At 63.7% G+C, this 115,343-nt stretch carries 92 protein-coding genes, 1 pseudogene and 1 riboswitch (2 of these 94 only partly in view); of the genes and pseudogenes, 33 read left to right on the top strand and 60 right to left on the bottom strand.

Features of this window, described 5'->3' with window-relative positions:
* On the bottom strand, positions 1 to 507 hold the 5' portion of the coding sequence (locus tag AAIH46_RS15415) for a MarR family winged helix-turn-helix transcriptional regulator (protein WP_430306844.1). Its footprint begins 9 nt before the window's first position; 507 of the gene's 516 nt are visible here — the first part of the coding sequence; the start codon lies at positions 505 to 507; the stop codon falls past the left edge of the window.
* Positions 508 to 770: 263 nt separating this feature from the next.
* Here AAIH46_RS15415 and AAIH46_RS15410 point away from each other — a divergent pair, with 263 nt between their 5' ends.
* On the top strand, positions 771 to 1,430 hold the full coding sequence (locus tag AAIH46_RS15410; protein WP_430306843.1) for a peroxiredoxin: 660 nt from the start codon (positions 771 to 773) through the stop codon (positions 1,428 to 1,430).
* Here the strand turns inward: AAIH46_RS15410 and AAIH46_RS15405 are convergent.
* Genes AAIH46_RS15405 through AAIH46_RS15395 form a run of 3 tightly spaced genes read right to left on the bottom strand, consistent with a single transcriptional unit; the run spans position 1,397 to position 4,232 of the window.
* On the bottom strand, positions 1,397 to 2,227 hold the full coding sequence (locus AAIH46_RS15405) for an ABC transporter ATP-binding protein (protein WP_430306842.1): 831 nt from the start codon (positions 2,225 to 2,227) through the stop codon (positions 1,397 to 1,399). The genes AAIH46_RS15410 and AAIH46_RS15405 overlap by 34 nt on opposite strands.
* Entirely contained in the window at positions 2,224 to 3,198 is a 975-nt protein-coding gene (locus AAIH46_RS15400) for a FecCD family ABC transporter permease (RefSeq protein WP_430307336.1), read from the bottom strand. The genes AAIH46_RS15405 and AAIH46_RS15400 overlap by 4 nt, the downstream gene beginning before the upstream one ends.
* Before the next feature lie 47 nt (positions 3,199 to 3,245).
* Positions 3,246 to 4,232, bottom strand: a complete 987-nt coding sequence (locus AAIH46_RS15395; RefSeq protein ID WP_430307335.1) for an ABC transporter substrate-binding protein — start codon at positions 4,230 to 4,232, stop codon at positions 3,246 to 3,248.
* A gap of 210 nt (positions 4,233 to 4,442) precedes the next feature.
* Positions 4,443 to 4,674: riboswitch (cobalamin riboswitch) on the bottom strand.
* Between the two features lie 401 nt (positions 4,675 to 5,075).
* On the opposite strand from AAIH46_RS15395, the gene purU reads away from it, so the two are divergent.
* Entirely contained in the window at positions 5,076 to 5,960 is an 885-nt protein-coding gene (purU, locus tag AAIH46_RS15390; protein ID WP_430306841.1) for a formyltetrahydrofolate deformylase, read from the top strand.
* Between the two features lie 19 nt (positions 5,961 to 5,979).
* On the opposite strand, the gene AAIH46_RS15385 is transcribed toward purU, so the two are convergent.
* The 8 genes from AAIH46_RS15385 to araD1 all read right to left on the bottom strand — a co-directional run bounded on the left by AAIH46_RS15385 (position 5,980) and on the right by araD1 (position 15,090).
* Positions 5,980 to 6,678: an RES family NAD+ phosphorylase gene (locus AAIH46_RS15385; protein ID WP_430306840.1), complete on the bottom strand. Its 699-nt coding sequence runs from the start codon at positions 6,676 to 6,678 to the stop codon at positions 5,980 to 5,982.
* Positions 6,672 to 7,085: an MbcA/ParS/Xre antitoxin family protein gene (locus tag AAIH46_RS15380; RefSeq protein WP_430307334.1), complete on the bottom strand. Its 414-nt coding sequence runs from the start codon at positions 7,083 to 7,085 to the stop codon at positions 6,672 to 6,674. Before AAIH46_RS15380 ends, AAIH46_RS15385 begins: the two co-directional genes overlap by 7 nt.
* Before the next feature lie 137 nt (positions 7,086 to 7,222).
* Entirely contained in the window at positions 7,223 to 8,413 is a 1,191-nt protein-coding gene (mmsB, locus tag AAIH46_RS15375) for a multiple monosaccharide ABC transporter permease (protein WP_430306839.1), read from the bottom strand.
* Positions 8,410 to 9,975 carry a multiple monosaccharide ABC transporter ATP-binding protein gene (mmsA, locus tag AAIH46_RS15370; protein WP_430306838.1) on the bottom strand — a complete coding sequence of 522 codons (1,566 nt, stop codon included), beginning with the start codon at positions 9,973 to 9,975 and terminating at the stop codon, positions 8,410 to 8,412. Before mmsA ends, mmsB begins: the two co-directional genes overlap by 4 nt.
* Positions 9,976 to 10,044: 69 nt before the next feature.
* Positions 10,045 to 11,106 (bottom strand): multiple monosaccharide ABC transporter substrate-binding protein, encoded by a 1,062-nt coding sequence (chvE, locus tag AAIH46_RS15365; protein ID WP_430306837.1) that lies wholly within the window; start codon positions 11,104 to 11,106, stop codon positions 10,045 to 10,047.
* A 169-nt stretch (positions 11,107 to 11,275) separates the two neighbouring features.
* Positions 11,276 to 13,120 (bottom strand): IlvD/Edd family dehydratase, encoded by a 1,845-nt coding sequence (locus tag AAIH46_RS15360; RefSeq protein WP_430306836.1) that lies wholly within the window; start codon positions 13,118 to 13,120, stop codon positions 11,276 to 11,278.
* A 47-nt stretch (positions 13,121 to 13,167) separates the two neighbouring features.
* On the bottom strand, positions 13,168 to 14,094 hold the full coding sequence (locus AAIH46_RS15355; protein ID WP_430306835.1) for a Gfo/Idh/MocA family protein: 927 nt from the start codon (positions 14,092 to 14,094) through the stop codon (positions 13,168 to 13,170).
* Positions 14,095 to 14,100: 6 nt separating this feature from the next.
* Positions 14,101 to 15,090, bottom strand: coding sequence for an AraD1 family protein (araD1, locus tag AAIH46_RS15350; RefSeq protein ID WP_430306834.1), 990 nt, complete (start codon positions 15,088 to 15,090; stop codon positions 14,101 to 14,103).
* 306 nt (positions 15,091 to 15,396) lie between these two features.
* On the opposite strand from araD1, the gene ytfQ reads away from it, so the two are divergent.
* From ytfQ to AAIH46_RS15320, 6 genes are all read left to right on the top strand, one after another.
* On the top strand, positions 15,397 to 16,356 hold the full coding sequence (gene ytfQ / locus AAIH46_RS15345) for a galactofuranose ABC transporter, galactofuranose-binding protein YtfQ (protein WP_430306833.1): 960 nt from the start codon (positions 15,397 to 15,399) through the stop codon (positions 16,354 to 16,356).
* A 161-nt stretch (positions 16,357 to 16,517) separates the two neighbouring features.
* Positions 16,518 to 18,044: a sugar ABC transporter ATP-binding protein gene (locus tag AAIH46_RS15340; protein ID WP_430306832.1), complete on the top strand. Its 1,527-nt coding sequence runs from the start codon at positions 16,518 to 16,520 to the stop codon at positions 18,042 to 18,044.
* A complete protein-coding gene (locus AAIH46_RS15335; RefSeq protein WP_430306831.1) occupies positions 18,044 to 19,075 on the top strand; it encodes an ABC transporter permease in 1,032 nt (343 codons plus the stop codon). Before AAIH46_RS15340 ends, AAIH46_RS15335 begins: the two co-directional genes overlap by 1 nt.
* On the top strand, positions 19,072 to 20,058 hold the full coding sequence (gene yjfF / locus AAIH46_RS15330) for a galactofuranose ABC transporter, permease protein YjfF (protein WP_430306830.1): 987 nt from the start codon (positions 19,072 to 19,074) through the stop codon (positions 20,056 to 20,058). The genes AAIH46_RS15335 and yjfF overlap by 4 nt, the downstream gene beginning before the upstream one ends.
* Positions 20,059 to 20,820, top strand: coding sequence for a FadR/GntR family transcriptional regulator (locus AAIH46_RS15325; RefSeq protein WP_430306829.1), 762 nt, complete (start codon positions 20,059 to 20,061; stop codon positions 20,818 to 20,820).
* A gap of 68 nt (positions 20,821 to 20,888) precedes the next feature.
* Positions 20,889 to 21,032 (top strand): hypothetical protein, encoded by a 144-nt coding sequence (locus AAIH46_RS15320; protein ID WP_430306828.1) that lies wholly within the window; start codon positions 20,889 to 20,891, stop codon positions 21,030 to 21,032.
* Positions 21,033 to 21,164: 132 nt separating this feature from the next.
* Here AAIH46_RS15320 and AAIH46_RS15315 read toward each other — a convergent pair whose 3' ends face one another.
* Positions 21,165 to 21,965 (bottom strand): SDR family NAD(P)-dependent oxidoreductase, encoded by an 801-nt coding sequence (locus AAIH46_RS15315; protein ID WP_430306827.1) that lies wholly within the window; start codon positions 21,963 to 21,965, stop codon positions 21,165 to 21,167.
* A gap of 359 nt (positions 21,966 to 22,324) precedes the next feature.
* On the opposite strand from AAIH46_RS15315, the gene AAIH46_RS15310 reads away from it, so the two are divergent.
* Positions 22,325 to 22,708, top strand: coding sequence for a response regulator (locus AAIH46_RS15310; RefSeq protein ID WP_430306826.1), 384 nt, complete (start codon positions 22,325 to 22,327; stop codon positions 22,706 to 22,708).
* Here the strand turns inward: AAIH46_RS15310 and AAIH46_RS15305 are convergent.
* The 9 genes from AAIH46_RS15305 to AAIH46_RS15265 form a co-directional block, all read right to left on the bottom strand.
* Positions 22,661 to 23,752 (bottom strand): sensor histidine kinase, encoded by a 1,092-nt coding sequence (locus tag AAIH46_RS15305; RefSeq protein WP_430306825.1) that lies wholly within the window; start codon positions 23,750 to 23,752, stop codon positions 22,661 to 22,663. The genes AAIH46_RS15310 and AAIH46_RS15305 overlap by 48 nt on opposite strands.
* Entirely contained in the window at positions 23,739 to 24,197 is a 459-nt protein-coding gene (locus AAIH46_RS15300; RefSeq protein ID WP_430306824.1) for a response regulator, read from the bottom strand. Before AAIH46_RS15300 ends, AAIH46_RS15305 begins: the two co-directional genes overlap by 14 nt.
* A complete protein-coding gene (locus AAIH46_RS15295; protein ID WP_430306823.1) occupies positions 24,190 to 26,388 on the bottom strand; it encodes an ATP-binding protein in 2,199 nt (732 codons plus the stop codon). Before AAIH46_RS15295 ends, AAIH46_RS15300 begins: the two co-directional genes overlap by 8 nt.
* Before the next feature lie 448 nt (positions 26,389 to 26,836).
* Positions 26,837 to 28,042, bottom strand: coding sequence for a plasmid replication protein RepC (gene repC, locus AAIH46_RS15290; RefSeq protein ID WP_430306822.1), 1,206 nt, complete (start codon positions 28,040 to 28,042; stop codon positions 26,837 to 26,839).
* 267 nt (positions 28,043 to 28,309) lie between these two features.
* Complete coding sequence (repB, locus tag AAIH46_RS15285; protein WP_430306821.1) at positions 28,310 to 29,353, bottom strand: plasmid partitioning protein RepB; 1,044 nt, start codon at positions 29,351 to 29,353, stop codon at positions 28,310 to 28,312.
* Positions 29,354 to 29,372: 19 nt separating this feature from the next.
* Positions 29,373 to 30,608 carry a plasmid partitioning protein RepA gene (gene repA, locus AAIH46_RS15280; RefSeq protein WP_430306820.1) on the bottom strand — a complete coding sequence of 412 codons (1,236 nt, stop codon included), beginning with the start codon at positions 30,606 to 30,608 and terminating at the stop codon, positions 29,373 to 29,375.
* A 291-nt stretch (positions 30,609 to 30,899) separates the two neighbouring features.
* Positions 30,900 to 32,867: a Fe(3+)-hydroxamate ABC transporter permease FhuB gene (gene fhuB / locus AAIH46_RS15275; RefSeq protein WP_430306819.1), complete on the bottom strand. Its 1,968-nt coding sequence runs from the start codon at positions 32,865 to 32,867 to the stop codon at positions 30,900 to 30,902.
* Complete coding sequence (locus tag AAIH46_RS15270; protein ID WP_430306818.1) at positions 32,864 to 33,763, bottom strand: iron-siderophore ABC transporter substrate-binding protein; 900 nt, start codon at positions 33,761 to 33,763, stop codon at positions 32,864 to 32,866. Before AAIH46_RS15270 ends, fhuB begins: the two co-directional genes overlap by 4 nt.
* Positions 33,757 to 34,572: an ATP-binding cassette domain-containing protein gene (locus AAIH46_RS15265; RefSeq protein WP_430306817.1), complete on the bottom strand. Its 816-nt coding sequence runs from the start codon at positions 34,570 to 34,572 to the stop codon at positions 33,757 to 33,759. The genes AAIH46_RS15270 and AAIH46_RS15265 overlap by 7 nt, the downstream gene beginning before the upstream one ends.
* A gap of 224 nt (positions 34,573 to 34,796) precedes the next feature.
* Between AAIH46_RS15265 and AAIH46_RS15260 the strand changes: the two genes are divergently transcribed.
* Entirely contained in the window at positions 34,797 to 35,495 is a 699-nt protein-coding gene (locus AAIH46_RS15260; RefSeq protein ID WP_430306816.1) for a pirin family protein, read from the top strand.
* 41 nt (positions 35,496 to 35,536) lie between these two features.
* On the opposite strand, the gene AAIH46_RS15255 is transcribed toward AAIH46_RS15260, so the two are convergent.
* The 3 genes and pseudogenes from AAIH46_RS15255 to AAIH46_RS15245 form a co-directional block, all read right to left on the bottom strand.
* A complete protein-coding gene (locus AAIH46_RS15255; protein ID WP_430307333.1) occupies positions 35,537 to 36,451 on the bottom strand; it encodes an SMP-30/gluconolactonase/LRE family protein in 915 nt (304 codons plus the stop codon).
* A 55-nt stretch (positions 36,452 to 36,506) separates the two neighbouring features.
* Positions 36,507 to 36,735, bottom strand: a pseudogene (locus AAIH46_RS15250) (ABC transporter permease); the annotation flags it as partial.
* A 122-nt stretch (positions 36,736 to 36,857) separates the two neighbouring features.
* Positions 36,858 to 37,766 carry a methylenetetrahydrofolate reductase gene (locus tag AAIH46_RS15245; protein WP_430306815.1) on the bottom strand — a complete coding sequence of 303 codons (909 nt, stop codon included), beginning with the start codon at positions 37,764 to 37,766 and terminating at the stop codon, positions 36,858 to 36,860.
* A gap of 245 nt (positions 37,767 to 38,011) precedes the next feature.
* Here AAIH46_RS15245 and AAIH46_RS15240 point away from each other — a divergent pair, with 245 nt between their 5' ends.
* The 7 genes from AAIH46_RS15240 (at position 38,012) to murA (ending at position 45,457) form a co-directional block, all read left to right on the top strand.
* The gene (locus tag AAIH46_RS15240) at positions 38,012 to 38,971 is read left to right on the top strand and encodes a VOC family protein (RefSeq protein ID WP_430306814.1); all 960 of its coding nucleotides are present in this window, start codon (positions 38,012 to 38,014) and stop codon (positions 38,969 to 38,971) included.
* A 4-nt stretch (positions 38,972 to 38,975) separates the two neighbouring features.
* On the top strand, positions 38,976 to 39,704 hold the full coding sequence (locus tag AAIH46_RS15235; protein WP_430306813.1) for a PIG-L deacetylase family protein: 729 nt from the start codon (positions 38,976 to 38,978) through the stop codon (positions 39,702 to 39,704).
* Positions 39,704 to 40,375 (top strand): 4-carboxy-4-hydroxy-2-oxoadipate aldolase/oxaloacetate decarboxylase, encoded by a 672-nt coding sequence (locus AAIH46_RS15230; protein WP_430306812.1) that lies wholly within the window; start codon positions 39,704 to 39,706, stop codon positions 40,373 to 40,375. The genes AAIH46_RS15235 and AAIH46_RS15230 overlap by 1 nt, the downstream gene beginning before the upstream one ends.
* Positions 40,368 to 41,435 carry a 4-oxalomesaconate tautomerase gene (locus tag AAIH46_RS15225; RefSeq protein WP_430306811.1) on the top strand — a complete coding sequence of 356 codons (1,068 nt, stop codon included), beginning with the start codon at positions 40,368 to 40,370 and terminating at the stop codon, positions 41,433 to 41,435. The genes AAIH46_RS15230 and AAIH46_RS15225 overlap by 8 nt, the downstream gene beginning before the upstream one ends.
* Before the next feature lie 225 nt (positions 41,436 to 41,660).
* Positions 41,661 to 42,395, top strand: coding sequence for a GntR family transcriptional regulator (locus AAIH46_RS15220; protein WP_430306810.1), 735 nt, complete (start codon positions 41,661 to 41,663; stop codon positions 42,393 to 42,395).
* A 151-nt stretch (positions 42,396 to 42,546) separates the two neighbouring features.
* Positions 42,547 to 43,956 carry a vanillate/3-O-methylgallate O-demethylase gene (ligM, locus tag AAIH46_RS15215; RefSeq protein WP_430306809.1) on the top strand — a complete coding sequence of 470 codons (1,410 nt, stop codon included), beginning with the start codon at positions 42,547 to 42,549 and terminating at the stop codon, positions 43,954 to 43,956.
* A 175-nt stretch (positions 43,957 to 44,131) separates the two neighbouring features.
* Complete coding sequence (murA, locus tag AAIH46_RS15210) at positions 44,132 to 45,457, top strand: UDP-N-acetylglucosamine 1-carboxyvinyltransferase (protein WP_430306808.1); 1,326 nt, start codon at positions 44,132 to 44,134, stop codon at positions 45,455 to 45,457.
* An 11-nt stretch (positions 45,458 to 45,468) separates the two neighbouring features.
* On the opposite strand, the gene AAIH46_RS15205 is transcribed toward murA, so the two are convergent.
* From AAIH46_RS15205 to AAIH46_RS15180, 6 genes are all read right to left on the bottom strand, one after another.
* Positions 45,469 to 46,167, bottom strand: coding sequence for an ABC transporter ATP-binding protein (locus AAIH46_RS15205; RefSeq protein WP_430306807.1), 699 nt, complete (start codon positions 46,165 to 46,167; stop codon positions 45,469 to 45,471).
* A complete protein-coding gene (locus tag AAIH46_RS15200) occupies positions 46,164 to 46,910 on the bottom strand; it encodes an ABC transporter ATP-binding protein (RefSeq protein WP_430306806.1) in 747 nt (248 codons plus the stop codon). Before AAIH46_RS15200 ends, AAIH46_RS15205 begins: the two co-directional genes overlap by 4 nt.
* The gene (locus AAIH46_RS15195; protein ID WP_430306805.1) at positions 46,907 to 47,917 is read right to left on the bottom strand and encodes a branched-chain amino acid ABC transporter permease; all 1,011 of its coding nucleotides are present in this window, start codon (positions 47,915 to 47,917) and stop codon (positions 46,907 to 46,909) included. Before AAIH46_RS15195 ends, AAIH46_RS15200 begins: the two co-directional genes overlap by 4 nt.
* Complete coding sequence (locus AAIH46_RS15190) at positions 47,914 to 48,774, bottom strand: branched-chain amino acid ABC transporter permease (RefSeq protein WP_430306804.1); 861 nt, start codon at positions 48,772 to 48,774, stop codon at positions 47,914 to 47,916. Before AAIH46_RS15190 ends, AAIH46_RS15195 begins: the two co-directional genes overlap by 4 nt.
* A gap of 61 nt (positions 48,775 to 48,835) precedes the next feature.
* Positions 48,836 to 50,005: an ABC transporter substrate-binding protein gene (locus tag AAIH46_RS15185; RefSeq protein WP_430306803.1), complete on the bottom strand. Its 1,170-nt coding sequence runs from the start codon at positions 50,003 to 50,005 to the stop codon at positions 48,836 to 48,838.
* 225 nt (positions 50,006 to 50,230) lie between these two features.
* The gene (locus tag AAIH46_RS15180) at positions 50,231 to 52,009 is read right to left on the bottom strand and encodes a thiamine pyrophosphate-requiring protein (protein WP_430306802.1); all 1,779 of its coding nucleotides are present in this window, start codon (positions 52,007 to 52,009) and stop codon (positions 50,231 to 50,233) included.
* 196 nt (positions 52,010 to 52,205) lie between these two features.
* Here AAIH46_RS15180 and AAIH46_RS15175 point away from each other — a divergent pair, with 196 nt between their 5' ends.
* Complete coding sequence (locus AAIH46_RS15175) at positions 52,206 to 53,105, top strand: NAD(P)-dependent oxidoreductase (protein WP_430306801.1); 900 nt, start codon at positions 52,206 to 52,208, stop codon at positions 53,103 to 53,105.
* A 51-nt stretch (positions 53,106 to 53,156) separates the two neighbouring features.
* Here AAIH46_RS15175 and AAIH46_RS15170 read toward each other — a convergent pair whose 3' ends face one another.
* The 9 genes from AAIH46_RS15170 to AAIH46_RS15130 form a co-directional block, all read right to left on the bottom strand.
* A complete protein-coding gene (locus AAIH46_RS15170; RefSeq protein WP_430306800.1) occupies positions 53,157 to 53,387 on the bottom strand; it encodes a hypothetical protein in 231 nt (76 codons plus the stop codon).
* 112 nt (positions 53,388 to 53,499) lie between these two features.
* Positions 53,500 to 53,700 (bottom strand): hypothetical protein, encoded by a 201-nt coding sequence (locus tag AAIH46_RS15165; RefSeq protein WP_430306799.1) that lies wholly within the window; start codon positions 53,698 to 53,700, stop codon positions 53,500 to 53,502.
* Between the two features lie 78 nt (positions 53,701 to 53,778).
* A complete protein-coding gene (locus tag AAIH46_RS15160; RefSeq protein WP_430306798.1) occupies positions 53,779 to 53,958 on the bottom strand; it encodes a DUF3606 domain-containing protein in 180 nt (59 codons plus the stop codon).
* A 61-nt stretch (positions 53,959 to 54,019) separates the two neighbouring features.
* Positions 54,020 to 55,174 carry a mandelate racemase/muconate lactonizing enzyme family protein gene (locus tag AAIH46_RS15155; protein ID WP_430306797.1) on the bottom strand — a complete coding sequence of 385 codons (1,155 nt, stop codon included), beginning with the start codon at positions 55,172 to 55,174 and terminating at the stop codon, positions 54,020 to 54,022.
* A 25-nt stretch (positions 55,175 to 55,199) separates the two neighbouring features.
* On the bottom strand, positions 55,200 to 56,408 hold the full coding sequence (manD, locus tag AAIH46_RS15150) for a D-mannonate dehydratase ManD (protein WP_430306796.1): 1,209 nt from the start codon (positions 56,406 to 56,408) through the stop codon (positions 55,200 to 55,202).
* 4 nt (positions 56,409 to 56,412) lie between these two features.
* Positions 56,413 to 58,110: an ABC transporter ATP-binding protein gene (locus AAIH46_RS15145; protein ID WP_430306795.1), complete on the bottom strand. Its 1,698-nt coding sequence runs from the start codon at positions 58,108 to 58,110 to the stop codon at positions 56,413 to 56,415.
* On the bottom strand, positions 58,110 to 59,258 hold the full coding sequence (locus AAIH46_RS15140; RefSeq protein ID WP_430306794.1) for an ABC transporter permease: 1,149 nt from the start codon (positions 59,256 to 59,258) through the stop codon (positions 58,110 to 58,112). The genes AAIH46_RS15145 and AAIH46_RS15140 overlap by 1 nt, the downstream gene beginning before the upstream one ends.
* Positions 59,255 to 60,241 (bottom strand): ABC transporter permease, encoded by a 987-nt coding sequence (locus AAIH46_RS15135; protein ID WP_430306793.1) that lies wholly within the window; start codon positions 60,239 to 60,241, stop codon positions 59,255 to 59,257. The genes AAIH46_RS15140 and AAIH46_RS15135 overlap by 4 nt, the downstream gene beginning before the upstream one ends.
* A 72-nt stretch (positions 60,242 to 60,313) precedes the next feature.
* The gene (locus AAIH46_RS15130) at positions 60,314 to 62,251 is read right to left on the bottom strand and encodes an ABC transporter substrate-binding protein (protein WP_430306792.1); all 1,938 of its coding nucleotides are present in this window, start codon (positions 62,249 to 62,251) and stop codon (positions 60,314 to 60,316) included.
* Positions 62,252 to 62,416: 165 nt separating this feature from the next.
* On the opposite strand from AAIH46_RS15130, the gene AAIH46_RS15125 reads away from it, so the two are divergent.
* Entirely contained in the window at positions 62,417 to 63,100 is a 684-nt protein-coding gene (locus AAIH46_RS15125; RefSeq protein WP_430306791.1) for a GntR family transcriptional regulator, read from the top strand.
* Between the two features lie 14 nt (positions 63,101 to 63,114).
* Here the strand turns inward: AAIH46_RS15125 and AAIH46_RS15120 are convergent, their stop codons facing one another.
* Positions 63,115 to 63,840 carry an EAL domain-containing protein gene (locus tag AAIH46_RS15120; protein WP_430306790.1) on the bottom strand — a complete coding sequence of 242 codons (726 nt, stop codon included), beginning with the start codon at positions 63,838 to 63,840 and terminating at the stop codon, positions 63,115 to 63,117.
* Positions 63,841 to 64,513: 673 nt separating this feature from the next.
* On the opposite strand from AAIH46_RS15120, the gene AAIH46_RS15115 reads away from it, so the two are divergent.
* The 6 genes from AAIH46_RS15115 to AAIH46_RS15090 all read left to right on the top strand — a co-directional run bounded on the left by AAIH46_RS15115 (position 64,514) and on the right by AAIH46_RS15090 (position 82,811).
* Positions 64,514 to 65,938 (top strand): TolC family protein, encoded by a 1,425-nt coding sequence (locus AAIH46_RS15115; protein WP_430306789.1) that lies wholly within the window; start codon positions 64,514 to 64,516, stop codon positions 65,936 to 65,938.
* A gap of 467 nt (positions 65,939 to 66,405) precedes the next feature.
* On the top strand, positions 66,406 to 78,015 hold the full coding sequence (locus AAIH46_RS15110) for a BapA/Bap/LapF family prefix-like domain-containing protein (protein ID WP_430306788.1): 11,610 nt from the start codon (positions 66,406 to 66,408) through the stop codon (positions 78,013 to 78,015).
* An 84-nt stretch (positions 78,016 to 78,099) separates the two neighbouring features.
* Positions 78,100 to 80,367 (top strand): type I secretion system permease/ATPase, encoded by a 2,268-nt coding sequence (locus tag AAIH46_RS15105; RefSeq protein ID WP_430306787.1) that lies wholly within the window; start codon positions 78,100 to 78,102, stop codon positions 80,365 to 80,367.
* On the top strand, positions 80,364 to 81,560 hold the full coding sequence (locus AAIH46_RS15100) for an HlyD family type I secretion periplasmic adaptor subunit (protein WP_430306786.1): 1,197 nt from the start codon (positions 80,364 to 80,366) through the stop codon (positions 81,558 to 81,560). Before AAIH46_RS15105 ends, AAIH46_RS15100 begins: the two co-directional genes overlap by 4 nt.
* A gap of 86 nt (positions 81,561 to 81,646) precedes the next feature.
* The gene (locus tag AAIH46_RS15095) at positions 81,647 to 82,096 is read left to right on the top strand and encodes a DUF2383 domain-containing protein (protein WP_430306785.1); all 450 of its coding nucleotides are present in this window, start codon (positions 81,647 to 81,649) and stop codon (positions 82,094 to 82,096) included.
* Positions 82,097 to 82,196: 100 nt separating this feature from the next.
* The gene (locus tag AAIH46_RS15090) at positions 82,197 to 82,811 is read left to right on the top strand and encodes an alpha/beta hydrolase (protein ID WP_430306784.1); all 615 of its coding nucleotides are present in this window, start codon (positions 82,197 to 82,199) and stop codon (positions 82,809 to 82,811) included.
* 15 nt (positions 82,812 to 82,826) lie between these two features.
* Here the strand turns inward: AAIH46_RS15090 and AAIH46_RS15085 are convergent, their stop codons facing one another.
* Together AAIH46_RS15085 and ligD are read right to left on the bottom strand one after the other, a co-directional pair.
* Positions 82,827 to 83,213 (bottom strand): DUF4267 domain-containing protein, encoded by a 387-nt coding sequence (locus tag AAIH46_RS15085; protein ID WP_430306783.1) that lies wholly within the window; start codon positions 83,211 to 83,213, stop codon positions 82,827 to 82,829.
* 12 nt (positions 83,214 to 83,225) lie between these two features.
* Positions 83,226 to 85,934, bottom strand: coding sequence for a DNA ligase D (ligD, locus tag AAIH46_RS15080; RefSeq protein WP_430306782.1), 2,709 nt, complete (start codon positions 85,932 to 85,934; stop codon positions 83,226 to 83,228).
* Between the two features lie 178 nt (positions 85,935 to 86,112).
* Here ligD and AAIH46_RS15075 point away from each other — a divergent pair, with 178 nt between their 5' ends.
* Complete coding sequence (locus AAIH46_RS15075; protein WP_430306781.1) at positions 86,113 to 86,361, top strand: hypothetical protein; 249 nt, start codon at positions 86,113 to 86,115, stop codon at positions 86,359 to 86,361.
* Between the two features lie 70 nt (positions 86,362 to 86,431).
* Here the strand turns inward: AAIH46_RS15075 and AAIH46_RS15070 are convergent, their stop codons facing one another.
* From AAIH46_RS15070 to AAIH46_RS15000, 15 genes are all read right to left on the bottom strand, one after another.
* Entirely contained in the window at positions 86,432 to 87,883 is a 1,452-nt protein-coding gene (locus tag AAIH46_RS15070) for a M20 family metallopeptidase (RefSeq protein WP_430306780.1), read from the bottom strand.
* 132 nt (positions 87,884 to 88,015) lie between these two features.
* Entirely contained in the window at positions 88,016 to 89,560 is a 1,545-nt protein-coding gene (locus AAIH46_RS15065; RefSeq protein WP_430306779.1) for an ABC transporter substrate-binding protein, read from the bottom strand.
* Positions 89,561 to 89,600: 40 nt separating this feature from the next.
* Entirely contained in the window at positions 89,601 to 90,443 is an 843-nt protein-coding gene (locus AAIH46_RS15060) for a serine hydrolase (RefSeq protein ID WP_430306778.1), read from the bottom strand.
* A gap of 13 nt (positions 90,444 to 90,456) precedes the next feature.
* The gene (locus tag AAIH46_RS15055; RefSeq protein WP_430306777.1) at positions 90,457 to 92,091 is read right to left on the bottom strand and encodes an ABC transporter ATP-binding protein; all 1,635 of its coding nucleotides are present in this window, start codon (positions 92,089 to 92,091) and stop codon (positions 90,457 to 90,459) included.
* On the bottom strand, positions 92,088 to 92,906 hold the full coding sequence (locus AAIH46_RS15050) for an ABC transporter permease (protein ID WP_430306776.1): 819 nt from the start codon (positions 92,904 to 92,906) through the stop codon (positions 92,088 to 92,090). Before AAIH46_RS15050 ends, AAIH46_RS15055 begins: the two co-directional genes overlap by 4 nt.
* Entirely contained in the window at positions 92,903 to 93,847 is a 945-nt protein-coding gene (locus tag AAIH46_RS15045) for an ABC transporter permease (protein WP_430306775.1), read from the bottom strand. The genes AAIH46_RS15050 and AAIH46_RS15045 overlap by 4 nt, the downstream gene beginning before the upstream one ends.
* A gap of 176 nt (positions 93,848 to 94,023) precedes the next feature.
* Positions 94,024 to 94,929: a LysR family transcriptional regulator gene (locus AAIH46_RS15040; protein ID WP_430306774.1), complete on the bottom strand. Its 906-nt coding sequence runs from the start codon at positions 94,927 to 94,929 to the stop codon at positions 94,024 to 94,026.
* A 102-nt stretch (positions 94,930 to 95,031) separates the two neighbouring features.
* Positions 95,032 to 96,765, bottom strand: coding sequence for a M14 family metallopeptidase (locus AAIH46_RS15035; RefSeq protein ID WP_430306773.1), 1,734 nt, complete (start codon positions 96,763 to 96,765; stop codon positions 95,032 to 95,034).
* 6 nt (positions 96,766 to 96,771) lie between these two features.
* The gene (locus AAIH46_RS15030) at positions 96,772 to 97,620 is read right to left on the bottom strand and encodes an ABC transporter permease (RefSeq protein ID WP_430306772.1); all 849 of its coding nucleotides are present in this window, start codon (positions 97,618 to 97,620) and stop codon (positions 96,772 to 96,774) included.
* 6 nt (positions 97,621 to 97,626) lie between these two features.
* A complete protein-coding gene (locus AAIH46_RS15025; protein WP_430306771.1) occupies positions 97,627 to 98,550 on the bottom strand; it encodes an ABC transporter permease in 924 nt (307 codons plus the stop codon).
* Positions 98,551 to 98,611: 61 nt separating this feature from the next.
* On the bottom strand, positions 98,612 to 100,147 hold the full coding sequence (locus AAIH46_RS15020; RefSeq protein ID WP_430306770.1) for an ABC transporter substrate-binding protein: 1,536 nt from the start codon (positions 100,145 to 100,147) through the stop codon (positions 98,612 to 98,614).
* A 43-nt stretch (positions 100,148 to 100,190) separates the two neighbouring features.
* Entirely contained in the window at positions 100,191 to 102,032 is a 1,842-nt protein-coding gene (locus tag AAIH46_RS15015; RefSeq protein ID WP_430306769.1) for a dipeptide ABC transporter ATP-binding protein, read from the bottom strand.
* Positions 102,029 to 103,813, bottom strand: coding sequence for an acetyl/propionyl/methylcrotonyl-CoA carboxylase subunit alpha (locus AAIH46_RS15010; protein ID WP_430306768.1), 1,785 nt, complete (start codon positions 103,811 to 103,813; stop codon positions 102,029 to 102,031). Before AAIH46_RS15010 ends, AAIH46_RS15015 begins: the two co-directional genes overlap by 4 nt.
* Positions 103,810 to 105,414, bottom strand: a complete 1,605-nt coding sequence (locus AAIH46_RS15005) for a 5-oxoprolinase/urea amidolyase family protein (RefSeq protein WP_430307332.1) — start codon at positions 105,412 to 105,414, stop codon at positions 103,810 to 103,812. The genes AAIH46_RS15010 and AAIH46_RS15005 overlap by 4 nt, the downstream gene beginning before the upstream one ends.
* 44 nt (positions 105,415 to 105,458) lie before the next feature.
* Entirely contained in the window at positions 105,459 to 106,226 is a 768-nt protein-coding gene (locus AAIH46_RS15000) for a LamB/YcsF family protein (protein WP_430306767.1), read from the bottom strand.
* Positions 106,227 to 106,561: 335 nt separating this feature from the next.
* Between AAIH46_RS15000 and AAIH46_RS14995 the strand changes: the two genes are divergently transcribed.
* Entirely contained in the window at positions 106,562 to 107,203 is a 642-nt protein-coding gene (locus AAIH46_RS14995; protein ID WP_430307330.1) for a GntR family transcriptional regulator, read from the top strand.
* Positions 107,204 to 107,353: 150 nt separating this feature from the next.
* On the opposite strand, the gene AAIH46_RS14990 is transcribed toward AAIH46_RS14995, so the two are convergent.
* On the bottom strand, positions 107,354 to 107,872 hold the full coding sequence (locus tag AAIH46_RS14990) for a Dps family protein (protein ID WP_430306766.1): 519 nt from the start codon (positions 107,870 to 107,872) through the stop codon (positions 107,354 to 107,356).
* A 365-nt stretch (positions 107,873 to 108,237) separates the two neighbouring features.
* On the opposite strand from AAIH46_RS14990, the gene AAIH46_RS14985 reads away from it, so the two are divergent.
* The 6 genes from AAIH46_RS14985 to ftsZ all read left to right on the top strand — a co-directional run bounded on the left by AAIH46_RS14985 (position 108,238) and on the right by ftsZ (position 114,199).
* Positions 108,238 to 109,833, top strand: a complete 1,596-nt coding sequence (locus tag AAIH46_RS14985; RefSeq protein WP_430306765.1) for a sensor histidine kinase — start codon at positions 108,238 to 108,240, stop codon at positions 109,831 to 109,833.
* Positions 109,826 to 110,482 (top strand): response regulator transcription factor, encoded by a 657-nt coding sequence (locus tag AAIH46_RS14980; RefSeq protein WP_430306764.1) that lies wholly within the window; start codon positions 109,826 to 109,828, stop codon positions 110,480 to 110,482. Before AAIH46_RS14985 ends, AAIH46_RS14980 begins: the two co-directional genes overlap by 8 nt.
* A gap of 103 nt (positions 110,483 to 110,585) precedes the next feature.
* Complete coding sequence (locus AAIH46_RS14975) at positions 110,586 to 110,978, top strand: response regulator transcription factor (RefSeq protein ID WP_430306763.1); 393 nt, start codon at positions 110,586 to 110,588, stop codon at positions 110,976 to 110,978.
* Between the two features lie 2 nt (positions 110,979 to 110,980).
* Entirely contained in the window at positions 110,981 to 111,283 is a 303-nt protein-coding gene (locus AAIH46_RS14970; RefSeq protein ID WP_430306762.1) for a UBP-type zinc finger domain-containing protein, read from the top strand.
* A gap of 57 nt (positions 111,284 to 111,340) precedes the next feature.
* A complete protein-coding gene (locus tag AAIH46_RS14965) occupies positions 111,341 to 113,086 on the top strand; it encodes an FAD-dependent oxidoreductase (RefSeq protein ID WP_430306761.1) in 1,746 nt (581 codons plus the stop codon).
* A gap of 135 nt (positions 113,087 to 113,221) precedes the next feature.
* Positions 113,222 to 114,199 carry a cell division protein FtsZ gene (ftsZ, locus tag AAIH46_RS14960; protein ID WP_430306760.1) on the top strand — a complete coding sequence of 326 codons (978 nt, stop codon included), beginning with the start codon at positions 113,222 to 113,224 and terminating at the stop codon, positions 114,197 to 114,199.
* A 13-nt stretch (positions 114,200 to 114,212) separates the two neighbouring features.
* Here ftsZ and AAIH46_RS14955 read toward each other — a convergent pair whose 3' ends face one another.
* Positions 114,213 to 115,343, bottom strand: the 3' portion of a protein-coding gene (locus AAIH46_RS14955; protein ID WP_430306759.1) for an NAD(P)/FAD-dependent oxidoreductase. Its footprint extends 114 nt past the window's final position; 1,131 of the gene's 1,245 nt are visible here — the last part of the coding sequence; its start codon lies beyond the right edge, outside the window; it ends in the stop codon at positions 114,213 to 114,215.

Genomic DNA, 115,343 nt, shown 5'->3' with positions numbered 1-115,343 from the left:
CGCGACGCTTGACAGATGATTGGCCGCCGACGCCTTGACCAGACCGACCTCTTCCCAGAGAGAGGCGACGAGCGCCGGGTCGACATCGTCCATCATGTCGCGCAGCCAGCCCTCATGCGCTGCAGCCATGGCGGAGAAAAGCCGCGTGCCGGCCTCCGTCAGCCGGGCGACAGTGACCCGCCGATCGCCCGTGGGCGTTTCCCGCACCACCAGTCCGTCCGCTTCCAGCCGCTCCACCAGCCCGGTGATATTGCCGTTGGTGACCATGGTGCGCTTGGAGAGCTCGCCAAGCCGCAACCCATCCGGCTCCCGGTAAAGTTGCGCCATCAGGTCGAACTGCGGCAACGTGGCGCCGAACTCGGCACGCAGGCGCTTGCGGATCTCGCCCGAGATCAGCTTGGTGGTCGACAGCATTCTCAGCCATAGCCGGGTCTCCGGCTTGCTTCTGGCATACGGCCCGTGCGCGGTGATTTCGAGGTCCAAAGCTGTTTCGACAAATTCCGTCATTGGTCGATCCTGCTCCCCATGATTGTCTCGGTAAGCTGTAAGAAGAGGTATTTGAAATGTCAAAGGTCTCGATCTGCATCTCGTGCCCGCCATCAAAGTTTCGCGGAAGCCGGCTGCATGCCCGAGCCACAATTCTGCTCCTAGCGCTGCCGGGCTGAGAACGGTTTTGCGGCTATCGGCCTTCAGTTGAAATCCGCGCCCTCGCATTTGCCGCCACTTCGCCTATGTTGAGCCCCTAACCTGAGTTGAAGGAGACTAAGCTCGTGTCGCTGCGCATCAATGACGTTGCTCCGGATTTTACTGCGGACACCACGGTCGGCCCGCTTCAATTCCACGACTGGATCGGCGACGGCTGGGCAGTGCTGTTCTCGCATCCGAAGAACTTCACGCCGGTCTGCACGACGGAACTAGGCACCATGGCCGGCCTCGAAGGCGAGTTTCGCAAGCGCGGCGTCAAGATCATCGGCATCTCCGTCGATCCGGTCGAAAGCCACGGCAAGTGGAAGGACGACATCCGCACCGCCACCGGTTTCGATGTCGAATACCCGCTGATCGGCGACAAGGACCTGAAGATCGCCAAGCTGTACGACATGCTTCCGGCAGCTGCCGGGGATACGTCGGGGGGCCGCACGCCGGCCGACAACGCAACGGTGCGCTCGGTCTATGTCGTCGGCCCGGACAAGAAGATCAAGCTGATCCTCACCTATCCGATGACCACCGGCCGCAACTTCAACGAGATCCTGCGGGCGATCGATTCGATCCAGCTGACGGCGAAGCACCAGGTGGCGACGCCTGCGAACTGGCAGAACGGCGACGACGTGATCATCACCGCGGCAGTATCGAACGAAGACGCCATCGCGCGCTTCGGCTCGTTCGACACCGTGCTGCCCTACCTGCGCAAGACCAAGCAGCCGACCGCCTGATCTGCATCAGGGCGCGTGCCGGGCTGACAATTCACGCGCTCTTCCACCGCAAACCGGATGGACATCTGTCCGTCGATGGTTTCCACCTGCGCATCGACCTCGAAGACATCCCGGATGAGGTCCGCCGTCAGGACCTCATCCGGAGCACCGATCGCCGCGAGCCGGCCGTGCTTCATGACGGCGATCCGGTCACAGAAAAGCGCTGCATGATTGAGGTCGTGCAATGCAGCGACCACGGTCAGCTGCAGCCGGCGCACGAGACGCAGCAATCCGATCTGGTGTCCGATGTCGAGATGGTTCGTCGGCTCGTCAAGGATCAGTAGCTGCGGCTGCTGAACGAGCGCGCGGGCAATATGCAGGCGCTGGCGTTCTCCGCCCGACAGGGTGTGCCAGCTGCGCGAGCCGAACGCCGCCATGTCGACGGCTTCAAGTGCCTCGTCGACGATGCGGTCATCGGCCCCCGACCACGGGTCGAAGAAGCCAAGATGCGGCGTCCGGCCCAATTCCACCGCCTGGCGCGCCGTCAGCCGCTCGGAGGTTTCCGCCTGCTGCTCGACCAGCGCCACCCGCGCTGCGAGATCACGGCGGGCGATGCCGGCAATGTCTGCGCCGTCGAGCTCGACGGTTCCGCCTTTTGGTCGGCGCAGGCCGGCGAGCATGCTGATGAGCGTCGTCTTGCCGGAACCGTTCGGGCCGATGATGCCGAGAAACTCTCCCGAGGCAACGGACAGCGAGACCTCGTCGACGATCTTCGTCGTGCCGCTCGCCCAGCTGACCTGTCGTGCGTCGATCCTCACAGGCTTGTCCTCCTGCGGCTCATGATGAGGGCGAAGGCCGGCGCACCGACCAGGGCGGTGATGACGCCGATCGGCAGCACCTGGCCCGCGACGAGGACCCGCGACAGGATATCGGCGAGGATCATGAAGACGGCACCCGTCACCGCCGCCGCCGGCAGGAGGACGCCGTGGCGGATGCCGACCAGCATGCGCGTGGCATGCGGAATGACCAGACCGACGAAGCCGATCGAGCCGACAAGCGACACCATAACGGCCGTCATCATCGCCGTGACACCGATCAGCACCACGTAGACGCGCGGCACCGAAATGCCGAGGGACGCGGCCGAAGCCGTCCCGAAGGCAAAGGCATCAAGCGCCCGCGCATGGGCGAGACAGACAAGCAGCCCTACGCCGACCGCCGGCAGCGCCAGCCCGACATCCGGCCAGCGCACGCCCGACAGATTGCCGAGGAGCCAGAACATGATGCCGCGCGCCTGTTCGGCATTGGCGGCCTTGGTCACCACGAACGAAGTGAGCGCGTGGAACAGCTGCGAGCCGGCGACGCCCGCAAGAATGATCGCCGCCGACCCCCGGCCGGCCCGCCAGGCCAGCAGCAAGACCAGCGCGAAGGCGAGAACGGCGCCGGCGAATGCGCCGAGCGGCAGGCCGACCAGCCCGCCGCCGAAACCGAGGATCGCCACCGCCACCGCACCGGTGGAAGCGCCTGCCGAAATGCCGAGGATGTAGGGGTCGGCAAGCGGATTGCGCAGCAGCGCCTGCAGGACGACACCCGAGAGAGCAAGGGCGGCGCCGCAGCAGGCTGCGACAACCACCCGGCTCAGCCGGTAACTCCAGATAACGCCGGCGTCGATCTGGTCCACCGCGTAACCGGCGTTCCATGCCTTGTTGGCGACAGTCTTCCAAACGACATCGATCGGTATTCGCGTCTCGCCGATCGCTGCCCCGAGCCCCAGGGCCGCAACGAGCAGCATCAGGGCGACGACAGTCGCCGCGGTACGAATGGCGGGCTTGCGTATCCTCACCGGCTGAGGCCCGCCGAGGCGATCGCGTCGGCGAGGATCTCGATCCCGTCGATGGTGCGGATGGTCGGGTTCATGGCCTGCGCATCGAGTTCGATGATGTGACCCTTCTGTACCGCGTCCATCAGGCTGGCCACCGGATCGGTCTTGAGGAACTGACGCTTGACGGCGATCTCGTCGGCCGGATAGCGGCGCCGGTCCATGCGCGCCGCAACGATCACCGACGGATTGGCCTTGGCTACGGTTTCCCAGCCAATCGTCGGCCATTCCTCATCGCTATCGATGATGTTGCGGATGCCGAGAGCCTCCATGATGTAGCTCGGCGCGCCGTTTCGCCCGGCCACGTAGGGATCGGCCGCCGGCGACGCGCTGGAGAACCAGAAGACCGCCGACAGCGCGCCGCTCGCGGACGCGACCTTGGCGCGTGCCGCGGCTTCGCGTTTCTGCAGATCGGCGACCACCTGCTCACCGCGATCCTGCACGTCGAAGATCTTCGCAAGGTCGCGGATTTCCGCGTAGATCAGGTCCATGGTGAACGGCGCGACGCGAACGCCATCGCCGCCTGTCGAATTGTCCTTGCCTGTGCAGTCGGAAGGCGATGTGTAGACCGGCACCTGCAGGTCTTCGAACTGCTTCAAAGTGCCCACCGTGCCCTTTGCCCCGACGTGCCACTGAAACTGCACCGCCACCAGATCCGGCCGCGTCGCGATGACGCTTTCGAAGCTCGGATCGTTGTCGGCCAGCCGCTTCACCTTAGCATCGACCGCCTCGTAGCCCGGCAACACCGGTCCGACCCAGACCGCCGTGCCGGCAACGCGGTCGCCGAGCCCGAGCAGATAGAGGATCTCCGCCGAACTCTGGCCAATCGCCACGGCGCGCTTCGGCGCGTGCTGGAAAGTGACGTCACTCCCGCAATTCCGGATCGTCAGGGGATAGGCGGTCGAAGAGGCTTCCGCCTCGCCGCCCACCAGACCTGCGGCCAGCATCAGGATCGCGGTTGCCGTACCGGCACCGCGGGCTCGAAATTTCATCATGGATGACCCCAGAGTGAGAAGGAACAGGATTGCAGGCGTCACGCGCTGCATCCGGTGATCGATGTGGCTCGTCCGGGGATATGGCTGTGCAAGAGAGTGCGCTCGCTGATGCGAGAGAAGGTCATGGTCAACTCCTGTTCCGGGCATCCCCGCCCGTGACTTTGGACTTTTCGATCGATGGCAGGTCTCCTGGCTCACGGTAGTCGCGTCCCATCTGCCTTCCCGCGCTTTCGGCGCAGTGGCATGGCGCTTGCGCGCCACGAGGATGTTCAGCTCCGCTTACAGTTGCGGGGGCAGCCCCGGCATTGGCAGCTCGAATAAGATGCCGCACCGAGTTCCCTATTAATCCCCTTGCCCGTGGAGGGCGTGAGGAACCATCCGCGCCAGATAAACGTGGCATCGCTGCTTGGTCAAGGCGAAGCGTACCCTGGATCTTCTGCTTCGTCTGATCGGCAGTAATGTAATATCATTACTGCATAGCCGTCCTTTTTTGATCTGTCCACTGCCAAAAGGCCACCGGCGGAATTTCTGTGATCTCCAACGCGGTGATCGGGGGCGCCGGATGCTTTGGCCGGTCGCGACGGAGATGAACGGGCCGATGGCGCAACCGAGATGGCAAAGCCCGCCGTCGGCTCTAAGCTTCAACCCAGGTCGCCTGCGAGAGAAGGCGGCACATCCTGCATGTGACCTTGATATTCGGCGTGCCTCGGCTATTGCGGTTAGGCTGCCTTTCCACTTCGAGGGGCACCGCCCCGCACCAACCCGCCTCGCCCGTCCGGGCTCTGGAGACCGACGATGAAGAACTACGTGCTGACCGTATCCTGCCCCACTGCCCGCGGCATCGTCGCGGCTCTGTCGGGCTATCTTGCGGAGAACGGCTGCAACATCGTCGATTCCTCGCAATTCGACGACCTCGATACCGGCCGCTTCTTCATGCGCATCAGCTTTCTGTCGGAAACGGGTCTCGGCCTTGCCGATTTGGCGGAGGGCCTCAAACCGATTGCAGAACGGTTGGGCATGCAGGCGGAGATCCATGACGGGTCAAGCCGCATGAAGGTTCTGCTGATGGTGTCGCGCTTCGGCCACTGCCTCAACGATCTGCTCTACCGCTGGAAGATCGGCGCCCTGCCGATCGACATCGTCGGCGTCGTCTCCAACCATTTCGACTATCAGAAGGTGGTCGTGAACCACGATATCCCCTTCCACCACATACCGGTGACGAAGGAGAACAAGCCGCAGGCCGAGGCGCGGATCATGGACCTGGTCGAGCAGACCGGCACCGAGCTGATCGTCCTTGCCCGCTACATGCAGATCCTGTCGGACCGCATGTGCACGGAAATGTCGGGCAAGATCATCAACATTCACCACTCCTTCCTGCCGAGCTTCAAGGGCGCCAATCCCTACAAGCAGGCCTACCAGCGCGGCGTGAAGCTGATCGGAGCGACCGCCCACTATGTCACGGCCGACCTCGACGAAGGCCCGATCATCGAACAGGACACGGTCCGCGTCACGCATGCACAGTCGCCGGACGATTATGTATCGCTCGGCCGCGACGTGGAAGCACAGGTGCTGGCGCGTGCGATCCACGCCCACATCCACCGCCGGACATTCATCAACGGCAACCGCACCATCGTCTTTCCGCCAAGCCCGGGAAGCTATGCGTCGGAGCGCATGGGATGATCGACCGGCGTCTTCAGCGTCAGGTGACGGAGAAAACCTTGCCTGTGTCGTACTGGCGAACATAATCCACCCGGCCGCCGTCCCAGTGGTAGCTGTAGTGGCGCCCTTGAGCCGGGACGGGAATGATGTCCGGCCAGAAGAGACCGATGCACTGGCCGCCCGACCAGCGCACGCTGTTCCACAACAGCCCGTCGCTTCCGGCGGCCCGTCGCATCCGGCCTTCCTCTTGCGAGGCCCTATAATCGTCGGGATCGAGCACGCCAGGAACACCATTAACATCGTCGAGCCTGCGGTCGATGGTCCCGACCAACACGCGGAAATCGGATGTCCATCCGGCGGCTTCACCGGTAGCACGCATGAAGGCCTGATGATGATGGATGGTTTCGGCCAGCGCGACCTCTTCGCTGTCACCGGCATAATAGATGCCGTAGCTGCCATCCGTGAATCGGCCCGGCCTAGCGGTCGAGCAATGCACGAAGGGCGCCATCAAGAGGCTCGATCCCGGACCTGATACCCTTCGCTGGACAGGCACCTTGCCGAGATCGCCGACAGCCAGCCGTATGCGAGGGTTGGTTTTCTCCTCCACCGAAAGCAGCGCTTCCCAGTCGCGCGGATCGGCAATGTCCTCGAACAGGTCGATCGGCGGATAGATGGAGCGGATGATGCGAAACGTCTGAGCCCATCGGACGTCTCGCGAAACGGCACCTGCGGCTACCACGCAGACCTCTCGGCGTTCAGCCAGTCGCGAAGGGCCGCGAGATCGGCCATTTCCCCGCGCATCATGATGTCGAGTGCCGACTGTCCGCCGAAGGCAGCATTTGCCTTGCGGATCCAGGCATAACCGCGCGCGGCATCCTTGAAGATGTATCGCAGCCCTTTGTGGATTCCCATGAGATGCGCCATGCGCATACGCAGGTCCCGGTCAGTACGACCGATCGACCCTTCCTTCCAGCGTGCCCAGGTGCGCGCCGACATGCCGCCGAGCAGCGTGCACGCTTCCGCATCGGACAGTTGCCAAGCCCGAAACAGGTTGACCGTGGTTCGCGCCAGAGCACCTGCTTCCTCGTCGGTTATGATGGGGCTGGAGCCCGCGACGGGCGTCTCCACGATCTGCTGCAACTGCATCATCATTCCCTCCTGCCGTACGGCAATAACATAATCATGATTTGCCATTTGGCAAGACATGGATGTGTGTCGACATACGCGAAAAGCCGCGGGGTCTCTGCGATCCCGCGGCTTTCGAAGATGGGTGGGCGTTGCGTTTAGCGGCGCTGGTTGTAGACGTCGACGCAGACGGCGCCAAGCAGCACCAGGCCCTTGATCACCTGCTGGTAGTCGATGCCGATACCAAGGATCGACATGCCGTTGTTCATCACACCCATCAGGAAGGCGCCGATCACGGCACCCGTCACTTTGCCGACACCGCCATAGGCAGAGGCGCCGCCGATGAAGCAGGCGGCGATGACGTCGAGCTCGAAACCGGAGCCGGCCTTGGGGGTGGCGCTGTTCAAGCGTGCGGCAACCACGAGGCCACCCAGTGCTGCCAGAACGCCCATGTTGACGAAGGTGAAGAAGGTCAGACGCGCGGTCTTGACGCCCGACAGTTCGGCGGCGCGGATATTGCCGCCGACGGCATAGATCTGTCGGCCGATGATCGTGCGGTTGGTGAAGAAACCATAGCCTACAATCAGAAGTGCCATGATGATCAGCACGTTCGGCATGCCGCGATGCGACGAGATCAGGTAGGCGATGTAACCGACTGCGGCGAGAACGACGATGTTCTTTCCGATGAAGAAGCCGAATGGCTCACTCTCTACGCCGTGGGACTGGCGACGGGCGCGGCTGCGGATGTTCTGCCAGACCAGCAGCAGGGCCAACGCCACGCCGAGGATCAGCGACGTGATGTAGAGACCGCCTTCTGCCGAAATGAATTCCGGGATGAAGCCCGAGGAGAGCTTCTGGAACGTCGGGTCAAACGGACCGATGGAACGGCCGCTCAGCACCGCGATCATCAAACCGCGGAAGACCAGCATGCCGGCCAGCGTGACGATGAAGGACGGGATCTTCAAATACGCCACGAAGTAGCCCTGTACCGCACCGATCACGCCGCCGATGATCAGGCAGATGATGCTAGCGGTGACGAAGTCGAAGCTGTACTGCACCATCATCATCGCCGCCACCGCGCCGACGAAGCCGGCAACCGAGCCAACCGACAGGTCGATATGGCCGGTGATGATGATCAACAGCATGCCAAGCGCCATGATGACGATGTAGCTGTTCTGCAGGATGATGTTCGTCAGGTTCAGCGGCTTCAGGAGAATCCCGCCGGTGGCGAACTGGAAGAACAGGACGATCACCACCAGCGACAGCAGCATGCCGTAGTCGCGAAGGTTATCTTTCAGGAAGCCCGCAACCGATTGTGGCGCGGGTGCGGTGGTCTCTGGCGTTGTCATTCGTTTCTCCCCTTGCGGCGCATGATAGCACGCATGATGTTCTCCTGGGTGGCGCCTTCACCGGCGACTTCGCCGACAAATTCACCCTCATGCATGACCATGATGCGGTCGCATATGCCGATCAGCTCGGGCATTTCAGAGGAGATCACCACGACCGCCTTGCCGGCGTCCGCGAGTTCGTTGATGATGGAATAGATTTCGTACTTGGCGCCGACATCGATGCCGCGTGTCGGCTCATCGAGGATCAGCAGATCCGGACCGGTGAACAGCCATTTCGACAGCACAACCTTCTGCTGGTTGCCGCCGGATAGCTTGCCGGTCTCCTGGTAGACGTCATGGCTGCGGATTCGCATGCGGGTGCGGAATTCCTGGGCGATCTTCATTTCCGACATGTCGTCGATGACGCTGCGCTTGGAAACGCCGGCCAGGTTGGCGAGCGAAATGTTCTTGCGGATATCCTCGCCAAGGATCAGGCCGAGATGCTTGCGGTCCTCGGTCACGTAGGCGAGCCCCGCCTCGATTGCGCGGTTGACGGTCGAAACGTCGACCTCCTTGCCGCGCATGCGCACAGTTCCGGTGATATGGCGTCCCCAGGAACGGCCAAAGACGCTCATCGCGAATTCAGTCCGGCCGGCACCCATCAGGCCCGACACGCCGACGATTTCGCCGGCTCTAACCTTCATCGAGACGTTCTTCACCACCTGACGATCTGTATGCTGCGGGTGATAGACCGACCAGTTTTCCACCTCGAAGATCACGTCGCCGATCTTCGGCTCGCGCTTCGGGTAGCGGCTCTCCAGATCCCGGTCCACCATACGGCGGACAATCTCGTCTTCATCGACGGGGCCGTCGTGGCAATCGAGCGTGCCGACGGTGCGACCGTCGCGCAGCACGGTGATGCGATCTGCGACTTCGGCGATTTCGTTCAGCTTGTGGCTGATCATGATCGACGTAATGCCCTGGCGGCGGAATTCCTTGAGCAGTTCGAGCAGTGCCGCGCTGTCCGTTTCATTCAGCGAGGCCGTCGGCTCATCGAGGATCAGCAGGCGCACGTCCTTCGACAGCGCCTTGGCGATCTCGACAAGCTGCTGCTTCCCGACACCGAGATTGGTCACCAGCGTATCGGGCGCCTCCCGGCCCAGGCCAACCTTCGCCAGCAGCGCCTTGGTCCGCTCATAGACCGCCGTGCGATCGATCACGCCAAACCGCGATGGAGCGTTGCCGAGAAAGATGTTTTCGGCGATCGACATCAGCGGGATCAGCGCCAGTTCCTGGTGAATGATGATGATGCCGAGCGCTTCGGTATCGTTGATGGTGCGGAAGCTGCGCTCTTCACCATCATAAATGATGGAGCCCTCGTAGGAGCCATGCGGGTAGACGCCCGACAGCACCTTCATGAGGGTCGATTTTCCGGCGCCGTTCTCTCCGACCAGCGCGTGGATTTCGCCCTCGCGCACGGTGAAGCTGACGTCGGACAGCGCCTTGACCGCGCCGAATGACTTGGAAATGCCGCGCATTTCCAGGATCGTTGAAGGTTCGGCTGCAGTCACGGGTGCGAGCATGCCATCATCTCCGATGGGATAGGAAAAATGCGGCGGCCGATCCGGCCGCCGCATCGGTGAGGTGTGATCTTACTTGATCTGAGCTTCGGTGTAGTAACCGGTGTCGATCAGCATCTTCCAGTTGGTCTTGTCGACGGCAACCGGCTTCAGCAGATAGGACGGAACGATCTTCTTGCCGTTGTCATAGGTCTTGGTATCGTTGACGGTCGGTTCCTTGCCGGTCATGACGGCATCAACCATGTCGACGGTAACCTTGGCCAGTTCGCGGGTGTCCTTGAAGATCGTCGAATACTGTTCGCCGGCGATGATCGACTTGACCGAAGGAACTTCGGCGTCCTGACCGGAAACGAACGGCATCGGCATGTCACCAGAACCGTAGCCGACGCCCTTCAGCGACGACAGGATACCGATCGAGATACCGTCATAAGGCGACAGGACAGCGTTCAGCTTCTTGTCGTTGTAGTAGGCGGACAGGATGGCGTCCATGCGGGCCTGGGCGGTTGCACCGTCCCAGCGCAGAGTGGATACCTTGTCCATGCCGGTCTGTCCCGAACCGACGACGAGGGTGCCCTTGTCGATCAGCGGCTGCAGAACGCTCATGGCGCCGTTGTAGAAGAAGAAGGCGTTGTTGTCGTCCGGCGAGCCGCCGAACAGCTCGATGTTGAACGGGCCCTTCTCGGTGTCGGCCTTCAGAGCCTTGACGAGCGTGGTGGCCTGCAGAACGCCGACCTGGAAGTTGTCGAACGTGGCGTAGTAGCTGACATTCGGCGTGTCGCGGATCAGGCGGTCATAGGCGATGACCTGGATCTTCTGGTCTGCAGCCTGCTGCAGAACGTCCGACAGGGTGGTGCCGTCGATCGCCGCGATTACCAGAACCTTGGCGCCCTTGGTGATCATGTTCTCGATCTGCGAGAGCTGGTTCGGGATGTCGTCTTCTGCGTACTGCAGGTCGACGGTGTAGCCGCGCTCTTCCAGAACCTTGACCATGTTGTCGCCATCGGCGATCCAGCGGGCCGAGGACTTCGTCGGCATGGCAACGCCGACGGTGCCCTTGTCGGCAGCGCCGGCCGGAGCGGCAAACGCCATGGCTGCGAACATGGCAACCGTTGTGAGATACTTCAAAGCTTTCATCGAATAATTCTCCTCCTAAACGGCGGGACTCACGTCGAGCCCGTCTTCATCCCCCGTAGACAGCCAGGCTGTCCACCGTTGGTTGGTCCGAAACGGGACCCGCTGCAATGAGCAGATCCCGTTCTGTCTTCCGGCAATTGTTGACAGGGATATCCCTGCCGCAACGGCCTTAGTGATTGTCGCGCGGAATGCCTTCCGTCTGGGCGATCCGCTGATACTTGACCGCCGGCTCCAGCACGGCGCCGGATTCCAGCTGCCCGACGATGCCGCGCTGGATTTCCTGCCACGGCGTCTGGTGCTTCGGATAGGCATAGCCGCCATTCGCATCGAATTCGCGACGACGTGCGGCCAGTTCGTCATCCGAGATCAGGATGTCGGCCTTGCCGCGACCCACGTCGATGCGAACGCGGTCGCCGGTCTTCAGCAGCGCCAGGCCACCGCCGGCGGCCGCTTCCGGCGACGCGTTGAGGATCGACGGGCTGCCCGAGGTGCCGGACTGGCGCCCGTCGCCGATGCACGGCAGCGAGGTGATGCCCTTGTTCAGCAGGTAATCCGGAGCGCGCATGTTGACGACTTCGGCAGCACCGGGATAGCCGATCGGGCCGGCGCCGCGCATGAACAGCACGGAGTGTTCGTTGATCCCGAGCGACGGGTCGTCGATCCGGTGGTGATAGTCTTCCGGACCGTCGAACACGACGGCGGTGCCCTCGAAGGCCTCCGGATCGTTCGGGTTGGAGAGATACCGGTCGCGGAACTCCTTGGAGATGACGCTGGTCTTCATGATCGCCGACGAGAACAGGTTGCCGCGCAGGACGCGGAAGCCGGCATGCGCCTTCAGCGGCTGGTCGAACGGACGGATGACCTTGTCGTCCTCGATGATCGCGCCGCGGCAGTTGTCGCCGATCGTCTTGCCGTTGACCGTCATGGCATCCTCGTTGATGAGGCCCTTGCTCATGAGCTGGTTGACGACCGCTGGGACGCCGCCTGCGTGGTAGTAGTCTTCGCCGAGATATTCGCCGGCCGGCTGCAGGTTGACCAGCAGCGGGATCTCTTCGCCGTAGGTCTGCCAGTCGTCGACCGTCAGTTCGACGCCGAGATGCCGTGCCAGGCCGTTGAGGTGGATCGGCGCATTCGTCGAGCCGCCGATCGCCGAGTTGACGCGGATGGCGTTGATGAAGGCATCCTTGGTCATGATGTCGGAAGGCTTCAGATCCTCCTTCACCATTTCGACGATGCGCAGGCCGGTCAGGTAGGAAATCTCCTGGCGGTCGCGGTAAGGCGCCGGAATGGCGGCCGAACCGGGAAGCTGCATGCCGAGCGCTTCGGCAAGCGAGTTCATCGTCGTCGCCGTGCCCATGGTGTTGCAGTAGCCGGTGGACGGCGCGGAGGACGCGACCAGCTTGACGAAGCCGGCATAGTCGATCTCGCCCTTCGCCAGCAGTTCGCGGGCCTTCCAGACGATGGTGCCCGAACCGGTGCGCTCGCCGCGGAACCAGCCGTTCAGCATCGGACCGACGGAGAGTGCGATGGCCGGAATGTTGACGGTGGCCGCCGCCATGAGACAGGCCGGCGTTGTCTTGTCGCAACCGATCGTCAGGACGACGCCGTCGAGCGGGTAGCCGTAGAGAACTTCGACGAGGCCGAGATAGGCAAGGTTACGGTCGAGACCGGCCGTCGGACGCTTGCCGGTTTCCTGGATCGGATGGACCGGAAATTCGATGGCGATGCCGCCAGCTTCACGGATGCCCTCGCGCAGGCGATGCGCCAGTTCGAGATGGTGACGGTTGCACGGCGAAAGGTCCGAGCCCGTCTGGGCGATCCCGATGATCGGACGGTCGCTCTGCAGTTCGGCTTGGCTGAGGCCGAAGTTCATGTAGCGCTCGAGGTAGAGCGCCGTCATGTCGGCATTGTCCGGATTGTCGAACCAGGCGCGCGAACGCAACTTGTTCACCTGACCGCGCTTGGCATCGGTTTCGGCGATCTCGGTCGACGGGAAATTTTCAGAGTTTGACATTGTCTTCTTCTCGTTAAGCGCGTGAAACGGACATCCGCATGAAGCGGTCAATCCTCAAAAGCGTCGACCGCGTGTCGCTTGCCCAGCATAAACGCATCCGCCACATGCACCAGCGGCGAAAAATCCGTATCGGAACGCCCGGCCGCGACCAGCTCGACGAACTGCCGGTAGAGGTTGCGATATTCGCGGTCCTCTTCGACGATTTGCGCGGTTCCATCGACGAATAGGCGGCTTCCGCCGTGGGTCAGGACGATCGGTCCTTCCTCGGTTTCGATCCGGATGTCCCAGGTCTGCGGCCCGGTCTGGCGCCAGTCGAATGACGCGGTCACCGGCAGGCCGGATGCCGTTTCGAAGGCGAGATCTGCAGCGATCGGTGCGGCGCGGTTCTGCGGGAACGACAGCTCGGAAGAGACTAGATGGAACGCCTCGGGCATGATGCGGGTGACGATCGACAGCGCGTTGATGCCGGGATCGAAGACGCCGAGACCGCCCGGTTCCCAGATCCAAGCCTGCCCCGGATGCCAGTGGCGGACATCTTCCTTCCATTCGACGTGGACCGAACGGATGCGCCGGGTGGCGAGCAGCTGACGGGCGGGCTCGACAGCTGCGGCTTCACGCGAATGCCATGTGGCGTGCAGGGTCACGCCCTGCTGTGACGCCAACTGTTCCAGTGCAAAGACTTCGGCAAGCGTGGCGCCAGGCGGCTTTTCCAGCATCACGTGCTTGCCGGCCAGAAGGGCGGCGCGCGCCTGGGCGAAACGACCTTGCGGCGGTGTGCACAGCGACACCGCGTCGACCTCGACATCCGAGGCCAGCAGCTCGTCGATTTCGGTGAAACAGCGCACGCCGTCCAGACCGGCATTGCGGCTGGCGACAGCCACCAGCGAGACACCATCGGTGGCGTCGATCGCACCCAGATGCTGATCGCGGGCGATCTTGCCAAGCCCTACGATTGCGAGACGAATGTCAGCCATGACGCCTCACAGAGCCCGGATGGCAACAGGCGACTCAGTCGCCACGGCCAGCCGGTTGACAAGTGTCAACCCGAAAGGTGCAGCCGAGATCTCGAACTGGTCGCCCGGCTCGGTCTTTACGCCCTCGGAGAACGACAGCGTCGCCGTGCCGAAGAAATGCACGTGCAGATCGCCCGGACGGCGGAAAAGATCGTACTTGAAATTGTGGTACTCGAGATTGGCGATGGTGTGCGACATGTTCGCTTCGCCCGACAAGAAGGGCTTTTCGAAGATCACCTCTTCACCGCGCCGGATGCGGGACGTTCCCTCGACATGGCTCGGAAGCTCGCCCACCAGCAGTTCCGGTCCAAGCGACGCCTGGCGCAGCTTGGAATGCGCGAGCCAGAGGTAGTTACCCTTTTCGGTCACGTGGTCGGAGAACTCGTTGGCGAGACAGAAGCCGAGGCGGAAGGGCGTCCCGTCGGGGCCGATCAGGTAGATCGCCGCCAGCTCCGGCTCTTCGCCGCCATCCAGTGCAAACGCCGGCGAGACCAGGTCTTCACCCGTGGACTTCAGCTGCGAGCCGTCGCCCTTGTAGAACCATTCCGGCTGAACGCCGGCTTCGCCGGGCTTCGGCTTGCCGCCCTCGACGCCCATCAGGAACATGCGCATCGAGTCCGTCGGCTTCTCGGCAGACTGGGCTGCCTTGTGCATCTTGTCGCGGCCGTCGGCCGATCCGAGATGCGTCAGGCCCGTGCCGGCGACGATGAAATGTGCTGGATCGGCATGTTCGACCGGCAGGCGCAGACGGTCTTCGCGCGCGGCCAAAGCCAAATCGACGGCCGGGCCTACCGGCTGGCCGGATATGAAATCGGCAAAACTCTTGTCGGCGGCAATCGCCTTCTGTGCCAGTTCATAGGTCGAGGACACTCCCTCGACGATTCTGGCCTCCCCCTCGCCGTCCCAAGCCACTACGCGCACCTGTCCGTCGACGGACACCTGCAAAAGTCTCAACATTGCAAAGCCTACTCTTATTCATTCCGCGGCTTGAGCCGCGGTTTCCTCCCGGCGCCTGACGCCTTGGCTCATTAATATGACTATTTGTGCAGGCGCCCTGTTGTCAAGCGGGATCAGTGGCTTTGTGCGCAGCGTCGTAACCTTGCTGCGGCGCAACATTAATGCGTCCAGGCGCCCATTTACATCGATTTAACCAAATGCCGTGGCCGAAACGCGGAAATTTTTGCGAATTTCAGGCTTTTCAAAAGTATTATTATATGATCTCTCTAGATCGTTCTTTGCTGAATTCATCTCTGGGAGGATATGATGAGACTGGCACTTTCGACGCTTGGCGTCGCCCTCACACTTTCTTTGGCTTCCAGCGTCTCCGCGCAGTCTCTGACTGTCGGATTTTCGCAGATCGGCTCGGAATCGGGCTGGCGTGCGGCGGAAACCACCGTGACCAAGCAGGAAGCGGAAAAACGCGGTGTTACGCTGAAATTCGCCGATGCGCAGCAGAAGCAGGAAAACCAGATCAAGGCGGTGCGCGGCTTCATCGCCCAGGGCGTCGATGCGATCCTGATCGCACCGGTCGTCGCCACCGGCTGGGATGCCGTGCTCAAGGAAGCCAAGGAGGAGAACATCCCGGTCATCCTGCTTGACCGGCAGATCGAAGCTCCGGACAGCCTCTACCTGACCGCTGTTACGTCCGACCAGGTGCACGAAGGCAAGGTTGCCGGCGACTGGCTGGTCAAGGATGTCGGCGCCAAGGACTGCAAGGTGGTCGAGCTTCAGGGCACCACCGGCTCCTCGCCTGCGATCAACCGCAAGAAGGGCTTCGAGCAGGCCATTGCATCGCATGCCAACATCAAGATCACCCGCTCGCAGACCGGCGACTTCACCCGCACCAAGGGCAAGGAAGTCATGGAAAGCTTCATCAAGGCGGAGGGCGGGGGCAAGGGCATCTGCGCCGTGTATGCGCACAATGACGACATGGCTGTCGGCGCGATCCAGGCGATCAAGGAAGCCGGACTGAAGCCCGGCACCGACATCAAGATCGTCTCGATCGATGCGGTTCCGGATATCTTCAAGGCGATGGCGGCAGGTGAGGCCAATGCAACCGTCGAACTGACGCCGAACATGGCGGGTCCGGCCTTCGATGTCCTCGAAGCTTACCTGAAGGACAAGAAGGAACCGAAGAAGTGGATCCAGACCGAGTCCAAGCTCTACACCGCCAGCGATGACCCGATGAAGGTCTACGAGGCGAAGAAGGGTCTCGGTTACTGATCGTTCCGGTCCGCTCATCGGTACAGGCCGGCAGGGCCACTGCGCTGCCGGCCTCTGCCAGTTCGGGATGTCGCCCGCCTCCGGGCAGGCGGCCCTCCCCGCACCGGTCCTGCAGCTGCCCTTCGGGCGCCATGCAGCAAGCTTTTCGCGGAAGTCATTGAATGTCAGATCGTCCCCCCCTTCTGGAGGCTCGCGCCATCGGCAAGAGCTTCCTCGGAAACGTGGCGCTGGAGAACGTCGATTTCACGCTCCAGCGCGGCGAGATCCATGCTCTGCTTGGTGAGAACGGCGCCGGCAAATCGACGCTGATCAAGATCCTGACCGGAGTCTATCGCCGCGATCAGGGGATTGTCTGCCTGGACGGCGAGGAGATCTTCCCCACTGACGTGGCGCAGGCGCAGAACCTCGGCATCGGCACCGTTTACCAGGAGGTCAATCTGCTGGAAAACCTGTCGGTAGCCGAAAACCTCTTCCTCGGCCGCCAGCCGCGCCGTTTCGGGCTTGTCGACCGTCGCGCGATGCGGCGCCAGGCGCAGAACCTCCTGTCCCGCTACGGCCTGACGATCGACGTGGATGCGCTGCTGTCGAGCTATTCGGTCGCCATCCGCCAGATCATCGCCATCGCCCGCGCCGTCGACCTCTCGGGCAAGGTCCTCGTGCTCGACGAACCGACGGCAAGCCTCGACAACCATGAGGTCGAGATGCTGTTCCGGGTGCTGCGCCAGCTCCGCGACGAGGGCCTCGGCATCATTATCATCACCCATTTCCTCAACCAGGTCTACGCAGTGGCCGATCGCGCGACCGTGCTGCGCAACGGCAGGCTGGTCGGCAGCCGCCCGCTGGCGGACCTGCCGCGCATGGAGCTGATCTCGATGATGCTCGGCCGCGAGCTGCAGAACCTCACGCACGAGACGCATGGCGCCGCCGATGCGTCCTTGCCGGTCGGCGAGGCTGCGTTCCGCTTCGAGGGCTTTGGAAAACGCGGCAGCGTCGCACCCTTCGATCTGGCAATCCAGCCGGGCGAAGTCATCGGCATCGCCGGTCTGCTCGGCTCAGGCCGCACCGAAACCGCCTTCCTGATGTTCGGCATCGACCAGGCCGACAGCGGCCGCGCCGTGGTCGACGGCAAGACCGTGTCCCTCACCTCCCCCGAGGCAGCCATCGCCCAGCGCTTCGGCTTTTGCCCGGAAGAGCGCAAGACCGACGGCATCATCGGCGACTTTTCGGTTGCCGAGAACATTGCTCTTGCGCTGCAGGCGCGGGCCGGCTGGTACCGCCCGTTGTCGCAGAGCCACCAGAAGACGCTGGCGGCTGAGTTCATCCAGTCGCTCGACATCCGTCCTGCCGATGCTTCGCGCCCGATCAAGTTCCTGTCAGGCGGCAATCAGCAGAAGGCGATCCTCGCCCGCTGGCTCGCCACAGACCCGCGGCTGCTGATCCTCGACGAGCCGACCCGCGGCATCGATATCGGCGCGCACGCGGAAATCCTCAAGATGATCGAGCGCCTGTGCGAGCAGGGCATGGCCCTTGTCGTCATCTCCTCCGAACTGGAGGAACTGACGGCTGTCGCCCACCGGGTCATCGTTCTCGCCGACCGCCAGCACGTGGCCGAACTGCGCGGCAGCGAGATCACCGCCGACAACATCATGCACGCGATCGCTGATCCGAGCCGGACGGAGGCCGCCTGATGCTCGACTACCTGTCCCGCAAGTTGCGCCGGCTGGCACCGCAGCTGATCGCATTGTTTGCCATCATCGCGGCGATCTCGATCCTGTCGCCCGGCTTCCTGTCCATCTCGATGCAGAACGGCCGTCTCTACGGCAGCCTCATCGACGTTCTGGTGCGCGCTGCACCGGTGGCCCTGCTGACGATCGGCATGACGCTGGTCATCGCCACCCGCGGCATCGATTTGTCGATCGGCGCGGTGATCGCCATCTGCGGCGCGGTCGCGGCCTCGCTGGTGGCCGACGGCTATCCCCTGCCGGTGGTGATCCTGGTATCGCTCGCCGTCGGGCTTGCCTGCGGCATCTGGAACGCCACGCTCGTCGCGCTTCTCGACATCCAGCCGATCATCGCGACGCTGATCCTGATGGTTGCCGGACGCGGTATCGCCCAGTTGATCACCGAGGGCGTCATCCTGACGTTCAACAACGACCAGTTCTCCGCCCTTGGCTCCGGCTCGTTCGCCGGCGTGCCGATCCCGGTGCTGTTGTGGCTCGCCGCGGGCCTGCTGGTCGGGCTTCTGGTGCGCAAGTCGGCGCTCGGATTTCTGATCGAGGCGGTCGGGATCAATCGCCGCGCCGCAGCGCTTGCCGGCGTCCGCGCCCGGATCCTGCTGTTCTTCGTCTACTCCGTCTCAGGGGTCATGGCGGCCGTCGCCGGTCTGATCGTCACCGCCGATATCCGCGGGGCCGACGCCAACAATGCCGGTCTGTGGCTGGAGCTGGACGCCATCCTCGCGGTCGTCATCGGCGGTACCTCGCTGAACGGTGGTCGCTTCTCGCTCACCGCATCGCTGATCGGCGCGCTGATCATCCAGTCGATCAACACCGGCATTCTGGTCTCCGGCTTCCCGCCAGAATTCAACCTGATCATCAAGGCGAGCATCATCATCGTCGTGCTGACCCTGCAGTCGCCGGCGCTCGCGACGATGGGCGGCTTCCTGAAGCCGGCCCTGCGACGCCGTGCGCTCGCACCGACGGAGGAGAAGACCTCGTGACCCGGTCCCGCAACCTGCCCTTCTATGCGACCCTCGTCGTCTTCATTCTCGCCTTCGCTCTCTGCGCCACGCAGTTTCCCGCCATGCTGTCGACCCGGGTGATCGCCAACCTGCTGACCGACAACGCCTTCCTCGGGATTGCTGCGGTCGGCATGACCTTCGTCATCCTGTCGGGCGGCATCGACCTGTCGGTGGGTTCGGTGATTGCCTTCACCAGCGTCTTCGTTGCTGTGGCGGTCGGTTCGCTCGGGCTCCACCCGCTGACGGCGTTCATCCTGGTGCTCTGCCTCTCGACGGCGTTCGGCGCCGTGATGGGCCTGATGATCCGGTTCCTGGCGATCCCGCCCTTCGTCGTCACGCTCGCCGGCATGTTTCTCGCCCGTGGCGCCGCCTATCTGGTGTCGACGGAATCCGTGCCGATCTCGCATCCGTTCATCGATGCCATCCAGGCGACCTTCATCCGTCTTCCGGGCGGCGGGCGCCTGACGGCCATGGCGATGCTGATGCTTCTGGTGTTTGCCGTCGGCGGCATCATCGCCAGCCGCACGCGCTTCGGCTCCAACGTCTACGCACTCGGGGGCAACATCCAGTCTGCCGAGCTGATGGGCGTCGCCGTCGGCCGAACCACGGTCGCGATCTATGCGTTGTCCGGCTTTCTGTCCGGGCTGTCGGGTATCGCCTACACGCTCTACACATCCTCGGGCTATTCGCTTGCCACCGTCGGCATCGAGCTTGATGCCATCGCCGCGGTGGTCATTGGCGGGACCCTGCTAACAGGCGGATCCGGTCTCGTCGCCGGCACGCTGGTCGGCATCCTGATCCAGGGATTGATCCAGACCTACATCGTCTTCGATGGCACGCTCTCGTCATGGTGGACGAAAATCGCCATCGGCATCCTGTTGTTCGTATTCATTGCCCTGCAGCGCGGTATCATCTGGTATTCGAACACACGCGCCATGGCGCGTGCGGCAAGGGGAACATAAGTGGGACTTCTCGAGACCACCATCGCAGGACGCAAGCGCGGCAGCAGCCACGCGCATGTGGTGGCTGAACTCGGAAACGCCATCGTCTCCGGGGCCATCCCCGAGGGCTCCATTCTGCCAGGTGATGCGGAGCTTTCGCAGCGCTTCAGTGTATCGCGCACGGTTCTGCGCGAGGCGATGAAGACGCTGGCGGCAAAGCGCCTGATCGAGGCCAAGGCCAAGGTCGGCACGCGCGTGCTGCCGCGCTCGAGCTGGAACTTCTTCGATCCGGACGTCCTCGGCTGGCGCTGCGATGCCGGCGTCGACTTGGTGTTCATCGAGTACCTGGCCGAGATGCGGATGGCGCTGGAACCCGCAGCGGCCGCTGCTGCTGCCGAAAGGGCGACCAGTGACGACATCGTCGCCCTCTATGCCATCGCAGCAAGGTTCGATGATCCGTCTCATTCTCCCGAGACGATCGCCAAGGTCGATCTGGAATTCCACCTTGCCATCGCCCGGATGTCCGGCAATCCGTTCATGCGATCGGCAAGTGCGCTGATCGAGGCCGCGCTGGCGATCGCCTTCCGGCTTTCGTCGCCGGCCGCATCGCCGGAAATGATCGAGGAGGTCGCGACCAACCACCTGCGGATCGTTCACGCCATTGCCTCGCGCGATGCGGACAAGGCAGTCGCCGCCATGCGACACGTCATCGATGTCGGCCGCGGACGGATCCAGAAGTCGCTTTCGCCAGCGCCTGTCGCGTTGGCCCCCGCAGGCGGCTAAGCCCGCAGCTGAAGCCCGCGGAACATTCGGGCGGACTATCGGTTGATCTCCAGACTATGGAGGATCCAATGGAAGCCAAGACCGATACACCTCAGGAGCAGCCTGCCGAAGGCGATCGCGACACGATCGACCGCGAGCTGAAGCGCCAGGACGAGAAGCTGGCCAAGGACAATCGCAAGACAATGGACAAGGGCGAGCCGGCCAAGGACTAGGCTGACCTTCTCAGATCATATCCTATGACCAACGAAAAACCCCGTAGCGCGTCAGCGCAGCGGGGTCTTTCCGATTGCATCGCTCAAGCAGCAGCCGGCCGACCCTGTCGCCCGGCCAACTGCGCTGACAGTTCAGTGCTTGTGGTCGTTCGGCTCGGCCATCTTTCGATGCGCTGCCGCGAGAGCGCCCGCCGGTGTGACGTTCGCGAGCGCCGACTGCAGCTTGTTCTTCCAGCCGGTGACAACGTCACCTTCGCCATCCATCATCGCCTCATAGCCGAGCTTGGCGACCATCACCGGGTCGTCCTTCTTCATCTGGCCGACCGAGGTGTTCTGCAGTTCGGCGCGCTCGAAGAATTCCGTATCGGTCGGACCCGGCATGAGGCAGGTGACGCTGACGCCCGTGCCCTTCAACTCGTCCCGAAGCGCAAACGAGAAGCTGTTGATGAAGGCCTTGGTGGCGTTGTAGACCGCCTGGAAGCTTCCCGGCATGAAGCCGGCGATCGACCCGGTCAGGAGGATACGTCCCTCGCCGCGCCGGCGCATGTCGTTGCCGATGGCGTGAACGAGCGAGATCGTCCCTGACACGTTGGTGTTGACGACCCGCAGAGCCGCCTCCAGGTCCTCGTCGAGGAAACCCTCCCCAAGGCCCCGGCCGGCATTTGCGAGCAGAAGATCGACCGGACGGCCGAGCGACCGAACCGCAGACGAGAGACGCTCCACGCCTTCCGTCGTCGCAAGATCCACCTGCATTGCCTGCACCTGGACGCCGAATTCCTTGAGGCTGGCGGCAGCACGCTCGATCTCCGCCTCGTCCGCGGCGATCACCAGATCGTAGCCATCCTGAGCGGCACGCTTGGCGAGTTCGTAACCGATACCTGTGGACGCACCGGTGACCAATGCGAGGCCCTTGCTTGCCTGGACTGGGTTCATGTCGTTCTCCTTCCGTAAGACCTGGGAAAGCGCCGGTTGTTCAGGCGCGTTGACGTGTCAACGCCATGCGCGATGCACGTTCGCAAGACGCCTCCGGAACATCGTCTGCAGAACGCCAGCCGTCATGACCGTCATCCGGTCGAACCGGCCAGGCCTGCCAATGTTCCTCCCGGACAACGTGAGCTTTCCAGCCTGCCATCCGCAACGGTACCGCCGGTCGGGCCTGATGCAGAGCGATCTCACCGGCTTGGAAAAAGCATGGTTCGGACGCACTGCTACTTGAAAATGACGGCGCCAGCGGCAATTACCGACTGGCCGATCAAGCTGGATCAACAGAGTATGAGTGCGTGAATACAGCCTTGCGTGGACGCCGTTCCGCCATCCTGGTCCTGGAAGACGACATGCTTCTGGCGATGGACATGGAAGACCATCTGACGGACCTGGGATTCGAGGTTGTCGGCCCGTTCTGCCGAGTGTCGCAGGCGCTCGAAGCCATCCCCGAGCTCGATCTCGTCGGCGCAGTCGTCGATCTCAACCTGAACGGCGAATTTTCTTTTCCGGTGATCGACTGCTTGAAGCGGCACAACGTGCCGGTTGTCGTCTGCAGCGGCTATGCAGAACTTCCCGAACTGCGCTCGAAGCTTGGGGAGCTTCCGCTTCTCCCCAAACCCTGGAGCCCCGTCGGTCTCGAGAAGCTAGTGTCTGAAGTCTTCAGTCCCATGCAGGCCGAAGCTGGAGAGTGACGCGCCCGGCGCCGCTTCTTCAATCGGTCGAAGCGGAAAAGCGATCGTGCAGGTCAGGCCTTCCTTCGCATAATCCATTTCGGTTTCTCCCAGCAGCTCATACTCGATCGTCCGCTTGATCAGCGTCGTGCCGAAGCTCTGAATGCCGGGCTGCGAAACCTCCGGACCGCCGCGCTCCTGCCAGCGGAAGTTTACCATCTCATCGCCGTTTTCGCGTCGATCGATCGACCAGGACAAGAGCACCCTGCCGCTGTCGTTGCTCAGCGATCCGTATTTGATGGCGTTGGTGATGAGTTCGTTCAACACCATGCTGAAGGCGAGAGCCGATTTCGGATCGAACGGCGTATAGGAGCCGGCAGCGACATCGACACGGTTTGCATGATGGGCCTTGGCGGCAAGCGTCCGCTGCACGACATCCATCAGGCTGGCACGGTTCCAGTTCGTCTCGAACAGCAGCGCATGCGCATCTGCCATGGCGCGCAGACGGCCCATCAGGTTTTCGACATAGTCCTCGACACTGCCGGTGTTGCGGGCCGTCCGTCGGACGATCGACATGACCATCGCCATCGTGTTCTTCACCCGGTGGCTGAGTTCACGCACCAGAAGCTCGCGGTGCAGTTCGCCGCGACGGCGTTCCGCACGCTCGTTCGCCTCGGCGAGCGCCCGTTCGACGGCAGCCGCGAGACGGATCAGCCGCTGCTTCAGCACATAATCGGTCGCACCGCGCCGAAAACTCTCGATCGCCGCCTCTTCGCCCAGCACGCCTGACACGAAGATGAACGGCGTCTCCGGAACACGGCTGTGAGCCAGCTGAAGTGCCGCCATTCCATCGAAATCCGGGAGGGAAAAGTCGGCAAGGATAACGTCGTAGCCGATATCGTCGAGCGCCGCGATGAATTCGGCACGATTGACGGCGCGCCGCACCTCGGGCGCCGGCTGCAACTGTTCCAGATGCTGGCAGATCAGTTCCGCGTCGAGGTTGCTGTCTTCCAGCAGCAGAATCCGGGCCGGATCGCGGTGCTGCTGATGTTCAAAGCTTGCCATTGCGTATCTGTCCTGGTGGCGGTTCGTTGAGCAGTGCCCAGAAGACACCGAGATCCTGAATAGCCTTGAAGAATTCCGTGAACTCCACCGGCTTTACCACGAAGGCATTGACGCCGAGTTCGTAGCTGCGGACCAGATCCAGCTCCTCGCGTGAAGACGTGAGCATGACGATCGGAATATGTCGCAGCCGTTCATTCTTCTTGACCCTTTCTAGCACCTCGAGACCGTCCATCTTCGGCAGCTTGAGATCGAGCAAAACCACCGTCGGATCCCCATGCGGCCGGTTATGGAAGCTACCCGAGGCCGTCAGATATTCCATCGCCTCGGCGCCATCGCGGGCGATGATGATCTCGTTCGCCAGCTGGCACTTTTCCAGCGCCGCCAAAGTCAGTTCAAGGTCGCGAGGACTATCCTCGACAAGTAGTATCGGACGCAATTCAGGCAATAGCGCGGCCTTTCCTTTCGGCTGACGGCAAGGCGAAGGTGAAGCATGCACCCCGATCGATTTCGCCTTCCGCTTTGATGCTCCCATTGTGACGATCGACTATCCGGCGCACCAAAGCCAGACCGATCCCCGTTCCTTCAAAATCTTCAGCCCGCTGCAGCCGTTGAAAGACGCCGAAAAGCTTGCCGACATAGGTCATGTCGAACCCGACGCCGTTATCCCGCACCCAGTAGAGCATCATGTCGCCCACCTGTTCGCCGCCAATGCTGATCTCCGCCTGCTCGCGCGTGCTTGTGTATTTCACGGCATTGTCAACAAGGTTGAACCACACCTGGCGCAGTAGCGTCGCATCGCCGTTGGCGACGGGCAGCTTGCCGACCGACCAGTTGATGCTGCGTTCCATATGGGACAGCTTCATCGTCCGCACGACCTCGGCAGCCAGCTTGTCCATATCGACCGGACGGTTGGTGATGGACGCCCGTCCGAGCTGGGAGAAGTGCAGCAGGTCGTCGACGAGCCGGCCGGCTGAAACCGCGGCGTCGGAGATCGTCTGCAGATAGTGCTGCGATTTTTCATCCAGCAACGTCTCCCGCTCCCGCAGCAGTTGCGCGAAGCCAACGATGTGACGGAACGGCGCCCGCAGATCGTGGGACACGGAGTAGGAGAATGCCTCCAGCTCCTGGTTGGACCGTTGCAGCTCGTTGCTGATCTCGGCGAGTTCCTCCGCCTTGCGCAGTACGACGCCGACGATCGTCGATCGCAGCTCACGCGCAGCGGCACGTTCCGCCTCCTGCCAGGGCGAGGCCTGCATGCGGACCAGCTCCCGCCATGCATCGAAAGACACGCGTGGATGGATGCGTCCGCTCTCCTTCACCAGCTTGTGCGGATCGCCGCCCCATTTGACGGTCCGCACCACCTCCGGACGGAACCAGATAAGCCAGTTCGGGTAGAGTTCCGAAATCCTAATGGCGATGATGCCGCTCGCGAGATGCGAGAACGAGGCAGCGGGGGCATATTCCAGCGCCAGCGCATCGGTTGCGTGGAAATCCCCATCCTGGCGCTCCGACAGCCAGGCGATGATACCGCGAACCGAAGCCTCATCCGGCACATTTCCGACCGGGCGGTAAGCGCTGTCGGTCACCAGCACTGCGCCTGCCGCGTTGACCTGGGAGAGAAGAAGCTCATCCTCGCCAGCCAGACCATCAACCCAGTCGTCAGCTGACGACATCCGCGCCAGTAACCGGCTGGTCACCTGCGCCAGCTCGACGCGGCTTGCCGCATCCTCCGTGCGTTCCTGCGCCGAAATTCGCATCGCCAGCGACTGGGCCAGGAAATCACAACTCTCGCGAATGGAATGCGGCACGAGATGAGCCATGACGCTGTGGCAGGAAATCAGTCCCCACAGCTTTCCGTCCACCATGATCGACACCGACATCGACGAGCCGGTGCCCATGTTGCGCATGTATTCCAGATGCACGGGCGAGACGCTGCGCAGCTGGGCAAAGCCGAGATCGAGGGGTGCGCCGGTCGCCGGATCGTCTGACGGCTCGATCGGCACTGGCATGTAATCTGCATCGGGAATGATGCGCAGGCGATTGGTCGCATAGAGCGCCCGGGCCTGGGCGGGGATATCACCGCTCGGGAAGCGCAGGTCGAGATAGGAGGGCAGGTTGCCATTGCCGGCTTCGGCCACCACCTGACCGTTCCAGGACGTATCGAACCTGTAGACAAGGACGCGATCGAACCCGGTCAGTCGCTGAACGAACTGCGCCGACGTATCCAGCGAGGACGGGATATCCGGCTGGCTGGCCAGCCGCTGCGCAAAGCTGCGCATTGAAGCGAACACCTGGTCCAGCGGACGCGGATCGGCCGGTTCGACCTCGACAACGACCGATCCGCCGGATCGGTGGGCGATCATCGTCATCTGCACGCCCGTCAGCGATGTCTGGAAGAATGCCTCGTCGCTTCGATACCAGTTGGAGATCGCTTCCAGATGATTGGCGATCTCGCCTTCCGGCCTAGCGGAGAGCCTGACCATTTCACCAAGGTGGCAACGCAGATTGGCACTAGCCTGCACGACCACCCAGTCCTCCGGGCGCAACACGAAGAGCGCGCCATGCGGCTGGATTGCGGCCGGGATGCGGATGGGCTCGCTGGCGCAAGCTTCGAGATCCTGATCCGTTGGATTCAAAGGGCGGCTCCAATGGCAAGATTGTCTGCAAGCGAGAAATGCCAGCTAAACCCGCGATTTGGTTGACGGAGAGAAACGAATATCCAGCTGAGAATAGATGCCAGGTGGCAAATGTAAACGTCCCTGCCAGAAATTCGATCCGGCAGTCGCCGTAGATATCCGCAGATGTCGCAAGTCGTGCGGCAGCGGCATGAATGCGAGCATTCCAGGTGACGACGGACATCGAAAGAGAGCATGCATCCTGCGGCGATGGCAACGAGATTGGACGAAGCAACCTCTAACATACTCTCCGCCGCGTGCCAAAGAACTGGCAGGCCCACTCGCAAACCGCCATGCAAATGTTTCTCGCCAACCCTTCAGGTTCTCAACCGTCGGGCAGGGCGCGAGCCAGACGTCGCGACATGCCCGACCCCTAGAGTGCAACCTCCGAACCGGAGCGCAACACGCGTCACGCCTTCAGCGCTTTCAACATGGGTTGAACGGAGAACCTGCCTTTTTCCGCCTTGCGGGTCAGATCGCGCAGGTAACCGCCAGGGGAGCGGATATCTTCGGCACGTTCGAGTATGGCCGCAACGACGATCGCGGAGTCGATTTCGCCCATCGCCTTGCGCGCCTCCGCCCAGGCACTCGGACTGATCCCGAGCATTGAGCGGACGAGATCCGCCGTCGCCACAACATCCTTCCAGGATTTGATGCCGTCACGGGCGTAATCCTTGAGTTGCGGGCAGCAGGAAAGGAACTGCTTCAGCCCGATCGATGAACTGCGCCGAGGGGAAGGTTCATCCGCGCTGGCGGCCGGCCGGGTATTTGGGTCAATGCCGTTTAATTCAGAATTTAGGTCTGTATTTGAATTCTGAATATGGCGCTCAGAAGCGGACTCATTGGCGCTCATTTCTTCTTCGGAAAGACTATTTAGGTAGGCTGCCTCAACCTCCGCACGCAGGCGCAGGAGCGCATCGGCCCGCTGCTTCAGCAAGGAGGCGTCGGCAACACGCGGTACTCTCCCGGAAAGAGCCACCAGCCTGAGCGAAAAGTCCTCCCAGTCTCCCGTGCGGTTTTCGTGCAGCGCCGCCTCGATCGTCTTTGCGACGTCCCTGAGATGAAGGGTCATTTCCGCACGGATTCTCGCTACCTGTCGCGCCCTCTCCCGCTCCGCGTCCGCTTGCGTGAAGATCTCTGCTGCGCGCAAGGCAAGCGGTGCCAGATCGAAGCCGAAGGCGTTCTCGACAAGCCCGCTGTCATTCCTCTGCGCATAGCGCTTGCCGTTGGCACTGTCGCGGCGGAAGATGAACCCGGCATCGACCAAAGCGGCGAGATGCCGCCGCAGCGTTGCGGGCGACATTCCACGGCAGCGGATCGAGAGTTCTGCGTTGGAGGGAAAGACGATGATCGGTGATTTGCCGTCCAGCCGACGATCCTGATGAAAGCTGGTCAGCGCTTCGAGCACCGCGATCGAACGGTCGGAGAGACCATAGATATCGCGGGCTTCGGTCAGGGCACGGATCAACTGCCACTTCTCCGCCGTACCGGTTTCATTGCCGCCTTCGCCGTTGCGCAGCCGCTCCTGGTGGCGTTCTGCATCCCGCATGCGGACAAAATTTTTCGCGCGCAAAGGCGCGCCGCCGAATGGCGTCGTTGCCAATCTGTCGACCATGGTCGTCTCCGTTCGGAGGCAAGCGGGTCCTTCGACGGCAGCCATCAGGCGTCAGAACGCAGCTTCGGGATCGGCAAAAATGCCGCCGACTCTTGACTTTCGACCTTGGAAGTGATTCTCTCGAATTGCTACATAGAAGAGGGCTTCCGAAATGGTGACGTTTTGGGGGCCTTTTTTCTTGCTCTCGTGTTTCCTTTCGAGCGTCAGTTAGATGCAGTGGCCCGAAGGCCTGTCCGTCGTCCCGCGCGGGCTTGATCCCGCCGCCGCTCAGCCGGTCTTTCGGGACGCCAGGAACCTGTTGTAGTGATCGGCGAGAACCTCTGCAGCCTCGTCTAGGAAGGCGGGATCGACCTCCGCCGAGAAATCGATGCGGGCGGTGCGCCCATCGCGCCGCATGCGGGCGAATGGCCGACCGCGAGCGTCCTTCACGTCAAAGGCCTTCGGTGATGCGGCTTTCGGAGCCTGCGACAACCGATCGAACAGCATCTGGAATCGGCCGTCGCTATCGGCCCTGAGGAAATCCGACTTCGCCGTCACGGCATCGGCTTCACCGCGCCGATCCTCCCGCTGCAGCAGTTCGCCGAGCTTCATCCAGCGATCGCGACCTGCCTTCGGCGCTGCACCGATAACCCGGATGTACCGCTCGGGAACCGCGTCAACGACCTGCATGAGGCGCGACAGTTCACTCTTCTGGACGGATAGCGCTTCGCCGATGACCTTGCGTTCAAAGCCGCGGCCGGCAAGATTGCGGGCAAAGATCGCGCGCTCGATAAACGACAGATTGCGGCGCTCGGCATTTTCCTTGCCCTGCGCCAGGACCAGCTCGTCATCCGAAAGCGGACGCACGACCGCCTTGATCGGAATGCCGAGGCGCGAGGCCGCCCGTATGCGGCGGTGACCATAGGCGGTCTGATAGTGACCCTCGACAGTCGGGTGAGGACGCAGCAGCACCGGCACCTGCTGGCCGCTGTCGCGCATGCTGTCCACAAGTGCCAGGAAGTCTTCGTCGTCATGATCGGCGATCTGTAGACGATCCTCGACGAATGATGCTTCGATCCGGTCGGTCGGCACCGAGAGAATGCGCTCGCCGTCATTAAGGGCCTGGCGGAGCGCACGCGCCTCCTCGGCATCCTTGGCGATAGAGCCGAGCGACAGTCCCATGGCCTTGATGGCGCCGGAAGCCGAGCGTGGCACCGGCGTCTCCTTGCCTTCCGCGGCATCGGACGGCGTCACGGACGGCTTTGCAGGCGCCGGGGACAGACCTCCGCCGAACAGCGCCTTTAGCTCGTTTTTGCGGCTACCCACCATCATCTTACCCTTCCCACCCGGGTCACCAGCCCCAGGCCGAATGTATCAATGCTTCGACTTCACCATTGACCGCATTCATCGCCTCCACGGCGCGGTCGTAGGTGCTGCGTGTGAAGTTCTCGCGCCCGACTTCGTACAGCGTCTGCTTGGTCAGTCCGGCATCCGAGACGGCTGTCGACTTCAGCATCGGCGCCGTCAGCACGCGGTCGCCGAACAGCGAGCGCATGAACCCGACGATCTGCGTCTGGGGACCGTCGTTCGGTTCGAAGCGGGTCACCAGGTAGCGCAGGAAATCGAAGTTCAGCGTGCCGCCGGCTTCGCGCACAACCGACAGCAGGTCCGAGGTCATGAACAGGAACTGGTTCATCGACGCAACGTCGAGCATCTGCGGATGAACGGTCACGACCACAGAGGTGGAGGCACAAAGCGATGACAAGGTCAGGTAGCCGAGCTGTGGCGGGCAGTCGATCACCACCACGTCGTATCGATCTTCGACCGTATCGAGTGCCGCCTGGATGCGGGCGAAGAACAGCGGCCCGGAATCCTGGCCGCTCTGGCGGCGGGCCAAGGCCTGCGGCGTCTCGTGCTCGAATTCCTGCAGCTCGATATTGCCCGGCACGATATCAAGCCCGGTAAAATAGGTGGGGCGGATGATGTCGGACAGTGGCCGGGCTTCTGCATCGTAGCGGATCGCGCCGTACAGAGTGTCGTTGCCCGTGAGATCGAGTTCCGGCTGATAGCCGAACAGCGCCGAAAGCGAGGCCTGCGGGTCAAGGTCGATGGCAAGCACGCGATGACCGGTCAGCGCCAGATACTGGGCGAGGTGCACGGCAGAGGTCGTCTTGCCCGACCCGCCCTTGAAGTTCGTCACCGAGATAACCTGCATGTGCTCGTCGCGGGACGGATCGCGGTGCGGCAGGTAGGACCGCGCCTTGGCGTGGTTGCCCTTGGACAGTGCCTGGTCCGCCAAATAGGAGCGTAACGCGTTGATATCCGACAGCGAGTAGAACCGCCGACCGCCGGCACCGGTTTCCGGCTGTGGCCCCTCGCCCGCGAGCGACAGCTGGCGCAGATAGCCGTCGGAAACGCCGATCAGCTTGGCCGCCTCGCCCGACGAGAATGCCCGCAGCGTCTTGCTCGCCGTCGGCGGAAACAGCCGCTCGCGCATCGACTTCAGCTGCTCGGACAGAGCCTGGGCATCGGCAGCAATGGTCGCGTCGGCCGGCTGGCGCATCTCCGCACCGGCTTGCGTCTTCATTTTGATTGCCTTGCTGCGCGCCATCGACGGCATGTCCTTTTTTCTGTCACGCCGCGCTGTCAAAGTCGTCCTGACATACGCGACCGCCGAATCGATATCCTGATTCCATCCGTCCGCTCCATACGCCACATGCCTGAGTTAACAGCGACACACAACAGTAACGGCTTTTAACGGGATATTCGCTCGACTGCCGTAACAGAGTTGCAGCGCGTTCCGAGTCGCGTCAAGACTTGATTCGACAATCCCCCGCAAACGCTCGCTTGGGGCTGCGGGTTGGCAAACAAGAGCGCGCTACCCCGACCGCCGCATCAGCAGGACGAGGAAGGGCGCGCCGATGAGCGCCGAGACGATGCCGGCAGGGATTTCATACGGGTAGATCAGGCTCCTGCCGAGCCAATCAGCCAGCACCATCAGGATCGCACCGCACAGGGCTCCGCCCCAGATCTGCTCGCGGGCGCGCAGGAAGCCAAGCTGTGCGGCAAGATGCGGCCCCATCAGCCCGACGAAGCTCAGCGGCCCGACACTCATCGTGGCTGCCGCCGACAGGAGCCCGGCGAGCACCAGAAGCAGGATGCGCGACCGTTGCAGATGAACGCCGAGCGCGGTGGCCGCAGACGGACCGAGCGGAAGAAGATCCAGCCATCGACGGCAGAGGTGGCAGAGGCTGACGAGAACCGCCGCCGCACCAAGTGCAAGCAGAGCACTCTCCATGGTCGCGGTGTAGGTCGAGCCGCTCAGCCAGCGCAACAGGAAGATCGTCCGCGGATCGCCGCTCGCACCGATGATCCCGACGACGGCATCGACCATGGCGCTGAGCGCGATCCCGGCCAGCAACACCCGCTCCGGAGCCAGTCCCGACCGTGCCGCAAGCATGAAGATCACGCCGAGGACTGTCAGCGCGCCGATTGCACTAAAGCCTAGCTGGCCGAGCAGCCCCGGGACGCCGACGAGGAAGACGGCAACGGTCACGCCGAGCGTCGCGCCAGCGCTGACGCCGAGCAATTCGGGGCTCGCCATCTCGTTGCCGGTCAGCCGCTGCATGATGATGCCGGCGACCGCCAGTATGGCTCCGGACCCGAAGGCCGCAACGATCCGCGGCAGCCGCAGCGGCAGGATATCGGACCAGAGATCCGGGGGCAGCAAAGTCCAGCTGAGATCCGGAGCGCGTCCGAAGAACAGCACGACGGCCAGCAGGATCACCGCCAGCGCGAGTACGACCAAAAGCGGTCGACTTCCCCAGACCCGTCTGCTGTGCCGCGGCGCGCTCGCCTGGACCACCCGGTGGCGCGTCTTCAGCCTTGGCAGGAGAAGGAGCAGCAGCGGCGAGCCGAAGATGGCCGTCACCGCGCCGGTCGGCAGCAGGTCCGACCACACGCCGGCGGCAAGCAGCAACGCGCTGTCGGTGAGGAAGAGCAGGCTGGCGCCGATCAGCGTCGACCAGATCAGGAGTGGCGCAGGCCGCCTCGCCCCCGTCAGCCGTGCAATCGTCGGCGACACGAGGCCGATGAAGCCGATGACACCGACAGCACTGGTGACGAAGGCCGCCAATGCCACGGCGATGACCACGGCGGCGACCCTCAAATGGACGACCCTGAGCCCGAGCGCCGTCGCCCCGGCCTCGCCCAGCTCGTTGACGGCCAGCGGCCGAAGGATGAGTAGCGCCAGCAGCAGGCCGATGCCCAGTTTCGGAAGCAGCGACAACGGGATGGCCCAGCTCTGCTGGGACAGCGAGCCCGCTCCCCAGATGAACAGGCTGACGAGATAGCGTTCGTTGAGCATCAGCAGGACGGCAGAAAGCGCCCCGCACCAGAGGCTGACGACGAGGCCGGACATGACCAGCGAAAACGGCGAGAAGCTTCGGCGCGCCCCGAGAAGGAACACCAGACCGGCGGCGATGGCGCTCCCCATCAGCGCTACCAGATCGCGTCCTACGCCGAGCAGCCCCGGCATTACCAGCATGGCGCTGACGAGGGCGAGATTGGCGCCGGCCGAGATGCCGAGAGTGGTCGGCGAAGCCAGCGGGTTGCGCAGGATCTGCTGGAACAGCGCACCAGAAAGGGCAAGCGCTGCGCCGCAGATAAGGGCGGTCGCCATGCGTGGCAACAGCGAAAAGTAGAAGACCGTCTCGTCCATGCTGAGCGGCCGGCCGGCGGCTGGCAGAAGCGAATGCGTGCTCGCCTGCTGCCAGGCCAGCACCAGGGCCATTCCCATCAGCAGGCTTGTCACTGCCAGAGGGCCTAAATGCTGGCGCGCCGTCACGTGTTCGCCTCCAGATGCTCGGTAATCAGCCGGGCGAACCGCATCGCCTCGCTCAGCAGTCCGAACATCAGGGCGCCGGGCAGGATCGCAGTCTGTCCCGGGCGCGAAAACGGCAATTGCTGCCAGAGGGGGCTGTCCGACAGCTTCGGCAGGACATCGGCCGGCACCGGCTCGAAAGCGATGAGCTTTGCCCGCGGATCAGTGATGTCAGCCAACCGCTCGATGCCGATCGCCTCGAACCCCCAGAAGTTGCCGGGGTGCGGCCAGGCATTTTCGACACCGATCTTCTGAAGAACGTTCTGATAGAGACCCGGCGCCGAATAGATCCGCATATGCCGCGCGTCCATGAAGTTGACGAGTGCCAGCGGCGGCGGCGCGCGTTTCTCAAGGCGCCTGCGGCAGCTGTCTAGAAACTCTTCCGTCCGGGCGATCACGGCTTCGCCCTCTGCCGAACGTCCGACGCGCGCGGCGATCGCGCGTGTCGCGGAAACTGCCTTCGGCAGCACGTCGCCGCCTTCAGGCGTGAAGACACCATAAGACAGCACCGGCGCAACCTGCTCCAGGCGCGGTGTCAGCGCCGCGTTGAACGGCGTCGTCAGAATGAGATCGGGCCTCAGGCTTTCGAGCACCTCGAAATTGATCTCCCAGGAGGAGCCGAGATCGACCACCTCACCTGGCATTTCGGGTTCGATCACCCAGCGGTCCCAGTCCGCCAGCGATGCGACGGCGACTGGAACGATACCGAGCGACAGGAGCGTCGAGGCCATTCCGTAGTCGAGACTGGCAACCTTCAGAGTCGATGACGAAGCGCCAGCGACCTTCGGCAGGCAGAGACCGCCGGCCAGGAGGCCGAGAATCGAACGTCGCGATCGCGGGCTTTGCACGAGGGTCAGCATACGTAGGCGAGCGGAATGTCGAGCGCCGGATGGGCCGTCACGTTCATCTCGACGCCGTAGATGTCGCGCAGGGTCTGCGGGTTCATCAGGTCCGCGGCGGCGCCCGCAGCAATCAGCCTTCCCTGCTTCAGCGCATACAGCCTGTCGCAGAACCGGCACGCCATGTTGATGTCGTGCAGCACGATGATCACACTCAGGCCCTTCTCCCGCGACAGACGCCGCACGAGCGCCAGAACTTCCATCTGATGAGCGATGTCGAGCGCCGAGGTCGGCTCGTCCAGCAGCAGGCACCTTGCGTCCTGTGCCATCAACATTGCCAGCCAGGCGCGCTGCCGCTCGCCGCCGGAAAGCGTATCCACCAACCGGTCGGCGAACGCGTCCATATGGGTGAGCGCCAGCGCCTCCTCGACCTTCGAACGGTCGTTGTCGGTAAATCGGCCCAGCGCGCCATGCCACGGATAGCGGCCGCAGGCGACGAGTTCGCGCACGGTCATGCTGTTCGCCGCACTGACGTCCTGCGGCAGATAGGCAACCTCCCGCGCAAACTCCTGCGAGCCGATCGTCTCGACCGGCCTCCCGGCAAACGCGATCGAACCCGATGTCGCTCGCTGCTGGCGCGCCAGCAGCTTGAGCAAAGTGGACTTGCCGGACCCGTTGTGACCGACAAGTCCCGAGATCTCACCGGGACGGAAATCCACGGACACCTGGTCGAGAAGCGTTCTCCCGTCGACACTGAACGTCAGGGACACCGTACTGAATGCGTGACTGTCGCGAAGATCCGCGCTGGCTGCCGATACATTCCCGCCCATCGCCGTTTCCTGCGCCTGTGGTTGCTGTCCCGCCCCTACTAAATATGAGCCATCCAATCAACTTATTTCGGATCGGCTCATCTGCACGCGCGGAGGCCTGTCGCCTCATCCGCAACGAGGACTGTTGCGCCGGATGTAATAGAATGCTGAATTCGGTTGCTCTTATCTTGCAGGGTAATCTGCCTCATCTTCCTGGTATCAAAACAAGACCGAGGAGAGATGCCATGACGCTGATCCATGAAAATACCAATCGCGGCCATACCGATACCGGTTGGCTGAGGAGCGACCACACCTTCTCCTTCGGCGGATTTCAGGATCCGACGCGAATGGGCTATGGCGCCCTGCGGGTCATCAACGAAGATCGCATCGCGCCCGGCTCCGGTTTCTCCGAGCATGGCCATGCGGACATGGACATCATGACGATCGTGCTGGACGGCACGCTGGCCCACAAGGATACGCTGGGCAACCGTGTGACGATCAAGCCTGGCGAAGTACAGTTGATGTGTGCCGGTTCCGGTGTCCGCCATTCCGAAATGAACAACTCGGGCAAGGATCCGGCGCATTTCCTGCAGATCTGGCTGATCCCGGACACCATCGGCGGCGCGCCGAGCTACCAGCAGGCAGCCATCCCAGCGGCCGCCGGCGGTGACTGGACCCTTGTCGCGGGTGGCGAGGGAGACGGCGCGGCCCTGCGTCTCAATTCGGATACGCGGGTGTTCCTGGCCGAACCGGAAGCGGGTGACCGGACGCCTATTCCTGTTGCACCCGGCCGGAAGACATTCGTCCACATCATCGAAGGTCTGGCGATGATCGATGGCGAGCGGTTGGCCGGCGGTGACGGGCTGCAGGTCGGTGACGAAGTGCTGCCCGATATCGAGTGGGTCACCGAAGGTCGTGCCCTGCTCTTCGACATGCGCCGTTGATGCGCTAGCGGCCGCTCCCTCGATGGCGGCCGCACTGCGTCTCACGGATACTGCGCGCCGGTCGCCGCGACGTAGACCGAATAGAGCGAGTTAGTCGCGGTGATGAACAGGCGGTTGCGCTTCGGCCCACCGAACGCCAGGTTGGCGACCGTCTGCGGTACGAGGATCTTGCCGAGCAGTGTGCCGTCAGCCGCGAAGCAATGGACGCCATCGGCGGCACTCGTCCAGACATTGCCGTCGGTGTCGATCCGCAGGCCATCGGCGAGACCGTTGTCGATGGTGCAGAACACCTGGCCATTGACGAGCCTCATCCCGTCCACGACGTCGAAGACGCGGATATGGCGCGGCCACGTCTCGTCGTGGCTGGCAGCCGAATCGGCGATGTAGAGCAGCCTCTCGTCCGGCGAGAACGCCAGGCCATTCGGCTGGCCAAAATCCTCCGCGACGATCGACAGGCTGCCGTCTTGCGGATCGAGCCGAAAGACGTTGCGCGTCGGAAGCTCCGGCTCGGCCTGATAGCCCTCGTAGTTCGAGAGGATGCCGTAGCTCGGGTCGGTGAACCAGATGCTGCCGTCGGACTTCACCACCACGTCGTTGGGCGAATTCAACCTCTTCCCCTCGAAGCGGTCCGCCAGCACGGTGATGCTGCCGTCGGTTTCCGTGCGCGTGATGCGCCTTCCGCCATGTTCGCATGAAATCAGCCGCCCCTGCCGATCGCGGGTGTTGCCGTTGGCGAAGTTGGATGGCTGGCGGAATACCGATATGCCATGATCGGGCACGTAGCGAAGCATCCGCTGGTTCGGGATGTCGCTGAAGATCAGGCAGTCGAGATCGGCAAACCACACGGGGCCTTCTGCCCAGCGGCAGTCGCGGTACAGTTCCTCCAGCCGCGCGCTCTGGATTACCATGTGGCGGAAGCGGGGATCGTGGATCTCGTAGGGTGAAGCGGTCTGCATCGACATGGTGTCTATCCGAATGGCTAAAGATGAGTTCGCAACCAGCACCATAGCGCATCTGGCCGGCGGGTCGGTTGGCGGCAATGATGACGCAGACGATGATGAGGCCGGTCATGATCACGCCTTCCGAAGCCGCAGGTGTTGAGCATCGACACCACCAGGAACATGAACAGCGTCGCTTCCCATATGCCAGGAACGTTGACATTTCTACCCGACACCGCTTGTCAACCGATGACAACGACGGCGATCGACATCAGCGGGTAATCGGCGCCGATTTTCAGCGATTAGTGAGAAGGCAGCACACATCAGCGCCGCCTAAGAAAGGCTCGCGATGCAGGAGCCGCCGGTGACGAGCACAGTGACGATCCAGGTGCGAGCCTGCGCCGTGACGAGGGCCGGAGCCGCCTCAGCCTCGCTGCGATCGCTTGCGGCACCATGTGACCGCCGCCTCGATGCCTCCGAGCGGAAATATGTGGATCTGCGCCAGCAGGCTCTGCGGGTGCGACCTCCTGTAGGCCTCGAGTTCATCGACGACCTCGGTCGGCTCGTAGGGAAGCAGCAGCCGGCGCACATCGAGCGCCCGCTTCTGAAGGATCTGCAGCGATGGGCCGACGCCGCAGGAGAGCGCGTATTTGAGGAGCGTCTGGAGCCTGGCGGGCCCAGCGATGCCGACATGCACCGGCAGATCCACACCCAGCGCCGCGATCCTCTGCGTCCAGTCAATGATCGGCTTCGTATCGAATCCGAACTGTGTGGTCAGCGCCACGCGCGCATCCGTCCGCTCCGCATAGGCCTGCTTCGTCAGCAAGGCAGCATCGACGTGCCGTGTCGACAGATCGCCATCGATGTCGCGATTGCCTTCCGGATGGCCGGCGAAATGCAGGTTCGTGAATCCCATCCGGTCGAAGAGCCCCGTCTCCACCAGCTCCAGCGAGCTGCCGAATGATCCGCGCGGTGAGGAGTTTCCACCCGCCAGAAGCAGCGCCTGGCGGATATCGGCTTCCGACCGGTAGCGGTCGAGCCAATCCTTCAGCATCCCAGCGTCGGCGATAGATCGTGCGGGGATATGCGGCATCACCGCAAACCCTTCGAGATGAAGACGGCGTGCCGTGGCGACCATGTCTTCGATCGGCGTGCCATCGATATGGGCAAGATAGACGCGCGTGCCCGCCGGCAGCATTTGCCGGAAGTCGCCGATCTTGGCAGCCGTGCGCGGCATCACCTCGATCGACCAGTTGTCGAGCAGGCTCGGCATGCCCGCCTTCGGTGGCTGCCCGGACAGCTGCTGGTTCGGACGTTCCTTGCTCACATCCATCCTCTTCCTCCACCGTTGCAAATGTATACATTAATCGTGGATCGAGCAATCCGTGCGGTATTGCAGTGGAGCATTATCGGCACATCCGGCTCAACACGAAGCATCCACTCCCCCGGCATGTATTCATTGCTTGCGCACGGGCGGGGCATCTGGCACTCTTGATGCAGAGGAGCCTGCCTGGCAGGTGACGCGTCATAGGGTCTTGGGAGGGACGATATGATGGCAAGTCTCGTCGGCGAACGGCTATGAGCGAGCCCTGTTTCGATGTCGCGCATCTTGGTCATGTGGAGCTCTATACAGATCGCTTCGATGAAAGCCTTGACTTTTTCACGCGCGTCTACGGCCTGACGGCAAGCAAGATCGAAAGCGACTGCGCCTATCTGCGCGCCTTCGACGACTACGAGTTTCACACGCTGAAGCTCAGCCGTCATGTGACGACCGGTATCGGCCACGTCGCCTATCGCACCACGTCCGAGCCGGCACTTGCACGGCGGGTGGCGGCGATCGAACAGATGGGCTGCGGCCTTGGATGGGTCGACGGCGATGAGGGCCATGGGCGCGCCTACCGGTTCAAGGACCCGGACGACCACGTTTTCGAGATCTACTACGACACTCGGGTCTATGAGCCGCCGCCCGAAGAACGGCCGGCGCTGAAAAACATCGCCCAGCGTTACCACGGCCGCGGTGCATCGCCGCGCCGGCTCGACCACCTGAACCTGCTGGCGACCGATGTGCGGCAAATCCGCGATTTCATGACACAGGCACTCGGCAGCCGGGTGACGGAGCAGATCCAACTCGACAATGGCCGGCTCGGCGGCTGTTGGTTCACGGTCAACAACAAGAGTTACGACATCGCCTATTCGGAAGATCAAACCGGCGCCACCGGTCGCTTCCATCACGTGACCTACGCGGTCGATCAGCGCGAGGACATCCTGCGGGCGGCGGACATATTTCTTGAGAACGGCGTGCATATTGAGACCGGGCCGCACAAGCACGCCATCCAGGGCACGTTCTTCCTCTACGTCTGGGAGCCTGCCGGCAATCGGGTCGAACTCGCCAATGCCGGCGCAAGGCTGATCCTGCGCCCCGACTGGCCGACCGTTACCTGGACCGAGACCGAGCGGAAAAAAGGGCAGGCCTGGGGCCTGAAGACGATCGACACCTTCCACACGCACGGCACGCCGCCCGTCGCCCGCAAGGAGTAATCCGATGGCAAAGACCGCCTTGGTGATCAGCGCTCACTCCGCCGATTTCGTCTGGCGCTGCGGCGGCGCCATCGCGCTGCATGCGCAGAAAGGCTACCAGGTCACCGTTGTCTGCCTGTCGTTCGGCGAGCGCGGCGAAAGCGCCAAGCTATGGAAGCTGCCGGACATGACGCTCGACAAGGTGAAGGCCGGGCGCCGCAAGGAGGCGGAGAATGCGGCGCGGGCGCTTGATGTTCACGATCTCCAGTTCTTCGACCTTGGCGACTATCCGCTGGAGGTAGACCGCGCCGCCAAGGACAGGCTGGTCGACGTGATCCGCGCGGTGCAGCCCGAATTCATGCTGTCTCACTCACGCTGGGACCCATACAACACCGATCACATGCACGCGACGCAGGTGGCGCTGGAAGCCCGCATGATCGCCCAGGCTTGGGGTCACAATCCGGGCGGAAAAGTGCTTGGCGCACCGCAGCTCTATCTCTTCGAACCTCACCAGACCGAACAGATGGAATGGAAGCCGGATGTCTTTCTCGACATTTCGCCGGTCTGGGAGAAGAAGTGGGCCGCCATCCAGTGCATGGAAGGCCAGGAACATCTCTGGCACTACTACAAGAACGTCGCCGAGAACCGCGGCAATCACTTCATGCGCAATTCGGGCGGCCAATCCGGCGGTCGCCGATCCAGCCATGCGGAGGGTTTCCAGTCGATCTTCCCGCGTACCGTGGATGAACTGTGATGGCGGTCGTCGTCCGGAACATACCCCGCGCAGAACCTTCCGTCATCGACAGGCTGGCCGCCTGCGGGGTGGCGACGGTGCACGAGGCCTCTGGCCGACGCGGCCTCATGGCGAGCGGCATAAGGCCGATCCAGCAAGGCAGGCGGATCGCCGGCAGCGCCATCACCATCTCCGCGCCGCCCGGTGACAACTGGATGCTGCATGTGGCAATCGAACAGGTGAAAGCGGGCGACATCCTCGTGCTGGCGCCGACGAGCCCGTGCGAGGACGGCTACTTCGGCGATCTGCTTGCGACCTCTGCCGCCGCCCGTGGCTGTCGCGGCCTGATCATCGAAGCCGGCGTGCGCGACACTGCCGACCTGCGGGCGATGGACTTTCCAGTCTGGTCGAAAGCGGTCTTTGCGCAGGGGACCGTCAAGGAGACGCTCGGCTCGGTGAACGTGTCGATCGTCTGCGGCGGCACCATCGTCAATGCCGGCGATGTGATTGTCGCCGACGACGATGGGGTCTGCGTCATACCCTCCGCCGATGCCGCGCAGGTAGCCGACAGAGCCGAGGCGCGTGTCGCTCTCGAGGAGAGCAAGCGGGCGCGGCTGGCGTCAGGCGAACTGGGGCTCGACATCTACGACATGCGTGCGAGGCTGGCGCAGAAGGGTCTCAAATATGTCTGAGGCCAGGACCGCATCCTCCGGCCAGGGCGTGCGCTGCATGTGGATGCGCGGCGGCACATCGAAGGGCGGCTATTTCCTGGCCGAAGATCTGCCTGCCGATCGCGACGCCTTTCTCTTGCGCGCGCTCGGTTCGCCGGATCCACGCCAGATCGACGGCATGGGCGGCGCCGACCCGCTGACCTCGAAGGTCGCGGTGGTCAGACGCTCCGAACGGTCGGACGTCGATGTCGACTATCTCTTCCTGCAGGTGTTCGTCGACCGGCCGATCGTCTCCGACGGCCAGAACTGCGGCAACATTCTCGCCGGAGTCGGTCCGTTCGCCATTGAACGCGGGCTGGTAACGGCTGCGGACGGCGAGACGACGGTGCGGATCTTCATGGAAAACACCGGGCAACTGGCGATCGCGCGTGTCGCGACGCCGGGCGGCTCGGTCAGTTATGCGGGCGAGGCGCGGATCGACGGCGTGCCGGGAACGGCATCCGCCATCCCGATCACCTTCGCCGACACCGCCGGCTCCTCTTGCGGCGCGCTTCTTCCCACCGGCCGCACGGTTGACGTGATCGATGGCATTGCCTGCACCCTCATCGACAACGGCATGCCTTGCGTCATCCTCGAAGCGGCGTCGGTCGGCATCACCGGCACGGAGACACCCGAGGTGCTCGAAGGCGACAGTAGTTTGCGCGAGCGGCTGGAAGCGATCCGCCTCAAAGCCGGTCAGATGATGGATCTCGGAGACGTGTCGGCAAAATCCGTTCCGAAAATGACGATGGTGTCGCGTCCGCGGGCGGGCGGCGCGATCTCAACGCGGACCTTTATCCCGCATCGCTGCCATGACGCGATTGGCGTTCTGGGCGCCGTCAGCGTCGCGACCGCCTGCCTGCTGCCGGACGGACCGGCGCGTGCGCTTGCAACGCTTGGAACAGGCGACCGACTGCAGGTTTCCGTCGAACACCCGACGGGCGAGATGACGGTCATCGTATCGCTGAAGGATGGCGAAGTGCGCGAGGCAGCCGTGCTGCGGACAGCGCGAAAGCTCTTCGACGGCATGATCTTTAGCTAGCCTTGCCCGGCATCTCAAACGCTCGAAACCGCAGGAGCAGACGCTGTCGCGAAGCCGCACGTGCCAGCACTTATCCCAGATGCCTTGGAGCATCGGCTTGCGTGACGCGTCGATCCGCTATGTATACACTCGCAGCCAATAGAGCTGATGGCCGGCGCGACTGGATGACCGCACAGCCATGAATACTTGCCCGGACACACGCGAACACAAAGGACAGATCGTCGGATGAGGCACACGGAAGCGGCAACCCACGGCCGGCGCGCGGTCATAGACCTTCGCGAACGCATCCTGAGCGGCGAGTTGCAGGGTGGAACGCGGCTCTTCGAGGTGCCGCTTGCAGAACTGCTCGACATTTCCCGGACGCCAGTTCGCGAGGCCCTGTCGCGACTTGCGGAAGAAGGCCTGCTGGACCGTCTGCCGAGCGGCGGCTTCATGGTGCGCCGGTTCGGGTTCTCCGACGTGGTGGATTCGATCGAGGTGCGCGGCGTCATGGAAGGCATGGCCGCGCGCGTCGCCGCCGAACGGGGTGCGGCACCGCATCGCCTGAAGGAGATCAAGGATACGGTCAGCCGTCTCGATGCGTGCTTCGGCGAGCGACCGGAGGACGTCGACTTCGACGCCTATGCGGATCTGAACGAGATCTTCCACCGGCAGATGGCCGGTCTGACAGAGAGCGACGTGATCCGCCGGGAAGTGGAGCGAGCAAGCGCCCTGCCCTTCGCGTCACCCTCCGCCTTCCTGCCCGACCGATCGGATATCGCCACGTTCCGGCGGTCGCTGCGAACTGCCCAGGAACAGCATCGCGGCATCGTGCGCGCCATCGAAATGCGCGAGGGAAGCCGCGCCGAGGCTCTCGCCCGCGAGCATGCACGGACGGCCCGGAGCAATCTCGAATACATCCTCAACGAGGATCCGTCGCTTCTCGAAAAGGTCAAGGCGCTGGCCCTCATCCAGGGCTGAGAGAATGGCGCACGTTCTGCGCATTCATGTCGGCAAACGAGCAGGCTTTTTCTGCCGGTCCCCAGCAGCGCCCCTTTTGCACTTGCAAATCCTCCTCCGTCAGCGTTCATATGTATACATACGATTGCTTTGAAGGAGAGGAGGCCCTCAGATGAAATCGAGCTTGTCCCAGATTCTGGCCGAAGCGCCGAACGCAGTTCAATTGCTGCGCAACGCCAAGACCGGCATGTATGTATACCCGGTGGTGGCTCCAGAGTTTGCCAACTGGCGCACCGAACAGGCGGCCTGGCGCAATTCAGCCGTGCTGTTCGACCAGTCACACCACATGGACGAGCTGATCGTCGAGGGGCCGGAGGCGGAAGCATTTCTCAGCCATCACGGGATAAATTCCTTCACCAATTTCGGCCTCAACCGCGCCAAGCACTTCGTGCCGGTGACGCCGAACGGCCACGTGATCGGCGACCACATCATCTTCCGCGAACGCGAGGACAAGTTCATCCTCGTCGGCCGCGCGCCGACGTCCAACTGGCTGATGTTCTGCGCTGCCTATGGCAAGTGGAATGTCCGACTGAAGCATGATCCGCGTTCGCCGTCGCGCCCGGAAGGCGAACGCGTGTTGCGCACACATTATCGCTACCAGATCCAGGGGCCGGACGCCCCGAGGATCTTCGAGAAGATGAACGGCGGGCCGATCCAGGAGATCAAGTTCTTCCATGTCGACCAGATTAAGGTTGGCTCGAAGACCGTCCAGGCTCTGCGCCATGGCATGTCCGGCGCTCCTGGGTTGGAGATCTGGGGGCCTTACGAGGACAAGAGCTATATTCTCTCCTGCATCCTCGATGCGGCCAAAGACGCCGGTGTCGATCTCGTTCGTTGCGGCAGCCGCGCCTATTCGACGAACACGCTCGAATCCGGCTGGATCCCATCGCCGCTCCCGGGCATCTATACCGGCGACGGCATGCTGGCCGCCTACCGAGACTGGCTGGGAGCCGACAGCTACGAGGCCATGGGCTCGATCGGCGGCAGCTTCGTCTCCGACAATATCGAAGACTACTACGTCAATCCGTTCGAGCTCGGCTACGACTTCTACATCGGCTGGAAGAAGGATGATTTCATCGGCAAGGCAGCGCTTGAAAAGATGAAGGGCCAGACCAGCCGCCGGAAGGTGACCTTCGAGTGGAACGCCGAGGATGTGGTCGAGGTCATTGCCTCCGCCTTCCGGCCGAGCGAGGATCACTACAAGTGGATCGACTTCCCGCAGCCGAACTATGCCTCGACCAGCGCCGACCTGATCCTGCGCGACGGCAAGCGGGTCGGCATGTCGATGTTCAACGGCTACTCCTACAACGAACGCTGCATGCTGTCGCTCGGCGTGGTCGACGCGGATGTCAAGGAAGGTGAAATCCTTCGCCTCGTCTGGGGTGAGCCGGATGGCGGTTCCGGCAAGACTTCCACGGAGCGGCACAAGCAGACGGAAATCCGCGTGCGCGTTGCACCCACCCCCTATGCGGCGCAGGCACGCGAAAGCTATGCCGACAGCTGGCGGACCAAGCGAAGCTGATCGGCAACCGGGTCGCCGGACACGCAGAACCAGCGGAACCAACCTTCGGCGTCACCGTCCGCCGAAATTCCGCCTCCACAAAACGGTTGGGAAATGCAGCAGCGCTCGACCGGCGCCTGACACGACTCGAACGCTTGTGCCATAAGGGCCTTCCGCATCGGAAGGATCGAGCCCCATGGCGCAAGCGCAGCCGCACGAAAAAGTCCAGTACATCGTGGAGGGCGGGCACCGTCTTTCCGGCGAGATCCGGCCGAGCGGCAACAAGAACGCCGCGCTGCCGATCATCGCTGCCTGCCTGCTGACTGACCAGCCCGTGCGGCTCTGCAACGTGCCGCGCATCCGCGACGTCGAGGCGCTTGTCGAGCTCATCGGTTCGGTTGGCGCCAAGGCCGTCTGGCTCGGTCAGAACGAACTCGAGATCGAGGCGGCCGATCTGCGACCCGCCGATCTCGATCCGCACCTCTGCGCCCGGATCCGCGCCTCGATCCTGCTCGCCGGACCTATGCTGGCGCGCTGCGGAAAGGTGACGCTTCCACCACCCGGCGGCGACGTGATCGGGCGCCGTCGCGTCGATACGCATTTCCTTGCGCTTAGGGAACTGGGCGCGCAGATCACCGTCGACAGCGCCTACCATTTCAACACGGACGGCCTGCGCGGCGCCGACGTATTTCTCGACGAGCCCTCCGTCACCGGCACGGAAAACGCTCTGTGTGCTGCGGTCGCCGCCGAGGGCACGACGATCCTGCGTAACTGCGCCTCCGAGCCGCATGTCCAGGACCTCGCGCATTTCCTGATTGCCCTTGGCGCCACGATCGAGGGCATCGGCACAAACACGATGATCATTCGCGGCGGCCTGCCGCTGAAGGGCGCTTCGTACCGCATCGGTCCGGATCACATCGAGGTGGGCTCGCTGATCGGCCTTGCCGCCGTCACCCGTTCGGAAATCATCATCCGCGATGCGGGTGTCGAGCACCTGCGGTCGACGCTGATGACCTTTGCCCGCCTCGGCATCGTGTGCCGGATCGACGGCGACGATCTCATCGTCTCGGCCGATCAGGAGATGAAGATCCAGGCCGATTTCGGTGGTCACATCCCGAAGATCGAGGACCAGCCCTGGCCGGCTTTCCCCGCCGACACGATGTCGATCGCCATCGTCACGGCCACGCAGTGTGACGGCGTGGTGCTGATGTTCGAAAAGATGTTCGAAAGCCGGATGTTTTTCGTCGACAAGCTGATCGCCATGGGCGCGCGGATCGTCCTCTGCGACCCGCACCGCGCAATCGTTGCCGGGTCCTCGCAGCTGCGCGCCGCGACAGTCGAGAGCCCCGACATCCGTGCGGGCATGGCCATGCTGATCGCAGCACTCTGCGCCGAAGGCACGAGCGTCATCAACAATGCGCAGCAGATCGAGCGCGGCTACGAACTGATTGACCAGCGGCTGAACGCTCTCGGTGCGAAGATCACCCGAGTGCCGCCGCGCGAGCCGGCGACGGGAGCTTGAGCAGGCAAGGTTCAGACCGCGAGAAGGCTTTCGAGTTCGTCCGGATGCGCCAGCAGCGTCTCGGACCGCTCGCGCAAGACGACGGCGCCACGGTTCAGCACCACCGCCTCGTCCGTCAGCGGCAGCACCTTGCGGGCTTTCTGTTCGACGATGATGGCCGACAGTCCTTCCTCGGTGACGACGCGCCGCAGCACCGCGAGCAGTTCGTCGACGATGATCGGCGCCAGTCCCTCCAGTGGCTCGTCGAGAAGCAGAAGGCGGGGATTAAGCATCAGCGCCCTGCCGACTGCCAGCATCTGCTGCTCGCCGCCGGATAGCTGATTGCCGAGATTGCGCCTGCGCTCGCCAAGTCTTGGAAACATCGAGTAGATCGAGGCAAGATCCCACCGTCCCGGGCGCGCGGCAACCGTCAGGTTCTCCTCCACCGACAGGGAGCGGAAGATGTTGCGCTCCTGCGGCACCCAGCCGATGCCGGCTGCAGCCCTATGCTCCGCGCGCAAGTCCGTGATGTCGCGGTCCTCAAGGAAAATCCGCCCCTGATGGTGGGTGGTGACGCCGACGATGGTGTTGATCAGCGTCGTCTTGCCGGCGCCATTGCGGCCTAGCAGCGCAAGCGACTGGCCGGCATCGAGCACAAGATCGACGTGATTGAGAACCTGTGCCTCGGCGTAGCCGGCAACCAGTTGATCCAGCCACAACAGCGTGCTCATGCGGCATCTCCAAGATAGATCGCCCGCACCTGCTGATCACGGGAGATTTCGTCGACAGTTCCCTCCGCAAACAGCCGGCCCGCAGCGAGCACCGAAATGCGGTCGGCGAAGGAAAAGACGAGGTCCATGTCGTGCTCGATCAGCACGACGGTGACGTCGTCCGGAAGCGCGCGAACCATTCCCAGAACCTCGTGACGATCCTCCTCGGGCACGCCGGCCGCCGGTTCGTCGAGCAGCAGGACCTTAGGGTTCAGCGCCAGTGCCAGGGCGATCTCGAGCAGCCGCTGCTTGCCGTAGGGAAGGCTTCTTGTCGGCAGGCACATCCTGTCTGCGAGACGAAACCGCTCGAGCAGCGCTGCCGCCTCGTCGACCGCCTCCCGGCACCGAGACAGCGGCCGCCACATGCGGGCGCCCTCGCCGCGCCGCTCGGCCACGGCCATCGACACCGATTCAAGAGGCGTCAGATCATCGAACAACTGGTTGATCTGGAAGGTTCTTGCGAGACCCCGTTTGACGCGCCCGGACGGCGACGCGGCGGTGATGTCTTCGCCGTTGAGCAAAATGCGGCCGCCGCTTGGCGTCAGCGCTCCAGTCAGAAGGTTGATGATCGTCGTCTTGCCGGCGCCGTTCGGTCCGATCAGCGCGTGCCGGGCGCCGGTCCGGATGCTGAGCGAAACGTCGTTGGTGACCACCAACCCGCCAAAGCGCTTCATCAGCCCATGCGTCTCGAGCGCCGCGCTCATGCCTGCTCCCTTGCCAGTTCGGCTGCGCGGGTCGCGGGTCGCAATCGGCGGAACAGGAACCTGAGGTTCAGCCTGTCGCGGCCGATCAACACCAATCCGACGAGTATGAGGCCGATCCAGAACATCCAGTATTGCGGCGTGACAACCGAAAGCCAGGCCCGCAAGAGAGTGAAGACGACTGCGCCGACGATGCCGCCATAGAGATAGCCGACTCCACCGAGCACCAGAACCAGCAGCACGTCGGCGGAACGGTGGAAGGCCAGCACGTCCGGCGATACGAAGCTGGTCGTCTGCGCCAGAAGCCCGCCGGCCATGCCGGCATAGAGGGCGGAGATGGTGTAGATCACGACAATCCGCCGGTTTGCGCCGATGCCCAGCATCGCCGCGCGTCGCGGATTGCGCTTGATGGCCTTCAGCGACAGGCCGAACGGCGAGTGCACGAGCCGCCGCGCCGCCAGCATCAGCAGGAAAAGCACGCCGAGCGAATAGAGGTAGCCCGTGCGTCCCCACAGATCGAATTCGAACAGACCGGCAATCGGATCGATGACGATGCCGCTCATCCCATCGGCTCCCCCGGTCAGCCAAGCTGCCTGGTTCGCCGCTTCCGCCAGCAGCATGCTGACGCCGAAGGTGGTCATCAGCCGCGTGAGATCCGAGCCGCGCAGGACGAGGAAACTGGTGAGAAATCCGAGCACTCCCGCGAGCAGGCCGGCAGCGACCAGTCCGGTCAGCGGCTCCGGGCTCACGTGAAGGGCGAACAGGCCGGCGGCATAGGCGCCGACGCCGAAGAACGCCGCATGACCCAGCGACAGGATGCCGACGTAGCCGACGATCAGGTCAAGCGACACGGCAAACAGGCCGAGAATGGCAATCTCACTGAGCAGCAGTTGCTGCGCGGGAAGCAAGAAGGCGACGCCGACGGAGGCAATCCAGAAGCCGATCTCCAGCGGCTTCCAGCTGTTTCGGCGCCGGAAGAACGCCGCGGCGACCGCAGAGGAACCGCTCATCGGCCACCCTCCCGCGAGAACAGGCCGTGCGGACGCACGATCAGGAAGACGATCATCACCGCATAGATGATGAAGGCTCCGAGCGACGGGATGTAATACTTGCCCGCGACATCGGCTATCCCCAGCAGCATGGCAGCGGCAAACGGCCCGGTAATCGACGAGGTGCCGCCGATCGTCACGACGATCATGAAATAGATGAGGTATTTCAGCGGAAAGTTCGGATCGAGACCGAGAAGCTCGACGCCCAGTGCGCCGCCGAGGCCTGCAAGACCCGAGCCAAGCGCGAAGGTCAGGACGAAGATCAGCGAGACATTGATGCCGAGACCGCGCGCGACGCGTCCATCGTCCACGGCGGCACGAAGCTGGCTGCCGATGCGGGTTCGCGTCAGCGCCGTCTGCAAGGCCAGCGTCAGGAGTGCGCAGATGACGATGATGAACAGTCGGTACCGACCGATCCCGACGCCGAACAGCGTGAAGCGGCCGGACAGTTCCGGCGGCAGCGAGATCAGCTGCTGCTGGCCGCCCATGACATAGTCGATGCCGGCGACGGCCATGAACACGAGACCGATGGAAAACAGAACCTGGTCGAGATGCGGCGCCGCGTATAATCGACGATAGAGCGTCACCTCAAGCAGCGCGCCCAGTGCCGCGGATGCCAGGAAGGCTGCCGGCAGGCACCAGTAGAAGGAGATGCCGTAGCGGTTCATCAGCACCACGGTGACATAGCCACCGGCCATGGCGAAGGCGCCGTGCGCCAGGTTGACGAAGTTCATCAGCCCCAGCGTCACGGCCAGCCCGCAGGCCAGGACGAACAGCAACATGCCGTAGGCGATGCCGTCGAAGAGGATGGTCAGCATGCTGCCTCCGGATGCCGGGAACGCCCGGCATCATCCTGTCGAACCGCAGGGCGGGCGCGCCTCACGGCGTGTTCGGGTCCCTGACCTTCGGGAAGGTGGCGAATTCGACATTGTAGAGTTCGCCGTCCACCTTCTTCACCTCGCGCATGTAGATGTCCTGCACGATGTCGCGCGTCTGCGGGTCGATGGTGATCGGCCCCCGTGGACTGATCCAGGACATGCCCTTCATTGCCTCGACCAGCTTCGTGCCGTCGGTGTCGCCCTCGGTCTTCTTCAGCGCCGCATAGGCGAGTGCCATGGCATCATAGCCGCCGACGGACATGAAGTTCGGCCGCATGTTGTTCGCGGCCTTGCGCACTTGGCCGACGAAGGCCTTGTTTTCCGGGCTGTCATGGGCCGCGGAATAGAAGTGACCGGTGATCACGCCGAGTGCGGCATCGCCCATGCCGTTCAGCAGGTCGTCGTCGGTCACGTCACCGGTGGCGATGAGGCGGATCCCGGCCTCGCGCAGGCCACGCTCAACAAACTGCTTCATGAACAGCGAGCCGACGCCAGACGGCACGAAGACGAAGACAGCATCCGGCTTGGTGTCACGCACGCGCTGGAGGAAGGGCGCGAAATCCGGATTCTGCAGCGGAACCCGGACCGCCTCAAGGATCTCGCCGCCGTCCTTCTTGAACTGGTCGGAAAATCCCTTCTCGATATCGATGCCCGGCCCATAGTCGGATACCAGCGTCACGACCCGCTTCAGGCCGTTCTGGGCTGCCCATGAGGCAACTGGCACGGCGGATTGCGGGCCTGCCATGCTGGTGCGCACGTAATAGTCCGATTTCGACATGATCGCCGATGTGGTCGCAGACGTGATGATCGCCGGCACCTTCGCCTGAGCAAGAACAGGCGCCACCGACAGCGCCAACGGCGTCAGTCCAAAGCCCATCAGCATCGAGGCGCCGTCCTTGACCACCAGCTCCTGGGCGATCCGCCGGGTCTGGTCGGCGGTGCCCGCGTCATCGCGCAGAACGACCTCGACCTTCTTACCCGCAACCGTGTCGCCGTTGAGAGCCATGTATGCCCGGACCCCTGCCTCCACCTGCCGGCCGGTCGAGGCGAACGGTCCGGTCATCGGCAGGACGAGCCCGATCTTCACGGTATCTGCTGCGTATGCGGTAGATGACAGCAGGCCGCACAGGGTCGCGCCCGCCATGAACATCCGTCTGGATAACGATGCCATGTATACTCCTCCCTCGGTTCATGCAGGAAGGCCGGCACACTCCCTAATGCCAGAAACGCCCATCCCCTGAACTTTCGCCGCGACACCCAAGTCTCCTCCTCAGGTCGCACCGATGAATGTATACAGGAAAACTTTGAAGAACAAGACGTGGCCAGCGCCGCACAGGGAGGGGTTACGGCCGGTCAAGACACTGACGCGTTTGAATGGATCGCCGCAGCGGCCGCTTTAATCACGACGAATTGCGCTGAGGATCTGCCGGACCGTCCCCTTGATTATCCCTGCCTCGTGCGGATCCCCTTTCAGCAGCGCCTCACTCATCGACTTCATCTGCTTGAAGGTGATGTGCGGCGGCAGCGCCGGAACTTCAGGATCTGTCTTCACCTCCAGCAACACCGGACGCGTGCCCGTGAGCGCACTCTCCCAGGCGCTGCCCAACTGCTCCGGATCATCGACGAAGATCCCGCGCAGCCCGATCAGTTCGGCGAACTTGTGATAGGGGACGTCGGGGATCTGCTGCGACGCGTTGAACTTCGGATCACCTTCGATGATCCGCTGCTCCCACGTCACCTGGTTCAGATCCTCATTGTTGAAGACGCAGATCACAAAGCGCGGATCCTGCCATTGGTGCCAGTACTTGGCGACAGTGATCAGCTCTGCCATGTTGTTCATCTGCATGGCGCCGTCGCCCACCAGCCCGATGACCGGCCGATCCGGATGCGCGAACTTGGCCGCGATGGCGTAAGGCACGGCCGCCCCCATCGAAGCCAGGCCGCCGGACAGGGAACCCATCATGCCGCGCCGCATGCGCACGTCGCGTGCATACCAGTTGGCGCAGGATCCGGAATCGCTGGTGATGATGGCACGGTCCGGCAGACGTGGAGAAAGCTCCCACGTCACCCGCTGCGGATTGACCGGATTGGCAGCTGCCATGGCGCGCTTTTCCAGCAGCGTCCACCAGTCGGTGACCTTTGCCTCGATCTTGCCGCGCCACTTCCCTTCCTTCTGGAGAAGGCGCGGCAGGAGCGCCTTCAGCGTCTCGGAGGCATCGCCGACGAGATTGACGTCCATGGGGTAGCGCAGCGACAGCATCGACGGCTTGAGGTCGATCTGCACCGCTTTCGCCTGGCCTTCGGCCGGCAGGAATTCGGAATAGGGAAAGCCCGAGCCGATCATCAGCAGCGTGTCACAGTCGCGCATCAGGTCCCACGACGGTTCCGTTCCCAGAAGGCCAATCGAGCCCGTCACCCAGGGCAGATCGTCGGGCAGCGCCGCCTTGCCGAGTAGGGCCTTGGCGGCACCCGCCTGTAGTCGGTCGGCAACGGCGATGACTTCGTCGCATGCACCGAGCGCACCCGCGCCGACGAGAATGGCGACGCGTTCGCCGGCGTTGAGGATCTCTGCCGCAGCGTCGAGGTCGGCTTCGCACGGAAGGCATCGCGGCGCCCGGTAGCCGACGCCGGAATGGATGGTGCCGTGGTCACGCGGCGGCTCTTCATACGGCATCTCCTGCAGATCGTTGGGCAGGATGATTGCGGTCACTGTCCGATTGGCAAGCGCGATCCGCACGGCGCGGTCGACCAGGTGACGCACCTGCGCCGGATGGGACGCCTGCTGAACGAAGTCGCCGGCGACATCCTTGAACAGCGAAACCAGATCGAGTTCCTGCTGATAATGTCCACCAAGGGCGGCCCGGGCCTGCTGGCCGACGATTGCGAGTACCGGCTGATGGTCGAGCCTTGCGTCGTAGAGGCCGGTAATGAGATGCGAGGCTCCGGGCCCTGACGTGGCGATGCAGACGCCGAGTTCGCCGGTGAACTTCGCGTGGGCCGCCGCCATGAAGGCCGCCATCTCCTCGTGGCGCGTCTGGATGAACTCGATCTTTTCGTCCGCACGATTGAGCGCACCGAAGACGCCGTTGATGCCATCGCCCGGATAGCCGAACAGGCGGCGCACGCCCCAGGCATGCAAACGGCTGACGAGAAAATCACCTACTGTCCTGGACATTCTGCACCTTCGATGGCTGGCTGCGGTCTTTCGCAAACCAGCCTGCGCCATCGATGTTCCGGTCTTGCGGCTTCTTGTGCCGTTGCGGTTCGTCCCGCCGAGCCGATCATCGGCTGCAGCTAAAATTCGCTGCTTACCGCTCGCTCATCCCCATGGTCAGGCGCGGCCGCGGCAGCTAAGTTCGACCGGCTACAGCATGGGAGGATTGCAGTTGAGCAAGGAACGAATCGGATTTATCGGTCTCGGGCTGATGGGCCACGGCATGGCCAAGAACCTGGTCACTAAGGGCTGGCCGCTGACCGTCATGGCGCACCGCAACCGGGCGCCGGTGGAAAGCCTCGTCGCGCTGGGTGCGAGTGAAGTCTCGACGCCGGCGGAGATGGCGCGCCAGGTCGACGTGATCGTTCTCTGCGTTACCGGCTCGCCGGAAGTGCGCGGCATCATCTCCGGGCCTGACGGGATCGCTGCCGCCGGACGCGAACTGCTAATCATCGACTGCTCCACCTCGGATCCGTCGGTAACGATGGAGCTTGCCCGGCAGCTGCAGCCGAACGGCATCACTCTTGCCGACGCGCCGCTCAGCCGGACGCCGGCGGATGCGCAAGCCGGTACGCTCGACGTGATGGCGGGAGGAGACGACCACGTCTTTTCGCGGATGGAACCGATCCTTGGCGCCTTCGCCGGCCGCATCGTTCGTACCGGACCGGTCGGCACCGGCCACACGATGAAGCTGCTCAACAACTTCCTGTCGCTCGGCTATGCATCGCTTTATTCCGAAGCCCTGATGATCGCCGGGAAGACCGGACTTTCGCCGCAGGCTTTCGACAATGTCATTCGCGGCGGCAGGATGGATTGCGGCTTCTACCAGACCTTCTCCAAGTGGTTCATCGACCACGATCCGAATGCGCACAAGTTCAGCATCCGCAACGCCTTCAAGGACCTCAGCTACCTGCAAAGCCTGGTAACGGCCGTCGGCGCGGCCAATCCGGTGGGGGCTGCCGTGCGCAACAGTTTCGGCCTCGCCGTCGGACTCGGTCATGCGGAAGACTACGTGCCGAAGATGGCCGACATCATCACCGACGCCAACAAAGGCTGACAGCAGACGCATCCGATCCGGCGGCACCGCATCACCGGTGCCGCGCGGCGATCAGAGCAGCGGCTGACGCTGCTTCCAGCTGCGATAGGGGCTCATGGCCTGACCGGGATAGCGATCTTCGATGGCCGTCTCGACAAGCGCAATCCGGGCAAAGACCTCGTCGCGCGCCTCGCCATCGACCGCCTCGCTGCGCTTTTCCAGTTCGCTCATGGTGAGGAATACCTCATCCTCCGTCATGGCTTCGAGAGCGGTGGCGAAATCCTGGATCGGGAGGTCTTTCATCGGTCATCCTGACAATGATGCTGGGCGGCGCTGAACGACGCGCCCGCGTTTAACGGCTGTCGTGCCGACGTCAACCCGGCGGCGGCCGAAACGGTTCCGGTCGCCGGCGTAGCTACCGGCGCGTTTGCCGTCCCGCCACACTGACCAGTACCGCCGTGGAGAGCAGGATGCTCGACACCAGCGTCGCGATTGCCAGAAGGCCGCCACTGGTGATCTCGGCCTTGGCGGAAAAGCTCACCCGTTTCGACAACGTGACCGAGACTTCGGCGCAGTGGTGCTCCGCAGTCGCTGGAAACCCGACATCCTTCGACACGCTCAACTCCGATCGATGCTGGATGAAACAGATGCGCGAGGCCGCCTTGGCCGGCGGCGGACGCGTATCAGGCCATTTTCAATCGGCTCTGTCGAGTCGATCCTCGACCTTCTTCCGGCTGTTGCCAACCTCATGAACGGCCTGCTTCACCTCCGCGCGCGAGACGTCCTGCTTTTCCGCCTCATAGCGGACCTCATGGTCCTGTCCGGCGGCGACGCGGGCTCTGTCCTGATTGCGGCCACGGGTGCTGTCTGCCATTTCGAATACCTCCTTGGTTTGCTCCCGCATAACGTCCACGGGACTCCGAGGTTCCTGCCGTCTACCAGTTGGTGACGGACCCGTCGCGACGCTTCAGGTGCGGTGCTTCCCAGAATTCGAACTCCTGGCGCGAGAGCAGCTCCTCGTTGACCTCGATGCCGAGGCCGGGCGCATCCGAAACCGGATAGACGGCGCCTTCCAGCTTCGGCTGAACCGGGAAGAAATCCGAATTGTCGAAGCCGAGATGGGTTTCCGCCGGACTGCTGCGGGTTTCGAGCCAGGAGAAATTCGGCACCGCCGCACAGAAGTGAATGGTGGCTGCCGTGCAGACCGGACCGAGCGGGTTGTGCGGCATCATGTCGACGTAGTGCGTCTCGCTCCAGGCCGCGACCTTCATGCTCTCGGTCAACCCGCCGACATTGCACACGTCGAGCCGGTTGAACTGGTGGATGTCGCGCTCGATGTAGGGCTGGAACTGCCATTTGGAGGCGAATTCCTCGCCGATCGCAAACGGGATATCCGTCATCCGCCGCAGCGCCTCGTAGGCGCCGGGGCTTTCGTCGCGGATTGGCTCCTCAAGAAAATCGAGCGTGCCCTTCGGCATCTTCTGGCAGAAGCTGGCGGCCTCCGCCACCGTCAGGCGATGGTGGTAGTCGATGCCGAGGACGACGTCGTCGCCCAGCGCCTCGCGCGCCTTCACCAGCCATTTGGCTGTCGTCGCGATATGCTCGCGCGGCTCGTAGATCTCCTTTTCCTCGTGACCGGCCGGCGACAGGCGCATCGCGGTCCAGCCGTGCTCCATCAGCATCTGCGCCTGCTCGATCATCTCGGGGCCGGGTGCCGCAAGGGTCGTTGCGAATGTCGGGATGCGGTCGCGCTGCTTGCCGCCCAGCAGGTCGTAGACCGGCACGCCGAGCGCCTTGCCCTTGATGTCGTGCAGCGCGATGTCGATCGCCGAAATCGCCGCCTGCAGCACGCGGCCGCCCTCGAAATACTGGCTGCGGTACATCTCCTGCCAGAGCGCCCCGATTTTGAACGGGTCGCGGCCTTTGAGGAACTCGGCATAGTGCTGGAGCGCGCCGGCAACCGCCTTCTCGCGTCCCGACAGGCCGCTCTCGCCCCAGCCGAAAATGTCGTCGTCTGTCTCGACCTTGACCAGCAGCTGGTTGCGGATGCCGACCTTGACGGCATAGGTCTTGATGGCGGTGATCTTCATGGCTGTCTCTCCCCTCGCCTTTCGCCTACCAGTGCCACAGGGTTCCGTCTTCCAGACGGTTCACCGGCAGGTAGGCGCGCTGGTACGGATATTTCGCCGCCAGTTCCTCGTTGATGTCGACGCCGTGGCCGATCGCCTCGCCCGGATGCAGGTAGCCGTCCTTGAGGCTCCAGGCGCCGGGGAAGACCTCGAGGATCTCCGGCAGGTAGCCGGAATATTCCTGGATGCCGAAGTTGGGCACCCAGAGGTCAAGATGCAGGTTGGCGCCGAGGCAGATCGGTGACATGTCCATCGCCCCGTGGCAGGCGGTGCGGACATTGTAGACGGATGCGAAATCCATGATCCGCCGCAGCGCCGTGACGCCGCCGGCATGCACGCAGGTGGTGCGGATATAGTCGATCAGTTGCTCTTCCATCAAAAGGCGCGCGTCCCAGATGGTATTGAACACTTCGCCCACCGCAAGCGGCGTCGTGGTGTGCTTGCGGATCAGGCGGAACCCTTCCTGGTGCTCGGCAGCCACCGTATCTTCCAGCCAGAACAGCCGGGCGAATTCGAGATCCTTGCCGACCCGGGCCGCCTCGATCGGCGTCAGCCGGTGGTGTGCATCGTGCAGCAGTTCGACGTCCCAGCCGTGCGCCTCGCGCACCGCCTCGAACAGTTTGGGGATATGGCGCATGTACTTTGAAGTCGACCAGACTTCCTCATGCGGAACCGCATCGTCTTCGGCATTGTTGGTGATCGACTTGGCGCCGGTGCCATAGACGTCGGGCAGGCCGGGAATGCCGACCTGGACGCGGACGGCCTTGTAACCCTCTCCGATCCGCTTGCCGACGGCGTCGACGGCTTCGGCGATCGTGGTGCCCTGCGCATGCGTGTAGCACAGCACCTTTTCCCGGCTGGCACCGCCCAGCAGCTGGTACAGCGGCATGTTGGCGGCCTTGGCCTTGATGTCCCAGAGCGCCGTATCGATGCCGGCAATCGCTGCCATCGTCACCGGTCCGCGACGCCAGTAGGCGCCCCGGTAGAAATACTGCCAGATATCCTCGATACGGCTCGGATCACGGCCGATCAGCAGCGGTGCGATATGCTCTTCCAGGTAAGCGACCACGGCCTTCTCGCGACCGTTCAGCGTCGCGTCGCCGACCCCAGTGAGACCTTCATCGGTAAAGATCTTGACCGTTACGAAGTTACGGCCGGGCGAGCAGACGATGACCTTTACATCGGTGATTTTCATCAGATTATCCGTTTACTGGAACAGTGGGCGCGACATATCGGAAACGATTCTGGATACGGCGGTCGCGGGGATCGGGATGCGGAATGGCCGAGAGAAGGGCCTTCGTGTAGTCGTGGGTCGGACGGTTGACGACCTGATCGGTGTCGCCGGCTTCGACGATGCGGCCGCGATACATGACGGCGACGCGGTCGCACATGTAGCGGATGACCGACATGTCGTGGCTGATGAACACGTAGGAGAGGCCTAGCTCGTCCTGCAGCTTCATCATCAGATCGAGCACCTGCGAGCGCAGCGACACGTCGAGAGCTGACGTCGCCTCGTCGGCGACGATCAGCCTCGGCTTGACGGAGATGGCGCGGGCAATGCCGATGCGTTGCCGCTGGCCGCCCGAAAACGCATGCGGATAGCGTTCGCGCCAGGCGGGCTCCAGTCCCACCTGCTGCATCAGTTCGGCCACCCGATCATCGAGCTCCTTGCCGCGCATGCCGGCAAGTTTCAGCGGCTCGGCGATGATCTGCCCGACGGTCTTGCGCGGACTGAGCGAGCCGACCGGATCCTGGAAGATCATCCGGATCTCGCGGCGCAATTCCTTCAACTGCGGCTTGTCGGCGGCTCGAAGGTCGATCGTGCTGCCGTCCGCGCGGCGATAGTTGATCTCGCCGGCTTGCGGGTCGTAGATACGCAGGAGGCAGCGTCCCATCGTTGTCTTGCCGGAACCGCTCTCGCCGACCACACCGAGGGTCTCGCCGGGCCTGACAATCAGCGATATGTCGTCGACCGCCTTCAGCCCGGACGGAAAGCTCAGCGACATGTTGCGAACCTCGAGCAGCGGTGCTGCGTCGTCAGCAATCTCGGCGCGCTTCAGGCGGATCTCAGCCTTGCGTTCCAGCCGGACAACGGAGCCGATCAGCCGCTTGGTGTAATCGTCCTTCGGCGCGTGAAACACCTCGTCGACGGTGCCGTGCTCCATGACCTTGCCGCGATACATGACGAGCACCTCATCGGCGATTTCCGCCACCACACCCATGTCGTGGGTAATGAACAGCACCGCCATGCCGTGGCTCTGCTGCAGCCGCTTGATGAGGTCGAGGATCTCTGCTTGCGTCGTGACGTCGAGCGCCGTCGTCGGCTCGTCGGCGATCAGCACCTGCGGGTTGCAGGCGAGCGCCATGGCGATCATCACCCGCTGGCGCATGCCGCCGGAAAACTCGAATGTGTAACGGTCGATCGCGGTCTCGGGCCGTGGGATCTCCACCTGGCGCAACAGGTCCAGCACGCGTTCGCGTCGCTCGGCCTTCGGCGTGCCGAAATGGATGCGCAGCGATTCACCGATCTGCTCGCCGATCCGGTGCACTGGCGACAGCGAACTCATCGGCTCCTGGAATATCATCGCGATCTCGCGGCCACGCACGTTGCGGATCTCTTCGCCGCGTGGATTGAGCTTGGCGAGTTCGACATGACTGCCGTCCTGTCGGGTCAACAGGATCGAACCACCCTCGATCTTGCCGGGCCTGTCGACGATCTGCAGGATCGAGCGGGCGGTCACCGACTTGCCGGAACCGCTTTCGCCGACGACGCACAAGGTCTTGCCGCGCTGCAGTTCGAAGGACACGCCGTCCACTGCCTTGAACACGCCGGTGCGCGTCTTGAAGTAGGTGCGGAGGTCGTCGACCTTGAGAATGGTGTCGTTGGTCATGCTCATCAGACGGACTCGTACGGGTCGGCGGCGTCGCGCAGTCCGTCGCCAAGGAAGTTGAGGGAAAGGACCGCGATGACGATGGCGGCCGCCGGCGTGAACAGCAGCCACGGCGCCTGCGCCACGGCCCGGATGTTCTGCGCCTCCTGCAGCAGCACGCCCCAGGAGATGATCGGCGGCTGAAGGCCGATGCCGAGGAAGGACAGTGCGGTTTCGGCAAGGATCATCGTCGGGATGGCAAGTGTCACGGTGGCAATGATGTGGCTCATGAACGACGGCACCAGATGGTGAAAGATGATGCCGATTTCGCTCATGCCGTCGAGCCGCGCGGCGGTCACGAAATCCTCGTCGCGCAGCGACAGGAACTTGCCGCGCACCTCGCGCGCCAGACTGGTCCAGCCGAGAAGCGAGACGATCAGCGTGATGACGAAATAGGTCCTGAGCGGCGGCCAGCCGACCGGGATGGCGGCCGCGAGGCCCATCCACAAGGGGATCGTCGGGATCGACCGCAGCAATTCGATGATGCGCTGGATCACCATGTCGACCCAGCCGCCGAAGAAGCCCGAAATGCCTCCGATGGCAACGCCAAGGACGAGGCTCATCAGCACGCCGACGAGGCCGATGGAAAGCGAGATGCGCGCGCCGTGGACGACGCGGGAGAAGATGTCGCGGCCGAGGCGATCGGCCCCCATGATGTAAAGGCTGTCGCCCGGTTTGGCATTGACGAGACCGAACAGCTTGGTCTCCATCGGAATGAAGCCGAGCATGTCGTAGGGCGCTGCCGGCACGAAGAACCCGACGGCCAGCGGCTTTGCCGGATCCGCCTCAAACTCGCGCCGCATGCTTTCCTTGTTGAGCGTCATCTTAAGCTGGTCGACATGCGGCATGAAGGCGCCGTCATGCATCAGCGAGAGCCCCTGCGGCGGCGCATAGGTGAACCGAGCATTGGTGGCGTTGGGATCAAGCGGCGCGATGAAATCGGCGAAGGCTGCGATCAGGTACATGCAGCAGATCACCACAAGGCTGACCAGGGCAATCTTGTGCTTCTTGAACTTCAGCCAGAACAGCCGCCACTGGCCGGCCACCGCGATGTTCTTGTCGCGCAGGTCAAGCTCCGCCTCTGTCTCGGGGGGAAGATGGGTGATGTCGGTCATGTCAGTCTAATCCGCGGATCGGTCATGGCCAGCAGGATGTCGGAGATCAGCGTGCCGATGATGGTGAGGACGGAAATCAGGAGGATCAGCGAGCCGGCGAGATACATGTCCTGCGCCAGCAGCGCTCGCAGCAGCAGCGGACCGGTGGTCGGCAGGCTCATTACGACCGAGACGATGATCTCGCCGGAGATGACGGCCGGCAGGATCCAGCCGAGCGTCGAAATCAGCGGGTTGAGCGCAAGCCGCACCGGATAGCGGACAAGAAGCTCAAATTCGGACATGCCCTTGGCGCGGGCGGTGGTGACATAAGGCTTCGACAGCTCGTCCAGCAGGTTGGCGCGCATGATGCGCACCAGGGCGGCCAGAGATCCAAGGCCTATGACGATCACCGGCAACCACACATGGTTTGCCAGATCAAGCAGCTTGCCGAAGCTCCAGCCGGCATCGACGTATTGAGGCGAGAAAAGCCCGCCGACGCTCTGCCCGAAATAGACCGACATCACGTACATCGCCGACAGCGCCATCAGGAAGTCGGGCACTGCCAGGAAGAAGAACGCGAGAAAGGTGACGACATAATCGGAAATCGAATACTGGCGAACTGCCGAGATGATGCCGATCGGGATGGCGACCGCCCAGACGAAGCAGAGGGTCAGGAGCGACAGCATCAGCGAGAAGCCGAGACGGCTCCAGATCAGTTCGGTGACCGGCTTGCCGAGTTCGAACGAGATGCCGAAATCGCCGTGCAGCAGAATGCCGGCCATCCACTTGTAGTACTGGAAGTACATCGGCTGATCGAGGCCGTAGCGCTCGCGCATGGCGGCAACGGTTCCGGCCTCGACGGCGCCGCCCTGGCTCGCCCAGTCCGCCATCAGTGTCGTCAGGTAGTCGCCCGGCGGCAGCTGGATGATGATGAAGGCGATGATCGAGACGGCAAACAGTGTCGGAATGGCGAACACCAGCCGCTTGGCGATATAGCGAAGCATGTCAATGACCGTTGATTTTCACGGAGAAGAGCCTGGCCGGAAGCGCTGACGCTTCCGGCCCCGGTGTGCGGCCTACTTGGCCTTGTCGAAGTACCACTGCGACAGCGTCGGCGCAGGGTGCCAGAGGTTGCCCGTGATCGGGATGCCGTCGACGACGTTCTTCAGGTCCTTCGACACCATCATGTATTTCGGCATCGGCCGGGAAATGCCGATGTTGAGGAAGTTCTCCGCCGACAGGGTCAGGAACTCCTTCATCTTGGCCTTGCGGTCTTCGTCGCTGACGGATGCATTGACCTTGTCATAGGCCGCCATCAGCGCCTTGATGTTTTCCGGCGGCTCCTCGCCGGTGGCCGGATTGGCGTACCATTCGGCCCAGCGCACGGCAAAGAAGATGTCGGCCTTCTGGAACGGCATGTAGCAGCGCGGATCGGTGTAGACTTCAGACAGGCCGCCGACGCAGTTCCAGATATAGGCGTCCTGCTCGTTGGCGCTCCACATGGTGTTCAGGCGGGCGCGGTCGGTGGTGCGGATCTGGATGTCGATGCCGACGTCCTTGGCGTATTGCTGGACCATCTGCATGACGTCCGGATAGGACAGGCCGAAGACATCGGCGACCATGAAGTTGATGGTGAAGCGCTTGCCGGTCTCGTCGAGACGGAAGCCCTCGCCGTCCTTTTTCGGCATCAGCTTGTCGAGTTCGGCATTGGCAGCGGCCGGATCGTACTCCGTATACTGCGTCGCCTCTTTCTCGTTGAACAGCTCGTGCTCCGGCTGCACGGCAACCTGCGCCGGGGCGCCCTGACCGACGTATACGAGATCGATGATCTCCTGCCGGTTGATCGCCTTGCTGAGGCCGATGCGGAAATCCTTGTTCTGGAAGATCTTCCGCTTCACCGGGTCGTTGGAATTGAGGTTGAGCAGGATGACAGCGTCATTGGCCGGCAGGTCCTTGACGTCGACGAAGCGGTAGTTGCCGCTTTCCTGGCCGTCGAAGAGGACAGACTTGAAGGTGGAATTGTTGATGTGGCGGAAGGCGAAATCGAACTCGCCAGACGTCATCTTCAGCGCCATCAGCTGCGGATCGTCAAGCTTTGCCCAGGTGACGTTGTCGATGTAGGGCAGCTGGTTGCCAGCAGAATCCACCTTCCAGTAGAAGGGATTGCGCTTGGCAGCGACCCGCTCGCCGTCGGCATAGGGCACCGTCAGGATCCACGGATTGAGGGTCGGCAGCTCGAGGTTCTGCCAATAGGCGGGCTGGAAGGTCAGCGAGATCTTCGAGTTGAACAGCGACACCCAGTCGCTGACGGCCGGATTGGCCTTCAGCAGCGCCGGAATGCCGTCCTTGTTGTACTTCTCGTGGAACTGGCTGAGATAATGCTTCGGGTAAATGACTGGTAGGTGGCCCTGGCCATAGGCAAGCTGCTGCAGGAACAGGCCATAAGGTGCGTCGAACTTGAACTCGACCGTCTGCTCGTCGACCTTGCGCACCTTCACCGGCTTGCCGGCGACCGTGAATGTCGGGTTCTTGGCCGGCGATAGCGCCGGGTTCATGAACACGTCCTCGTACCAGAACATGATGTCATCGACGGTGAACGGCTGGCCGTCGCTCCACTTCAGTCCCTTGCGCAGGGTGAATGTGTAGGTCGTCGCATCGTCGGAGGCGGTGAAGCTCTCGGCCAGGGACGGTTCGACCTTGCTCCACTTCGGATCCCAGCGAACGAGAAGCTCGTTGGCGATGGTGCGGGTCAGGTTGTACTGGTCGCCATTGGCGAGGATCGTCGTACGCAGCGTGCCGCCATACTTGCCGACTCCATCGACCATGGTTTCGACGAAGGGTTTCTCCGGCAGCCGTTCGGCGACAGCCGGCAGAGCGCCGGACTTGACCTGCTCTTCGAGCACCGGTGCCTGATGGTAGGTCTGGGCGAACGAGGCGCCGGCCAGACCGCAGATAAGAATTCCTGACAGGCCCGTCGACAGGACGAGACCGCGCAGCGTGCGCTTGTGACTCATGTAATTTCCTCCACTCCTCAGAGTGCCCGCTCCTCAGGCACCTCCCACGGTCTTGCCGTCCGGATGCACGGAAGTTTTCAGATCGTACATTATTTGTCAACAAGGGTGTGCGAAATGGATCAATTCGCACTTGGCAGCGCACCCACGCTTCGGCTAGAAAAGGCTATGAGCACGATTGTTCCATTGCTGCAGGCCGACGATACCGATCCGGGCGAAGCCTCGATCTACGAGCGCATTCGCGACGACATCATCCAGGGGCGGCTGGCTGCCAACGCGCGGCTGAAGGTGGCCGAGCTTGCCGAGCGGATGGGCACGTCGACCAACCCGGTGCGCGAGGCGCTGCAGCAGCTGCGCGGCGAAGGTTTCGTGGTGATGATGCCGAACCGCGGCGCGCGCGTGCGGCCGATCGACGATACGTTCGTGCGGGACATTTTCGAGATCGAGGTGCTCATCGAGCCGGCCCTGACCCGCTGGTTCGTCAGTCTGGCGACGAAGGCGGACCTGCAGGCGCTGGAAGAGGTACAGGCCGAGATCGAGGCGCTGAACTTTGCCGACCCGCAGAAGCATTCTCAGCTCGACATGACCTTCCACCGACTGATGTACGACCGGCACTACAACCGCCATGCGGTCGATCTATGGTGGCGTCATCGCGAAATCCTGTCGGCGATCAGCCGTCAGTTCCAGACCTCGATGAGTCGCCAGGCGAGCATTCTCGCCGAACACCGCGAACTCATCCGTTGCATTTCGAGACAGGATGCCGACGGTGCGGCCAGGATCATCGCCCAGCACGTCGAGGGTTCGGGCCGGCACATCATCGAACACATGCGCCTCAACCAGCGCCGGGACTGAGGCAAGCCGAACCTTCAGCAGTCCGCGTCGCGTCTCGTCGGCGGCGTGACCAGGCCCGACCTCGCCGCATTGAAGACCGGGAAACGCTCGATCTGCGGACGCGCCAGCAGATAGCCCTGCATGAAGCCGATCCCGAGGCCTTGCAGCACTTCCACCTGTTCGACGGTCTCGACGCCTTCGGCGACAACAAGGATGTCCAGCCGCGAGCAGCACTCGACGAGGCCATCGATGACCACCCGCCGCGCCTCGCAATAGCAGATGTCGCGGATCAGGCTGATGTCGATCTTGATGATGTCCGGCTTCATGCTGACCAGAGTCTGCAGCCCATTGTAACCTGCACCGAAATCATCGAGGGCAATCAGGACTCCCCTCTCCCGCATCGGCGCGACCAGCGCGCGGATCGCCTCGACATCCTCCATCACCGAGTTCTCCGTAAACTCGAAGATCAAGCGATCCGGAGACATGCCGAGCCGCTCGGCGAACTGGAAGGTCTGCTGCAGGCCATGATGCGGGTCGAGGACCGAGGCAGGCGAAATGTTCAGGCTGACCGGTGTGTGGTGGTCGTATGAGATGGCCAGTTGAAGCGCCCGCTCCCGGCACAATGCCTCGAAGACGAAGAGGTCCTCGGCCGCCACCTTGGCGAACAGCGGCGCCGCCGTGTGCGTCTGCAGGTCGCGCGCGAGCGCTTCCTGAGCAAGGGTGGCGCCGGTAACGACGTCGATGATCGGCTGGAATGCCATCGTGAACTGCGGAAAACGCGCAAGATCCAGACCGGCGTGAAGATCCGCCGAAGCCGCCGGTTTCAACCTACCTGACGTAACCTTGTGAATCTCGTGCGACCGTCCGATCGAATATCGCGCACCCCTAACGCGCGAGTCTGACGAACCCTGTCTCATCGTTTACCTGCTCTCCATCGCGTCGCCGGCGCCCCGAAAATTGCGTCCCCGCAGCCAGCCTACGCGATTCGCTGCAACTCCTAATAGACTCATTATTGTTAGATTTTACTAATCTGACGAGCCTGCTCGATGTTGTATGGTTAAAGAATTTCCTAACCGCAAACGCCTGTATCTACTGCGATTGTTGAACAATCCTACCGCCGTGGCAGATGGATTCCTCCACCACATAAACCTTCACCATGACACGCATGGGTGGATCAGCTCCAATCTTCCGTCGCCACCCTCACCCGATCTTCAGGATCGACTGCCCGGACGGCGCAACCCGACGCGCCGGTTGTAGCTGCGCGCAACCTTCGGCGTCGGAGGAGGCGCTCATGCTACATGATGAATAAACCAGAAGGTTGCGTCGAATGCGAATCAAATATATTAGCCATCCCTGTTGTTGATAAGCGTCAGCCAGCCGTCCGTGTTTGCATAGGCCGGTGCCAGACCTCATTTTCTGGTTCAGGGAGCCTTCATGCAATCGACTGCCCGCTTGATCACTCTCGGCGTCCTGGCCATCGCGTGCTCGGCACAAGTCTCATGCACCCAATCGACGGCCGAAGAGCCCTTCGCCGGCATCGTCCCCACTTCCGCCGCTGCTCCCCCCGCGATGAAGACCGCGGCGGGTGAGGCGCCGAAGAAGGTCACGGATGTCACGTCAGCCGTCAGGCAGGCAGTCAACTGGCACCCGAAGATTGCAGAAGCCGCAGCCCGCGCCGGCCAGCAACGCGAGGCGATCAACGAGGCGAAATCCGGCTATCTTCCCTCCGTTGGCGGAGGCATCGGGTTCGGAGCAGAAACCGGCGACAACCGAAGCTGGTCGCCGAAGTTCAATCTTTCCGCTTCGCAGATGGTCTACGACTTCGGCAAGGTGTCGAACCGGATCGACGCGCAGTCCGCCGTCTACGACGCCAGACAGGCAGAGCTGCTGACGACCGTCGACGAGATCATCCGCGACGTTGTCATCAGCGCCGTCGAAATCCTGCGCAACGGCGAGCTTGCCCAGGTTGCAGAAGACCAGATCAACGACGTCCAGGCGATCGAGAGGCTGGTGGAGGCGCGTACGGATCGCGGCGCCAGCACGCGTTCGGACAAGCTGCAGGCAGAAGCACGCGTACAGGCCGCACAGTCGACCGCGCTTGAGCTGTCGGCCCAGAAACAACGCTGGCAGTCGATGCTGGCGACGGTGACCGGTTCGACCGTGCCGCCACAAATCGGCCGATCGCTGCCGAAGCCGGTAAGCCGGGCGTGCGGCTCGGCTGCACCGATCTGGAACAACGTGCCGGCGGTGATTGCCGCGAGATCGCGAATGACGGAAGCCGAGGCACGGCTGAGGCTCGCCCGCTCCGAAGTCCTGCCGACCGTTGCGCTCGAAGCATCGAGCCAGTTTGACATCCTCGACGGCAACAGCGATCCGGATTACCTGGTTGGCCTGCGGCTGCGCGGCGACCTCTACAACGGCGGCGCCTTCAAGGCCCAGCAGAATGCCGCACGGCTCGGCGCTCAGGCCGCGGCATCCGCCACCGCTGCCGCAACCTACGACGTACAGAGGATATGGCTCCAGTCCGCGACGCAGGTCAGGAGCCTCGAAGCGTTGCAGAAGTCGCTTTCCACGCGCGAAGTCATGATGCGTGAAACCCGCGATCTCTACCAGAAGCAGTTCCTCGATCTCGGAACCCGGACGCTTCTCGATGTGCTGAATGCCGATCAGGAACTTCACGTCGCACGGTTCGACGAGATCAATACCCGCTACGACCTCTACAAGCTCAATGTGGAATGCGCCTATGCTGCCGGACGGCTGCGCGAGCTGTTCGGCCTCACTTCTGCACCGCAGCATGTGGTTGCATCCGATCGCGCTTCGATCAGCACGGCATCCCGCGTCGCGGCAACGCGCGATTGAGCCGTAGCCCCGTCCGATATGGCGTCTCAGTCTGACACGCCAGATGGCACAGCAGCCGCCCTGATCAGCCAGCCAGACCTCAATCTTTCAGCGCGCGTTTTCGCACACGCGCCATAGATCCGTTCTGACCGGTTGCCGCCGTCGCTCGTCCAAACTCCAGAACAACGCATGAAATCAACCGGTTGTACCGGCTCACCCCATCGCTGTGTCAGCCTGCAACATGTAAGCCTTCAGTTGCAGAAAGCTATTTACAATTGATTTAGCAATCGTGCATATTAGGCATCTCTAACGGTTGATCGCATCGCAGATTGCTTCCAACTAGATGCAACAGGGGGCCGGTGAGATTCGGCGGGATCTCAATCCCGGCTTGCACTGCACTGCAATGGGCAGCGGATATTCGCTGCACGCTGCGGGTGAAAACGATGACCAAGTGCCGGATGACGCGGCACGACAGGCGAGGATAGACCATGGCAGTGATCACAGACAAACAGAGCGGCGCAAGTGTACGGGTCTCGGACCAGAACATCGTCATAAGCCGCCCGAGTACGGTCACTCTATCCCTGGAGCCCGACGACATCCTGTCGATGCGCCGCTCTTCCGACGATCTCATCCTTCAGCTTGATGACGGCCGCACCCTCACGCTGCGCAATTTCTATACAGGCGAAGACGGCGAGCGCAGCGAACTGCTGCTTCAGGATTCGGCCGGCGATGTCTGGGCCGGCCAGTACACCGACAATCTGGCTGATTTCCAGTTCACCGAAGCGGGCGCCGTCGACCAATTGGCGGGCGCCGCAGCCGCAGGCGCTGGCGGGACGTCTGCTCTCGGTCTCGCTCTTCCTCTGGCGATGGCAATCGGTGGCATCGCGGTTGCCGGCGGCCTCGGGGGCGGTTCGGGCGATGGCGGCGGAAACGACGGTGGCACCAGCCCCGGTGGCACCCCCGGCGACGGTGGCACTCTCGGTGACGGTGGAAACCCCGGTGGCGGCGCAGGCCCCGGCGACGGAGGTGGCGATCCGGATCCGAACCCGGGCGGCGATCCGGTTCCCGGCCCGGGTCCAAATCCCGATCCAGACGGTGATACGACCGCACCCGGCACTCCCTTCGTCGCACTCGGTAACGGCGATGGGCTCATCGGCAGCAACGAGATCGTCAACGGCCGAGTCACGGTCACGGTTGGGCTCGCCGGTACCGGCGCGGCTGCCGGCGACACTCTCACCATCAACGGAACAGACCGGCAGCTGACGCAGGCCGACATCGATGCCGGACAGGTGGTCGACACAGTCGCAGCGCCGTCCAACGGCCAGCCTCTTTCCGTCACGACGACACTGACCGATCCATCCGGCAACTCGTCAACGCCGCAAACGATCAGCGCGCTCGTCGACACGGCGGCACCGGGCAGCCCGGTGGTGACACTCGGCAATGGCGACCCATTGATCGGCAGCGGCGAAATCGTCAACGGCCTCGTCACCGTCACTGTCAGCCTTGCCGCAACCGGCGCAGTCGTCGGTGATCGCCTGTCAATCAACGGTGCCGTGCGCACCCTGACGCAGGCCGACATCGACGCCGGCCAGGTTATCGACTCGGTTGCAGCACCCGGCAATGGCCAGCCGCTCACCGTGACGACGTTCCTTGCGGATGCAGCCGGCAACGCATCGCCGCCGCAGACCACAACCGCTGTTGTCGACACATTCGCACCGGGCGCTCCGAGCGTTCTCATCGGTGATGGCGACGGGCTCATCAGCACGACCGAAATCGACAACGGCATGGTCACCTGCACCGTCAGTCTTGACGGTACCCGCGCGGCAGTTGGCTACCGGCTGGTAATCCACGGCACGGTCCGCGTCCTCGACCAGTCCCACATCGATGCCGGAGAGGTGGTCACGGAGGTCGCCGCACCCGGCAACGGTCAGTGGCTGACGGTCTCCGCAACGATTATCGACCCGGCCGGCAACGCGTCCCCGCCCGACATCGCGGCCGCTGTGGTGGCCATTTCGGGCCCCGGTACCCCGACCGTCTTCCTCGGAAACGGCGACGCACTGATCGGCAGCAGCGAGATCGTAAATGGCCTCGTCACGGTCACCGTCAGCCTGGCGGGTACCGGAGCGGCAGCCGGCGATCTCCTTTCGATCAATGGCAGCACGCGGACGCTCAGCCAGAGCGACATCAACACCGGACAGGTGATCGAAACCGTCACGGCACCAGCAAACGGTCAGACCCTGACAGTGACCGCGGCAGTGACCGACAGCAACGGCAATACATCGCTGACGCAGACGGTCAGCGCCGTGGTCGATACCGCCGCACCGGGCGCGCCTGTCGCGGCGCTCGGCAATGGCGACGCATTCATCGGCACAAGCGAGATCGTCAATGGTCTTGTTACACTTACCGTCAACCTTGCTGGAACAGGCGCCGCCGCCGGCGACCGTCTCTCCATAAACGGCAATACCCGTACCCTCACGCAGGCCGATATCACGGCCGGACAGGTGATCGAGACCGTTCCCGCGCCTGCCAACGGCCAGCCGCTCAGCGTCACCACCTCGCTGACGGATGCTGCCGGCAATTCGTCGGTTCCGCAGACGGTGAATGCAACGGTCGACACCGCGACGCCTGGAGCCCCCGTCGTGGCGCTCGGCAACGGCGACAACCTGATCGGCACCAGCGAAATCGTCAACGGCCTCGTCACCGTCACCATCAATCTTGCAGGCACGGGCGCGGCCGCCGGAGACCGGCTGTCGATCAACGGCAGTACCCGGACGCTGACGCAGTCCGACATTACCGGCGGCCAGGTCATCGAAACCGTCGCTGCGCCCGCCAATGGCCAGCAGCTCAGCGTCACCACCTCGCTCACCGATCCGGCCGGCAACGCGTCGGTGCCGCAGACGACGACAGCGATCGTCAACACATCCGGTCCCGGTGCCCCGAGTGTCACGCTCGGCAACGGCGACAACCTGATCGGCACCAGCGAAATCGTCAACGGACTGGTCACTGTCACCGTTAACCTTGCAGGTACGGGTGCCGTCGCCGGCGATCGCCTGTCGATCAATGGGGCTCTCCGGACGCTCACCCAGGCCGACATCACCGCCGGCCAGGTGGTCGAAACCGTTACCGCTCCCGCCAATGGCCAGCAGCTTTCCGTCACCACGACACTCGCGGATTCCGCCGGCAACACGTCCGCCCCCCAGACGGTGAGCGCCACTGTCGATACGAGCGCTCCCGGCGCCCCGGGCGTCACACTCGGCAATGGTGATGCGCTCATCGGCAGCGGCGAGATCGTCAATGGTCTCGTCACCGTCACAGTCAACCTGGCAAGCACGGGCGCCGCAGCCGGCGACCGCCTGTCGATCAACGGCAGCATGCGGACGCTGACACAGGCCGACATCACCGCTGGCCAGGTGGTCGAAACGGTTGCAGCACCGGCCGATGGCCAGCCCTTGACGGTCAGTGCAACCATCACCGATGCAGCTGGAAATACCTCGCTGCCTCAGACGGCGAGTGCAACAGTCGACATTTCCGCCCTCGGCGCACCGGGCGTCACTCTCGGCAATGGCGATGCGCTTATCGGCAGCGGCGAGATCGTCAACGGCCTCGTGACCTTCACCGTAAGCCTCACCGGAACCGGAGCGGCGGCCGGCGACCGCCTGTCGATCAACGGTGTGGCCCGGACCCTCACCCAGAGCGACATTACCGCCGGCCAGATCGTCGACACCATCGCTGCTCCGGCCAATGGCCAGCCGCTCGCCGTGACGGCCACCCTCATCGACCCCGCCGGGAATGTTTCCACACCGCAGACCGCGAGCGCCATCGTCGACATCGCTGGACCGGGCGCTCCCGTTGCCACGCTCGGCAATGGCGATGCGCTCATCGGCAGCAGCGAGATCGTCAACGGTCTTGTCACCGTTACCGTCAGCCTTGCCGGCACAGGTGCCGCGGCCGGCGATCGTCTGTCGATCAACGGCAGCACCCGCACGCTCAGCCAGACCGACATCACCGCTGGACAGGTGGTCGAGACAATCGCTGCGCCCGGCAACGGTCAGACGCTGAGCGTCACGACCACGCTCACCGATCCGGCCGGCAATGCGTCGTCGCCGCAGACTGTCACGGCGACCGTCGACACCACGGCGCCGGGCGCTCCAGTCGCAACGCTTGGTAATGGCGACGCGCTGATCGGCACAGGCGAAATCATCAACGGTCTCGTCACGGTCACCGTCAACCTCGCCGGCACGGGTGCCGTCGCGGGCGACCAACTGTCGATTAACGGCACCACCCGCACGCTGACGCAGGCCGACATCACCGCCGGCCGTATCACCGACACGGTTGCAGCACCTGCCAACGGCCAGCCGCTCAGCGTGACGACGTCGCTCATCGATGCGACTGGCAATGCGTCCGCGCCGCAGACTGTCACGGCGACCGTCGACACGACGGCACCTGGGGCGCCGAGCACCACCATCGGTAATGGCGACGGGATCATCGGCGCTGGCGAGATCGCCAACGGCCTCGTCAGCGTCACCGTCAGCCTTGCCGGCACAAATGCGGTCGCCGGCGACCGGCTGACGATCAACGGCAGCACAAGGACATTGAGCCAGGCCGACATTACCGCGGGCCAGGTCGTCGAAACCGTCGCGGCGCCGGCCAATGGCCAGACCCTGAGCGTCACGACCAGTCTCATCGATCCGGCCGGCAACGCGTCCGCGCCGCAAACCGTAACGGCCACCGTCGACACCGCCGCACCGGGTGCGCCGGTCGCGACGCTCGGCAACGGCGATGCCCTCATCGGCGTGAGCGAGATCGTCAATGGCCTCGTCAACGTCACCGTCAGCCTTGCCGGTACCGGCGCCGTCGCCGGCAATGAGTTGTCCATCAATGGCATTGTGCGGACGCTCAGCCAGGCCGACATCACTGCCGGCCAGGTCACAGCCACGGTGACAGCGCCGGCAGACGGCCAGCAGCTGTCAGTCACGACGGCTCTCACTGACGCCGCCGGCAACACGTCCGCGCCGCAGACCGTGACTGCGACCGTCGACACGACGCCCCCCGGCGCACCCAGCACGACGATCGGCAACGGCGACGGGATCGTCGGTAGTGGTGAAATCGTCAACGGCCTCGTCAGCGTCAACGTCAGCCTTGCCGGAACTGGCGCCGTCGCCGGCGATCGACTGACGATCAACGGCAGCACGAGAACGCTCAGCCAGGCCGACATCACCGCAGGACAGGTCGTCGAAACGGTCACGGCACCCGCCAATGGCCAGACGCTGTCGGTCGTCGCCACCTTGACCGATCCAGCCGGCAATATCTCATTGCCCTCCACGACCACTGCGGTTGTCAGCACCTCCGGCCCCGGAACACCAAGCGTCGCGCTCGGCAACGGCGATGCGCTCATCGGCACAAGCGAGATCGTCAATGGCCTCGTCACCGTCACCGTCAGCCTCGCCGGCACCGGCGCAGTTGCTGGCGACAGCCTGTCGATCAACGGTGTCGCCCGCACGCTGACCCAGGCCGACATCACCGCGGGTCAGGTCATCGACACCGTCTCAGCGCCTGCCAACGGCCAGCTTCTCACGGTCACCGCGACGGTGGTCGATACGAACGGCAACACCTCCCTGTCCGAGACGGTGAGCGCCACCGTCGACACCGCGGCACCCGGCACGCCGGGCGTGACGCTCGGCAATGGTGACGGCCTCATCGGCGCAGGCGAGATCGTCAACGGCCTCGTCACCGTCACCGTCAGCCTTGCCGGAACCGGCGCGGCCGCCGGCGATCGGCTGTCGATCAACGGCAGCTTCCATACACTAAGCCAGGCCGACATCACTGCTGGCCAGGTTGTCGAGACGATCACAGCACCCGCCAACGGCCAGTCGTTGACGGTCAATGCGACGCTTACCGATACCGCCGGCAACACGTCTGCACCGCAGACGGTCACGGCTGTTGTCGACACTGCCGCTCCGGGCACGCCGGTTGCCACTCTTGGCAACGGCGATGCGCTCATCGGCACAAGCGAGATCGTCAATGGCCTCGTCACCGTCACCGTCAGCCTCGCCGGTACCGGCGCAGTTGCAGGCGACAGCCTGTCGATCAACGGTGTCGCCCGCACGCTGAGCCAGGCCGACATCGCCGCGGGCCAGGTCACCGATACCATCCCGGCACCTGCCAACGGGCAGGCACTCAGCGTCACGACCTCGCTGTCGGATCCGGCGGGCAATACGTCCGTCCCGCAGACCGTCACGGCAACTGTCGACACAGGGGCACCCGGCACGCCGGGCATTACGATCGGCAATGGCGACGGCCTCATCGGCACGAGCGAGATCGTCAACGGCCTCGTCACCGTCACCGTCAGCCTTGCCGGCACTGGTGCGGCCGCCGGCGATCGCCTGTCGATCAACGGCAGCTTCCATACGCTCAGCCAGGCCGATATCACGGCGGGCCGGGTGACCGAAACCGTTGCCGCTCCGCCAAACGGCCAGCAACTGACGGTCAGCGCCACCCTTACCGATACGGCAGGCAACGCGTCCGCGCCGCAGACGGCCAGCGCTATTGTCGACACCGCGGCGCCGGGAACCCCTATCGCCACGCTCGGCAATGGCGATGGTCTGATCGGCAACGGCGAGATCATCAATGGTCTGGTCACGGTCACGGTCAGCCTCGCAGGCACCGGCGCAGTTGCGGGCGACAGCCTGTCGATCAACGGTGTCGCCCGTACGCTGACGCAGGCCGACATCACCGCCGGTCAGGTCATCGATACCATCCCGGCACCCGCCAGCGGCCAGACCCTCAGCGTCACCACCTCGCTGAGCGATACGGCCGGCAATACGACCGTCCCGCAGACTATCACGGCGACCGTCGACACCTCCGGTCCGACCGCACCGGGCATCACGATCGGCAATGGCGACGGCCTCATCGGCAGCGGCGAGATCGTCAACGGCCTCGTGACCGTCACGGTCAACCTCGCCGGAGCCGGTGCCGCAGCCGGCGATCGTCTCTCGATCAACGGCAGCACCCGCACACTGACCCAGGCCGACATCACCGCCGGTCAGGTGGTGGAGACGGTCGCAGCGCCAGCGAACGGTCAGCCGCTCAGCGTCACGAGCACCCTCACCGATCCAGCCGGAAATGCCTCCACCCCCGCCACGGCCAACGCTATCGTCGACATCACGGCACCGGGCACGCCGGGCGTTACGATCGGCAATGGTGATGGCCTCATCGGCAGCGGCGAGATCGTCAACGGCCTCGTCAGCATCACCGTCAGCCTTGCCGGCACCGGTGCCGCTGTCGGCGATCGCCTGTCCATCAACGGCGCCCTGCGGACCCTGACCCAGGCCGAAATCAATGCCGGCCAGGTTGTCGAGACACTCGCAGCGCCCGCCAACGGCCAGACGCTTGCGGTCACCGCATTGCTGACGGACGCAGCCGGAAACGGCTCCACGACCGCGACAGCCAGCGCCATTGTCGACATCTCCGCACCCGGGGCTCCGGTTGCAACGCTTGGGAACGGCGACGGCCTGATCGGCAGCGGGGAGATCGTCAACGGCCTTGTCAGCGTCAATGTCAGCCTCGCCGGCACCGGCGCGGCTGTCGGCGACCGCCTGACGATCAATGGCAGCACGCGCACCCTCACCCAGGCCGACATCACCGCCGGCCAGGTTGTCGAGACGGTCGCCGCACCGGCCAACGGTCAGCCGCTGACGGTCACCACTTCGCTGACCGATCCGGCCGGCAACAGCTCGGCTCCGCAGACTGTCAGCGCCATCGTCGACCTGACGGCGCCAGGCGCACCCGGAGTGATCATCGGCAACGGCGACGGGCTCATTGGCAGCGGCGAAATCGTCAATGGTCTCGTCACCGTGAGGGTCAGCCTCGCCGGCACAGGCGCGGCCGCCGGAGATCGCCTGTCGATCAACGGCTCCGTTCGCACCCTGACGCAGGCCGACATCACCGCAGGACAGGTGACCGATACAGTTACTGCGCCGGCCAATGGCCAGCCGCTCGCCGTCACCGCCACGCTCATCGATCCGGCCGGCAACAGCTCCCTCCCCGGCACCGCAAGTGGCATCGTCGACATCACCGCACCCGGCGCGCCAGGCGTTACCATCGGCAACGGCGACGGCCTCATCGGCAGCGGCGAGATCGTCAATGGTCTCGTCAGCGTCGCTGTCAGCCTCGCCGGCACAGGCGCGGCAGCCGGAGATCGCTTGTCGATCAACGGCAACATCCGAACGCTCAGCCAGGCAGACATCGCGGCAGGACAGGTCGTCGAGACGATCACAGCGCCCGCCAATGGCCTGCCTCTCGCCGTCACCGCGACACTGACAGATGCCGCAGGGAACGCCTCCCTGCCGGGAGCCGCCAGCGCCACCGTCGACACGTCGGGACCGGGCACGCCGGGCGTTGTCATCGGCAACGGCGATGGCCTAATCGGCAGCGGCGAGATCGCCAATGGTCTCGTCACCGTAACCGTCAACCTTGCCGGAACCGGTGCGGTCGCAGGCGACCGCCTGACAATCAACGGAGCCACGCAAACCCTCACCCAGGCAGACATCACCGCCGGCCAGGTCATCAACACGGTCGCAGCACCGGCCAACGGCTTGCCGCTCAACGTTACCGCGACGCTGTCCGATCCTGCCGGCAACACCTCCCTGCCCGCGACAGCCAATGCCCTGGTGGATACATCGGGACCAGCCGCGCCAGCCGTGACCATCGGCAACGGCGATGGCCTCATCGGCAGCGGCGAGATCGTCAACGGTCGGGTCGCCGTTACCGTCAGTCTTGCCGGATCCGGTGCAACCGCCGGAGATCGGCTGTCGATCAACGGCAATGTTCAGACGCTCAGCCAAGCCGACATTACTGCGGGTCAGGTCATCTCCACGGTTGCTGCGCCGGCCAATGGACTGCCGCTCGTCGTCACCGCCACATTGACCGATCCGGCCGGCAACATCTCCGCACCGGGGGTCGCGAACGCCACCGTCGACACGGCCGCGCCGCTTGCACCGACCGCCCAATTGGCGGCCGACAGCAACATCGTGGGTGACGGCGTCACCAACCAGGGCACGATCCTCGTCGGCGCGCTGGAAACGGGTGCCACCTTCGAGTACAGCACCAATGGCGGTACGACCTGGCTCCCCGGCACCGGCACCAGCTTCGTTCTGCCGGCCGGCACCTATGCCGCCGGCGCCGTTCAGGTGCGACAGACGGATCTCGCCGGTAATACAGGCGCGCCGGCTTCGCTCGGTGCGACCGTCGTCGATACAACGGCACCCAGCCCGACCCTGGCTCTCGAAGCCAACACCGGCAATCCGGCCGACAACCTCACCACCGACGGGACAGTGCTGGTCAGCAATATCGAGCCCGGACAGAGCTGGCAGTACAGCATCAACAACGGCGCGACCTGGATTACCGGCACCGGCAACAGCTTCGAACTGCCGCCGGGCATCTATGCCAGCGGTGCCGTCCAGGTGCGCCAGGCCGATCTTGCCGGGAACCTCGGAACGGCGGCGCTCGGACCTGTGGAGGTCTTCCAGCTCGATGCAGTCGGCGACCCGACAACCGTCGCCCTCACCGTCACGCCGACGACCTCGAACGTGCCTCCTGCAACCGGCGCTGTCGGTGGGTTGCTGAACCTCGGATTGCTGGGCAGCGCGGTGGACGTCGGGCTCATCAGCAACAACAGCGCCTTCACCTTCGCCATTCCGGACAACACCATCCGTCAGGTCACCATCGACGGAACCGGTACGGCGCTCCTCAACCTGTCGCTGCTCGGCGACGTGAGCTTTGATTTGCAGGTCTACCGCGCCGAACCGGGCAGCACGACGGCAACGCTGGTCTTCGAGCGGGAGAACTGGCTCCAACCCGGCAGCCTGATCAACCCGACCTGGAATGCGGACCCGCTGGTGCTTCCGCAGTTCGAGGGCGGCGGCACCTATTATGTCGTGGTCGCCAATGACGGTGGCTTGCTCAACCTTTCGCTGCTCCAGAGCCTGACGCTCAATACCGTCTCCGATGTCATCACCGACTATAGGAATGGAAGCGGCGGCACGAGCGGCAACGTCCTTGCCAACGATACGGTGCCGACGGGAACCACCGTCAGCAGCATCAACGGCACGACGGTCGCTGCCGGAACCCAGATCGACGGTCTCTACGGATCGCTGGCGATCAATCCGGACGGCACCTACACCTATACGGCCTTCTCGCCGTTCACCGGTACGGATGGTGCCCAGGACGTCTTCACCTATACGATCCGGTCGCCGGATGGCTCGACGAACACCTCGGCCCTCACGGTAACCCTAGACTTCCCCGCAATCGCCCCCGAGCTCCGGATCGCGGCCGACAGCGGCGTGGTCGGCGATGGGATCACCAACAACGGCACCATCCTGGTCGGTGGCCTCGAAGCCGGCGCGGGATTTGAATACAGCCTCGACCGGGGCGTCACCTGGACGGCCGGAACCGGCGCCAGCTTTGCTCTCGCCCAAGGCACCTATGCCGACGGCGCAGTGCAGGTGCGGCAGGTGGATACCGACGGCACCCGCGGTGCCGCGGGCTCGCTCGGTCAGCTGACGGTCGACACCACCCCGCCGCCCGCTCCGGTCATCGGCCTTGCCTCCGATACCGGTGCGATCGGCGACGGGTTCACCAGCAACGGCACGGTTGCCGTCAGCGGCATCCAGGGAACCACCTGGGAATACACCGTCAATGGCGGCACCACCTGGAGCCTTGGCACCGGAAACAGCTTTGTCCTGCCTGTGAACACCTATGCGGCCGGTGCCGTGCAGGTGCGCCAGACTGACGTTGCCGGCAATCCCGCCGCGACAGCACTCGGTCCGCTGACGGTCTTCAACCTCGATGCGGTGAACAACACCAACACAGTCGGCCTGTCGGTCACGCCGACGTCATCAAGCCCGGCTCTGCAGACGGGGCGGGTTGGTGGCCTTCTCAACCTCGCGCTGGTCGGCAGTGCCATCGATGTCGGCGTACTGAGCAACAACAGCGCCCTGACCTTCGCTGTTCAGGAGAACACAACGCGTCAGATCAGTCTCGACGGATCGGGCTTCGGTCTGTTGAACCTTGGATTGTTCAGCGACGTCAACTTCGACCTGCAGGTCTACCGGGCCGAGGCGGGTGCGACCACGGCAACCCGCGTCTACGGTCTGGACAACTGGCTTGTCGGCTCAGGCGGCATTCTCGGCGCGAACTGGGATGCCAATGTCGTCACGCTGCCTCGTTTCGAAGGTGGCGGCACCTATTACGTGGTGCTCGGTAACAACGGCGGCCTGCTCAACCTGTCGCTGCTCGGCGGCCTCAGCGTCAGCACGACGTCCGATGTCATCAACAACTACCGCAACGTCAACGGTACGGTGGGCGGCAATGTACTGACGGACGACATCAGCCCGGTCGGCACCGTCGTCTCGGCAGTGAACGGTCAGGCTGTCGGCGCGGGAAGTCAGGTCAACGGCCTCTACGGGACGCTGACCATCAATCCGAACGGCACCTACAGCTACGCCGCAAACTCGCCCTTCACCGGGTCGGATGGTGCTCAGGACGTCTTCAACTACCGGATTACCACGGCCGACGGATCGACCGACACCGGTACGTTGACGCTAACGCTGGACCACCCGGGCGTGCCGCCGGTCGCCACTGTCACCGCGTCCCTGTTCCTCAGCGATGCCATCGCCCTGGACATGTCCGGTGACGACGCCAGCGCGGCACTCAGCGCGGACGACAGCCATGACACGCTGGCGATGCATGCGCGGACCTTCTCCCTCGACGCCGTAGGCGACGGTGGAGACGGCTCGACTGCTGACGGAACTGGTGCGGACGGCTTCGGAGCAGATGTGGTCGTGGCAGACGGAACCAGTACGGACGGATCCGGTGTCGAGGCGCTCACCTTCGACCTCTCCGGAAGCGATTCCATGGAGATCGATCTGTCCGGGCTCGACAGCCTCGACAACCATGGCGAAGCACCGGCCGAAACGCCGGAACTCGCCTCGGCGGATGTGCCGACCGTCCAGCCGACAGAGCTTCCGGACCCGGCACCGATCGATCCGTTCCAGCCGCTCCACCACCAGGACGACCAGAACCATCTGCCGGTCGTCTGACAATCGGCTGCCGGCCTCCTGCCGGCAGCCACTCCTCCGCGCAGAGCCGCTCTCTGCCGGATCCTTCGCGGGGAATGACACATCATGGATCAGACGATGCCAGCCGACGTGAACGGCAAGACTGCAGCGAGCATTCCAGCCGACGCCTGGGTCGAAGTGCTTGGATGCCTGGCACAGCGTCTCGGCATTCCGCATTCGAAGTTCGCGGCCTCGTATTTCGCCATCGCCGAAGAGGACGTCCCGCCGATCCAGCGCATCGAGCGGCTTGCCCGCCGGTTCGGCATCGACATCCGGGCCGTGGAGCCGTCAGCGGCAAACATCAGCAGCCGGCGGCTGCCGATGTTGGTCCAGCTGTCGGACGGTGCAGTCGCTCTCATCGTGTCGGCCGACGAAGACCATGTGCGGCTGATCTTCGGCGGCGACAACGGCCAGTGGACGCGCGTCGCCCGCTCCGACCTGCGTGACCGTATCGTCTACCTCATGGTCGCCCGCGATGCGCGCGAGGGCAGCGACGGCCGCCTAGACCCGGCGCTGGCGGTGGAAAAGGACGGATGGTTCCGGCAGCTGGTTCTGCGGGACCTGCGACCCTATGGCTATGTACTCGTGGCAACGCTGGTGGCCAACCTCCTGTCGCTCGCCGGCGTCATCTTCTCGATGCAGGTCTATGATCGCGCCGTGCCGGCACAATCGGTCACGACGCTCACCGTCCTGTTCAGCGGCGTCATGCTGGCGGTCGTCTTCGACTTCTTCATGCGTCGGGTGCGCACGGCAATCATCGACGTCGTCGGCAAGCGCGCCGACATCAAGGTCTCCGACCGCGTCTTCGGCCATGCCTTGCGGGTCAAGAACCAGCACCGGCCGAAGGCCACCGGCACCTTCATCTCGCAGCTGCGCGATCTGGAGCAGGTCCGCGATCTCTTGACCTCGACGACTGTCTCGGCCGTCGCCGACCTGCCGTTCTTCCTGATCTTCCTGGTGTTGTTCTGGTATATCGGCGGCATCCTGGTCATCATCCCGGCGGTGGCGCTCGTCCTGCTCGTCGCGCCTGGCCTGCTTGCCCAGCGGAAGCTGAAAAGGATTGCCGGGCTGGCCATGAAGGAGTCCGCGCTGCGCAACGCCATGCTCGTGGAGTCGGTTCAGGGCTTCGAGGATATCAAGGCGCTACAGGCAGAGCCGGTCTTCCAGCAGCGCTGGAACCACTTCAACGCGGCCAGCGCCGATGCCAACATGAAGTTGCGCACTCTCACCAACAGCCTGTCGAGCTGGTCGCACTCCGTCCAGACGAGCGTCTTTGCGGTGATCGTCTTCTGTGGCGCGCCAATGGTCATGGCCGGCGACCTGACGACAGGCGCACTCGTCGCCTGCTCCATCCTCGGCTCGCGCATGATCGCGCCGATGGCCCAGATGGCGCAAATCCTCAGCCGCTACCAGCACGCCAAGCTGGGTCTGAAAAGCCTCGACAGCATCATGAAGCTGCCGACGGATCATCCGGACGCCGAGCGTCGGATCTCGGTCAGCGGGCTGTCCGGCCATTACCAGTTCCGGGCCACGGCCTTCCATCATGGGGAGGCGACAGGTCGTCCCGCACTGGTGCTCAACAGCTTCACCGTCGAACCCGGCCAGAAGATCGCCCTGCTCGGCAAGAACGGCGCGGGGAAGTCGACGCTGCTGATGGCGCTCTCCGGGATGATCGAACCGGCATCGGGAGAGGCGCTGGTCGATCATCTGTCGATCGCCCACATTGACCCAGAGGATCTGCGCCGGGATATCGGCATCGTCATGCAGCAGTCGCGACTGTTCTACGGGACCATCCGCGAGAACGTCCTGCTCGGCGCACAGGATGCGCCGCAGTCGGCATTGCTTGAGGCTCTGTCGATCACCGGGGCGGACGAATTCATCCGACAGCTTCCGAACGGCCTCGACCACATGATCGAGGAAGGCGGTCGCGGTCTCTCCGGCGGGCAGCAGCAGGCCTTGCTGCTGTCGCGGCTGATCATCCGCGATCCCAACATCGTCCTTCTCGACGAGCCGACGGCCTCGATGGACGAGGCGACCGAGCGGCTGTTCATCAGCAGGTTCGCCGCCTGGAGCAAGGGAAAGACAGTCATTGTCGCCACCCATCGCATGCGCATGCTCGACCTCGTCGAGCGGGTCGTGGCGCTGGACGCCGGCCGTATCATTCTCGACGCTCCGAAGGCCGAGGCCCTGGCGAAACTGCGCGGCACATCCGCGACGGAAGCGGCCAAGGAGGTGCTTGCCGCAAGTAAGACATCGGCTGCGAACACCGACACGATCAAACCGGCGAAAGTCCGAAAGCCGGCGGCATCCCGGAACAAGGCGACAGCATCATGACGATCTTTGCAGACGCATCCAGGGGCGACGACTGGCTCTACGGCGGCGATGATCAGGTGCGGCTGTCGCGCGCCGTAACGGTCGTCAAGCTGCTGGCCCTGTTTGTCGTGGTGGGACTGCTGTGGGCGTATTTCGCTGTTCTTGACGAGGTCTCGACCGGCTCCGGACGCGTCGTGCCGATCCGCAAGGAGCAGATCGTCCAGTCGCTGGAAGGCGGCATCATCTCGGCCATGCACGTGCGCGAGAACGAGGTCGTCGAGGCGGGCCAGTTGCTGGCGCAGCTCGACCCGACGATGACCGCTTCGAACGTCGGCGAGTCGACCGCCAAGTATCGTGCGTCGCTCGCCAGCGCGGCCCGGCTGACTGCCGAGGTCAATCAGCAGCCGTTGAGGTTCCCCGCCGAACTCGATGCCTTCCCCGACCTTATCGCCAGCGAGACGCAGCTGTTCGAGGCCCGCAGACGCAACCTCGACGAGACCCTGTCGTGGATCGCCACATCGACCGGACTTGTCCGGGAGGAACTCGAGGTAAACCAGAGCCTGTCGGACATCGGTGCTGCCAGCTCCGTCGAAGTGATCCGGCTGAAGCGTGAGCTTGCCGAGCTTGAGCTGAAGAAGGTCGAGACGACGGCGCAGTATCTTGTGCAGGCGCGGGAGGAGCTGGCCAAGGCCAATGCCGACATCGCTTCGCTCAGCTCGGTCATCGACGGCCGGAACGACAGCCTGGCGCGTCTGACGATCCGCTCGCCGGTGCGCGGCATCGTCAAGAACATCGAAGTATCGACCATTGGCGGGGTGGTGCCGCCGAACGGCAAGCTGATGGATATCATCCCGCTCGGAGACCAGCTGCTGATCGAGGCGCGCATCTCGCCGCGCGACATCGCCTTCATCCATCCCGACCAGAACGCGACCGTGAAGATCACCGCCTACGACTATGCTGTCTACGGGGCACTGGAAGGCAAGGTGACGACGATCTCGCCGGACACCATTCTCGACGAAGCGGATCCGAAGAACCACTACTACCGCGTCTTCGTCGAAAGCGAGAGCGATGCGCTGGTGAACAAGGCGGGTCGGCGCTTTCCGATCGCGCCTGGCATGATCGCAACCGTCGACATCCAGACCGGCGAGAAGACCGTGCTCGACTACCTGATCAAGCCGTTCAACAAGGCGCAGGAGGCGATGCGCGAGCGCTGAGCCTATGTCGCCCGGCCCGGCGGCCGGGAACATCCGCCGATCATGCAGGTTTCTCTGTCTCCCGAGAACAACAGACGGAGAACCTGATGGTCACCATGGTCGGAAACGAATCCAGCATCGAGAAGCTTGTCACCAACCTGATCTATCTGGAGCGCGACGCCATCGCCGCTTACGAGTCCTGCATCGAGCGACTGGACGACAAACAGCTGAGCAGCCAGATCGCAGCGTTCCGACAGGATCATCTCCAGCACCTCGACGTGCTGAACGAGATGGCCCGCGAGCTCGGAGCCGAAGCGCCGACCGAAGGCGACATGAAGCAGATGCTGACGACCGGCAAGATTGCGCTGGCGGACATGCTGGGCGATGCGGCGATCCTCAAGGCGATGAAGACCAACGAGGATGACACCGTGACCGCCTACGAGCGGGCCTCGCAGCACCAGGATGCGATCCCGAAGTCGAAAGCATTCTTTGAAAAGGCGCTGCACGACGAGCAGCGTCACCGCGCCTGGATGGACAGCACCGCCAAGGCAATGTGACCAGGGAGATAGCCGGGACACTGACACATACCGGTGCGGATCTTTGGCGGGCGCCTGCCGACATGGCGGAGCGCCCGCTGCAGGTAAACGATAACCCCATTTGAAAGCTCCGCCATTGCCATCGCGGCTCCTCGTGATCCTCCTCCATGGTATCGGTGGAACCGGCGCGACGCTGTTGCCGCTTGCCACCGCCTGGCGACAGGAACTCCCGCATGCCCACTTTCTGGCACCCGACGCACCGTTCCCGCATCCGCGCGGCACCGGCCATCAATGGTTCGGCGTTAACGGCCGCGAATTCCAGCCTGATCGGATCAAGATCGTCCGGGACCGTTTCGACGCGCTGATCGCGGAGCTTCTGGACAGGCAAGGCTTCGATGGCGCGGCCGACCGTTTCGCGTTCGTCGGCGTATCGCAGGGCTCGATCATGGCGCTCGACGCAGTCGCCTCGGGCCGTTGGCAACCGGGCGCCGTCGTCTCCTTCGCCGGACTGCTTCCGCCGGTCGCGATCTCCCAGGCAAGCGTCGACACGCCTATCCTTCTCGTGCACGGCAAGGAAGACCGGACGATCCCTTCCGCCGCGTCAGTCGTTGCGGAACGCCAGCTGCAGGCGGCGGGGTTCAGTACTCAGCTGAACATCCTCCCCGGCGTCGGCCATACCATATCGATGGATGGGGCAGCACTCGCGCTGCGGTTCCTGCGCCAGACATCCGTCTAAGCTTCGATGACCATCTCAACGCTCGGCGAGACGTCTGCCCCACAATGCGAGCCCGAGGGTCGCGATGAGACTGACGACATGCGGCAGGAAGACGATGAACGACCCGTGGTTCAGCGCGACCAGCAGGAGATCACCGAACGGAATGACGGCGACGGCAGCAAGCGACACGGCCGTGGCCCGTACCGAGATCGCCGCCCCGACCATCAGCCACAGGCCGATCGCCACATCGCGCAGGGCTATCGCTCGCAGATAGGTCCGCTCGCTCCCTTGTGACGGAGTTGCAGCAAAAAGCGGCGCCGCGAGGTCGGGCCACAGCAGGATGGCGACGCCAAGCGCAAGCAGCACAAGACCCAGCGCCCGAACCAGCCATTTCCATAGTGCAACGTCTGTGTCTGTGCCCACCAGACCTATCCCTCAGGCCGCCCTTGCTGTCTTGGCCAGTCTCTTGATCGCCTGATCCAGCGGACGATAGCCCTCAGCGTAATCCTGCCACGCAATCGACTTGGCGAGCAGCTGCGGCACGGTCCGCACTGTGAACCGCTTCGGATCGAGGTCGGACTTCACCTGGCTCCACGTCAGCGGCATCGACACGGTCGCCCCGTCGCGTGCGCGCGGCGACAGCGGCGCAACGGCGGTCGCCATGCGGTCGTTGCGCAGATAGTCGAGGAAGATCCGGCCGTTGCGCAGGCTTTTGGTCATCTTGATCAAGTAGCGGTCCGGATCGTCCTGAGCCATCTGCTGGCAGACGTCGTGTGCAAACGCTTTCGCCTCGGGCCAGGCCAGCGGCTTGCCCTTGGTGGCCGAAAGCGGCGTCACCACGTGCAGCCCCTTGCCGCCAGTGGTCTTGCAGAAGCTGATGAGCCCGAGATCATCAAGCCGATCGCGCATTTCCCGGGCTGCCTCGACAACCGCGGAAAATGGCACGTCCGGACCGGGATCTAGATCGAACACCAGCCGGCCTGGAACTTCCGGCGCACCCGGCTGGCAGTTCCAGGGGTGGAGCTCGATGCCGCCGATTTGCGCGATCGCCGCCAGGCCCTCTATGCGATCGACCTGCAGATACGGCTTCTTGTCGCCGAACACCGTCACCAGTTCGAGGAGGTTCGATGTGCCCTGCATCGCGTGGCGCTGGAAGAACTGCTCGCCGCCGATGCCATCCGGCGCCCGGATGATCGAACAGGGACGACCTTTGATGTGATCGATCAGCCACGACCCCACCGCTTGGTGATAGCGTGCCAGGTCCTCCTTGGTAACGGGCTCCCCGTCGCCGGCGTCCGGCCACAGCGGCTTGTCGGGGTTGGAGATCATCACGCCCATGACCTCGGCCTTGGCGCCCTTGCGCCGCGCGGGGCGAGCCTCCGGCTTCGGCTTCGGGCTTGGGGCCTCGCCGGTTTCCGGATCGGCAACGTCCGCGCTTGCGGGCGGCGCCGGTCTGTCGGCCTCCACCTCATCGGCCGGCTTGTCTTCCCGCAGCCCCTTGAACGCCGCCTGGCGCACCTGGCCGTCTCCGGTCCAGCCGGCGAATTCGATCTCGGCAACCAGTTCCGGCTTCAGCCAGACCACATCTGCGCTCTTCTTCGGCGCACCGATCCCGGTGAACGGCGACTTGGTCGCCTCCATCGCCTTCAGCTTCGGCAACAGCGTCGCCACCGTCTTTGCGCCGTAGCCGGTGCCGACCCGCCCCACATAGACGAAGTGCTCGCCGCGATGCACGCCGACCAGCAGCGAACGGAACTTTCCGTTTGTCGTGGCATAGGCGCCGATGACGACTTCGTGGCCTGCCCGGCACTTCGATTTAGCCCAGCTTTCCGACCGACCCGACTGGTAGGGAGCGTCAGCCTGCTTCGAGACGATCCCCTCCAGCGACAGCCGGCATGCCGATTTCAGCACGGCATCCCCGCCTGTCTCGAAGTGTTCGACATAGCGCATGCGCGGATCGTCGGTAGCGTCGCCCAACAGACGCTGCAGGCGCTCCTTGCGCTCAACAAGCGGCAGTGCACGAAGATCTTCGGCGCCGTCGTAGAGCAGGTCGAACGCGAAGAACACGAGGTTTTCCGTCGTTCGCTCGGACAGGGCCGCCTGAAGCGCTGCAAAATCCGGAGCTCCGTGGTCGTCGAGCGCGCAGATCTCGCCATCGACGATGCATTCCGGCAGCGTCGCGGCGGCCTTTGCGATCTCCGGATATTTGGCGGTCCAGTCGAGGCCCTTTCGCGTCTTCAGCGTTGCCTCACCGCCGATCACCCGCATCTGGATCCGGTAGCCATCGAACTTGATCTCGTGCAACCAGTTCTCGCTGGCCGGCGGGCGCTCCAGCGTCTTGCACAGCTGCGGAGGGATGAAGTCCGGGATCTCAGCCGTCTTCGTCGGAGCTGCCCTACGCTTGCCTGTCTTTGAGGTTTTGGCTTTTGCTTCTGCCGGCGCTTCGCGCTCGGCTGCCTCTCGCTCTTCGGCCGCAAGGCCATGATTGCTGTCCCACACGGCATCGGCATCCACCGCGCCGTTTTCGATCATAAACGGTTTCGGCTTTCGCCCCTTGCCGGCGGCGATCATCTCCATCGTCCGACCCGAAGCGACCGAGGTCATATTGTCCTCGAGGATCGCCGCACCATTCTCATCGACCGATGTCTCGTCGTGGTGCTTGATCAGCAGCCAGTTGGTCCGCTTTCCGCCGTCGCGATCGTTGCGCATCCGCACCAGCACGAAACCGCCCTGCAGGCGGTCACCCTCGAGGATGAACTTGAAGTCGCCCTTGGCCAACGCCTCCTCCGGGCTCCTTTTGCCCTCCGGCTCCCAGTAGCCGCGGTCCCAGAGCATGACGGTCCCGCCGCCATACTGACCCTTCGGGATCGTGCCTTCGAAGTCGCCGTAATCGAGTGGGTGATCCTCAACCTCGACGGCCAGCCGCTTGTCGTGGGGATCGAGCGACGGTCCCTTGGTCACCGCCCAGGATTTGAAGACGCCATCCAGTTCGAGCCGCAGATCGTAATGGAGCCGGGTGGCATCGTGCTTCTGGATGACGAAGCGGCGACGGTTGGAAGCCTTGACCTTGGCCTCGCCGCTCGGTTCCTGCGTCTTCTCGAAATCCCGCTTCTTGCGATAGGTCGAAAGCTTCTCGCCAGCCATGATGATCCTCGGCTCCTGTCACCGGGTGGAGGCCCTGTCGGCCCCGTTCCAGTGCTAGAAGATCATCGGGGTCATTAAGTTCCTTATCGTCGTGCTCGGACGAGAGGGCATGGCCAAGCCTGCCTTTGGAAGCGGAACCTAACGGTCATCCAAGGGGTTCAAGCAGCGGAGGTGCATCATGACGGAACCGGACAAAGATACCCAGGGCGCGACCGACACTGCGACCGAGTATGACGGCCAAAGTCGCGCCTCTGACCGGTCCGGCTACGCACGATCTGCCTGGGCTCTGGCTGCCGCTGTGGTCTGCCTCGTTTCGATCGTCGGATGGAGCCTTTTTGGCTCGGGCGGCAAGACTGATCCGGCACCGGCAGGGTCTCCCGGCAATGGTGTCGTGCGCGAACCGGGCCCTGCGACCTCGCGCAACTAAGACACCATCTCCCGCAACGGATTTTCCTTCGGCTCCGCGCGAGGTTGGCCCCCGCCGCGGAGCCTCCACATCAATCCGCGTGGCGGAACTGGTCCGGCATCACGTCTGCCGGGATCGGGCAGACATACGGCTTGCCGTCGGTCTTTTCCGCCCACTCCGCCTTCGCGGCAGCCAGCAGATCGGGCGACGTCAGCAGCGAGAGACCGGTTGCCGCGAGTGTCTTCGCTGCATGCGCCATGGCCTTGTGGGCGGCCGGGCTCTTGCCCTGCGCCACCACCTGCCAGGTATGCGGATTGGTGCCGATCGCCCAGGTCGGTGTCCAGCACTGCGCGGTCGGCGTCACCCAGCTGACATCGCCAACATCCGTCGAGCCGGCGCGAAAGTGCGACTGTCCCTCGAAATCCCGCAGTCCGAGATGCAGCGGCGTCGAGCCATCCACCTTGCTGTTGGAGAAGACGTCCTTCTTGATCTGGTAGAGCCGGATGCTGCTCTTGATCGCTTCGTCGGTGAAGGTGTCCTGGATCGACTTGGCGAAGGCGAGATCCGCCTCGTCGAAGGCGATCGGGCCGAGTGCCACCATGTTCTCGTGCATCGCCGTCTCGAGCGTGATGTTCGGCAACAGGTTGGTGGAGGCCGTGTCGAAGACGATCTCGACATCGGTCTCGGTCATCATCGCCGCACCGCGCGCCACCTTCTCCACCCGTGCCGCCAGTTCCAGCGCCTGCGGCATTTCCGGGGCGCGGATCAGGTAAAGCACTTCGGCGTTTGCCTGGACCACATTGGCGGCGCGGCCGCCGGCGTCTGTAATGGCGTAATGCACCCGGCAGTCCTGCGGCATGTGTTCGCGCAGGAAGTTGACGCCGACATTCATCAGTTCGACCGCGTCGAGTGCCGAGCGTCCGAGGTGAGCGGCGTTCGAGGCATGTGCAGCCATGCCCTTGAACCGGTAGAAGTACTCGAGAACCGCGAGATTATTGGTGGAGCGCACGCCGTTGAACGGCGCCGGATGCCATGTCAGTGCCGTGTCGACATCGGCGAACAGGCCGGCGCGCACCATGAACGTCTTGCCGGAGCCGCCTTCCTCGCCGGGGCAGCCATAATAGCGCACAGTGCCGGGCAGCCCGTTTTCCTTGAGATGACGGGCAACGGCGATCGCTGCCATCAGCGAGCCGACGCCCAGGAGATTATGGCCACAGCCATGGCCGGTCGCACCGGGGCTGACCGCTTGCGGCCGGGCGACGTCGGAAGCCTGGCTCATGCCCGCCAGTGCATCGAACTCGCCGAGGAAGGCGATCACCGGCTTGCCGCTACCGGACTCGCCGATAAATGCCGTCTTCATGCCGGCAACGCCGCGCTCTACGGAAAAGCCGTTTTCCTCCAGAGCCGTCGCCAGAAGATCCGAAGACTGCCGCTCCTCGAACTTCAGTTCGGCGAAGTCCCAGATCCGGTCGCTGAGCCTGGTAAAGTCCGGCTTCATCTGGTCGATGGTGGCGGCGACCGCGCTTACGGCATCATGGTTCATAGGTAGTCCTCGCATTCCGTGCGCGCCCAACGACAGGACGCAGAAGATCGCCGGCGGCTGGCCGCCGGTCCGTTCAGATCAGGTGAGAGACAGGTGCTGCGCCGGACAGCCGGCCCGGCGCAGCCTCGGACGCTATTCGTCGACCGAAACTTCCCAGAGCCGCGCATTGGACTGCCATACCGGCATGCCCTTGAGCTTCTTGCTGGCACCCCAGACATCAACCATGTCGTAGAGGAAAATGCCGGGCATTTCCTTCTGCATCAGCTCGTGGAACTCATCGAAGATCTTCTGGCGCTTGGCCTGGTCTGCCTCGACATATGCCGATTTCATCAGCTCGACCGCCTTCGGATCATCCCACATCAGCGAGGCGTTCTTGTCCTTGTCGCCGACGTAGAAGCTGTACATCAGGGCCGGGTCGAGACGCGGCGCGACCGACTGCGAGATCACCTGGTAGTTGCCGGAGCGGCGACGATCGACCTGCGTCGCGTAATCGAGCACTTCGATCTGCACGTTGAGACCGGCCTGCTGCATCATCGCCTGCGCCATCACTGCGGCCGGGAAGCTCGGCACGTTGCCGCGCTTGTTGGCGATGATCGAGATCGGCTCGCCCTTGTAGCCGGCCGCCGCCAGTTCCTTCTTGGCCGCTTCGATGTCGTAGGCCGGACGCTTCTTCTGCGTCTCGCTGAAATAGACAGAGTCCTGCGAGACCATAGAACCGTTGGCTTCGCCCGTCCCATTCGAGGCGGCCGCAACGAGCTGCTCCAGATCCAGCGCCATGGCCATGGCACGCCGCACGCCCGGATTGCCGAGCACCTTGTCGCGGGTCTGGATATAGAACAGGTTCTTGCCGTTGTTGCGCGACACGATGAGCTGCATCTTGTCGCTCGACTTGAACTCGGGGATGAGATCCGGCGAGATTTCCGCCGTGTCGAGGACGCCCGATTCCAGTCCCGCCTTCACCGTCGATGCATCCGGGATGATCATGAACTTGACGCCGTCGGCAAGCGGCCGTTTCGAGCCGACCATGCCGTCCGGCTTGCCGTCATTCGCCGGGGAGACGTAGTCGGCGAACTTCGCGAGGTGGATGTACTCGCCCTTCTTCCATTCGTCCCACTGGAACGGGCCGGTGCCGATCGGCTTGACGAAGGCACCATCGGCGCCGACGGATTCCGGCGAGATAATGCCGGTATAGCCGCATTCCGGACGCGACATCAGGCCGAGGAAGACGGCCGACGGCTTCTCGAGAGTGATCTCGACCGTCGATGCATCGGTCGCCTTGACGCCAGTGACATGCGCGGCGCCGCCGGCAGCGAAGTCGGAAAGGCAGGTCCACTTGGTTTCCGGCTTCAGGTAGCGCGTCCAGTTCCACACGACGTCTTCAGCCGTCAGCGGTTTGCCGTTGTGGAATTTCACGTCAGTGCGCAGCTTGAACGTATAGGTCAGGCCATCCGCCGACGCCTCGAAGCTCTTGGCAAGCAGTGGCTTCACTTCGCCGCTGTTGTTGTAGCCGACGAGGCCTTCGACCATGTGCAGGATCACGCCGTCGGTATTGCCGTCACGGTTGACGCCGGGATTGGCGCTGCGCAGATCGGAGCTCTGGGCGATGGTGATGTCGCGGGCACCCGCGACGTTGGTGAAGGCGAGTAAGGCCGCGCCTGCCAGAAGAAGCTTTTTCATTGTTCTACCCTCTTTGCTGTCGTTTATTGTGTGTGGATTTCTATGCCTGGAAATCTTGCCAGCAGGCCTGCGCCAGTCGGCCCATGGTTTCGAGCGCCACCGTGTAGCCCGGCGTGCCGTCGGGCATCGCCTGCGGCACCTGATCGGTGTAGGCGGTGATGATGAACAGCGGCGCCTTGTTGCGGTAGACGATGCCGGCGTCCATCCGCCCGCGCTTGCCGCGACCGCTCTTGCTGGCGACGAGCGTCTCGAACGGCAGGCGGGAGCGGATCCCGTAGCGCAGGACCTGGTTCTTCAGCGTCTGCATCGCCCAATGGCAAAGGTCTTCCCGGCATCCAAGCTTCTGCTGCGCCTCGACCGAGGTCTGGGCATCGAGGATCGTCTGCAGCAGCAGCACCTGATCGGCGGCCGAGGTGGTCGTCACCGTCGTCAGTGCATGGTCGGCGGGGAGTGCCAACGGCGGAATAAGGAAGCGGTGATGCGTGTTCACCATGCCCAGGTCTTTGCAGTAGCCGTCGACTTCGGCAAGCGTCAGCCGCTCCAGCACCATCTTGGTGCAGACGTTGTCGCTCAGCACCATCATTCCGGAAACGGCATCGCGCAGTGAGATGACGAGGCCCGGCGTCAGGTAGCGCAGCATGCCGCTCGCCACTTCCTCGGCAAGCCGCTTCTCATAGGTGATCGGTTCGTCGAGATCCACGCGTCCTTCGGTTGCCGCCTTCAGGAGCGCCATCATGATCGACGTCTTGCGGGTGCTGCCCGAAGGCGTCTCCTCATGCGCGCCGCGTTCGATCTCTTGGCCGGTCACCAGGTTGCGAACCATGAAGCGGGTCACGAAGGGCTGCGCATCGCAGATCGCGTTCAGCGTGTCGGAAGTCGTCATTGTCGTCGTCCTGTTATGCATCGGCTTCGAGGCGCCACTTGAGCGTGACGCCACCGGTCGCGTTGTGGTCGAGAGCCGGGATCGCCGACAGAAGCCGGCGCGTATAGGCGTGGGCGGGATTGTCGAAGATCGTGTCCCGGTCCCCCTCTTCGATGATCCGCCCGTCCTGCATGACCACGACGCGATCGGCGACCTGTTCGACGACGCCGAGGTCATGGCTGATGAACAGGCAGGAGAAGCCGTAGCGCTTCTGCAGATCGGAGAAGAGGTCGAGCACCTGCGCCCTCACCGTCACGTCCAATGCCGAAACCGGCTCGTCGGCGATCAGGAAGCGCGGGCGGCGGGCAATGGCGCGGGCAATCGCCACGCGCTGACGCTGGCCACCGGACAGTTCGTGCGGATAGCGGCTGGCATAGTCGACACCGAGGCCGACCTCCTCCAGCGTTTCCAGCGCCCGCTTGCGCTTGGCGGCGCCATCGAGATCCGGCACCAGGCGCAGCGCCTCCTCGACAAGCGAGAGGATGGTCATCCGGGGATCGAGCGACGAATAGGGATCCTGGAATACCATCTGGCAGTTCAGGCGGTAGTCCTGCCAATCGGCGTCGCGCGCCCGGCCCTGGAAGAGGATTTCGCCACCTGTCTCCTTCACCAGCCCTGCGATCGTCCGACCGAGCGTCGTCTTGCCGGAGCCGGAGCCGCCGACCAGCGCCACCACTTCGCCTTCGTGGATATCAATGCTGACGCCGTGCAGCGCCCGCTTGGCGTCCGCCTTCTTCAAGAGCGACTTGCGTCCGGGATAATCGACGACGATGTTGCGGGCAGACACCATCGGGGCTTTCGTCGTATCGACGGGGCGCGGTTCGCCACGATAGGGCAGCGAGGAGAGCAGCTTTTTCGTATAGGGATGCTGCGGTGCCTCCAGCAGGTCTTCGGTGCGACCGTGCTCGACGATGACGCCTTTTTCCATGACGACGATGCGGCTGGTGTAGCGGGCCACCATCGGCAAATCGTGACTGATCAGCAGGACTGCGGTGCCTTCGGCCCGCGTCAGCTCGACCATCAGTTCCATGACGTCGCGCTGGATGACGGCATCGAGTGCCGTCGTCGGCTCGTCGGCGATCAGCAGCGCCGGCTTCAGGAGCATGACGGAGGCCAGCATGATGCGCTGGCGCATGCCGCCCGAAAATTCATGCGGATAGGCCGACAGCGCGCCTTCCGGATCGCGGATGCCGACGCGACGCAACATGTCGAGGATTCGCTCGCGGCGCTCGTCGGGCGTGAGCTTGGTGTGGAGGACGAGGCCCTCCTCCAGCTGCCGGCCGATCGTCATCGACGGGTTGAGCGAGGTCATCGGCTCCTGAAAAACGACGCCGACTTCTGCGCCGCGAAGGCGACGCAGTTCGTTGTCGTTCATCTTGAGGACGTTGCGCCCCTTGTAGGCGACTTCTCCTCCGGTCACCCGGATTGCCGGCGGCAGCAGCGAGATGATCGCCCGCGTCGCCAGTGTCTTGCCGGAGCCACTTTCCCCGACGATGCCGAAGATCTCGCCGGCTGCGATGTCAAAGGAGATGTCGTTGACCACCGTGTGGCCGGTCCGGGCAACCTCGAGCGTGAGGCCGCGGACGCTGAGCAATGTGTCCGTCGTCATTTCAAACCTCGCATGCGGGGATCGAGCTTGTCGCGGAGCGCGTCGCCCAAAAGATTGATGCCGAGCAGCGTCAGCGCGATGCAGAGGCCGGGGAACAGGCCAAGCCAGACGGCCTGCTGGATGAACGGCCGGCCGGCGGCCAGCATGTTGCCCCAGGTGGGTGCCGGTGGCGGCACGCCGAGGCCGAGGAAGGACAAGGCGCTTTCCGACAGGATCGCCCAGCCGAACATCGAGGTGGCGAGCACGGTGATCGGTGCCAGGCAGTTCGGCAGCACATGGCGGAACATCGTGTAGAGCTCGCTGTTGCCCATGACCCGCGAGGCTTCGATGAACTCGCGTTCGCGCAGCGACAGCACGGCGCCGCGCACGACACGCGCCATCGATGGCGTGTAGGCGATGCCGAGCGCAAAGATGATGCCGTACTGGTTGGCGCCGAAGACGGCGAGCAGGCCGAGTGCCAGCAGAATGCCGGGGAACGCCAGGAGCGCGTTGTTGACCGCCATGATGACGCCATCCACCCAGCCGCGCGCATAGCCGCTGACCAGTCCGATCAGCGTGCCGCAGATGGTCGCGAAGCTGACCGTCAGGAAGCCGATCCAGACGCTGGCGCGCGCGCCGAGCATCAGGCGGCTCAGCACGTCGCGGCCGAACTCGTCGGTACCGAGCAGATGATCCGCGCCTGGAGCCGCAAGCCTGGCGGTGAACGACAGCTTCATGGGATCGAACGGCGTCCAGAAGAGGCCGATGCCTGCTGTGATGAGGAGGACGGCAATGAGGACACCGCCGATGAGGCCGTTGAGGGTGAGCTTTTTCATTCGGCGACCACCCGCGGATCGAAGAGAGGATAGAGCAGGTCGACGACGAGGTTGACCAGCACATAGGAGAGCGACACGAACAGCAGGCAGCCCTGGATGACCGGATAGTCGCGGGCAAAGATGCTGTCGACCATCAGCCGACCGAGGCCGGGAATGGTGAACACCGTCTCGATGACGGCGATGCCGCCGAGCAGGTTGCCGAGGATCAGGCCGATCATCGTCCAGGTCGGGCCGAAGGCGTTCTTGAACGCGTGCCGCCAGAGAACCGCACTTTCCGACAGACCCTTGGCACGGGCGTGGGTGATATAGTCGAGGCGTAGCACTTCGAGCGTCGAGGCGCGCGCCATGCGGATCAGCACGCCCATCTCATGGATGACAAGCGTCATGACCGGCAGCACCAGGTACAGCAGACCGCCGACGACGTTGGTACCGATCGAGACGTAGCCGAGCACCGGCAACCAGCCGAGTTCGAGGCCGAAAAACAGAAGAAGCAGGAGACCGAGCCAGAAGGTCGGGATCGACAGCAGCACGGTCGCGGTTCCGACCAGCGCCAGGTCAGTCAGGCTGTTCTGCCGCCAGGCCGCGATCACCCCCGCCGGCACCGCAATCAGGCTCGCCAGGATGACGGCGACGACGACGATCTCGGCGCTGATCATGAAGCGCGACACGACCAGCGGCAGGACCGCATCGCCGTTGACGATGGAATGGCCGAAATCGCCCTGCAGCACGCTGCCGGCCCAGATAATGAACTGCTGCGGCATCGACTTGTCGAGGCCAAGCTCGGTGCGCATGGCGGCGATCTGGTCGGGCTGAGCCATGTCGCCGAGCATCAGCGCTGCGGGATCGCCCGGAATGAAGCGGATCAGTGCGAAGACCGTCACGGAGACGAGCACGATCGTTGGAAGCGCCATCAGGAGACGGCTCAGGATGAATCTCAGCATTGTTTCCCCACGATTGGCGTCCGGCTTTCCCTCCGGCCACCATCGGTTTCATTGTCTTTGACTATGACAAGACGATCATAATCGCGCAACACTATGATGAACTTCATAGGTTTATGCAGCTTTGGGAGCAGAACGAACTCGTTCTTGGCGCTGCGCAGCAAAGGTAGAGCGTTGAATTACAAAGCCTTCTGGGACAGTTGGATCTGGCGCTTCAGCGCGTTGCTCAAGGCCTGCGCAGCAATCGACAGCGGCACGCCGGCGGCGCGCGCCAGCCCGAACTCCTGCGTCGCGCTGGGCGCGAACGGCCGCTGGACAACCGGCAGGTGACGGTAGAGGTTGGCATAGAAGCTGCTGATAATCGTCACCCCCAGCCCGTGAGCGACGTAGGAACAGGCCGAGCTGTTGGTATGAGTCTCGATCTTGACCATCTGCTTGACGCCGGCTCGCTTGAAGGTCTGGTCGAGGGACATGCGGTTGGGGCGCTGGCGGCCAATGAGGATCAGCGGCACGTTGCGCAGGTTCTTCGCCGAGATTTCCTCCAGCTCGGCAAGTGGGTGATCCTGTGGCACGACGCAGACGCTGACACCACTTGCCACCTTCTCGACCGCGATGCCGGGGCCGGTTTCACCCTCCATGCGCAGGAAGCCGATGTCGATCACCCGCTCTTCCACAAGCCTGTTGATCGCCGTGGTCGTCTCGAAGAAGGTCTCGATCCTGACGCCGGGGAAGTCCCGAACGTATTCCACCAGCATGCCCGGCGCAAAGTTCTCCCACATGCTGCTCGGCAGACCGATCCGGACGATCTCGGGGCCGGCGGCCCCGTTGCGTAGATCCTCTGCGTGGCCCGACATCCGGTCGACGGCGAGCAGCACGTTTTCCGCATCGCTGGCGAGAAGTGCTGCCTCGGGCGTGGGGATGAGCCGACCCTTTTCGCGGGCAAACAGCGTCAACGCGAGATCGGTCTCCAACTGGGCAAGCAGCCGGCTTACCCCCGACTGGCTGAGCCCCATGGCCTTGGCGGTGGCAATCGTCGAACCGGTCGAGAGAAGCGTGCGCAACACTTCCAGCTGCTTGATATTCATCGTCCCCGCCACTTCGATAACCGCCCGCTCCTGCCAACGCTCCTAGGCTATCGGCAGAAGCGGCTCAAGTGCAATCGGGGCCGCTACAGCAGCAGGAAGAGTTCAGGCGACCGTGTCGCCGACCAGTTCCTGCCAGGCCGCATAGGCAGAGAGAACGGTTTCCATCTGCGCCGTGTGACCGGTGACGAAGTCGTCCCCGTAGATCGTCTCATCGGGATATTCGGTTATCAGGGTCATCGGCACGGTGTGCCGGTCGTCGACGGAGGACAGGCAGGGGAAGCCGTTGATGATGCGGAACCCCGTCTCGCCGGCATGGATCTCGTAGAGCGCGATCTGCCGGTTGTTGTAGTCCAGGAGGGCCGGGATGGCGCTCAGGTGACGTGTCACCTTGTCGAGCAGGCTTTCCGCCTGCTCCGTCCAGCCCTGATGATGCCGGACGATCAGGAAGAAACCCTTTGGCAGGGTCCACATCGCGAAATTGCGCGGCACGTAGCCCGACAGCGGCCGAGTCCATTCGTGCGACGGATAGCCGTGCAGGTTGACGTGCAGTTGCGCGCCACTCAGATCCTGCGCCTTGAAGCGGATTTCCTTCTCGTTCAGATGGCGGCCGGAATTCTCGGCTGTCCGGTATTCGAGATCGTCACCCAGCGCCGTGTAGCGGGCAGCGTGGTGCATGTGGCGTGGATTGTCGGCGCGAAGCCGCTGATGGATCGCGTAGCCGTCCGGGTTCTCGAGCGGCGAGATGGTGAAATGCGCACCTTCGCGCTTCGACAGCGTCCGCGCCGCGCGAAGTGCTCCGACGATTCCCGTCGTCTCGTTCGGATGCTGGCCGCCGCTGATCATGACCGCCGCATCGCTGCCGGCAACATAGCGCGCTGAAAGCTGACGGCCGGAGCGCGAGCGCGCCTGGAATTCCTTACCACCGATGTCAGTCAGGAGTTGCGCCACCTGGCCCGCCGCCAGTGGTTCGCTGGCAGTGTCGATCGCCTGGTCGCGACCATCGAGGAAGCCGGTGGTCAGCGCGCGGGTTTCAATGCGGATCGAGATCTCGCCCTGACTGCTGACGATCTCCGGGACGATCTGCCCAGGCTTCAGGCCCCTGTCACCGAGCGGACGGCCAGACTTCTTCTGGAAGAACTCCAGCAGCGAGAAGTAGAAATCCTCGTGCAGCGCCTCGCGAAGACTGACCACCTCGTCGCCAACCGGCAGCGGCTCATCTGCGGCCGGATAGGCCGCGCGAATGTTGAGTTCCTCGAAATACGGTTCTTCCGCACCCCAGTCATGCGCCGCGACCGCATCGATCGCCGCACCGAACAGCTGTTCGTAATCGGTTTCCAGACGCTGACCGGTCGGTTCACCTGCGTGGCGAATCCAGCCGGTTGGCGAGACATTCGTTTCGCCGACCGCATCGACGTGCACACGGTTCGGCGCCATCACCTGCAGCGTCTCGGTCTGTCCGGCGCGGGTCAGCACCACCTCGTAGAAGAAGCCATCGTCCTCGCGAGCCACGAAGTCGATCGTCGCGTCGCCGACCATGGCTGCCAGCGGATAGGCTTCGAGACGGAAACGGTTGGCCGGCGCGTTTGCATGGACCGGGTAGCGGATCTCGATGCGCTCGACACCGGAAAGATCGATATCCTCGAGGAACACGAAGAGCAGCGGCTTGTAGGCGCTGCGAATTCGCGCCTCGACGCCCTTTTCCTTCAGGCGCCGTTCCGCATCGCGCCGGCTGCGTGTGTCGTCGAAGGTCCAGGCCTCGAACGGCTGCCCGGGAACGGCTTGCGCGACGAGCGCATCGAGGCTGCGCGCGAAGGACTGTTCGAAGATCATGCTCATGTTGGATTACCTTGATGTTCTGCCGGTCGGATCGAGGCTGTCGCGCAGCCAGTCACCGAGCAGGTTCAGGCCGAGGACCGTCAACAGGATGGCAAGTCCCGGAAAGACGCTGACCCACCAGGCCGTCTGCAGGTAGGTCCGGCCGTCGGCCAGCATGCCGCCCCAGCTCGGGATGGTCGGATCGACGCCGAGGCCGAGGAAGGTCAGGCTGCTTTCGAGCAGAATGTTGTTGGCGACGTTCAGCGTCATCAGCACGATCACCGGTCCGATGAGGTTCGGCAGCAGGTGCTGGAGGATGATGCGCCAGTCCTTTACCCCGATCGCCCGCGCCGAGAGGATGAATTCCCGTTCGCGCAGCGTCAGCACCGAGCCGCGTACCAGCCGCGCATACTGCACCCACTGCGAGACGATCAGCAGGATGATGGTGTTGGTCAGGCTGCCGCCCACGATGGCGATGAAGGTGATCGCCAGCAGGATGAACGGCATGGCGAGCTGCAGATCGGCAAACCGCATGACCAGCATGTCCCAGAAGCCGCGGTAGTAGCCGGCGATCAGACCCATCGCGACGCCGAAGACGACGGCGCCGATAACCGAGGTGAAGCCGACCAGCAGCGAGATCTTGCCGCCGGCGACGACGCGCGCCAGCACGTCGCGGCCGAGCGGATCGGTGCCGAACGGGAAAGCCGGGTTGGTGAACGGCTTCACCAAACGCGCCATCAGATTGATCTTGTCGGCGCCGCCCGGAAACAGGACGTCGGAGAGCAGCACTGCAAGGCAGATGACGACGGTCAGTGTTGCGCCGAGGACGAATTCGAGGCTCGCGAAGCGCGACAGGCGAGAGGTCTTGGTGGCCATCGTCGGTTACTCCGTCCGGATGCGCGGGTCGACAAGCCCGTAGGCGATATCGACCAGGAGGTTGATGCCGACGATCATCAGCGACAGCACGGTGATGACGGCTTGGAGCACCGGAAAATCCCGGGCACCGACGGCATCGAAGGCAAGCGTCCCCATGCCCGGCCAGTTGAAGACCCTCTCGACGACAACGATGCCGCCGAGCAGGCCACCGAACTGCAGGCCGAAATAGGTGATCAGCGGGATGGCGCAGTTGCGCAGCGCATGCTTGTAGAGGACCTTGCTCTCGCTGAGGCCCTTGGCGCGCGCCACCATGATGTATTGCGACTGCAAGGTTTCCAGCATCGCAGTGCGCACCAGCCGCACATTGGTGGCGGTCAGAATGACGCCCATGGTGATTGCCGGCATGACATAGCTTGCAATGCCCGACATGCCGCTCGGCGGCAACCAGCCGAGGGTGATGGCGAGCAGCAGCACCAGCATGGTGGCGAGCCAGAAATTCGGAAACGACAGGCCGATGAGCGAAAAGATGCGGATGATCTGATCGGCAGCCTTGCCGCGCGATGTCGCCGCCTTGATGCCGAGCGGGATCGACAGGACAATCGAGACGACCATCGAGATGAAGGCGAGGACCAGGGTTGCGGGAAGCGCGCTCTTGATCAGAAGCGAGACCGGCGTCCCGCCCGAAAAGCTGCGGCCGAAATCGAAGACGACCAGTCCCTTGAGGAAGTTCCAGTACTGGACGATGAACGGCTGGTCGGTGCCGAGCGCTGCCCGGATGCGCGCCAGATCGTCCTCCGTCATCGAGCCGCCGCCCTGGAACATGGTGACCGCAGGGTCGCCCGTCAGGCGGATGGCGAACGACACGATGAGCGTGATGGCGATGACGACGAAGATCGCCTGGAGCAGTCGCTTGATGAGAAAACCGGCCACTTGTCTGTCCTTGAGGTGATCGGGTGCCGCCCGGCGGGCGGGCGGCACCGTTGCATGATGCTTACTCTACGGTGACGTTCGTCAGCTTCATGCGGTTGTCAGGGGGCGCGATGAAGCCCTTGACCCGCTTGTTGATGCCGAAGATGGCGTTGGTGTTGTAGAGCGGCAGTTCGAGAGCCCGTTCCGACGCATAGGCGGCGACCTGCTTGAGGATCTTCTCGCGCTCGGCGCGATCCGTCAGCGGACGCTGCGATTCCAGCAGCTTGTCGAGCGTCTCGTCCTTGTCGTAGGGGTTCCACTTTTCGCCCGAGTGGTACATCGAATACGCCGTGTTGTCGTAGTCGAAGGTCCAGCCGCCCCACTTCTGCTGGAACATCGCGCCGGTCTTGCCCTGCGGGATGATGTCGTTCAGCAGAACGTTGGTCTCGTAGGGCTTGATGGTGGCGGTGATGCCGACCATCGACAGGTAGCTGGAGATCACCTGCGCCACTTCGTTCATCGTCGCGTCATTGCCGCGGATGTCGATCTGCAGCGTCGTGCCAGCCTTGACGCCGGCTTCCGCGAGCAGCTTCTTGGCGCCTTCCGGATCAAAGGGGATTGCCTTCAGGTCGGCATCGTAGCCGAACGACAGGGCGCTCTGGAAGCTGGTGATCTCCGAGGCCTGGCCGGCGAGGATCGACTGGACGATCGTGGCGCGGTCGACTGCCATGATGATCGCCTTGCGCACCTTCGGATCGGCTGTCACGCCATCGCGGGTGTTGAAGCGCAGGGCATCCACGGTCGGGCCGGGAACGCTGAGGATCTCCAGCTTGCTGTCGCCCTGGATCACCGGCAGCATGCCGATCGGGATGGTCGGCGGGATGACCAGATCGACACGGCCGGCCTGCAGTTCGGCAACCGCGGTCGCCGGCTCGGCGATGAAGCGGTATTCGAGTTCGGAAAGCTTCGGCGCGCCTTCGAAGTAGTCGGCGTTGGCCTCAAGCTTGATGTTCACCTTAGGCGCGTAGGACACGAACTTGAACGGGCCGGTGCCGACCGGGTTTAGGTTGAAGTTGTCCTCGCCCTTTTCCTGGATGTACTTCGGCGGCACGATCATCCCGCCGTAGCCGGCAAGCTTGGTCAGCAGGACCGGATCCGGCGCCTTCAGCTTCAGGTCGACCGTGTAGTCGTCGATAACCTCGACGCTCTCGATGGCGATATAGTTGGAGCGCTGCGGACCCTTGGCACCCTGTTCGCCGAGCAGGCGCTCGAAGGTGAACTTGACGGCAGCCGCGTTGAAGGGCTCGCCGTTGTGGAACTTGACGTTCTGGCGCAGCTTGAAGCGGATGCGCTTGCCTTCGTCCAGTTCTTCCCAGCTCTCGGCAAGGCCCGGCACCAGCTTCAGGTCGGGGCCGCGATAGGTCAGGCCGTCGAAGATATTGGTGGCGACGGCGGCCCACTGGACCAGGAAGGTGTCGATCGGATCCCAGCTGCCCGGATCCTGCGGGCTGGAAATCGTCATCTTGCCGGCAGCGAATGCCGGAGCCGACGTGAAGGCTGCGCCCGAAAGAGCAAGCGCCATCAGCGTCGCGTTCAGTCCCCTTGTGATTCTTGTCATTGACCTGTTCCTCTTCAGATAGATGCGATTTTTTCGCTGGTTTTCAGGCGCTCTTCGCAACGAAGTGGCCTGGATTGATTTCCTCGTGCACGAGAATGGCTGGCTCGTCGCCGACGCGGCGGACCGGATTGGGGATCTCGCCCTCGATCATCTCGGACTGGCGAGCAACAGTCGGATCGGCGACCGGCACTGCCGACAGAAGCCGGCGCGTGTAATCATGGGCAGGCGTTTCGAAGACCTGCCGGCGCGTCCCGAGTTCCATGATCTGACCGAGAAAGAGCACGGCGACGCGGTGGCTCATCTTCTCGACCACCGCCATGTCGTGGCTGATGAACAGGTAGGCGAGCCCACGCTCCGCCTGCAGGTCCATGAACAGATTGATGATCTGGGCCTGGATCGACACGTCGAGCGCCGACAGCGCCTCATCGGCAATGATCAGCTTCGGATCCGACGCCAGAGCCCTTGCGATGCAGACGCGCTGCCGCTGGCCGCCGGAAAACTCGTGCGGATAACGCGTCGCGACGTCGGAGGTCAGCCCGACACGCTCCAGCAGTTCATCGACGCGGCGGCGGACGGCCTTTGCGTCGGAGATCAGGCTGTGGGTGTTGATCGGTTCGGCGATCGAAAATCCGACGGTCTTGCGCGGATCGAGCGACGCGAACGGATCCTGGAAGATGTACTGGACTTCCTGGCGCATCCGGAACCGCTCGGCAGCGGACATCGACGAGAAGCTGCGGCCATTGAAGGCGATATCGCCGGACATCGCCGACTGCAGCTGCTGGATCGTCCGGCCGATCGTCGACTTGCCGGAGCCGCTCTCGCCGACCAGCGCCAGCGTTTCACCCGGATGAATGTCGAAGCTGACCTTCTGGACGGCACTGAGCCGATGGGTCGCCTTTCCGAACAGGTTCTTCTTGATGTCGAAGCGGACATACAGATCCTTCACCGACAGCAGCGGTGTGGCACCGGACTTCACGGTGTCCTGCACCCGCTCCTCGCCGACCGTTACCGGCTGGCCGTTTTCGAGCACGGTCAGCGGGAGGCGCTTGGGAAACGCCTCGCCGGTCATGCTGCCGAGTTTCGGAACAGCCGACAGCAAGGCGCGCGTGTAGGGATGCTGCGGATTGGCGAAGATGTCGCGGACCGGACCGTCTTCAACTTTCTTGCCCTTCCACATGACGACCACGTCGTCGGCCATTTCCGCGACCACGCCCATGTCGTGGGTGATGAAGATCATGCCCATGCCGAGCGTCTTCTGCAGGTCGCGCATGATGGTGAGGATCTGCGCCTGGATCGTCACGTCGAGCGCCGTCGTCGGCTCGTCGGCGATCAGCAGCTTTGGCCGGCAGGCAAGCGCCATGGCGATCATCACCCGCTGCCGCATGCCGCCGGACAGCTGGTGCGGATAGCGGGTCAGAAGTTCGGAGGAATCCGGCAGCCGCACCATGTCGAGCAGCCGTCCGGCTTCAGCTGTCGCTGCGGACTTGTTCATCTTCTCGTGCAGCATCAGAACTTCGCAGATCTGGTCGCCGATGGTGAAGACCGGGTTGAGCGAGGTCATCGGCTCCTGGAAGATCATCGCGATCTCCTTGCCGCGCACCGAGCGCATTTCCTTCTGCGACGTTGTCAGCAGGTCTCTGCCGCCGAACCGGATCTGTCCGCTCGCGTAGCGGGCGCCCATCATGTCGGCGAGCCGCATGGTCGACAGCGAGGTCACCGACTTGCCGGAGCCGGATTCGCCGACGATCGCGACCGTCTTGCCCGGTTCGACCAAAAATGACAGATCATCTACGACGCGGCTGGTGCCGAACTCGACGCTCAGGCCTTCGACCGACAGAAGCGGCTCCGTGCCGTTGACGGGGCGGTTGTCCATCGGGCTGCTCATGCTTGGGTCTCCGGCTTCGGCATTGCCGCTGTGTCTGTTCTAACCGTACCGTGCGGGCTTTTGATCCGGGCAAGGACGGCGCCGGCCCTCTGGGAGGAGCCCGAGGCAGCGAGGATGGAAACGATGCCGGAGCAAGGCGCGATCACGGGCGTCTCCATCTTCATCACATCCATGATCGCCAAAACGTCGCCCTCCGAAACTGTGGCGCCGTCTTCGAGATTCCACTGCACGAGCATCCCGGGCACCGGCGCCAGCACGGAACCTGCTTCGTTCGCGACGTCCGTGTTCTTCGGCTGCAACGTCTGACCAGGCAGCTGCCCGATCAGGCGCAGGAACGTCTGCGGAATGCCAAAGTCGACGCGCTTGCCGTCGATCTCGACGTAGCCGCGCATCAAGCCGGCGCCCTCGGCCGGTGCCGGTCGGGCCGCCGCCTCCAGCGTCTCGGCAAAATCGGTTTCGATCCAGCGGGTGTGGACACGGAAGTCGCTGCCGCAGAAATCGTCATGCTCCAGCACTGCCCGGTGGAACGGCAGGACCGATGGCACGCCTTCAATCGCAAATTCCGACAGCGCGCGACGCGCACGGGCAATGGCCTGATCGCGGGTGGCGCCCCAGACGATCAGCTTGGCGGCCAGCGAATCGAACATCGGCGGGATAGCCGAGCCGGTGGTCACGCCGCTGTCGAGGCGTACAGCCGGTCCCGAAGGCGGAGCGAACGTGATGATGTCGCCCGAGGACGGCAGGAAGCCACGGCCGGGGTCTTCCATGTTGATGCGGAACTCGATCGCATGGCCGCGCGGCTCCGGCATCTGCGTGACGCTGACCGACAGGCCTTCGGCAATACGGAACTGTTCGATGACGAGGTCGAGGCCGGTCGTCTCCTCGGTGACCGGATGCTCCACCTGCAGCCGCGTATTGACCTCCAGGAAGGAGATCACGCCGTCGGCGCTCAGCAGGAATTCCACCGTACCGGCACCGGTATAACCGGCCGCAGCGCAAATATCGCGGGATGCCTGGTGGATCGTCTGACGCTGTTCGTCGGACAGGAAAGGCGCAGGTGCTTCCTCGACGAGCTTCTGGTTGCGCCGCTGCAGCGAGCAATCGCGTGTGCCCACGACCAGAACATTGCCGAGGCAGTCCGCCAGCACCTGCGCCTCGATGTGCCGCGGGCGGTCGAGAAACTGCTCGACGTAACATTCCCCACGGCCGAAGGCAGCCAGCGCCTCGCGCGTCGCAGATTCGAAAAGTTCCTCGACCTCGTCGAGGCGGCGAGCGATCTTCATGCCCCGCCCGCCGCCGCCATGGGCTGCCTTGATGGCGATCGGAAGGCCAAACGTGCGGGCAAATTCCAAAGCCTCAGCAGCGGAAGAGATCGCCCCGTCGCTGCCGGCAACCAGCGGCGCGCCAACCCTCTGGGCAATCTCGCGCGCCTTCAGCTTGTCTCCCAGCGCCTCGATCACCTGGCTGTCAGGCCCGATCCAGATCAGCCCCGCATCGACCACGGCCTTTGCGAACTCCGCGCGTTCCGACAGGAAACCGTAGCCTGGGTGGACAGCATCGGCGCCGGATCGTCTTGCGACGGCGATCAGCTTGTCGATGTCGAGATAGGTCTCCCTGGCGCTCGTTCCGTTCAAAGCATAGGCTTCGTCCGCCTGCGCCACGAACAGTGCGTCGGCATCGGCATCGGCATAGACGGCGACCGAGGTCAGGCCGTAATCCTTGCAGGCCCGGATGATCCTGACCGCGATCTCGCCGCGGTTTGCTATCAGAACCTTCTTCATGTCTGCTTTCCTGGAATGATGCGGGGGGCGAAGCGGCTGATCGCATTGAAACGGATTGTCGCGCCGACAGGGACCTGACCGGCGAGATCGAGATGATGACCGGCAACATTGGCGATGACAGGATAGCCGCCGGTCAGCGGGTGGTCGGCGAGGAACAGCACCGGCTGGCCGCTCGCCGGCACCTGCAGCGCGCCGCGCACCGTCGCCTCGCTCGGCAATTCGCTCGTGATCGACCGTTCTAGTGCGTCGCCGGAAAGACGAATGCCGACCCGGCTCGACTGCGGCGTCACCGACCATTCCTGTGACAGGAAGCGATCGACTGCCTGCTCGGTGAACCAGTCGGTGCGCGGCCCCATCACGACGTCGAGCATGACGGTCTGACCCGTCCGTGGCATGTCGAAGGCCGGCAGCATGTCGGGTGCCACGATCGAGCCTGTGGGTGCCCGGCGAATGCTGATCAGCGCGCCTGCGCCAATTGCTGCCGGGCCGATCTGTGCCAGAGTATCGGTCGCGGCACTGCCAAGCACCGGCGCAACCTGGAAACCACCGCGCACCGCGAGATACGAACGCATCCCGCCGACCGGGCTTGAAAGCGTGACGAGATCCCCATCGTCAAGCGCAATGGCCTGGTTGATCGGTGCGGAGAAATGTCGGCCGTCTGCGCCGGTGACGGTGATCGTTGTCGTGGCACCCGTGACGCCAATGACGGCGCGCCCGTGCATGCGAAAGCGCAACCCGCCAAGGGTGACTTCCAACGCAACGGCATCGAGCACATTGCCAACCAACCGGTTGGAAGCCTTCAGACTGCCGCGATCCAGAGCGCCCGACACGCTGACGCCCTGGCTTGCCTGTCCCGACCGGCCAAGATCCTGGAACAGGACCGGCAGGCCGACGGAGAGGATCTCCATGGCCGCAGCGCCTTGATCGGCGCCGACCTTAGCTGCCGGCGCTGACGCCTTGAGCGGGCTGACGACCTCGTAGGCCTTGTCAGCCGATAGATTGCGAAAGCGCACGCGGCTGCCCGGCTGCAGAAGCGATGCCGGCTCGCGGTTGATGTCGAACATGGCGAGCGGTGTGGTGCCGATCAACTGCCAGCCGCCGGGGCTCGCCTTCGGGTAGATGCCGCTGAATTCGCCGGCGAGGCCGACGGCGCCGGCCGGCACCTGAATGCGCGGCGATGTCCGGCGCGGAACCCTGAGACGCGGATCGCCACCGGAAAGATAGGCGAAGCCCGGCGCAAAACCGGTGAAGGCGGCAACAAATTCGCTTTCGCAATGAAGGCGGACAACCTCATCTGCCGTCAATCCCAGCACGGCTGCGACTTCGGGGAGGTCTTCACCGTCGTAGCGTACGGGTATCTCGACCAGCGGCCCGGAGGCCGATTTGCGATCTCCACCGGCGCGGTCTGCGAGTGCCCGGTCCAGCGCCTCCTCGGACAGAATTGTCGGGTCGAAGGAAATCAGTAACGTACGCGCCGCCGGGATGATCTCCCGAATACCGGCAATCGGGTGGTTTTCGAACGCGTCGTAGAGTGCGAGCGCCTCGGCCAGATCCGCCAATTCGACGAGCACGATGCCTGTGCGCACCGGCAGGATGCGCATCGACGTGTCTCGGGTGGTAGCGGGGGTGATGGCCTGCATGAGCGTCAGAGAGTCGCGGTAAACGGCCGGATGTCCAGACCGGACTGTTCCAGCAGCGCCCGCAGGCGCTTTGCGATTGCGACCGCACCGGGGCTATCGCCATGGACACAGATCGACTGCGCATCGATCTTCGTCAGGGTGCCGTCGATCGCCTCGATGACGCCATCGCGTGCCATGCGCAGCATCCGGGCGGCGACGAGGTCCGGATCGTGGAGCACAGCCCCCTCTTCGCGGCGCGAGACGAGATGGCCCTCGGCCGTATAGGCACGATCGGCAAAGGCTTCGGCAACGACCGTCAAGCCTGCGGCGCGCGCCTGCTCGACCAGTTGCGAACCGGCCAGCGCCATCAGCACCAGCGACGGATCGACGGCGCGGATTGCGGTAATCACGTCACTTGCCTGGCGGGTGTCGACGGCGATCGTGTTGTAGAGCGCACCATGCGGCTTGACGTAGGTGACGCGCGTGCCGGCGGCCTTGGCAAGCCCCTGCAGCGCACCGATCTGATAGATGACGTCGCCGATCAGCTCGTCGCTCTTCGGGTCCATGTTGCGCCGACCGAAACCGGCGAGGTCGCGATAACCGACATGCGCCCCGACGGCGACGCCGCGTTCGGCGGCCGCCCGCAATGTCTTCAGGATGCCTGCCGGATCACCGGCGTGAAAGCCGCAGGCAACATTGGCGCTGCTGACGACATCGAGCATGGCTGCATCGTCGCCCATCTTCCAGGGTCCGAAGCTCTCGCCCAGATCGCTATTGAGATCGATTGACCGCATGTCTGCACCAGCATTCTCTAATGTGTCAGTGAAGCTAGCAAACCCGGACAATCGTGTCCATAGTGTTGAACAATTTATAGCTTCTGCTCCACAATTCGGCAAACGCCCGTTAGATGGGCACAGCGCGAGACTGACTCGGAAAAGGGCGCCGCGCAATCACTGGGCGGGTGGCAATTGCCGCCCGCTTGAGGCACAAGCTATCTGACGCGGGCGACTGCCGCGTCACGCACAGGGGAACGGGATTGGTCGGCGCAGCGAACGGACGGGACGGCGAAGCAAGATCCTCGGGCAGACGCGAAGCCGGCGGCACCGGTACGTCGCGCGCCTCGGAACCGGTGCAGACACTGGCCGAAACAGTTTCCCAGCGGATCCGCGAGAAGGTCATTTCCGGCATGCTGACCCCCGGCAGCCACTTGTCGGAGCAGGCGCTGAGCGACGAGCTGCAGGTGTCGCGCAATACTCTGCGCGAAGTGTTTCGGCTGCTCACCAAGGAAGGGCTACTGCGCTACGAAGCCAATCGCGGCGTCTTCGTCTCGACGCCGAGCATGGCGACGATCATCGACATCTACCGGGTGCGACGCAGCATCGAATGCCCGACCTTGGCGCAGGCGCATCCGCTGCATCCGGGCGTCTCGCGCATGCGCGCCGCCGTGGAGGACGCCAGGCTTCGCCGCGATGCCAAGGACTGGCTGGGCGTCGGCAGCGCCGATATCGCCTTTCATTCAGCCATCGTCGAACTGGCCGACAGTCCTCGTCTTTCCGGCTTTTATGCGCAGATCTCCCTCGAACTGCGGCTGGTCTTCGGGCTCTTGCGCGATCCCGAGTTTCTGCATGGCCCGTTCATCGACCAGAACCGCGAGATCCTTGCGGAACTGGAAGCCGGCAAGGCAGCAGAGGCGGCACAGATGCTCGAAGCCTACCTGTTGCGGGCTGAGCGTTTCATCCTCGGCGCCTATACGCGGCTTACCGATCGCTGAATCACGGCCCAAGGCGCTTCAGCTTCGAGTTTCTTCAAGTTTTAGCAAGACGTCGCAGATCGAACGGCACGCCGCGATGTGGGATGACCCATTCGAACGGGAAGCGGAGCCGTTCGGCTCCGCCTCCCTATCCTCGCAGGATCGCCTCGCCTATTCGCTGTCGCGCAGCGTTTCGAAGAGGAACCAGGTCCGCCGTTCGGTTTCGTCGATCCAGACTTCGATGAGGCTGGTGGTCGCGACGTCGTTGTGCTCCTCGCAGACCTCGTGGGCCTGGCGCAGGAAGCCGATCAGCTGGCGGTTGTCGTCCTTCAGTTCGGCCAGCATGTCGCGCGGCGTGACGAACTCGGCGTCGTTGTCGAGCAGGCGCTGCAGCCGGCTGATGTGGCCGATGGAACGGATCGTCGTGCCGCCGATCTTGCGGGCGCGCTCGGCGATGGCATCGGTCATCGCGAAGACCTGGTCGCCCTGTTCATCGAGCAGGAGGTGATAATCGCGAAAATGCCTGCCGCTCATGTGCCAGTGGAAGTTCTTCGTCTTCAGGTAGAGGGCGAAGGTATCGGCGAGCAGCGCGGCAAGCGCGCCGGCGATGTCCGCCGTTGCATTGGCTCCCAGATCGGTCGGGGTGGCAAGATCAGCCTTGCGGCGCTTTTCGACGACTGTGCGGTCCATTGTGGTTTCTCCTGGTTGGGTCTGGTGATCGGTGCGGCGTTTGTTGGTCGGCGGGTGAACGGGTCGATCCTCCGGACGATCAGCGGCAAGCGTCGCCTTCTCTCCGGCTTCCCCATGAAACTAGGCGCGGGCGACGACGGCGAAAATTCAATGCTCGTCTATGAGAGGCTATACTTCAGCACAGGTTGCCTACTCCCAGATGCGACGTGAGGCTTGAACGTACCGACTGAACCGCCACGCAATGAGCCCGAGCGGATCGGCGGCAGCCCCCACAAACCTTGGTATAGGTTCCCGCAGGGATCATGTGCTTTATTCTGCCAAGATCCGACGGATACCGGACTGCACGTCGACGGGGGAACAGAAGAATGAAGCCGCTGCGCTTATTGAAGCCGGCCGCCGGGATCGACGGGGCCGCCGCCTCGCGACGCAGTCGTGCCGTCGCAGGGCTGGCATTCATCCTGGCTGCCACGGTCTTCTGGGTCGATGCATTCACCACCATCGAGAGCGCGATCGCCGTGCTTTACGTCATCGTGCTGCTGCTGTCGGCGGAAGCCTTGACGACGCGTGGCATCTGGCTGACCACGGCTGCATGCCTGCTCCTTACCCTGTCGGCCTACGTGATCGGCCACGGCCTCGCCTATGACCTGCCGGCGCTGCTGCGTCTGGCCGTGTCGCTGGCGGCACTGTTCATCACCCGCGCACTGATCTTTCGCAACGACATGTTCCGCACCGAGTTGCTCGCCTCCAACGCCGCGCTCAGCGACAGCGAACGGCGCTACCGGTCGATCTTCGAGGAGAGCCGCGTGGCGCTCTGGGAGAGGGATTATTCTGCGGTCCGCACGTTGCTGATGCGGCTGAAGTCGAGCGGCATCGTCCACCTGAAGCAACATATGACGCGGCATCCCGAGGTCATACAGGATTGCATCAACCTGATCCGAACGGTCGCTGCCAATGAGGCGGCGCGGACGCTGTTCGGCGATCTCACCGCCGATCTTGGCGAACTGCCCATGCGGCGCTACCTGACGCCGGACGACGCGACCTTCATCGATCTTCTGGCGGCGATCTTCGAGGAACACGCCCATTTCGAGGGGAAAGGTCACCTGATCACCAGCGACGGCCAGAAGCGCCTGGTGCTCATCAGCATGAGCTTTCCGGAAGATCGGTCCGCCTTCAACCGCATCATCGTCGGCATGGTCGATATCACCGCGAGGGAAATGACGCAGAAGGCGCTGCTGGAAGCGCAGGCGGAGCTGACGCGGGCGTCACGGGCGGCAACGGTCGGTGCGCTGTCCGCCTCGCTTGCGCACGAACTCAACCAGCCGCTGGCAGCGCTGGTGTTGAATGCCCAGACCATGCTGCGCTGGATCAATCGCGAGACGCCGGATCTCGAGGCCGTCCGGCGGTCGGCCGAGCGGATGATCCGCGACAGCCAGAGGGCAAGCGACATCATTCACAACACCCGCTCCATGCTCTCGCACGAACTTCGGGCGCCGGAGCCCGTCAACCTGCCGGACCTGATTGCCGAGACGAAGGCCCTCATGGAACACGATCTCAACCGCGAGGGCGTGACCTTCGAGGCGCATTGTGCGCAGGCTGCGGATACGGTGGATGCTGTCCGCATCGAGCTTCAGCAGGTGCTCATCAACCTCATTACCAACGGCATCCAGGCGATGAGCAGTACGGACATTGCGGATCGCAGGCTGCTGGTCTCCACTCAACGCCGCGACGACGGCTTCATCAGCATCTGCGTGCGCGACTTCGGACCCGGCATCGGCGAGGATGTCATGCCAAAGCTGTTCGCGCCGTTCTTCACCACCAAGCCGACCGGCATGGGCATGGGCCTGTCCATCTGCAGGAGCACGATGGAAGCCCGCGGCGGCGAGCTGCTGGCACGCAATCATCAGGACGGGGGCGCCGTCTTCGACATGCTGATCCCAACCCAGGAGGCCGCCCGTGGCTGAGCCGAAATCCGCAAGAAAGCCCGCAGCGACCGGACCGGTGGTCTATGTGGTCGACGACGACCAGTCGATGCGCGAGGCGCTGACCGACCTCTTCAGTTCGATGAAGATGGAGGTCATGCCCTTCGAGAGCGCCCAGGCGTTTCTCGACAAGGCCGACCTCGGCCGGCCCGGCTGTATCCTTCTCGATGTCCGGCTTCCGGGCCTGAGCGGCCTCGACTTCCAGAATCATCTTGAGCGAACGGGCAACAAGATGCCGATCATCTTCATGACCGGCTTCGGCGATATCCCGATGACTGTGCGGGCGATGAAGGCCGGCGCCGTGGACTTTCTGTCGAAGCCGTTCCGCGAACAGGACATTCTCGACGCGGTCTCGGTTGCCCTGGAGAGGGATGCGCGCAACCGGCAGGATCGTGCCGCATCGGATGCCGTGGCCGTGCTTGCCGCGACGCTGACGCCGCGCGAGCGGGAGGTCATGGGTGCCGTGGTCAAGGGATTGATGAACAAGCAGATCGCCTTTGCGCTCGGCATAAGCGAGATCACCGTGAAGCTTCACCGCGGAAATGTCATGCGCAAGATGGAAGCCCGCTCCGTTGCGGACCTGGTTCGCAAGGTGGAACTGCTCGACCCGTCCTCCCCTCCGGTGGCCTGACGACCCTGCACATGAGAAGACCTAGACTCTAGTATGATACTTCGACCCTGCGCAGAGGCGCATAACGGCCGCAGATAGAACGATAACAGCAAGGCCAATACCCGTGTCATCCATTCCCCTCATCGCCATTGTCGATGACGACCAGGCCATGCGCGAGGCCCTGGACGATATGATCAAGTCGTGCGGTTACGACAGCCGGCTGTTCGTTTCGGCCGAGGAGTTCCTTGCCGACGAAGACCGGCGGGCGATCGACTGCATGCTGCTGGACGTCAAGATGCCTGGATTGACCGGGCTGGACCTCCAGGCCATCCTGAACGGTGAGGCGACAAAACCGCCGATCATTTTCATGACATCCTACCGGGACGAGCGGACCCGTTCCGCGGCAATGGACGGCGGCGCACTCGCCTTTCTCGGCAAGCCGGTGGAATTCGACAGACTGATCAAGGTTCTGGAAGATGCGCTGCGTGGACTTCCGCAACGCCGAACGGGAGAATGAGCATGTCCGCCTGCACGCATGAGGGAACGATCCGCACCGTCACGCCCCGAACTCTCGGATGCGAGGAATGCCTCGAGACCGGTCTCGAATGGTTCCACCTGCGCCTCTGCCGCGAATGCGGTCACGTGGGATGCTGCGACCAGTCTATCGGCAAACACGCCACAGCCCATTTCCACCAGACCCGGCATCCGATCATCGAAGGCTATGATCCGTCGGAAGGCTGGGGCTGGTGCTTCATCGACGAGACGATGGTCGATCTTCCCAACCAGACGCCGCAGCGTGGCCCTATACCTCGGTATTACTGACCAGCAACATCACTGAACCTGCAGACATCCTCTCGCGCCATTCCCGGAGAAGCGACCATGACCGACATCGGCTCACGCGACTACCAGATGTATCCGGCGCTCGACCAACGCCAGATCGACATCGCGACGCGGTTCGCGAGTGCCGGTCCCAGACAATTCGCGCCGGGAGAACTGGTATTCGACGTTGGCGACAGGAGCGCTCCGGCCTGGCTGGTGGTGCAGGGTTCGATGGATGTCTTTCGTCACGACGGCATGACGCGCACCGCACCCGTCACCACGCATGCCATCGGCCAGTTTTCCGGCGAGGTCAGCCAGCTTTCCGGCCGCCCGGCGCTTGCCGGCGCGCGGGCCGGCAGTGACGGATGCACGGCGCTTGCCTTCGACAGCGCCCATTTGCGCGCGCTCATCATTGGCTCGGCGGAACTCGGTGAGCTGATGATGCGGGCGTTCATCCTGCGACGTGTGGCCTTGATCGATCAGGGCGGCGCGGGATCCGTGCTGATCGGCACGCCGGGTAGTGCCGCGCTGACGCGCCTTGAAGGCTTTTTGCGAAGCAACGGCCATCCGTACATCGCGCTCGACGCGGCTTCCGACGACGAGGGTCGCGCGCTGATCGAGCGGCTCGGCATCGTGGCGACCGACCTGCCGCTGATGGTGTGCTCCAACGGCGACGTGATCAAGAACCCGACCGATGCGGAAGCCGCCTATTGCCTGGGGATCACGCCGGATCTGAAGGCCGACGCCACCTACGACGTCGCCATCGTCGGAGCCGGACCGGCCGGGCTCGCCGCCGCCGTCTACGCGGCTTCGGAAGGCCTGAGCGTCATCATCCTCGACGAACGATCCGCAGGTGGGCAGGCGGGCGCTTCCGCTCGGATCGAGAATTACCTCGGCTTCCCGACCGGCATTTCCGGACGGGCGCTCGCTGGACGGGCCTTCAACCAGGCCCTCAAGTTCGGTGCCGAACTCGTCGTGCCGGTCTCGGTAGAAGGCATTGTGCCGCCTTCACCGGATGCTGGAGGGCCTCCACTTCTGACGCTGAAGCTCTCAGGCGACCGCACGGTTCGGGCGCGGACGGTGATTGTCGCCTCGGGCGCCCGCTATCGGCGGCCGGCGATTGCCGGCATTCATCAGTTCGAGGGTTCGGGCATCTCCTACTGGGCGTCGCCGATCGAGGCGAAGCTGTGCGAGGGCGAGCAGATCGCGCTGGTCGGCGGCGGCAATTCCGCCGGACAGGCTGTGGCCTTTCTTGCACCGCAGGTGAGCAAGCTCCATCTCGTGGTGCGCCGCAAGCTCGAGGAGACGATGTCCCATTATCTCATCGAGCGCATCGCATCGCTTGCGAACGTCGAACTGCATGTCGGGAGCGAGATCGTCCGTCTGGACGGCGACCGCCAGGACGGCTTGACCGGAGCCGTGATCCACGACCGCACGAACGGCAGCGAGACGCACCTGCCGCTGCGCCACATGTTCCTGTTCATCGGTGCCGACCCGAACACTGACTGGATCCGCCCGCATGCCAAGACGGACGACAAGGGCTTCATCCTGACCGGGCGACCCTTCGCCGAGACGGCGTCCGCTCCCGGGCGTCCCGCCTTCCCGCTTGAGACATGCCTGCCGAACGTGTTTGCCATCGGCGACGTCCGATCGGACTCGACCAAACGGGTGGCAGCCGCCGTCGGCGAAGGGGCAGCCGTCGTCTCGCAGATCCATGCCGCCCTCCAGTTCATGAACCGGATGGCGGAGGTTCCGTCGCCGTCGACGACGCCTGACCTGTCGCGGGAGGCCGTCCACGCCACCTGACGCCACAGTCGATCTTCGTCACGCAGGCAGAGTTTTTGCCGCCCCGGCTGTGCCTTGAAGCCCACCTAGTGTACCACTCGATTCGCCGCGCTTCGCAGGATTGACAGCGCGCCAGGGCATAACAAGGAGACTGCAATGACCGACGCCAAGAGCGGCATTTCCGGACTACGGCCGCACATCACCGTCATCGGCGTCGGCGGCGGAGGCGGCAACGCGATCAACAACATGATCGCCGAGGATCTGCAGGGCGTCGAGTTCATCGCGGCAAATACCGATGCGCAGGTGCTTGCGACATCGAAGGCTTCACGGCGCATCCAGCTCGGCGCGCACGTCACCGAAGGTCTCGGTGCCGGCTCGCTTCCCGATGTCGGTCGCGCGGCCGCCGAGGAATCGATCGACGAGATCATGAACAATCTCGCCGGCTCGCACATGTGTTTCGTCACCGCCGGCATGGGTGGCGGCACGGGGACCGGCGCGGCGCCCGTCATTGCCCAGGCCGCACGCTCCGCCGGCATTTTGACTGTCGGCGTTGTCACCAAGCCGTTCGCCTTCGAAGGCAACCGTCGCATGAAGACGGCGGAGGCCGGCATCGAGGCGCTGCGTCAGGCCGCCGACACGGTCATCGTCATTCCCAACCAGAACCTGTTCCGCATCGCCGATGCGAAGACAACCTTCTCGGACGCCTTCATGACGGCCGACCGCGTGCTGTTTGCCGGCGTCGGCTGCATCACCGATCTGATCGTCAAGGAAGGCCTGATCAACCTCGACTTCGCCGACGTCAAGTCAGTGATGCGCGGCATGGGACGCGCGATGATGGGCACCGGCGAGGCATCCGGCGAAGGCCGGGCGATGAAGGCGGCGGAAGCGGCGATCGCCAACCCGCTGCTCGACGATATTTCCGTCCATGGCGCGCGCGGCGTGCTGATCTCGATCTCCGGCGGCCTCGACATGACCCTGTTCGAAGTCGACGAGGCGGCAAGCCGCATCCGCGACGAGGTACAGGATGAAGCCGACATCGTCGTCGGCGCGATCTTCGACCGCAATCTCGACGGCCGGTTCCGCGTCTCGGTGGTTGCTACGGGTCTCGAAGGCGGCGGTCTGCCGTACGCCTGAACCGGCTTGCCGGTCAGCGGAAACGATCTGGCGCAAACGGCGCCAGATCGACAGGTGCCGGCCGGCCGCTCAGCATGTCGGCAACGATACGCGCCGTTCCCGCCGATTGGGTCAGGCCCAGGTGGCCATGGCCGAATGCGTAGATGACGTTCGGCGTCGTGCTCGCGTGGCCGATGGCCGGCAGGCTGTCGGGCAGCGACGGCCGGAATCCCATCCACTGCGTCCCGCCCGTGGTCTCAAGGCCGGGCAGAAACGTCTTGGCCTTCTTCAACATGGCTTGCGAACGGGCGAAATTCGGCGGCAGATCGAGACCGCCAAGTTCGACCGCCCCGCCGACGCGGATGCCGGTGGAGAGGCGGCTGACGACGAAGCCATGGCCGCCGAAGGTCACCTGCGTGCGCAAGTCAAAAGCGCCCGGCGGCAGTGTCGTGTTGTAGCCGCGCTCGGTCTCGAGCGGAATGGCGTCGCCGAGCGTCCGGGCGATACGGTGCGAGAACGCGCCGGCAGACAGCACCACCCTTGCGGCATTGCGAACCAGTCCATCCGTGGAGACGATATCGGCTCCGTCGGTTGCCGGCCGTAGCGCACTGATTTCGGCAATCTCGATCACCCCGCCGCGAGCGCGGAAATGCTCCGCCAGCGCCAGCGTGTAGAGTTTCGGGTCGGCGATCGAAAACCAGCCCGGCGTGAACGTCCCTCGGGTGAAGCGCGGCGCAATTCCCGGCTGGATTGCCGCCATCCCGTCGGCGTTCATATGCCGGAATTCAATGCCGTGTCGCTGGCGCGCCTCCCACCCCGGAAGAGATGCGTCGAACTCCTCCTTGCTCTCGTAGACCTGCAGGGCGCCATCCTTGCGCAGCATCGGCAGCGTGCCGGTCTCGGCGAGAAACGGCTCCAGTTCGGCCCGTGACAGATCCATCAACGACGTCTGGGCCGCCGTCGAGTGGGCAACGCGCGAGGGGGAGCAGGCCCGCCAGAAGCGGAACATCCATGGCGCGATCTGCAGCGCGTAACGCGGCGGGATGGACAGCGGGCCAAGCGGGTCGAGCAGCCACCTGGGTGCCTTCCTGAGGATGCCGGGCGAGGCAAGGGGCAGGATGTCGGTAAACGCAAACGCACCCGCATTGCCGGCCGAAGCGCCGGC

Origin of the sequence: Rhizobium sp. 0TCS1.26, assembly GCF_050455525.1 — a bacterium.
GTDB lineage: Bacteria > Pseudomonadota > Alphaproteobacteria > Rhizobiales > Rhizobiaceae > Neorhizobium.
Note: the sequence above shows the minus strand (reverse complement) of the source record. Positions and strands in the feature narration are given on the sequence as shown.

Coding starts and splice junctions, on each gene's coding strand:
- AAIH46_RS15400 (WP_430307336.1), bottom strand. CDS start 3,198: ATGCTGCTCGTTGCGGCCCTGGGGCTCGGGGCAGCGATCGGCGAGACG.
- AAIH46_RS15395 (WP_430307335.1), bottom strand. CDS start 4,232: ATGCTGGCCGCAGGTCTGGTGGGCGGCGAGGCGGAAGCCTCTTCGACC.
- purU (WP_430306841.1), top strand. CDS start 5,076: ATGAAGAACTACGTGCTGACCGTATCCTGCCCCACTGCCCGCGGCATC.
- AAIH46_RS15380 (WP_430307334.1), bottom strand. CDS start 7,085: ATGCAGTTGCAGCAGATCGTGGAGACGCCCGTCGCGGGCTCCAGCCCC.
- mmsB (WP_430306839.1), bottom strand. CDS start 8,413: ATGACAACGCCAGAGACCACCGCACCCGCGCCACAATCGGTTGCGGGC.
- mmsA (WP_430306838.1), bottom strand. CDS start 9,975: ATGCTCGCACCCGTGACTGCAGCCGAACCTTCAACGATCCTGGAAATG.
- chvE (WP_430306837.1), bottom strand. CDS start 11,106: ATGAAAGCTTTGAAGTATCTCACAACGGTTGCCATGTTCGCAGCCATG.
- AAIH46_RS15360 (WP_430306836.1), bottom strand. CDS start 13,120: ATGTCAAACTCTGAAAATTTCCCGTCGACCGAGATCGCCGAAACCGAT.
- AAIH46_RS15355 (WP_430306835.1), bottom strand. CDS start 14,094: ATGGCTGACATTCGTCTCGCAATCGTAGGGCTTGGCAAGATCGCCCGC.
- araD1 (WP_430306834.1), bottom strand. CDS start 15,090: ATGTTGAGACTTTTGCAGGTGTCCGTCGACGGACAGGTGCGCGTAGTG.
- ytfQ (WP_430306833.1), top strand. CDS start 15,397: ATGAGACTGGCACTTTCGACGCTTGGCGTCGCCCTCACACTTTCTTTG.
- AAIH46_RS15340 (WP_430306832.1), top strand. CDS start 16,518: ATGTCAGATCGTCCCCCCCTTCTGGAGGCTCGCGCCATCGGCAAGAGC.
- AAIH46_RS15335 (WP_430306831.1), top strand. CDS start 18,044: ATGCTCGACTACCTGTCCCGCAAGTTGCGCCGGCTGGCACCGCAGCTG.
- AAIH46_RS15320 (WP_430306828.1), top strand. CDS start 20,889: ATGGAAGCCAAGACCGATACACCTCAGGAGCAGCCTGCCGAAGGCGAT.
- AAIH46_RS15315 (WP_430306827.1), bottom strand. CDS start 21,965: ATGAACCCAGTCCAGGCAAGCAAGGGCCTCGCATTGGTCACCGGTGCG.
- AAIH46_RS15305 (WP_430306825.1), bottom strand. CDS start 23,752: ATGGCAAGCTTTGAACATCAGCAGCACCGCGATCCGGCCCGGATTCTG.
- repC (WP_430306822.1), bottom strand. CDS start 28,042: ATGGTCGACAGATTGGCAACGACGCCATTCGGCGGCGCGCCTTTGCGC.
- repB (WP_430306821.1), bottom strand. CDS start 29,353: ATGATGGTGGGTAGCCGCAAAAACGAGCTAAAGGCGCTGTTCGGCGGA.
- repA (WP_430306820.1), bottom strand. CDS start 30,608: ATGAAGACGCAAGCCGGTGCGGAGATGCGCCAGCCGGCCGACGCGACC.
- AAIH46_RS15270 (WP_430306818.1), bottom strand. CDS start 33,763: ATGCTGACCCTCGTGCAAAGCCCGCGATCGCGACGTTCGATTCTCGGC.
- AAIH46_RS15265 (WP_430306817.1), bottom strand. CDS start 34,572: ATGGGCGGGAATGTATCGGCAGCCAGCGCGGATCTTCGCGACAGTCAC.
- AAIH46_RS15260 (WP_430306816.1), top strand. CDS start 34,797: ATGACGCTGATCCATGAAAATACCAATCGCGGCCATACCGATACCGGT.
- AAIH46_RS15255 (WP_430307333.1), bottom strand. CDS start 36,451: ATGCAGACCGCTTCACCCTACGAGATCCACGATCCCCGCTTCCGCCAC.
- AAIH46_RS15245 (WP_430306815.1), bottom strand. CDS start 37,766: ATGGATGTGAGCAAGGAACGTCCGAACCAGCAGCTGTCCGGGCAGCCA.
- AAIH46_RS15240 (WP_430306814.1), top strand. CDS start 38,012: ATGAGCGAGCCCTGTTTCGATGTCGCGCATCTTGGTCATGTGGAGCTC.
- AAIH46_RS15235 (WP_430306813.1), top strand. CDS start 38,976: ATGGCAAAGACCGCCTTGGTGATCAGCGCTCACTCCGCCGATTTCGTC.
- AAIH46_RS15230 (WP_430306812.1), top strand. CDS start 39,704: ATGGCGGTCGTCGTCCGGAACATACCCCGCGCAGAACCTTCCGTCATC.
- AAIH46_RS15225 (WP_430306811.1), top strand. CDS start 40,368: ATGTCTGAGGCCAGGACCGCATCCTCCGGCCAGGGCGTGCGCTGCATG.
- AAIH46_RS15220 (WP_430306810.1), top strand. CDS start 41,661: ATGAGGCACACGGAAGCGGCAACCCACGGCCGGCGCGCGGTCATAGAC.
- ligM (WP_430306809.1), top strand. CDS start 42,547: ATGAAATCGAGCTTGTCCCAGATTCTGGCCGAAGCGCCGAACGCAGTT.
- murA (WP_430306808.1), top strand. CDS start 44,132: ATGGCGCAAGCGCAGCCGCACGAAAAAGTCCAGTACATCGTGGAGGGC.
- AAIH46_RS15205 (WP_430306807.1), bottom strand. CDS start 46,167: ATGAGCACGCTGTTGTGGCTGGATCAACTGGTTGCCGGCTACGCCGAG.
- AAIH46_RS15200 (WP_430306806.1), bottom strand. CDS start 46,910: ATGAGCGCGGCGCTCGAGACGCATGGGCTGATGAAGCGCTTTGGCGGG.
- AAIH46_RS15195 (WP_430306805.1), bottom strand. CDS start 47,917: ATGAGCGGTTCCTCTGCGGTCGCCGCGGCGTTCTTCCGGCGCCGAAAC.
- AAIH46_RS15190 (WP_430306804.1), bottom strand. CDS start 48,774: ATGCTGACCATCCTCTTCGACGGCATCGCCTACGGCATGTTGCTGTTC.
- AAIH46_RS15185 (WP_430306803.1), bottom strand. CDS start 50,005: ATGGCATCGTTATCCAGACGGATGTTCATGGCGGGCGCGACCCTGTGC.
- AAIH46_RS15180 (WP_430306802.1), bottom strand. CDS start 52,009: ATGTCCAGGACAGTAGGTGATTTTCTCGTCAGCCGTTTGCATGCCTGG.
- AAIH46_RS15175 (WP_430306801.1), top strand. CDS start 52,206: ATGGGAGGATTGCAGTTGAGCAAGGAACGAATCGGATTTATCGGTCTC.
- AAIH46_RS15170 (WP_430306800.1), bottom strand. CDS start 53,387: ATGAAAGACCTCCCGATCCAGGATTTCGCCACCGCTCTCGAAGCCATG.
- AAIH46_RS15160 (WP_430306798.1), bottom strand. CDS start 53,958: ATGGCAGACAGCACCCGTGGCCGCAATCAGGACAGAGCCCGCGTCGCC.
- AAIH46_RS15155 (WP_430306797.1), bottom strand. CDS start 55,174: ATGAAGATCACCGCCATCAAGACCTATGCCGTCAAGGTCGGCATCCGC.
- manD (WP_430306796.1), bottom strand. CDS start 56,408: ATGAAAATCACCGATGTAAAGGTCATCGTCTGCTCGCCCGGCCGTAAC.
- AAIH46_RS15145 (WP_430306795.1), bottom strand. CDS start 58,110: ATGAGCATGACCAACGACACCATTCTCAAGGTCGACGACCTCCGCACC.
- AAIH46_RS15140 (WP_430306794.1), bottom strand. CDS start 59,258: ATGACCGACATCACCCATCTTCCCCCCGAGACAGAGGCGGAGCTTGAC.
- AAIH46_RS15135 (WP_430306793.1), bottom strand. CDS start 60,241: ATGCTTCGCTATATCGCCAAGCGGCTGGTGTTCGCCATTCCGACACTG.
- AAIH46_RS15130 (WP_430306792.1), bottom strand. CDS start 62,251: ATGAGTCACAAGCGCACGCTGCGCGGTCTCGTCCTGTCGACGGGCCTG.
- AAIH46_RS15125 (WP_430306791.1), top strand. CDS start 62,417: ATGAGCACGATTGTTCCATTGCTGCAGGCCGACGATACCGATCCGGGC.
- AAIH46_RS15120 (WP_430306790.1), bottom strand. CDS start 63,840: ATGGCATTCCAGCCGATCATCGACGTCGTTACCGGCGCCACCCTTGCT.
- AAIH46_RS15115 (WP_430306789.1), top strand. CDS start 64,514: ATGCAATCGACTGCCCGCTTGATCACTCTCGGCGTCCTGGCCATCGCG.
- AAIH46_RS15110 (WP_430306788.1), top strand. CDS start 66,406: ATGGCAGTGATCACAGACAAACAGAGCGGCGCAAGTGTACGGGTCTCG.
- AAIH46_RS15105 (WP_430306787.1), top strand. CDS start 78,100: ATGGATCAGACGATGCCAGCCGACGTGAACGGCAAGACTGCAGCGAGC.
- AAIH46_RS15100 (WP_430306786.1), top strand. CDS start 80,364: ATGACGATCTTTGCAGACGCATCCAGGGGCGACGACTGGCTCTACGGC.
- AAIH46_RS15095 (WP_430306785.1), top strand. CDS start 81,647: ATGGTCACCATGGTCGGAAACGAATCCAGCATCGAGAAGCTTGTCACC.
- ligD (WP_430306782.1), bottom strand. CDS start 85,934: ATGGCTGGCGAGAAGCTTTCGACCTATCGCAAGAAGCGGGATTTCGAG.
- AAIH46_RS15075 (WP_430306781.1), top strand. CDS start 86,113: ATGACGGAACCGGACAAAGATACCCAGGGCGCGACCGACACTGCGACC.
- AAIH46_RS15070 (WP_430306780.1), bottom strand. CDS start 87,883: ATGAACCATGATGCCGTAAGCGCGGTCGCCGCCACCATCGACCAGATG.
- AAIH46_RS15065 (WP_430306779.1), bottom strand. CDS start 89,560: ATGAAAAAGCTTCTTCTGGCAGGCGCGGCCTTACTCGCCTTCACCAAC.
- AAIH46_RS15060 (WP_430306778.1), bottom strand. CDS start 90,443: ATGACGACTTCCGACACGCTGAACGCGATCTGCGATGCGCAGCCCTTC.
- AAIH46_RS15055 (WP_430306777.1), bottom strand. CDS start 92,091: ATGACGACGGACACATTGCTCAGCGTCCGCGGCCTCACGCTCGAGGTT.
- AAIH46_RS15050 (WP_430306776.1), bottom strand. CDS start 92,906: ATGAAAAAGCTCACCCTCAACGGCCTCATCGGCGGTGTCCTCATTGCC.
- AAIH46_RS15045 (WP_430306775.1), bottom strand. CDS start 93,847: ATGCTGAGATTCATCCTGAGCCGTCTCCTGATGGCGCTTCCAACGATC.
- AAIH46_RS15040 (WP_430306774.1), bottom strand. CDS start 94,929: ATGAATATCAAGCAGCTGGAAGTGTTGCGCACGCTTCTCTCGACCGGT.
- AAIH46_RS15035 (WP_430306773.1), bottom strand. CDS start 96,765: ATGAGCATGATCTTCGAACAGTCCTTCGCGCGCAGCCTCGATGCGCTC.
- AAIH46_RS15030 (WP_430306772.1), bottom strand. CDS start 97,620: ATGGCCACCAAGACCTCTCGCCTGTCGCGCTTCGCGAGCCTCGAATTC.
- AAIH46_RS15020 (WP_430306770.1), bottom strand. CDS start 100,147: ATGACAAGAATCACAAGGGGACTGAACGCGACGCTGATGGCGCTTGCT.
- AAIH46_RS15015 (WP_430306769.1), bottom strand. CDS start 102,032: ATGAGCAGCCCGATGGACAACCGCCCCGTCAACGGCACGGAGCCGCTT.
- AAIH46_RS15010 (WP_430306768.1), bottom strand. CDS start 103,813: ATGAAGAAGGTTCTGATAGCAAACCGCGGCGAGATCGCGGTCAGGATC.
- AAIH46_RS15005 (WP_430307332.1), bottom strand. CDS start 105,414: ATGCGCATCCTGCCGGTGCGCACAGGCATCGTGCTCGTCGAATTGGCG.
- AAIH46_RS15000 (WP_430306767.1), bottom strand. CDS start 106,226: ATGCGGTCAATCGATCTCAATAGCGATCTGGGCGAGAGCTTCGGACCC.
- AAIH46_RS14990 (WP_430306766.1), bottom strand. CDS start 107,872: ATGGACCGCACAGTCGTCGAAAAGCGCCGCAAGGCTGATCTTGCCACC.
- AAIH46_RS14985 (WP_430306765.1), top strand. CDS start 108,238: ATGAAGCCGCTGCGCTTATTGAAGCCGGCCGCCGGGATCGACGGGGCC.
- AAIH46_RS14970 (WP_430306762.1), top strand. CDS start 110,981: ATGTCCGCCTGCACGCATGAGGGAACGATCCGCACCGTCACGCCCCGA.
- AAIH46_RS14965 (WP_430306761.1), top strand. CDS start 111,341: ATGACCGACATCGGCTCACGCGACTACCAGATGTATCCGGCGCTCGAC.
- ftsZ (WP_430306760.1), top strand. CDS start 113,222: ATGACCGACGCCAAGAGCGGCATTTCCGGACTACGGCCGCACATCACC.